The 115343-nt window shown below is 58.8% G+C and carries 93 protein-coding genes and 2 pseudogenes (2 of these 95 cut by a window edge); 29 read left to right on the top strand and 66 right to left on the bottom strand.

The window, feature by feature from the left end; genetic code table 11:
• The 5 genes in view from BLL38_RS04115 to BLL38_RS04095 are tightly spaced (at most 47 nt apart) and all read right to left on the bottom strand, a layout consistent with a single transcriptional unit that may run on beyond the window.
• Positions 1 to 1090 carry the 5' portion of an aromatic ring-hydroxylating oxygenase subunit alpha gene (locus tag BLL38_RS04115; protein ID WP_076961384.1) on the bottom strand. 197 nt of this gene lie to the left of the window's left edge, so 1090 of the gene's 1287 nt are visible here — the first part of the coding sequence; the start codon lies at positions 1088 to 1090; the stop codon falls past the left edge of the window.
• Between the two features lie 47 nt (positions 1091 to 1137).
• The gene (locus BLL38_RS04110; protein WP_076961383.1) at positions 1138 to 1662 is read right to left on the bottom strand and encodes a nuclear transport factor 2 family protein; all 525 of its coding nucleotides are present in this window, start codon (positions 1660 to 1662) and stop codon (positions 1138 to 1140) included.
• Positions 1663 to 1671: 9 nt separating this feature from the next.
• Positions 1672 to 2031 (bottom strand): IacB protein, encoded by a 360-nt coding sequence (locus BLL38_RS04105; protein WP_076961382.1) that lies wholly within the window; start codon positions 2029 to 2031, stop codon positions 1672 to 1674.
• A gap of 31 nt (positions 2032 to 2062) precedes the next feature.
• Positions 2063 to 3235, bottom strand: a complete 1173-nt coding sequence (locus BLL38_RS04100) for an acyl-CoA dehydrogenase family protein (RefSeq protein ID WP_076961381.1) — start codon at positions 3233 to 3235, stop codon at positions 2063 to 2065.
• Between the two features lie 19 nt (positions 3236 to 3254).
• Entirely contained in the window at positions 3255 to 4376 is a 1122-nt protein-coding gene (locus BLL38_RS04095) for an amidase (protein WP_076961380.1), read from the bottom strand.
• Between the two features lie 706 nt (positions 4377 to 5082).
• Between BLL38_RS04095 and BLL38_RS04090 the strand changes: the two genes are divergently transcribed.
• The 5 genes from BLL38_RS04090 to BLL38_RS04070 all read left to right on the top strand — a co-directional run bounded on the left by BLL38_RS04090 (position 5083) and on the right by BLL38_RS04070 (position 10596).
• The gene (locus tag BLL38_RS04090) at positions 5083 to 6231 is read left to right on the top strand and encodes an ABC transporter substrate-binding protein (RefSeq protein ID WP_076961379.1); all 1149 of its coding nucleotides are present in this window, start codon (positions 5083 to 5085) and stop codon (positions 6229 to 6231) included.
• Between the two features lie 80 nt (positions 6232 to 6311).
• Positions 6312 to 7349, top strand: coding sequence for a branched-chain amino acid ABC transporter permease (locus BLL38_RS04085; RefSeq protein ID WP_076961378.1), 1038 nt, complete (start codon positions 6312 to 6314; stop codon positions 7347 to 7349).
• On the top strand, positions 7346 to 9136 hold the full coding sequence (locus tag BLL38_RS04080) for a branched-chain amino acid ABC transporter ATP-binding protein/permease (RefSeq protein WP_076961377.1): 1791 nt from the start codon (positions 7346 to 7348) through the stop codon (positions 9134 to 9136). Before BLL38_RS04085 ends, BLL38_RS04080 begins: the two co-directional genes overlap by 4 nt.
• A complete protein-coding gene (locus tag BLL38_RS04075) occupies positions 9133 to 9909 on the top strand; it encodes an ABC transporter ATP-binding protein (RefSeq protein ID WP_076961376.1) in 777 nt (258 codons plus the stop codon). Before BLL38_RS04080 ends, BLL38_RS04075 begins: the two co-directional genes overlap by 4 nt.
• A gap of 210 nt (positions 9910 to 10119) precedes the next feature.
• On the top strand, positions 10120 to 10596 hold the full coding sequence (locus BLL38_RS04070) for a MarR family winged helix-turn-helix transcriptional regulator (RefSeq protein WP_076961375.1): 477 nt from the start codon (positions 10120 to 10122) through the stop codon (positions 10594 to 10596).
• Between the two features lie 11 nt (positions 10597 to 10607).
• Here BLL38_RS04070 and BLL38_RS04065 read toward each other — a convergent pair whose 3' ends face one another.
• Both BLL38_RS04065 and BLL38_RS04060 read right to left on the bottom strand, forming a co-directional pair.
• Positions 10608 to 12095, bottom strand: a complete 1488-nt coding sequence (locus tag BLL38_RS04065; protein WP_076961374.1) for an aldehyde dehydrogenase family protein — start codon at positions 12093 to 12095, stop codon at positions 10608 to 10610.
• A 61-nt stretch (positions 12096 to 12156) separates the two neighbouring features.
• A complete protein-coding gene (locus tag BLL38_RS04060; RefSeq protein ID WP_076961373.1) occupies positions 12157 to 13503 on the bottom strand; it encodes an aminotransferase class III-fold pyridoxal phosphate-dependent enzyme in 1347 nt (448 codons plus the stop codon).
• A gap of 213 nt (positions 13504 to 13716) precedes the next feature.
• Here BLL38_RS04060 and BLL38_RS04055 point away from each other — a divergent pair, with 213 nt between their 5' ends.
• On the top strand, positions 13717 to 14646 hold the full coding sequence (locus BLL38_RS04055; protein ID WP_076961372.1) for a helix-turn-helix domain-containing protein: 930 nt from the start codon (positions 13717 to 13719) through the stop codon (positions 14644 to 14646).
• Here BLL38_RS04055 and BLL38_RS04050 read toward each other — a convergent pair.
• The gene (locus tag BLL38_RS04050) at positions 14617 to 15195 is read right to left on the bottom strand and encodes a TetR/AcrR family transcriptional regulator (RefSeq protein WP_076961371.1); all 579 of its coding nucleotides are present in this window, start codon (positions 15193 to 15195) and stop codon (positions 14617 to 14619) included. The two genes, BLL38_RS04055 and BLL38_RS04050, sit on opposite strands and share 30 nt — an antisense overlap.
• Positions 15196 to 15376: 181 nt before the next feature.
• On the opposite strand from BLL38_RS04050, the gene BLL38_RS04045 reads away from it, so the two are divergent.
• Together BLL38_RS04045 and BLL38_RS04040 are read left to right on the top strand one after the other, a co-directional pair.
• Positions 15377 to 16528, top strand: coding sequence for an efflux RND transporter periplasmic adaptor subunit (locus tag BLL38_RS04045; RefSeq protein WP_479725133.1), 1152 nt, complete (start codon positions 15377 to 15379; stop codon positions 16526 to 16528).
• A 30-nt stretch (positions 16529 to 16558) separates the two neighbouring features.
• On the top strand, positions 16559 to 19705 hold the full coding sequence (locus BLL38_RS04040; protein ID WP_076961369.1) for an efflux RND transporter permease subunit: 3147 nt from the start codon (positions 16559 to 16561) through the stop codon (positions 19703 to 19705).
• A gap of 79 nt (positions 19706 to 19784) precedes the next feature.
• On the opposite strand, the gene BLL38_RS04035 is transcribed toward BLL38_RS04040, so the two are convergent.
• From BLL38_RS04035 to BLL38_RS04025, 3 genes are all read right to left on the bottom strand, one after another.
• Positions 19785 to 20111: a DUF2388 domain-containing protein gene (locus BLL38_RS04035; RefSeq protein ID WP_076961368.1), complete on the bottom strand. Its 327-nt coding sequence runs from the start codon at positions 20109 to 20111 to the stop codon at positions 19785 to 19787.
• Between the two features lie 328 nt (positions 20112 to 20439).
• Positions 20440 to 21345 (bottom strand): aromatic amino acid exporter YddG, encoded by a 906-nt coding sequence (gene yddG, locus BLL38_RS04030; protein WP_076961367.1) that lies wholly within the window; start codon positions 21343 to 21345, stop codon positions 20440 to 20442.
• A 100-nt stretch (positions 21346 to 21445) separates the two neighbouring features.
• The gene (locus BLL38_RS04025; RefSeq protein ID WP_076961366.1) at positions 21446 to 22222 is read right to left on the bottom strand and encodes an AraC family transcriptional regulator; all 777 of its coding nucleotides are present in this window, start codon (positions 22220 to 22222) and stop codon (positions 21446 to 21448) included.
• A gap of 558 nt (positions 22223 to 22780) precedes the next feature.
• On the opposite strand from BLL38_RS04025, the gene BLL38_RS04020 reads away from it, so the two are divergent.
• The 8 genes and pseudogenes from BLL38_RS04020 (at position 22781) to BLL38_RS03985 (ending at position 44675) form a co-directional block, all read left to right on the top strand.
• Positions 22781 to 31102 carry a Tc toxin subunit A-related protein gene (locus tag BLL38_RS04020; protein ID WP_076961365.1) on the top strand — a complete coding sequence of 2774 codons (8322 nt, stop codon included), beginning with the start codon at positions 22781 to 22783 and terminating at the stop codon, positions 31100 to 31102.
• 34 nt (positions 31103 to 31136) lie between these two features.
• Positions 31137 to 32873 carry an Ig-like domain-containing domain gene (locus BLL38_RS04015; protein ID WP_076961364.1) on the top strand — a complete coding sequence of 579 codons (1737 nt, stop codon included), beginning with the start codon at positions 31137 to 31139 and terminating at the stop codon, positions 32871 to 32873.
• 90 nt (positions 32874 to 32963) lie between these two features.
• Entirely contained in the window at positions 32964 to 33569 is a 606-nt protein-coding gene (locus tag BLL38_RS04010) for a hypothetical protein (protein WP_232243861.1), read from the top strand.
• 1 nt (position 33570) lies between these two features.
• On the top strand, positions 33571 to 40941 hold the full coding sequence (locus BLL38_RS04005) for a SpvB/TcaC N-terminal domain-containing protein (protein ID WP_076961363.1): 7371 nt from the start codon (positions 33571 to 33573) through the stop codon (positions 40939 to 40941).
• A gap of 845 nt (positions 40942 to 41786) precedes the next feature.
• Entirely contained in the window at positions 41787 to 42020 is a 234-nt protein-coding gene (locus tag BLL38_RS31080; protein ID WP_169897336.1) for a hypothetical protein, read from the top strand.
• Between the two features lie 150 nt (positions 42021 to 42170).
• Entirely contained in the window at positions 42171 to 42542 is a 372-nt protein-coding gene (locus BLL38_RS03995; protein ID WP_076961362.1) for a hypothetical protein, read from the top strand.
• A pseudogene (locus BLL38_RS03990) lies at positions 42535 to 42798 on the top strand (IS21 family transposase); the annotation flags it as partial. The gene BLL38_RS03995 and the pseudogene BLL38_RS03990, both read left to right, overlap by 8 nt.
• A gap of 422 nt (positions 42799 to 43220) precedes the next feature.
• Entirely contained in the window at positions 43221 to 44675 is a 1455-nt protein-coding gene (locus BLL38_RS03985) for a tyrosine-type recombinase/integrase (RefSeq protein ID WP_020300765.1), read from the top strand.
• A gap of 205 nt (positions 44676 to 44880) precedes the next feature.
• Here the strand turns inward: BLL38_RS03985 and BLL38_RS03980 are convergent, their stop codons facing one another.
• The 18 genes from BLL38_RS03980 to BLL38_RS03900 form a co-directional block, all read right to left on the bottom strand.
• Positions 44881 to 46083, bottom strand: coding sequence for an MFS transporter (locus tag BLL38_RS03980; RefSeq protein WP_020300766.1), 1203 nt, complete (start codon positions 46081 to 46083; stop codon positions 44881 to 44883).
• The gene (locus BLL38_RS31790; protein ID WP_020300767.1) at positions 46083 to 46562 is read right to left on the bottom strand and encodes an alpha/beta hydrolase; all 480 of its coding nucleotides are present in this window, start codon (positions 46560 to 46562) and stop codon (positions 46083 to 46085) included. Before BLL38_RS31790 ends, BLL38_RS03980 begins: the two co-directional genes overlap by 1 nt.
• The gene (locus BLL38_RS31785; RefSeq protein ID WP_228022213.1) at positions 46495 to 46824 is read right to left on the bottom strand and encodes an alpha/beta fold hydrolase; all 330 of its coding nucleotides are present in this window, start codon (positions 46822 to 46824) and stop codon (positions 46495 to 46497) included. Before BLL38_RS31785 ends, BLL38_RS31790 begins: the two co-directional genes overlap by 68 nt.
• A gap of 42 nt (positions 46825 to 46866) precedes the next feature.
• Positions 46867 to 47724 (bottom strand): cache domain-containing protein, encoded by an 858-nt coding sequence (locus BLL38_RS03970; protein ID WP_020300768.1) that lies wholly within the window; start codon positions 47722 to 47724, stop codon positions 46867 to 46869.
• The gene (gene panC / locus BLL38_RS03965; protein WP_032904506.1) at positions 47721 to 48605 is read right to left on the bottom strand and encodes a pantoate--beta-alanine ligase; all 885 of its coding nucleotides are present in this window, start codon (positions 48603 to 48605) and stop codon (positions 47721 to 47723) included. Before panC ends, BLL38_RS03970 begins: the two co-directional genes overlap by 4 nt.
• A gap of 4 nt (positions 48606 to 48609) precedes the next feature.
• Entirely contained in the window at positions 48610 to 49161 is a 552-nt protein-coding gene (locus BLL38_RS03960; RefSeq protein ID WP_020300770.1) for a glutathione peroxidase, read from the bottom strand.
• Positions 49162 to 49185: 24 nt separating this feature from the next.
• Entirely contained in the window at positions 49186 to 50310 is a 1125-nt protein-coding gene (locus BLL38_RS03955) for an acyl-CoA dehydrogenase family protein (RefSeq protein WP_020300771.1), read from the bottom strand.
• A 42-nt stretch (positions 50311 to 50352) separates the two neighbouring features.
• Positions 50353 to 51153, bottom strand: coding sequence for a crotonase/enoyl-CoA hydratase family protein (locus BLL38_RS03950; protein WP_020300772.1), 801 nt, complete (start codon positions 51151 to 51153; stop codon positions 50353 to 50355).
• Entirely contained in the window at positions 51150 to 52223 is a 1074-nt protein-coding gene (locus BLL38_RS03945) for an acyl-CoA dehydrogenase family protein (protein WP_020300773.1), read from the bottom strand. The genes BLL38_RS03950 and BLL38_RS03945 overlap by 4 nt, the downstream gene beginning before the upstream one ends.
• Complete coding sequence (locus BLL38_RS03940; protein ID WP_020300774.1) at positions 52223 to 53371, bottom strand: acyl-CoA dehydrogenase family protein; 1149 nt, start codon at positions 53369 to 53371, stop codon at positions 52223 to 52225. Before BLL38_RS03940 ends, BLL38_RS03945 begins: the two co-directional genes overlap by 1 nt.
• 110 nt (positions 53372 to 53481) lie before the next feature.
• Positions 53482 to 54789 carry an amidohydrolase family protein gene (locus BLL38_RS03935; protein WP_020300775.1) on the bottom strand — a complete coding sequence of 436 codons (1308 nt, stop codon included), beginning with the start codon at positions 54787 to 54789 and terminating at the stop codon, positions 53482 to 53484.
• A 113-nt stretch (positions 54790 to 54902) separates the two neighbouring features.
• Complete coding sequence (locus BLL38_RS03930) at positions 54903 to 56180, bottom strand: cytochrome P450 (RefSeq protein ID WP_020300776.1); 1278 nt, start codon at positions 56178 to 56180, stop codon at positions 54903 to 54905.
• A gap of 139 nt (positions 56181 to 56319) precedes the next feature.
• Entirely contained in the window at positions 56320 to 56823 is a 504-nt protein-coding gene (locus BLL38_RS03925; protein ID WP_020300777.1) for a carboxymuconolactone decarboxylase family protein, read from the bottom strand.
• 1 nt (position 56824) lies between these two features.
• Complete coding sequence (locus BLL38_RS03920; RefSeq protein ID WP_020300778.1) at positions 56825 to 58000, bottom strand: thiolase family protein; 1176 nt, start codon at positions 57998 to 58000, stop codon at positions 56825 to 56827.
• On the bottom strand, positions 57997 to 58899 hold the full coding sequence (locus tag BLL38_RS03915) for a 3-hydroxyacyl-CoA dehydrogenase (protein WP_020300779.1): 903 nt from the start codon (positions 58897 to 58899) through the stop codon (positions 57997 to 57999). Before BLL38_RS03915 ends, BLL38_RS03920 begins: the two co-directional genes overlap by 4 nt.
• 13 nt (positions 58900 to 58912) lie before the next feature.
• A complete protein-coding gene (locus tag BLL38_RS03910; RefSeq protein WP_020300780.1) occupies positions 58913 to 59764 on the bottom strand; it encodes a fumarylacetoacetate hydrolase family protein in 852 nt (283 codons plus the stop codon).
• Positions 59764 to 60828, bottom strand: a complete 1065-nt coding sequence (locus tag BLL38_RS03905; protein WP_020300781.1) for an amidohydrolase family protein — start codon at positions 60826 to 60828, stop codon at positions 59764 to 59766. The genes BLL38_RS03910 and BLL38_RS03905 overlap by 1 nt, the downstream gene beginning before the upstream one ends.
• Positions 60829 to 61174: 346 nt before the next feature.
• A complete protein-coding gene (locus BLL38_RS03900) occupies positions 61175 to 61906 on the bottom strand; it encodes a TetR/AcrR family transcriptional regulator (protein ID WP_032904476.1) in 732 nt (243 codons plus the stop codon).
• A 184-nt stretch (positions 61907 to 62090) separates the two neighbouring features.
• Between BLL38_RS03900 and BLL38_RS03895 the strand changes: the two genes are divergently transcribed.
• Positions 62091 to 63722, top strand: a complete 1632-nt coding sequence (locus BLL38_RS03895; protein WP_032904478.1) for an ATP-dependent acyl-CoA ligase — start codon at positions 62091 to 62093, stop codon at positions 63720 to 63722.
• 201 nt (positions 63723 to 63923) lie between these two features.
• Here the strand turns inward: BLL38_RS03895 and BLL38_RS03890 are convergent, their stop codons facing one another.
• Complete coding sequence (locus tag BLL38_RS03890) at positions 63924 to 64724, bottom strand: SDR family NAD(P)-dependent oxidoreductase (RefSeq protein ID WP_020300784.1); 801 nt, start codon at positions 64722 to 64724, stop codon at positions 63924 to 63926.
• 101 nt (positions 64725 to 64825) lie between these two features.
• On the opposite strand from BLL38_RS03890, the gene BLL38_RS03885 reads away from it, so the two are divergent.
• Positions 64826 to 65566, top strand: a complete 741-nt coding sequence (locus tag BLL38_RS03885) for a DUF2889 domain-containing protein (protein ID WP_047530986.1) — start codon at positions 64826 to 64828, stop codon at positions 65564 to 65566.
• Between the two features lie 84 nt (positions 65567 to 65650).
• Here BLL38_RS03885 and BLL38_RS03880 read toward each other — a convergent pair whose 3' ends face one another.
• From BLL38_RS03880 to BLL38_RS03865, 4 genes are all read right to left on the bottom strand, one after another.
• Positions 65651 to 66226, bottom strand: coding sequence for an aromatic-ring-hydroxylating dioxygenase subunit beta (locus BLL38_RS03880; RefSeq protein WP_020300786.1), 576 nt, complete (start codon positions 66224 to 66226; stop codon positions 65651 to 65653).
• Between the two features lie 95 nt (positions 66227 to 66321).
• Positions 66322 to 67722: an aromatic ring-hydroxylating dioxygenase subunit alpha gene (locus BLL38_RS03875; RefSeq protein WP_032904480.1), complete on the bottom strand. Its 1401-nt coding sequence runs from the start codon at positions 67720 to 67722 to the stop codon at positions 66322 to 66324.
• A 123-nt stretch (positions 67723 to 67845) separates the two neighbouring features.
• Complete coding sequence (locus BLL38_RS03870) at positions 67846 to 68844, bottom strand: fumarylacetoacetate hydrolase family protein (protein ID WP_020300788.1); 999 nt, start codon at positions 68842 to 68844, stop codon at positions 67846 to 67848.
• Positions 68841 to 69542 (bottom strand): SDR family NAD(P)-dependent oxidoreductase, encoded by a 702-nt coding sequence (locus BLL38_RS03865; protein ID WP_020300789.1) that lies wholly within the window; start codon positions 69540 to 69542, stop codon positions 68841 to 68843. The genes BLL38_RS03870 and BLL38_RS03865 overlap by 4 nt, the downstream gene beginning before the upstream one ends.
• Positions 69543 to 69681: 139 nt before the next feature.
• On the opposite strand from BLL38_RS03865, the gene BLL38_RS03860 reads away from it, so the two are divergent.
• Positions 69682 to 70080 (top strand): Zn-ribbon domain-containing OB-fold protein, encoded by a 399-nt coding sequence (locus tag BLL38_RS03860; RefSeq protein ID WP_020300790.1) that lies wholly within the window; start codon positions 69682 to 69684, stop codon positions 70078 to 70080.
• Positions 70080 to 71270: a thiolase family protein gene (locus tag BLL38_RS03855; protein WP_020300791.1), complete on the top strand. Its 1191-nt coding sequence runs from the start codon at positions 70080 to 70082 to the stop codon at positions 71268 to 71270. The genes BLL38_RS03860 and BLL38_RS03855 overlap by 1 nt, the downstream gene beginning before the upstream one ends.
• 9 nt (positions 71271 to 71279) lie before the next feature.
• Here BLL38_RS03855 and BLL38_RS03850 read toward each other — a convergent pair whose 3' ends face one another.
• The 6 genes from BLL38_RS03850 to BLL38_RS03825 all read right to left on the bottom strand — a co-directional run bounded on the left by BLL38_RS03850 (position 71280) and on the right by BLL38_RS03825 (position 76729).
• Positions 71280 to 72065 carry an IclR family transcriptional regulator gene (locus BLL38_RS03850; RefSeq protein WP_020300792.1) on the bottom strand — a complete coding sequence of 262 codons (786 nt, stop codon included), beginning with the start codon at positions 72063 to 72065 and terminating at the stop codon, positions 71280 to 71282.
• An 88-nt stretch (positions 72066 to 72153) separates the two neighbouring features.
• Positions 72154 to 73740, bottom strand: coding sequence for an MFS transporter (locus BLL38_RS03845; protein ID WP_020300793.1), 1587 nt, complete (start codon positions 73738 to 73740; stop codon positions 72154 to 72156).
• Between the two features lie 38 nt (positions 73741 to 73778).
• Positions 73779 to 74663, bottom strand: a complete 885-nt coding sequence (locus BLL38_RS03840; protein WP_020300794.1) for a fumarylacetoacetate hydrolase family protein — start codon at positions 74661 to 74663, stop codon at positions 73779 to 73781.
• Position 74664: 1 nt separating this feature from the next.
• Positions 74665 to 75615 carry a VOC family protein gene (locus BLL38_RS03835; protein WP_032904513.1) on the bottom strand — a complete coding sequence of 317 codons (951 nt, stop codon included), beginning with the start codon at positions 75613 to 75615 and terminating at the stop codon, positions 74665 to 74667.
• Between the two features lie 66 nt (positions 75616 to 75681).
• Complete coding sequence (locus tag BLL38_RS03830; protein WP_020300796.1) at positions 75682 to 76440, bottom strand: SDR family NAD(P)-dependent oxidoreductase; 759 nt, start codon at positions 76438 to 76440, stop codon at positions 75682 to 75684.
• 52 nt (positions 76441 to 76492) lie between these two features.
• Positions 76493 to 76729, bottom strand: a complete 237-nt coding sequence (locus tag BLL38_RS03825) for a ferredoxin (RefSeq protein ID WP_020300797.1) — start codon at positions 76727 to 76729, stop codon at positions 76493 to 76495.
• Between the two features lie 361 nt (positions 76730 to 77090).
• Between BLL38_RS03825 and BLL38_RS03820 the strand changes: the two genes are divergently transcribed.
• From BLL38_RS03820 to BLL38_RS03805, 4 genes are all read left to right on the top strand, one after another.
• The gene (locus BLL38_RS03820) at positions 77091 to 78353 is read left to right on the top strand and encodes an MFS transporter (RefSeq protein ID WP_020300798.1); all 1263 of its coding nucleotides are present in this window, start codon (positions 77091 to 77093) and stop codon (positions 78351 to 78353) included.
• A 27-nt stretch (positions 78354 to 78380) separates the two neighbouring features.
• Complete coding sequence (locus BLL38_RS03815; RefSeq protein ID WP_020300799.1) at positions 78381 to 78701, top strand: 2Fe-2S iron-sulfur cluster-binding protein; 321 nt, start codon at positions 78381 to 78383, stop codon at positions 78699 to 78701.
• 20 nt (positions 78702 to 78721) lie between these two features.
• On the top strand, positions 78722 to 79957 hold the full coding sequence (locus BLL38_RS03810) for an NAD(P)/FAD-dependent oxidoreductase (protein WP_020300800.1): 1236 nt from the start codon (positions 78722 to 78724) through the stop codon (positions 79955 to 79957).
• An 85-nt stretch (positions 79958 to 80042) separates the two neighbouring features.
• On the top strand, positions 80043 to 80876 hold the full coding sequence (locus BLL38_RS03805; protein WP_020300801.1) for an oxidoreductase: 834 nt from the start codon (positions 80043 to 80045) through the stop codon (positions 80874 to 80876).
• Positions 80877 to 80919: 43 nt separating this feature from the next.
• Here BLL38_RS03805 and BLL38_RS03800 read toward each other — a convergent pair whose 3' ends face one another.
• From BLL38_RS03800 to BLL38_RS03780, 5 genes are all read right to left on the bottom strand, one after another.
• A complete protein-coding gene (locus BLL38_RS03800; RefSeq protein ID WP_020300802.1) occupies positions 80920 to 81270 on the bottom strand; it encodes a nuclear transport factor 2 family protein in 351 nt (116 codons plus the stop codon).
• Positions 81271 to 81293: 23 nt separating this feature from the next.
• A complete protein-coding gene (locus BLL38_RS03795) occupies positions 81294 to 82595 on the bottom strand; it encodes an MFS transporter (RefSeq protein WP_020300803.1) in 1302 nt (433 codons plus the stop codon).
• A 32-nt stretch (positions 82596 to 82627) separates the two neighbouring features.
• Positions 82628 to 83416 (bottom strand): SDR family NAD(P)-dependent oxidoreductase, encoded by a 789-nt coding sequence (locus tag BLL38_RS03790; protein ID WP_020300804.1) that lies wholly within the window; start codon positions 83414 to 83416, stop codon positions 82628 to 82630.
• A gap of 166 nt (positions 83417 to 83582) precedes the next feature.
• Entirely contained in the window at positions 83583 to 84614 is a 1032-nt protein-coding gene (locus BLL38_RS03785; RefSeq protein WP_020300805.1) for a hypothetical protein, read from the bottom strand.
• A 51-nt stretch (positions 84615 to 84665) separates the two neighbouring features.
• Positions 84666 to 85943, bottom strand: coding sequence for a cytochrome P450 (locus BLL38_RS03780; protein WP_020300806.1), 1278 nt, complete (start codon positions 85941 to 85943; stop codon positions 84666 to 84668).
• Positions 85944 to 86125: 182 nt separating this feature from the next.
• On the opposite strand from BLL38_RS03780, the gene BLL38_RS03775 reads away from it, so the two are divergent.
• The gene (locus BLL38_RS03775) at positions 86126 to 86791 is read left to right on the top strand and encodes a TetR/AcrR family transcriptional regulator (protein ID WP_020300807.1); all 666 of its coding nucleotides are present in this window, start codon (positions 86126 to 86128) and stop codon (positions 86789 to 86791) included.
• A 99-nt stretch (positions 86792 to 86890) separates the two neighbouring features.
• On the opposite strand, the gene BLL38_RS03770 is transcribed toward BLL38_RS03775, so the two are convergent.
• From BLL38_RS03770 to BLL38_RS03735, 8 genes are all read right to left on the bottom strand, one after another.
• Positions 86891 to 88495, bottom strand: a complete 1605-nt coding sequence (locus BLL38_RS03770; RefSeq protein WP_020300808.1) for a phytoene desaturase family protein — start codon at positions 88493 to 88495, stop codon at positions 86891 to 86893.
• Positions 88496 to 88592: 97 nt separating this feature from the next.
• On the bottom strand, positions 88593 to 89414 hold the full coding sequence (locus BLL38_RS03765; RefSeq protein ID WP_032904481.1) for an SDR family NAD(P)-dependent oxidoreductase: 822 nt from the start codon (positions 89412 to 89414) through the stop codon (positions 88593 to 88595).
• 30 nt (positions 89415 to 89444) lie between these two features.
• Positions 89445 to 90263 carry an enoyl-CoA hydratase/isomerase family protein gene (locus tag BLL38_RS03760; RefSeq protein WP_020300810.1) on the bottom strand — a complete coding sequence of 273 codons (819 nt, stop codon included), beginning with the start codon at positions 90261 to 90263 and terminating at the stop codon, positions 89445 to 89447.
• Positions 90260 to 91231 carry a VOC family protein gene (locus BLL38_RS03755; protein ID WP_020300811.1) on the bottom strand — a complete coding sequence of 324 codons (972 nt, stop codon included), beginning with the start codon at positions 91229 to 91231 and terminating at the stop codon, positions 90260 to 90262. Before BLL38_RS03755 ends, BLL38_RS03760 begins: the two co-directional genes overlap by 4 nt.
• Before the next feature lie 46 nt (positions 91232 to 91277).
• The gene (locus BLL38_RS03750) at positions 91278 to 93809 is read right to left on the bottom strand and encodes an efflux RND transporter permease subunit (protein WP_020300812.1); all 2532 of its coding nucleotides are present in this window, start codon (positions 93807 to 93809) and stop codon (positions 91278 to 91280) included.
• Positions 93810 to 93844: 35 nt separating this feature from the next.
• Positions 93845 to 94975, bottom strand: a complete 1131-nt coding sequence (locus BLL38_RS03745; protein WP_020300813.1) for a WD40/YVTN/BNR-like repeat-containing protein — start codon at positions 94973 to 94975, stop codon at positions 93845 to 93847.
• Positions 94976 to 95070: 95 nt separating this feature from the next.
• A complete protein-coding gene (locus BLL38_RS03740; protein ID WP_020300814.1) occupies positions 95071 to 96438 on the bottom strand; it encodes a DUF1329 domain-containing protein in 1368 nt (455 codons plus the stop codon).
• A 30-nt stretch (positions 96439 to 96468) separates the two neighbouring features.
• Positions 96469 to 98130, bottom strand: coding sequence for a DUF1302 domain-containing protein (locus tag BLL38_RS03735; RefSeq protein ID WP_020300815.1), 1662 nt, complete (start codon positions 98128 to 98130; stop codon positions 96469 to 96471).
• A 419-nt stretch (positions 98131 to 98549) separates the two neighbouring features.
• Between BLL38_RS03735 and BLL38_RS03730 the strand changes: the two genes are divergently transcribed.
• Together BLL38_RS03730 and BLL38_RS03725 are read left to right on the top strand one after the other, a co-directional pair.
• Positions 98550 to 99395 (top strand): SDR family oxidoreductase, encoded by an 846-nt coding sequence (locus BLL38_RS03730; protein WP_020300816.1) that lies wholly within the window; start codon positions 98550 to 98552, stop codon positions 99393 to 99395.
• A 64-nt stretch (positions 99396 to 99459) separates the two neighbouring features.
• Positions 99460 to 100344, top strand: a complete 885-nt coding sequence (locus BLL38_RS03725) for a DMT family transporter (RefSeq protein WP_020300817.1) — start codon at positions 99460 to 99462, stop codon at positions 100342 to 100344.
• On the opposite strand, the gene BLL38_RS03720 is transcribed toward BLL38_RS03725, so the two are convergent.
• From BLL38_RS03720 to BLL38_RS03685, 9 genes and pseudogenes are all read right to left on the bottom strand, one after another.
• Positions 100341 to 101126 (bottom strand): tyrosine-protein phosphatase, encoded by a 786-nt coding sequence (locus BLL38_RS03720; RefSeq protein ID WP_020300818.1) that lies wholly within the window; start codon positions 101124 to 101126, stop codon positions 100341 to 100343. The two genes, BLL38_RS03725 and BLL38_RS03720, sit on opposite strands and share 4 nt — an antisense overlap.
• A 2-nt stretch (positions 101127 to 101128) precedes the next feature.
• Positions 101129 to 102316, bottom strand: a complete 1188-nt coding sequence (locus tag BLL38_RS03715; RefSeq protein WP_082643858.1) for a phosphotransferase — start codon at positions 102314 to 102316, stop codon at positions 101129 to 101131.
• Entirely contained in the window at positions 102313 to 103350 is a 1038-nt protein-coding gene (locus tag BLL38_RS03710) for an amidohydrolase family protein (protein ID WP_020300820.1), read from the bottom strand. The genes BLL38_RS03715 and BLL38_RS03710 overlap by 4 nt, the downstream gene beginning before the upstream one ends.
• Positions 103351 to 103559: 209 nt before the next feature.
• Complete coding sequence (locus tag BLL38_RS03705) at positions 103560 to 104921, bottom strand: DUF1329 domain-containing protein (protein ID WP_020300821.1); 1362 nt, start codon at positions 104919 to 104921, stop codon at positions 103560 to 103562.
• A gap of 27 nt (positions 104922 to 104948) precedes the next feature.
• A complete protein-coding gene (locus BLL38_RS03700; RefSeq protein ID WP_020300822.1) occupies positions 104949 to 106616 on the bottom strand; it encodes a DUF1302 domain-containing protein in 1668 nt (555 codons plus the stop codon).
• Positions 106617 to 106680: 64 nt separating this feature from the next.
• Complete coding sequence (locus BLL38_RS03695) at positions 106681 to 108171, bottom strand: aldehyde dehydrogenase family protein (protein ID WP_020300823.1); 1491 nt, start codon at positions 108169 to 108171, stop codon at positions 106681 to 106683.
• Complete coding sequence (locus BLL38_RS31340; RefSeq protein WP_228022325.1) at positions 108168 to 108695, bottom strand: GMC family oxidoreductase; 528 nt, start codon at positions 108693 to 108695, stop codon at positions 108168 to 108170. The genes BLL38_RS03695 and BLL38_RS31340 overlap by 4 nt, the downstream gene beginning before the upstream one ends.
• A 213-nt stretch (positions 108696 to 108908) precedes the next feature.
• A pseudogene (locus tag BLL38_RS31335) lies at positions 108909 to 109787 on the bottom strand (GMC family oxidoreductase); the annotation flags it as partial.
• Between the two features lie 52 nt (positions 109788 to 109839).
• Entirely contained in the window at positions 109840 to 110091 is a 252-nt protein-coding gene (locus tag BLL38_RS03685; protein ID WP_154220403.1) for a ferredoxin, read from the bottom strand.
• 294 nt (positions 110092 to 110385) lie between these two features.
• On the opposite strand from BLL38_RS03685, the gene BLL38_RS03675 reads away from it, so the two are divergent.
• On the top strand, positions 110386 to 111009 hold the full coding sequence (locus BLL38_RS03675; protein ID WP_032904483.1) for a TetR/AcrR family transcriptional regulator: 624 nt from the start codon (positions 110386 to 110388) through the stop codon (positions 111007 to 111009).
• Positions 111010 to 111014: 5 nt separating this feature from the next.
• On the opposite strand, the gene BLL38_RS03670 is transcribed toward BLL38_RS03675, so the two are convergent.
• Positions 111015 to 111926, bottom strand: coding sequence for a LysR family transcriptional regulator (locus BLL38_RS03670; RefSeq protein WP_020300825.1), 912 nt, complete (start codon positions 111924 to 111926; stop codon positions 111015 to 111017).
• A gap of 142 nt (positions 111927 to 112068) precedes the next feature.
• On the opposite strand from BLL38_RS03670, the gene BLL38_RS03665 reads away from it, so the two are divergent.
• Entirely contained in the window at positions 112069 to 112974 is a 906-nt protein-coding gene (locus BLL38_RS03665) for a helix-turn-helix domain-containing protein (RefSeq protein ID WP_020300826.1), read from the top strand.
• A 39-nt stretch (positions 112975 to 113013) separates the two neighbouring features.
• Here BLL38_RS03665 and BLL38_RS03660 read toward each other — a convergent pair whose 3' ends face one another.
• From BLL38_RS03660 to BLL38_RS03650, 3 genes are all read right to left on the bottom strand, one after another.
• On the bottom strand, positions 113014 to 113940 hold the full coding sequence (locus BLL38_RS03660) for a quinone oxidoreductase family protein (protein WP_020300827.1): 927 nt from the start codon (positions 113938 to 113940) through the stop codon (positions 113014 to 113016).
• 94 nt (positions 113941 to 114034) lie between these two features.
• Positions 114035 to 115282: an MFS transporter gene (locus tag BLL38_RS03655; RefSeq protein WP_020300828.1), complete on the bottom strand. Its 1248-nt coding sequence runs from the start codon at positions 115280 to 115282 to the stop codon at positions 114035 to 114037.
• 11 nt (positions 115283 to 115293) lie between these two features.
• Positions 115294 to 115343 carry the 3' portion of an SDR family NAD(P)-dependent oxidoreductase gene (locus tag BLL38_RS03650; protein ID WP_020300829.1) on the bottom strand. Its footprint extends 772 nt past the window's final position, so the window shows 50 of its 822 coding nt (coding positions 773-822); its start codon lies beyond the right edge, outside the window — the gene reads right to left on this strand; its stop codon occupies positions 115294 to 115296.

The following is a 115343-nucleotide window of genomic DNA, read 5'->3' as shown; positions in this document are numbered from 1 at the left end:
GCGTGCCAAACCCCATCGGGCCCTGGAAGTGCTCATGCAGGCGCAAACGGTAACGGTTGGCCACCGCCGGGCCGCCGTCCATGGTGATCACCGCGTGGTGGATCTCGGTCTCGTCCACGGCAATCGGTTGCAACACCCGGAAGAACGCCATCGAGCACGCAATGTTGGGGAACAGATTGAGGTTGAACCCCGAACCGCCCACGGCACGGACGATGCGGCGCACCGCCTGCTCGTCATGCCCTTCTTCGCGCAGTTGCCCGGCCAGTTCCTCAAACCGCGCCGGGATCGGCAACTCAAGGTTGGCTTCCAGGTCGATCAGGTCCGGGATCATCACCATCACGCTATGGCCGTTGCCCAGGTCTTCGACGTAGCCGCTGCCGCCGACGAAATTGAGCATCTCTTCGGTCTGCTTATCCACCGACGACAGGAACGACTTGTGCACCAGCGGGAAGTGGTAGGCGTCGGTGGTGTTTTCCAGCTGGATTTTCCAGTTGCCGGGGAAGCGAAAGCGGTGTTCGCCAGCAACCTTGATCGGGTAGCCACCGCCCTGTTTCATAAACAGGTCCATCCATTTCCTGGCCGCGCCGAGGAAGTCCTCCAGCGGCTCGATGGCATCGTTGAAGGTGGCGAAAATCATCCCGGCGTATTGTTCGACCCGCAGGCTCACCAGGGGGTGCTCGCCCTTGTCCAGCCTGTCGGCGTAGCTCTCCGGGTGCGGCACGCCGCGCAGCGAACCGTCGAGGGCGTAGCTCCAGCCGTGGTAGGGGCAGACGAAGCTGTTGGTCTTGCCCTTCTTGTGCTCGCACACCGTGGCGGCGCGGTGGCGGCAGCGGTTGAGCAGCACATGGATCGCCTGCTTGCGGTCACGCACCACAATCACCGGCTGCTTGCCGACGTAGGTAGTCTTGTAGCTGCCGGCGTCGGGAATTTCGCTGACGTGGCCGACCCAGATCCAGGTCTTGTAGAAAATCTTCTCCAGCTCCTGGTCGAAGACTTGCGCGTCGGTGTACAGCGAGGTGTGCACACGGTCCGACAGGACGCGTTCGGACGGGCAACTGTCAAGGTTTACGGCTTGAATCAGGTTATTCACGATGTCTCCTCGTCGACCCGCCGGGCCGACTCACTTGAATGCGGGTTTCACTCACCCGGCTTATGGGGCACCGGCAACCGGGCGCTGTGGTTCCACAGGCTCACGGGGCGGCTGAACAGGTTCTCGGTCTGGAAATGGGCGATGCGCCAGTGGCCGTCTTCACACTCGAAGGTCACGCTCAGGCGCGCACTGTTCAGATGGGACGCACCACTGGCAAAGGTCGAGGTCTGCAACATCACCCAGGCACCGCTGGCCCGCAAACCCCGGACCTCGATCTGTTCGCTGGTCAGGAAGTGCACGTTGAGGGCAAAGTGCGCGGGCTCGACCATGTAGGTGGCAAACATCCCGCGAATGGCGGCACGCCCGTGGTAGCCGCCAAAGGCTTCCTGGTACCTGCTGCCCTTGCCTTCCCAGATCGCCTTGGGGGTGAACAGGTCGGCCAGTTCATCCAGCGGCGAGTGGGCGCCCAGGTCGTCGCACAGCTGCATGTAGCGGTTCATGCAGGCCCGTACGGCGTTGGCGCTTTCCAGGGTTTCCAGGCGTTGCGCCAGGGCTTGGAGCTGTTCGTTCATGGCCGGGCCTCAGCGCTGGATAATCAGTTCGCGGCCGGTGCGGGCCTCGACCTTGCAGTACTTCCACAGCTTGTAGGTGCCGTCACCCACCGGGGTGCTGCGAAACAGGTTGCAGGCCGCATGCACGCTGGCAATGCCCGGCACGTCCGCCAGCAGGTAGGTGGTCCAGGGGTAGCCGGTGGACGGGCCGACCATGCTCTGGTCATCGTCCATGTTGCCGAACACCGTGACGCCCGGCAGGTCATGGATGCCATTCCACATCTGGCTGAACGCAGCCCACACCTGCAGTTGCTCGTCCCGTGGGGCGTCGAAGAAGTTCTGGTTGATGCCCATGCAAAACAGCACGCGCAAGGCTTTGGTATCGCTCATTGCAGTCACCTTTTTTCTTGAAAATCGAACGTCACAGATAGCCGGGCAACGGCTTGTTGCCGAAGAAAATCGCCCCGGCGCTTTGGTAAGTCATGTCGCCCATAAAGGCGTGCTGGGTGATGACCTGGGCATCGTTGACGAAGCGCGACAGCGGGCTGCTGCGGTACACCCCGCTCATCCCCGAGAGCATCTGCGCGGTGCGCGCAACATCGGCGGCCACGCGGGTGGCATGGGTCGACGACAGGCGCAGCAGGTTGGTTTGCGCCACCGACACCGGGTCGCCGGCGAGGATGCTGCTCCAGGCGTCGTCGATGGCCTGGTAGAACCAGGCCCGGGCCGAGAGCAAGGCCGCCTCGGCCTTGGCCACTTCCACCTGGGCCAGGGGCCGGTCGGACAAGGACGGCGCGCCGGTCACCGAAATGCGCCCGTTGGCCATGCCACTGAGTTCATCCAGCGCAGCCCGCGCCACGCCCAACCCGACCACCGACAACACCTGGGTGGCGAACGACAGCGACGGGTAGCGAAACAGCGGCTCGCTCAAGCTCGACGGCCCGCCACGCACAAAAGTCCACTCCTCGGGCACCACCACGCCCTCGACCACCAGGTCGTGGCTGCCGGTGCCGATCAAGCCGGTCACGTCCCAGGTCTGCTCGATGCGCACCTTGTCCCGGGGCATCACGGCCATGCGTGGCAGGCCGAGCATGTCGCCGTTTTTCGGGGCGATGCCAACACCGATCAACGAGGCACCCATGCAGCCGCTGGAGAACTTCCAGCGCCCGTTGACCTCCAGACCGCCATCAACAAACGCGGCCGGTTGCGGCGGGAAGATACCCCCGGCGAACACCACGTCCGGGCCGTTGGCGTAGACCTGCTCGATACTCGCCAGGGGCAACGCCGAGAGGTACACCAGGCTCATGCCAAAACTCGCCACCCAACCGGCGGAGCCGTCGGCGTGGGCAATGTCTTCGACCATCTGGCAGAACTGCCCCGGCGAACACTCGTCACCGCCGAACCGCTTGGGCACCAGGGCGCGGTACACCCCCAGCTCGCGAAAGCGCTGGATGATGTCGGGGCTGATGTGTTTTTGCTGGTCGAACTCACCGCTGCGCGCGCGCCGACGGATGTCGTCCAGCAGTTGCTGGAAGTCTTCACCGTCGATAATCGACAGGTCGGACCTCGGGCTTTGTGCACGGAGTGCAGTCATGGAATACCTCCAAAAATAATCAGGCTGATTGTTGTTCTAGGCGTTGCGAAATCATCAGGGCCACGGCGCACAACAAGGCGTCCTGGCCTTTGCCGGCGATCAGTTGCAGGCCTACCGGCAGGCCACTCGGCCCTTGCAGCGGCAGGCTCAGGGCCGGGTGGCCGGAGAGGTTGAAGGGGCGCACCAGGCGAGTCATGCCGATGGCGGCGCGGGTGTCCGCGGCCTGCACCACTGCCAGGGGGTAATCGGGCATCGTCGGCAAGGCCAGGATCGGGTGTTGCGCCAGGGCCGCGTCTACCTCGCGGGTGAAGGCCTCGCGCACCTGTTCGGCCTGCTGCAGTTCGTCGTCGCCGGTCAAGCCCGCAGCTTGCAAGCGTGCGGCGATATCCGCGCCCAGCAGGCCGCCGGGCAACAGGTGCCCGCAGGCGTTCCAGGTCTCACGGTTGATTACCGCCAGGCCGGCGTCGTAGGCCGCCTGCATGCCGGGCAGCGGCGTGGGGTGCAGGGCAAAACCGCTGCGGGCCAATGCTTGGTCGAGGGTTTGCAGGATCTGCGGATGCGCCGCGACCGGCACTACGCCAATGCTGAGGTCGGCTGGACAGGCCTGGGCAACGAACCCCGGGTCGATGACCTGCATGGCCGCAATCAACAGCGCCATGCTGGCGGCAAACGGGCCAACGCAATCGAGGCTGGAAACCCTGGGCATCACCCCCGCACGGCTAATCCGGCCAAAGCTCGGCTTGAGGCCAAACACCCCGCAACAGGCGGCCGGCACCCGCACCGAGCCACCGGTATCGGTCCCCAGGGCGAAGTCCACCAGCCCCGCCGCGACCGCCGCCGCCGAGCCGCTGGAGGAACCGCCAGGGATGTAGCCGGGGTACAGCGGGTTGTCGGCGGTGCCGCTCCAGTGATTGATCCCGGTGGTGCCAAAGGCCAGCTCATGCAGACTGGTCTTGCCCAGGATCTGGCAATTGCCCTTGAGCAGGGCCTTGACCACCTCGGCATGCTCCGATGCCGCCGCTGCGCGCTCCAGGGCTCGGCTGCCGGCACGGGTTGCATAACCTGCGATGTCGATCGTGTCCTTGACCATCACCGACAGACCATTACCTCCCAAAGCCAAATGCTCGACGACGATGGTCATGTCACCTCCCGCTCAATGTTGCGACGCCTGTGCGTCGCCTGTTCAGTGGACTGGGCAGGTAAAACCCTGCCCAGCGCTTAAATCTAAAATCATAATATTTACGTGAAATGTCAATTGATTTGTCTATTTAAAATTATGGGTATTTTCGGTGCACATTTTTCAGCGAACGCACCGGAGCCGTGCATTTCGGTAACACTCTGAAAATTGTTCAACTCAACATAAAATAAATAATAAATCGTTATATTTCATATAGATAAATAAAAAACAAACCACCCTTCACACGATCCTTCTGTTTACCTGGAGCGCAAAATATCTCAAAAAATACGTAGAAACGAAAAGTTACCGATTGTTTTATCGTGAAAAAAAACCATCAAAAACAGCTAATTTATTGCGTATTTTTTGATAAAAAAACCCACCGAAAATAGCGATAAAACCGCGAGCTAGCGCCCTCGCATAACGCTCGCTTGCCTCGCCTTCAAGGGGCAAACACACCGGCCGCTGCCCGGGATAAATCCCGCTTCACACAACCACCGCAGATTTTTCTGGCATGCAACCTGCTATCGCCCTACTCGCCCATCAATAGCGGCTCACGCCGTTGCGGCAACCGCCAAGGGTTCGCCTCCATCGCGCACCGCGACCGCTGTTCAAGCGGCGACGGGCCGAGGGACGGGCGCTTGCTTAGCCTTGCAATGCTTCGGAGAACTCCATGCTCTTGAAAAAAACTGTGTCCACCTTGCTACTGAGTGCGGCCTGCGTATCCCTGGCCCAGGCGCAAGTCACGGTCGGTGTGATCACCTCGGCCGCAGGCCCTTTGGCCATGATCGGCGTGCCACAGAAAAACACCGTGGCGCTGCTGCCGACCCAGGTCGGCGACCAGGCCATCCGCTACATCGCGCTGGACGACGGCAGCGACCCGACGGCCACGGTCAAGGCGTTGAAGAAGCTGATCAGCGAAGACAACGTGGATGCGATCATCGGCCCAAGCGGCTCGCCCAACGCCATCGGGGTGATCTCGTTTGTCGCCGAGGCCCAGGTGCCGCTGTTGTCGCCCGTGGGCACCGCGGCGGTGATCCTGCCGATGACGGCCGAGAAAAAATGGGTGTTCAAGACCACGCAAAATGACGAGTTGATCGCCAAGGCGCTGTTCGAGCACATGGCCAAACACCAGGTGAAAACCCTGGGCCTGATCGGCACCGCCGACCCGTATGGCGAGAACTGGGCCAAGGTGGCCACAGCCCTGGCGAGCGAGCATGGGATCAGGATCGTCGCCAACGAACGTTTCCAGCGCCAGGACACCTCCATCACCGGGCAAAGCCTCAAAGTGCTCGCCGCCCGCCCCGACGCGGTGCTGGTCGCGGCCCCCGGCAGCCCGGCGGTGATGCCCCAGGCCACGCTGTTCGACCAGGGCTACCGTGGCCAGGTCTACCAGACCCATGGGGCGGCGCTACCGGACTTCCTCAAGCTCGGTGGCAAGAAGGTCGAAGGGACGATCCTTGCCGCCAGCCTGATGCTGGTCCTCGATGAGATGCCCGAAAGCAACCCCTCGAAGAAAATCGCCGCCGACTACACCGCCGCCTACCAGAAGCTCTATGGCAGCAAGCCCGCCACCTTCGGCGCCAACACCTTCGATGCCGGCCTGCTGCTGCAAGCCGCCATCCCCCTGGCCGCCGCCAAAGCCGCGCCGGGCACCGTGGAGTTTCGCCGGGCACTGCGTGACGCCCTGGAAAGCACCCACGAGCTGGCCGGCACCCAAGGTGTCTACAGCATGACTCCGGCTGACCACAGCGGGTTCGATGAACGCGGCCGGGAGCTGATCCAGGTGAAAAATGGCACCTGGACCCTGCTCAAAGACTGAGACCGCGCGCCCCTGCCCGCTCGGCCAGCCGTGTCCGACGGGCGGCGCAAGCCTGATGACCCCGTGCAAAGAGTTGCCCTATGAATGCCCAGATAGCCTTGCTGCTTGGCCAGGACGGCATCACCAATGGCGCCATTTATGCGTTGTTGGCCTTGTCGATTCTCCTGGTGTTTACCGTGACCCGGATCCTGTTGATCCCCCAGGGTGAGTTCGTCACCTATGGCGCCCTGACCATGGCCAGCCTGCAGGCCGGCCACCCGACCGCACTGGTCTGGCTGCTGCTGGCCCTGACCCTGCTCGATGGCGCCCTCGACCTGCTCGCCTCGCTGCGCCGCCCCCACGCCTGGCGCCTACCGCGCAAGAGCCTGGTGAAGATCGCCTACGCCATGGCCATGGTGGGCCTGGTCAACACCCTGCCACTGGCGCAACTGCCCATGGCGCTGCAGGCCCTGTTGACCCTGGCGCTGGTGGTGCCCCTGGGGCCGCTGATCTATCGGCTGGCCTTCCAACCCATCGCCTCGGCCAGCTCCCTGGTGCTGCTGATCGTCTCGATTGCGGTGCATGTGAGCCTGGTGGGCATGGGCCTGTTGTTGTTCGGCCCGGAAGGCGCGCGCACCCGGCCTTTCTCCGAACAAGGCCTGGAACTGGGCCCGGTGGCGCTCAACAGCCAGACGCTGTGGATCATCGCCGCGTCCCTGGGCCTGATCATCGGCCTGTTTGTGTTCTTTGAGCGCACCCTGTACGGCAAGGCCCTGCGTGCGACGGCGGTGAACCGCATGGGCGCACGCCTGATGGGGATTTCCCCGGAGATGGCCGGCAAGAGCACCTTCGTTCTCGCGGCCCTGATCGGCACCCTGTCCGGGATCCTGATCGCGCCCATCACCACCCTGTACTTCGACTCCGGTTTCATCATCAGCCTCAAGGGCTTTGTCGGCGCCATCATGGGCGGGCTGGTCAGCTACCCGGTGGCCGCCCTCGGCGCTCTCGCGGTGGGCCTGATCGAAGCCTTCTCGATGTTCTGGGCCAGCGCCTACAAGGAGGTGATCGTCTTTACCCTGATCATTCCGTTCCTGCTGTGGCGCTCCCTCACCAGCCGTCATGTGGAGGAACACGAATGAAACCCCGCTACCTGATCCTCGCGCTGATCGCCCTGCTGGGCCTGGCACCGCTGGTGCTCGCCCCCTACTACGTGACCCTGCTCAACTACATCGGCCTGTATGCCCTGGTAGTGCTTGGCCTGGTGCTGCTGACCGGCGTCGGCGGCATGACCAGCTTTGGCCAGGCCGCGTTTGTCGGCCTTGGCGCCTACACCACGGCCTGGCTGACCACCGCCGAACAACTGCCGGCCTGGCTGCACTGGGCCAGTACCTCGCCATGGCTGACCTTGCTGGTGGGTGTGGCGCTGACGGTGACCGTGGCACTGATGCTGGGTGCCTTGACCCTGCGCCTGTCCGGGCACTATCTGCCGCTGGGCACCATCGCCTGGGGGCTTTCGCTCTACTACCTGTTCGGCACCCTGGAACCTCTGGGTGGCCATACCGGCGTCGGCGGCCTGCCGGCCATTACCCTCGGCGGGATCGCCCTGGACCAGGGTGAAGACATGTTCTACCTGATCTGGCTGGTGCTGGGCGCGGCGATGCTGGTCACCCATAACCTCCTCGACTCCCGCGAAGGCCGGGCGATCCGCGCGCTCAAGGGCGGCCAGTTGATGGCCGAGTCCATGGGGGTCAATACCTTCCGCTCGAAGATGGTGATCTTTGTCATCGCCGCACTGTTTGCCGCCGTGTCAGGCTGGCTGTACGCCCACACCCAGCGCTTCGTCAACCCGACCCCGTTCGGCCTGGGCATGGGCATCGACTACCTGTTCATGGCGCTGATCGGTGGCGTGGCGAGTATCTGGGGCGCACTGCTGGGCGCCGGCATCCTCACCGTGCTCAAGGAGTGGCTGCAAGACTGGCTGCCGCACCTGCTGGGCGACGCTGGCAACTACGAAACCATCGTCTTCGGCATCCTCATCGTGCTGCTGATGCACTGCGCGCCGGGCGGCCTGACGTCATGGCTGGGCAAAGGGTTCAAGGCCCGCACCCGCAGCGCGCCGTTGCCCCTGGCACAGGCCCTGCCCCGGCGTGACGCCGCCGAACAGGGGACGCGCATCCTGCAAGCCAACCAGGTGACCAAGCGCTACGGCGGGCTGGTGGCCAACAACCAGATGAACCTGCATATCGACGCCGGGGAGATCCTCGCCCTGATCGGCCCTAACGGCGCCGGCAAAAGCACCCTGTTCAACCTGTTGTCCGGGGTCGATACGCCCACCTCGGGCGCCATTCATTTCAAGGGCCAGCCGATCACGGGCAAAACCTCGCGGCATGTCGCCCACTTGGGCATGAGCCGCACCTTTCAGCACGTCAAGCTGCTGCCCGGGATGAGCGTGCTGGAAAACGCCGCCCTCGGCGCCCACTTGCGCGGGCACAAGGGCGTGATCGCCGCCAGCCTGAACCTGGACCGCGCCGAGGAACAGCAACTGCTGGCCGAGGCGCGCTATCAACTGCAACGAGTCGGCCTGGGTGACTATTTACAGGAGGACGCCGCGAGCCTGGCACTGGGCCAACAACGCATCCTGGAAATCGCCCGCGCCCTGTGCGCCGACCCGTGCCTGTTGCTGCTGGACGAACCCGCCGCGGGCCTGCGCCTCCAGGAAAAACAGGCGCTGGCTGCCTTGCTCAGGCGCCTGCGCGCCGAAGGCATGGCGATCCTGCTGGTGGAGCACGACATGGACTTCGTTATGGGCCTGGTGGATCGCGTGGTGGTCATGGAGTTCGGCCAGCCCATCGCCCAGGGCCTGCCTGAAGAAGTGCAAAACAACCCCGCCGTGCTTGAAGCTTATTTGGGAGGCGCAGACGTATGAATATGCCAATGGAACCCTGCAACGTCGGCACCACCCTGTTGCAGATCGATAATCTGAGCGTGGCCTATGGCAAGGTGCAAGCCTTAAGCAACGCCAGCCTGCGCGTCGGCGAAGGGCAGATTGTGACGGTGATCGGCCCCAATGGTGCGGGCAAGACCACCCTGCTGTCGGCGATCATGGGCGTGCTGGACTCCCGGGGCCAGGTCAACTTCGACGGCACCCTGGAAACCGTGCCCGAGGTGGAAGTGATGGTCGGCCGCGGCCTGGGCCTGGTGCCGGAAAAGCGCGAACTCTTCACTTCGATGAGCGTGGCGGACAACCTGCTGCTGGGCGCCTTCCAGCGCCACCGCCGGGGCGAGCGCGACCACGGCCAGACCCTCAAGCAGGTGTACGACCTGTTCCCGCGCCTGTGGGAACGGCGCGAGCAGTTGGCCGCCACCTTGTCCGGTGGCGAGCGGCAGATGCTTGCGGTGGGCCGGGCGCTGATGGCCAAGCCACGCCTGCTGATGCTCGATGAGCCCAGCCTGGGCCTGGCGCCCCTGGTGACCCGCGAGATCTTCCGCATCATCAGCAGCCTGCGCGAGCAAGGGGTGTCGATCCTGCTGGTGGAACAGAATGCCCGGGCCGCGCTGCGGGTCGCCGACTACGCCTATGTCCTGGAAACCGGCCAGATCGCCATGCACGGCCCCGCCCGGCAACTGGCCGACGACCCACGGGTGATCGAGGCGTACCTGGGGCTGAGCAGCAAGCATCAGGAAATGCTCGCGACCTGATAACCCCACATTTGAGTTGTGGTGGGGCCAAAGATGTCTAGCATGCGAAGATCCCCTGTGGGAGCTGGCTTGCCTGCGATAGCGGTGTGCCAGCCACCAGAAATGCTGACTGGAGCACTGCATCGCAGGCAAGCGACGCTCTCACAGGGTGCGACGTCAATCTCGTGAATATGCAACAATTGACCGTTGCCCACTACTCGAAGCCTGAGCATGACCCCCGCGAAAAAACGTGTGAATCGTCATAACCCTGCCAGCCAGGAGTTCAAGAAAGAAGAGTTTCCCTTCTACTGGCTCGCCCGGGTCAACGGGCGCTATTCCATGGCGATGGAAAAGGCCCTGAAAAAAATCGACATGGACATCCCCCGCTGGCGCATCCTCCTGATCCTCAAGGACAACGGCGCGTCGAGCATCTCGGAAATCTCCACCCACGCCATTGCCAAGCTGCCGACGATCACCAAGATCGTCTACCGCATGAAAGCCGACGGCCTGGTGCAGACCAATGTCTGCTCCAACGATGGGCGCGTCACCCAGGTTTCGCTGACAGAGGTCGGGTACGAAACCATCGCGCAGAGCCACAAGATCACGGCGGATATCTTCAAGAACAGCTTCAAGGGCCTGACGGACGCGCAGCTCAACAAGCTCAACAGCTTGCTCGAAACCCTGTTCGACAACCTGCCCGAAGACTGACCCCCTGTGGATCAATAACGGATCATCACCGACTTGAGCTCGGTATAGGCCTCGATAAACGCATCGCCAAACTCGCGGCCCATGCCCGAGGCCTTGACCCCGCCGAATGGCAGCGCCGGGTCAAGAAAGGTGTGCATATTGACCCATACCGTGCCGGCCTCTATCTGTGGGATCAGGCGCAGCGCCTTGGACAGGTTGTTGGTCCACAGGCTGGCCGTCAGGCCGTAGGGCGAGTCGTTCATCAGGGTCACCAGTTCCTCCTCCGTGTCGTAGGGCAATACACAGAGCACCGGGCCAAAGGCTTCTTCTTGCAGCAACGGATCATCCGGGCCATTGGCCAGGATCAGCGTCGGCTCGACAAAGTAGCCCGGCCGGTCAATGGCCTTGGCCCCGCAGATTACGGTGTTGTTCTGGTTGGCCCGGGCGAAGAAGTCGAGAATCTTCTCCAGGTGCGCCTGGTTGGCCAGCGGGCCAAACTGGGTACTCTCATCGAGGGGCGAGCCAATTTTCAGGGCGCCCAGGGCCTGCCCGAGTTTTTCCAGGAACTCACTGATCCGCGAACGATGCACATAGAGGCGTTCCGGCGAGGCGCACACCTGGCCCTGGTGCACATAAGCCATCTGCACCATGCCGGCCACGGCCTGGTCCATCTCGACATCGGCCAACAGCGCCGCCGGGTTCTTGCCACCCAGCTCCAGGGTCGCCCGCGTGAGGTCAGCGGCCATCGCCGCCTTGCCCACGGCAATCCCGGTGGGCACCGAGCCGGTGAACGCAACTTTGCTGACCTGGGCATGGGCAATCAATTGCTGCCCCACCTGCCCGGTGCCATTGACCACGTTAAAGGCGCCCGCCGGCACACCGGCTTCAAACGCCAGCTCGGCTACCCGCAACAGGGTCAACGGCGTGTATTCGCTGGGCTTGACCACGATGGTGCAGCCGGTGACCAGCGCCGAAGCGATCTTCCAGATGCCGATCATCACCGAGAAGTTCCACGGCACAATCCCGGCAACCACCCCCACCGGCTCGCGCAAGGTGTAGGCCATGTACTGCTCGCCGCCCATGGACGGAATCGAGGGGCTCATGGTCTGGCCGTTGATCTTGCTCGCCCAGCCGGCGAAGTAGCGCAGGAACACCACGCTCTGGGCCATTTCCAGGCCGCGTGACAGGTTGATCGACTTGCCCGAACACAGGGTCTCCAGTTGCGCCAATTCCTCGGCATGGGTTTCCAGCAGGTCGGCAAAGGTGTTGAGGATCACGCCACGGGCATAGGGCGAGGTGTCTGCCCAAGCGCCTTTGAAGGCCTTGCGTGCACTGGCGACGGCATCGTCGATATCCTCGTCGCTGGCATCGACGATGTGGCTGATCACCTGGCCGTTGGCCGGGTTATGGATGGCGATCTGCTGGGTAGACGTGCTGGGCCGGTAGGCGCCATCAATAAAGTTGGCCGGTGCGCGGGCAAGGAATTCGGTAACGGCGGGTAGCAAGGCAATGTCGCTCATAAACAGGGTTCCTCAAGGCAATCATCAGTGCGGCGCCCGATGGGCGCCGCTCATGGGGGGATCAGGTATGGGCCAGGCCGACTTCCAGGGCATGGCAGATCAGGTCGGCTTCTTCCAGCGTCAGGGTCAGGGGCGGCGAGAGGATGATCTTGGTCCCCACCGGGCGCACCAGCACCCCTTCCAGGCGCACACGCTCGGCCAGGCGCGAGGCGTAGCCCAGGGCCGGGTCGATGGGGGTGCGCAGACGCTTGTCGCTCACCAGGTCCAGGGCAAGCATCAGGCCTTTGCCGCGCACCTCGCCCACCACGTCAAAGCGTTCACTCAATGGTTTGAGCCGCTCCAGCAGATAGGCGCCGACCTTCGCCGCGTTGCCTGGCAGGTCTTCCTGCTCGACGATATCCAGCACCGCCAGGGACGCCGCGCAGGCCGTGGGATGGCCGCTGTAGGTGTAGCCGTGCATGATCACCTGGCCGAAGTTGTCGGCGGTTTCGATAGCCCGGGCAATGCGCCCATTGAATACCGTGGCGCCCAACGGGATGTAGCCGGCGGAGATGCCCTTGGCCAGGCACAGAATGTCCGGCGCCACACCCCAGCCCCGCGAACCGAGCATCGAACCGCTGCGCCCGAAACCGGTGACCACTTCATCGGCAATCAGCAAAATACCGTAGCGATCACACACCGCGCGCAGCTGCGGCCAGTAGCCCGCAGGCGGCACAATCACCCCGCCCGCGCCCTGCACCGGCTCGGCGATAAAGGCGGCAATCGTCTGTGGCCCCAGTGCGAGGATCTGCGCTTGCAGCTGATGCATGCAGTGGTCGGTCAAGGCCTGGGGGTCGCTGCAGTCCCAGGGGTTGCGATAGGTCCAGGGGCTGTCGAGCAGCGTGCAGCCTTCAAGCAGCGGCCCATGGTTGAAGTGATAGGCACTGATCCCGCCGACCGACGTGCCGCCCATGTGCACGCCGTGGTAGCCATTGCGCAAGGACAGGAACCGGGTGCGCTCGGGCTCCCCGGCGGCAATCCAATACTGGCGGCTCATTTTCAGGGCGGTTTCGATGGCATCGGAGCCACCGCTGGAAAACAACACCCGTTGCATATCTTCCTGGGCAAACATCCCGGTCAAGCGCTCCGCCAGGTCATACACCCGGGGATGGGCAATGCCGTCGAAGGTCTGGTAGTACGCCAGCTCGTCCATCTGGCGATGGATCGCCTGCTTGACGCTTTCGCGGTTATGGCCGACGTTGACGTTCCACAACCCGGCGATGCCGTCGAGCATGCGCCAGCCATGGATATCGGTGACGTAGTTGCCATTGCCCCTGGCGATGATCAGGGTCTGTTCGCCCGCAGCGGCTGCGGCCGCTCGCATTGGGTGCCAGAATTTTTTTTCGGCGTTCTGATAATGCGTGTACATGATTGCACTCCCTTCCGAAGAGGCGGACCGAGAGGTTTCGGACCCGTCTGGACTGTAGGGAGCAACGCGGTCGGGCCGTTAACCAAATTCGGCACACTTGCCACAAGGCTGCCCAATGGGTTGCATGCCCCAGGGCAACCGTGATGTATTGAGGCGCAAACCGCCGCAGGGGATGTTCAACCACCGGCGGCTACCCGCACACCGGTGATGACCATGACGCAGATCGAAAGCCTTAGCTTTACCGACGCCAGCCAGCACGCGCGCTCGGTACACGACTGGGACCAGACCTACGACCAGCTGTCCCCCGGCCGGTTTGCCAGCCGTTTGCGGCAGCTGTGCAGCGGGCCCTTCCAGATATTCCACGAGCAGTTGAACCGGCGCATCGTGCAATACGGCCAGTCGCCCGCCGAGCGCATGTGCTTTTCGATTCCGCTGTGCACCGACAGCCAGGGCACGCAGAACTGCCTGGCCATCCTGAACACCCATGAAGAATTCATGTTCCACGCCCCGGAAAACACCCAGATCTTTGCCGCGACCTTTGCCCGCGACAAAGTCCTGAGTCTGGCCGCGCTAAACCTGAGCCCACGCAGCTACCGGCAACTGACCACGGCACCGTCGCTGCAGTCGCCCTGGCAGCGCACCAGCGAACTGCACCAGCGCATCCGGCAGCAACTGGGCCAGGCACTGGATTGCACGCCGCAACGCTTCAATGAGGCCACGGCCAAACTGATGGAACACAGCCTGCTCGGTGGTTTCCTGGACCTGCTGGGGAGCGTGGAGAGCGCTGGAAAACGCCGGCGCCCCAGTGTGCCGGCACGTCAGTCGCTGGTGAAAATGAGCCAGCAGATCGCCCTCGCCAGCCATGACGAGCCCATCACCATTCTTGATCTGTGCCAGCGCCTGCACGTCAGCCGACGCGCGCTGCAGTACAGCTTCCAGACCATCGCCGACACCAACCCGGTGGATTACCTGCGCAGCGTGCGCCTGAATGCGGTACGGCGGCGCCTGGCCATGTCCTCGCCAGCCGAGGTGAGCATTGGCGATGCGGCGGCCCAATGGGGCTTTTACCACCTGAGCCACTTTGCCAGCCAGTACAAGGCCCTGTTTGGCGAACTACCCTCGCAGACCCTGCGACAACGCTGAGTGCGGCTGCGCGGCCGTTACCCCATGCAGGAACATCTGCTCCATCACCCAGGCCGTTCCCGCCGGCGCGGCGCGGCCCAGGCGCTCCGCCTCGACCAGGCCACACAGTAGCGATGTAAACAGCTCGGTCATCACCGCCGCCGCGATATCGATGCGAAACACCCCAGCCTGCTGCCCTTGCAGGAAGAAGCGGTCCAAAACGCTGAGGTACGCTTGCCAACCATGGTTGTTCAAGGTGTCCGGCCGGTACTGGAACACCATGAACAACACCCACTCACGGTGCGCCAGGTGCTTGTCGATCAAGTCCCGTAGGGCCTCGGCCGGTGCTGCGCGCACAAGGTCCGAGTCGTCGACCACCTGCTGCATGACCTCGCGCGAGTACGCCAACAGCATCTCGATCAGGTTTTCCCGCGTGCCGCAGAAGCGGTGCAGCGTGGCCTTGCTGATGCCGGCCGCGCGCGCCAGTTCCTGGAGCGTGGCCCGGGGATGGTCAACGATGGCAACGGCCAGGGCCTTGAGAAGTTTTTCGTTGGGAGCGGGCGAAGACATGGCAACTGGCTCATTGGTTGGGCGTGAAGTGGAAGGCATTGTGCCGAAAATCCCCCCGACCTCAAGGAAAATGACATTTTTAAACACAAAAGAATCTTTTGAGACGATATTGTCTCAATAGGGGCAGCTATATATCATGCGCACCTTTCCAGACCTAGCCTCCAGGTGACACATGAACGCTTTGCGCGACCTGCGTATTTTCAGCTTTGCCGCAGTGGCCCTTGTCGGCCTCGCCGGCTGTGGCGCCCCCGACCAGCCCGAAACGGCCCCGCCGCCCCGGGAAGTGGAGACCGTGACTGTCGCCCCCGAGGCCTTCTCCCTGTCCACGGAACTGCCCGGGCGTATCGAGCCGGTCCGGGTGGCGCAGGTGCGGGCCCGGGTGGCCGGGATCGTGTTGCGGCGCCACTTCGAGGAAGGCGCCGAGATCAAGGCCGGCGACCTGCTGTTCCAGATCGACCCCGCGCCCCTCAAGGCTGCTGCGTCACGGGCCCAGGGCGAGCTGGCACGGATCGAGGCGCAGTTGTTCGAGAACCAGGCCAAGGTCAAGCGCTATGAACAACTGGCCGACGTCGAAGCCATCAGCCGCCAGGACCTCGACACCGCCCGCGCCGCCCTGAAAAGCAGCCAGGCCGCCCAGCAATCGGCACGGGCCGACCTGGAAACCGCCGGTTTGAACCTGGGCTACGCCACCGTCCGCGCGCCGATCTCCGGGCGTATCGGCCGCGCCCTGGTGACCGAGGGCGCCCTGGTCGGCCAAGGCGAAGCGACATTGATGGCTAGCATCCAGCAACTGGACCCGATCTACGCCGACTTCACCCAGCCGGTGGCCCAGGCGCTGAAACTGCGCCAGGCCCTCAAGCACGGCAGCCTGTCGGCGGGCGACCCGTCGCAGCTATCACTGCTGGTCGAAGGCACCGACTACCACAGCCAGGGCACGCTGTTGTTCTCTGATATTGCAGTAGACCGTGGCACCGGCCAGGTGTCGTTGCGCGGGCGCTTCAGCAACCCTGAAGGGGTGTTGTTGCCGGGCATGTATGTGCGCGTGAACGTGCCCCAGGGCACCGACCAGCAAGCCTTGCTCGTGCCCCAGCGCGCCGTGCAGCGCGGCAGCGACGGCCAGGCCCAGGTGCTGGTGGTGGATGCCGACGACCGTGTCAGCCCACGCGCCGTCCAAACCGGCGCCATGCAGGGCCAACGCTGGCAGATCACCCAGGGCCTGGAGGCCGGTGACCGGGTGATTATCGGCGGCCAGGCCGGCCTCGCCCCGGGTGACAAAGTGGTGCTTAAAGCCCCCGCAGCCCCCACTGCCCAACAACAAGCAGCACGCCAGTAAGCCCGGCATCACCGCGTTCGAGGTCTCACCATGTCTGTGTTTTTTATCAAGCGCCCCAAGTTTGCCTGGGTCATTGCGTTATTTATCTCCATGGCCGGGCTGCTGATCATCCCGGCCCTGCCGGTGGCCCAATACCCGAGTGTCGCCCCGCCGCAAATCACCGTCACCGCCACCTACCCCGGGGCGTCGGCCAAGGTGCTGGTGGATTCGGTGACCAGTGTCATCGAGGAAGAACTCAATGGCGCCAAGGGCCTGCTCTACTTCGACTCCACCAGCAACTCCAACGGCATGGCGGAAATCGTCGTGACCTTCAAGCCCGGCACCCAACCGGACATGGCCCAGGTCGAGGTCCAGAACCGCCTGAAAAAAGCCGAGGCGCGCATGCCCCAGGCGGTGCTCAGCCAGGGGATCCAGGTGGAGCAGACCAGTGCGGGCTTTCTGCTGATCTACGCCCTGAGCTACAAGGAGGACACGGGCGATCAGGATACGACCCTGTTGGCCGACTACGCGGCGCGCAATATCAACAACGAAATCCGCCGGGTCGAAGGCGTGGGCAAGCTGCAATTCTTTGCCGCGGAAGCCGCCATGCGCATCTGGCTCGATCCGCAAAGCCTGGTGGGCTACGGCTTGTCCATCGACGATGTGAGCCGGGCCATCAGCGCGCAGAACGTCCAGGTGCCCGCAGGCAGCTTCGGCAGCTCGCCGGGCGCCGTCGGCCAGGAATTGACCGCGACCCTGGCGGTCAAGGGCACCCTGGACAACCCCGAGGAATTTGGGCGCATTGTGCTGCGCGCCAATCAGGATGGTTCCAAGGTGACCCTGGCCGATGTGGCGAGGATCGAGGTCGGCAGCCAGGACTACAACTTCACCACGCGCCTCAATGGCAAGCCGGCAGTGGGGGCAGCGGTGCAATTGTCGCCGGGGGCCAATGCGCTGAAGACCGCCAGTGCGGTCAAGGAGCGCCTGCAGGAGTTGTCAGTCAATTTTGCGCCCAACGTCGAATTCTCGGTGCCGTATGACACCTCGCGGTTTGTCGACGTAGCCATTGAAAAGGTGATCTATACCCTGGTCGAGGCCATGGTCCTGGTGTTCCTGGTGATGTTCCTGTTCCTGCAGAACGTGCGCTATACCCTGATCCCCAGCATCGTGGTGCCGGTGTGCCTGCTGGGCACGCTGATGGTGATGTACCTGCTGGGCTTCTCGGTGAACATGATGACCATGTTCGGCATGGTGCTGGCCATCGGCATCCTGGTGGACGACGCCATTGTGGTGGTGGAAAACGTCGAGCGGATCATGGCCGATGAGGGCCTGTCGCCAGCCGCCGCGACGGTCAAGGCCATGGGCCAGGTGTCGGGGGCGATCATCGGGATTACCATGGTGCTGTCGGCGGTGTTCCTGCCCCTGGCCTTCATGGCTGGCTCGGTGGGGGTCATCTACCAGCAGTTTTCCCTGACCCTGGCGGTGTCGATTCTGTTCTCCGGCTTCCTCGCCCTGACCTTCACCCCGGCCCTGTGCGCGACCCTGCTCAAGCCCGTGGCCGAGGGGCATCATGAGAAACGCGGGTTCTTTGGCGCCTTCAACCGCCTGTTCGGGCGCCTCACCGACCGCTACAGCGCGCTCAATCATCACCTGGTCAAACGCACCGGGCGGGTGATGCTGGTGTACCTGGGGCTGGTGGCCCTGCTGGGCTTTACCTACCTGCGCCTGCCGGAGTCCTTTGTGCCCGTGGAAGACCAGGGCTATATGATCGTTGACGTGCAACTGCCACCCGGCGCCTCGCGGGAACGGACCTCGGCCACCGGCCAGGAACTGGAACAGTTCCTGGCCTCCCGCGAGGCGGTCGCCAGCACCTTCCTGGTACTGGGCTTCAGCTTCTCCGGGATGGGCGAAAACGCCGGCCTGGCTTTCCCGACCCTCAAGGACTGGTCACTGCGCGGCGATGACCAATCTGCCGAAGCCGAAACCGCCGGGGTCAATCAACACTTTGCCAACCCCAGCGACGGCGCAATCATGGCGGTGAGCCCACCGCCCATCGACGGCATGGGTAACTCCGGGGGCTTCTCCCTGCGCCTGCAGGACCGTGCAGGCCTGGGCCGCGAAGCCTTGCTGGCGGCACGGGACCAGTTGCTGAGCCAGGCCAACGGCAACCCAAAGATCCTCTACGCCATGATGGAAGGCCTGGCCGAGGCCCCGCAATTGCGCCTGACCATCGACCGGGAAAAAGCCGAGGCCCTGGGGGTGGGGTTTGATGCGATCAACAGCACCCTGTCCACCGCGTTCGGTTCGGCGGTGGTCAATGACTTTGCCAATGCCGGGCGTCAACAGCGGGTGGTGGTACAGGCCGACCAGCGCGACCGGATGACGCCGGACAGCGTGCTCAAGCTGTTCCTCCCCAATAACCTCGGGGCCCTGGTGCCCATGAGTGCCTTTGTCAGCACCCAGTGGGAACAAGGCCCGGTGCAGATTGCCCGCTATAACGGCTACCCGTCGATCCGTATTGCCGGCGATGCCCCGCCCGGCGTCAGCACCGGGCAAGCCATGGCCGAGATCGAGCGCCTGGTGTCGGAATTGCCGGCGGGCATCGGCTATGAATGGACCGGTTTGTCCTACCAGGAAAAGATCGCCAGCGGCCAGGCCTTGCAGCTGTTTGCGCTGGCCTTCGTGGTGGTGTTCCTGCTGCTGGTGGCGCTGTATGAAAGCTGGGCCATCCCCTTTGTGGTGATGCTGATCGTACCGGTGGGCGCCCTCGGCTCGGTGCTGGCCGTGACCAGCCTGGGCATGCCCAACGACGTGTACTTCAAGGTCGGGCTGATCACCATCATTGGCCTGGGGGCCAAGAATGCGATCCTGATCGTCGAGTTTGCCAAGGACCTGTGGGCCCAGGGCTACTCCTTGCGCGATGCCGCCATCGAAGCCGCGCGCCTGCGCTTTCGCCCCATCGTCATGACCTCCATGGCCTTCATCCTCGGCGTGGTGCCCCTGGCCATCGCCACCGGCGCGGGTGCTGCCAGCCAACGCGCCATCGGCACCGGCGTGGTCGGCGGGATGCTCAGCGCGACGGTATTGGGGGTGATTTTTGTGCCGGTGTTCTTTGTCTGGGTGCTGTCGATGCTCAAGCCAAAATCGGCCCCCCATCAGGGTGACAACACACTGCCAGCCACGCGGGTCAAGGAGTAAGGGATAACGAAAATCAACTGTGGGAACTGTCGCAGCCTCGCAGGGGCTCGGTGGTTCCCTGGCGGTGGTGTAGCCGACGTCAACCTGCGGCGGCAATCGCCAGGGCCAGTTGCGCGTCAGACATCAGCGCTGGCTTGTAGGCCGAACGGTAATACCTGCACGCCTGCTCAAACTGCGCACCACGGATCTCGCTATCGGAACCAATAAACGACAGCGCGTCACTTTTGGACGATTTGAAAAGCTCTGGGATATATAAGGTTCCCGCAGTGGCTCCCGAGGTGATCACAAAGGGCGCTACCGAGGTGAGCATAAGCGCCGCCTGGAACGGGTTATTGTTTTCGGCGGCCACCGCCTGAGTGCCAGCCACCAGCAGGAGGGTGATTGCCAGAGGGTGCCAAAAATCCATGGGTGAGTGCTTCCTTGCGTTCAGAGGGGCGCCACGATAACAGAGTTGGGGAGGTGTGTTTGGCCGCCCACCTTATCTGTGCGGGCTATAGGAATGGTTTGGCAGGTTTTGCGCAGGCACAAAAAAGCCGATCTGGCTGATCGGCTTAAGCATCTGGCTTTACTCAGAAAATATGGTCGGGACGGAGTGATTCAAACACTCGCCCCCTAGCCCCCCATCTCCTTTTTCATACTTCTTGAAAGACTCAAAAATTTCACTCTGGATTTTTCTAAGCTAGTCTTTACTTGAGCTCCAGCGGTGCTCGGTTCAACGAGAGTCCAGGTCGATATCACCGCGAGGCCTTGCGTGACCGGAAAGTGGCAATGACAGCTCCCGTGATGATCAGCACTGCGGGAATTATCAGGATCGGCTTGGCATCGCTTTGCCCCACGGCAATAAGCAGTAGGGTGGAGACCAGCGGCGCCAGGTAAGACAGGGCGCCAAGCATCGCTAGGTTTCCGTGTTTGGTCGCGTGATCCCAGGCGAAGAAGGCCAGACCCACTGGGCCCAGCCCCAGGGCGATGATTGCTGCGTATTGGCCTGCGTCCGGCCGCACCGTGGTTTCAAAAGCCAGGTGGCAGAGCAGCCCAGCCACTGCGATCAGGCCGCAAATACCACCGATGATGCTGCTTGAGACATTACTGAAACGCCGGTTGACCACCGAATAGATCGACCAGACCCACGCGCAGGCAAAGGCTGCGGCATAACCGATAAGCGGCATGCCGACGCTTTCACCCTGGGCACGCTGTTGCATGATGAAGGCTGTCCCCGCCAGGCCGAGCAAGGCTCCTAGCAGTTGGCGCTTGCGCAACGACTCGCCAGTAGAAAACCCTGAGAGCAGGACGATCAATAGAGGCCACAGGTAGGCAATCAGGCTGGCCTCAGCCGCCGGTGCGGTCTTCAGGGCAAAGAAATACAACGAGTGGTAAATGAAGATGCCGGCGAACCCCGTTGCCCATACATACCAGGGCTGTCGCCAACTGCTGAACCCCCCAGCGCCACGCAAGCCGAGTATGCAGATACTCGCCACGAACGCGACGGCGAAACTCGATGCCAGCAACTGAAAGGCCGGGATTCCGGCTGTCAAGGTGGTCAGTAGCGCCAGACACGCCCACAGGAACACCGCAATCACTCCAATCAGAGTGGCACCTACGGCGCTTTTGGTGATGGCGCTGGATGCGTTAGTCGTGTTCATGCTAGCCCGTCTGCGGATAATCCTGATGCGGGGACAATAGATAGGTTGTACGAGGACGTATTGATCAAGCCCGCTAAAAAATTGTTCAAGTCTGCTGCTTTTAGTGGCCGCGCGCTTGCTTGCGCACCGAGGCCGGGGTCAGGTTACGGGCTTTCTTCAGGGCATGGCTCAGTGCACTCTGGTCGGCGTAACCGGCGCGATGCGCAATCTCAGTGATCGACAGAGCGGTCTGGTGCAACAGGTCGATGGCCAGATTGAGGCGCAAGGTCGCTATATGGGTAAACGGGGTGATTTTCAGGTGCCGCCCGAACAGGACATACAAGCGCCGCTCGCTGGTCCCAGCGTTACGGGCAATGTCATACACCGTCATGGGCGTACTCAGGTGCTGTTCGATGTAGGCCAATGCCCTGGCGAGGATAAACTGCCCGGGATCGTTCGGCGCAACCTCTGGCTGCAATAAAGAACCCAGCAGCAACCGGCTCCATGACTCAGCCATCGTAGGCGAACTGATCAACCGTGGTCCATTGCTGCTTGCGTAATCGAGCAAATGACGAATATCGGGCCTGACCGCAAAAAAGCGTTTTTCATTGAGAGGGTCAAGCAACTGTACGGTGCTTTTGTGCACGTCGGCACGCTGACTCAATACGTCCAGCACTAGGAAACTGTTATGGGTGTTGGCGAGGAATGTATGCCGGGCCCCGGAGGCGATCACCACGCCCTGGCTCGCATCGACCTTGCCACCGCGTCCATCGACCTCAATCTCCATGCAACCGGACTGGGGCAGGACGATTTGATGAAAGTCATGTTCGTGAAGCTCGACCTGACCAGAATAGGAGCGCAGAGCCAGAGAGAATGGTTGGGGGGCCTTAGAGTTCATCCATCACTCTCCTTAATCCGAGGCACTTATCTTACGTCAACGGTAACTCCAGGAACCAACCTGCTAACGGTAGCAATTGCAGTCAAGTAACTGCGGTTAACTTGATCACGTGTGAACACAGGAATTACACCTCTTCCTGAGATACGATCTTCGACAGGCATAAGCACGTGCTTAACGTAATCGTACGGATCATGCTGACCGTGGGTAGGCCACTACAAACATTTTGCGGCTATGACAGAGGCGAAAAATCACCACTTCACCCGTTTCGCCCCAATGCTTCTTACCGCCAACTTGAAAGATCGCACTGCCGCGCAATCACGTCCCTCAGATGAACATCTCACGTGCATGATTTTCATGCGCCCTGGACTTAAGTCAATAAAATCAAGTGGATGCGAAATTATTATTAGCTGATGACGTTCACCGTATGGTCAAAATAGTTTTCTTAATGGCATTTTGCCAAAGGTACGCTATACCCAATACACCTCTGCCTGCTCCATGGGCAATAGCTCTTTTTCAGCACCATCGAAAACAAACGGCCGCACCAAGGAAGGTGAAATCATGCTGTTTACAATGGGTATTTCTGGCGGAACGTTTGTAAAGTTTTTTTCGCAAAATCCTGAGTTCAATCTTCGAAAGCACGATTTTTTCAAAAAAACTGCACAATCCCAGATGATTCTCTCCAGCTTGTCTGCGGACAACATAGAGGCCCTGAAAACCTATCAGCGCTTGCAGCAAGTCACCGATGATCCACATCTAGCTGATCGCTTGGTGAAAGCTGGGCTGGTTTCAGCGCATCACATTGCTCAACAGTCAGAGGATGAGTTTGTCGAGAAACAGGCAACTCGTCTCGACATTGACCCCGCAACGGCTCGTCTGCTTCACCGTGCTGCGGTTCAAGCAAAGCTACGTGCCCAGCTGACAGCCTTTGCGCTGAAAGGGTCGGTGGGGTCTGCGTTTTACCGTGCAGGAGCGATGAATACTGCCGATGCTGATCTTGCCGCATTAATAGAAGCAATCCCGAGTTACCAGGACTTCTTCGGATCGCTGGACTACTGCAGTTGCGATCCTGATCAGTCAATCTTCAGTCCTTCGGCCTATATGGTCGACATGCTCCGTATCATTTATCAGTATATCGACAACAAGACTTACAATGCCGGCATTCCAAGTGGTTGGCATTTGAGTGAGCGGCGCCCGGATATTGAGAATATTCCCCTGACTCCGGAGATGACTCGCCAGCTTGTTCCCTATCTGCAAATCATCAACGAAGTCCTGGAAGCATCCATTGCCAGCTCTACCCATTGGAATGACGTGTTTAGGGCCTTGACCGATCAACCCTATCCATTCGTCTTGCCTTTCATTCTACCTCTAGCCCAGACCCGGATTTACTGCGCAACTCTTGGGCCTTCTTTACTAAACATCTACCAAACCTATCAGGCGCAAGTTTCAACTCCTGCGACATCTGAACTCCCCGGCCCACTAGCCATTGGTCGTGAGGCCCTTGGTCTGAGTCCCACGACCACGCAAATAGTCACAACCGCGTTGACCAGCGCTGAGGCGATAGGTCCTTACTACGGCATTGGTGACGGTCGTTTACTCAAGAGGCTGCTCAGCGGGACGGTTAGTGTCGCCAAAGATAAAAATACGGTAACCGGTGACGGCACCGATTTTACCAGTCAGGTGAAAGTGGGGGACTTCGTTCAGTTGGGGCCTCAACGTGCCCAGGTGCTCAGTGTCGATAGTGCGACTCGACTCACCACCGTCCAACTCTGGAATATAGATGCTGGCGCCTCGACCATGATGGACTTTCCCTCCACTGATCTTGGCTTCTCCCTGGTGTTCACCCAGCGTACCGGCCTCGACTTTGCACAACTGCAAGCATTGCTGAATCAACAGCTGTCGGCACAGGAGCAGGCGGCCGGACTAGCCACTTTATTGTTCATAAATAATGGGCTCGCGGCAGATAAGTGTCTTTCAGTGATGATTGATCGTTCCGATTCGTCAATGCCAGTATCCCGTATTGCCAATCTCGACCTGGCCGCATTGGACAGGCTCAATCGATTCATACGCCTGGCCAATGCAAGCACACTCCCCTACGCCGATCTGGACTGGTTGATACAGACCCTTGGCCAAGGCCGCATCGACGCTGATGCGGTATCCGCTGTAGGTAGGACAGTGGCTTTAGCACAACGCCTGGGTTGCTCTGTGGAAGAAACCCTCGGTTTGTTTCAACCGCTAAAGACAATAGGCATCGACGATCCGGGGCGCCCCCTCGATATGTTTGACCGATTGTTCAATAGCGCATCGATACTGGGCTCGACGGTAGGTGCGCTGCCTGCGTTCTCCGCCAAAGGAACCGTCTCGGTGCAGGGCACTACGGTGACCGGCACCAACACCGCCTTCAAGCAACAAATAGAAGTGGGTATGCGGGTGCGAGTCGCGGGAGAACTCAAAGTCGTCGCTACAGTTGTCAGTGATATAGCTCTGACCGTGACTGGCGCGTTCGCCCAGGCGGTAGAACAGGCGGTGATGGTGGTGATCCCGACCGCCAATACGCCTTCCGATGCACTCCCTGTTTATCACCCGATATACCCAGGCAACATCACCTATCAGGACATAGTCGCCGAGTGGGCTCCCGATGCCCCCGCCGCACCGAGCTCGCAACTGGCGGAGCTGCGCAGTCGGCTTCGTGCCGGCCTGAATGTCGTGGATGATGATCTGACCGCAATTGGGCAACGGGTTCTGGCATCGCTGAAACTGTCAGGTGACTTGACGGCGAATGCAGTACAGATCCCTCTCAGCGTACCGAACCTGTCTGTGCTTTACAGCTATGCAAAATTTGCGCGCCAGACCAAATTGACGGTTGGCGAATATCTGATTCTGCTCGACCTACTCGAGATCCCCGTAGTCGCTGATCTCGATAGCGCTATGGCTGTAGCAGACTGGGCAAGCTGGTTGAAAGAATCACGTCTGAATGTCTACGCGCTGGATTATTCGCTGCGTGGCACCGTCAGCAAGCACTACACCCCGATGTTCACCTTGGCGGCGCTGCCCAATATTCTCGCCGCGCTTTGGCAGACGGCACAGGACTGGCTGGTGCTGGGGCCAGGCTTTATCAGCCAGGATATTACTGGCGAACAGTCGCAGGTTTTCTTCGATCGGCTCAGTACACATCAGGCAGGCTTTCTTAGCGTGTATGGTGCCGTTTTAGAAAAGGTTGTGGACTTTACCAGCGTTGCTTTTGTCGATCCTCTTGATGTGGCGTCCTTTGTTTCCCCACGGATTGACGCACAGCAGTCCAAGGAAGCATTCGATGCACTGGTCAGCCACAACGTACTAAGCAGCACAGGGGTGTTAACGGTAAGTTTTACCGCTGCAACAGATTTATCGTTTCTATTTGCCTCGCAGCCAGACCGTCAATCGATGATTGCCCAGGTACAGGCACGTCTACTGTTGACCAAAGGTCGGATCGAGCATGTGGTTGCCGTGTTGCTGTCCTACGGCGGAGCTCCAAATATCGAGCACCCCAACCGTGGTGTACAGCGCTTCCAGTTGTCAGAACAACTGGGGGTTGTGCTGGGTTCTGATACGGGTACGCTCTTGGCCCTTGGCCCGGACATTGCCGCGACAGTAGGTCTGACAGACTATGTGGCTGCGTTCTTGCAACCACCGGTAGGTCAGCCCGGTCGATGGGTCTCTCCCTCGCCGGCAATATGTGACTTCATGGTGTTGATGTCTCGAGTCGTCACGCTGAATCAGCAACTGAGATTTAACGCCAGTGACATCACCTTTGTAATCGACTGCCCTGCGCCCTTCGGGATCGCCGCGTTGAATACGCTTACTTTGGATAATGTGCGGGCCATGTGGAATTACCAGCGCTTGCGCGAGGTCTGGGATGACACTAAAGAGCGCTTGCCTGAGTATTTTTCTCTGCCTGCCGGACAAGATTGCTTGGTCGATAAAAAGACCGAGGTCCTCTCAACGCTGAGCGGTTGGCCGGTAAGTCAGATCTGCCGATTGCGCTCAACGCTGTATGGCACCTCTGCGGACGACAGCACTGTGGCAGGGCTTGTCACAATGAAAGCCTGCTTCGACACGGCCACAAACCTTGGCCTGGATATTGACGGAACTCTGTCGCTGGCTCGGCTCAATATCCTGCCGGCACAGGTTGATACCTCCACGTGGACCAAGTACTCGGCAGCATCGACTTCGACGATTGGATCGCTCAAAGCGCGTTACGGCAACCAGGGTTGGGAGACTGTTTACCGTCCCGTCGAGAACGCGGTGAACGAAGCCAAGCGTGATGTGCTGACGCCTTACGCGATTTATACACTGAACCGCACATTTGCCACGATCAACAACATTGACGAGCTCTACGCCTACCTATTGATCGACACTCAAATGAGTGGATGTGCCGACATCTCTTACATCAAGCAAGCCCTTCTCTCGGTTCAGCTCTATATGCAACGCGCCAGAATGATGCTGGAACCAGGTATCTCAAAACTGAGCATTCCGGAGATCTGGTGGAGCTGGATCGGGTCATACCCGTTATGGGAAGCTAATCGCAAGGTTTTCCTCTACCCGGAGAACTACCTTGAGCCGCAGTTACGCCTGGACAAAACCCCACAGTTTCAGAACATTCAGGATAACCTCACAGCTAACGATATCACCCCGATAACGGTCAACGATGCCTATGTTGACTACTTTGAAACCTTCGAGTCACTTGCACAGCTGAAGCCCGTCGGCTCTTACTATGGCATTGCGCCGGACCCCTCATCCCAGGGCACGATGACGCCCATGCTGTACCTGCTGTCGCGCACGGCAACCGCGCCCTACACCTACTACCTGCAACGACGGATTGATACCACTGGATGGACCGCCTTTGAGAAAGTCGACCTGCTTATACCTTCGCCGATTGTTTCTCCGCTTTACGCCTATGACCGACTTTTTCTGTTTTGGGTAGAACAGGACACAACATCAGCCTCAATGGTGCAGGGAGGAAGCGCGAACAACTCCGCCGACACAGGGGCAACGCTGAAGTACAGCTTTATCAATTTCAGCGGCAAGTGGACCAGCCCACAAACGCTTGACCACTTTGTCATCAATTTCGCCCCCATGCAGGGGGGGTACAGCACACCACAGATCAACCCGGCCGACTTCAACGTCAACCGCCCGGAATGGAGGATCGCGACGCCCATGTTGATCAAGGGCAAAAACGACGCGCAAGACAGCATTATCGTCAACTATGGCTGGTTCTACGACCTGCCGGGCGGCACTCCCATTCCACCGGTTGCCCCTGATCCAAAGGTCATCACTAATCCCGATGCCATGGCCTTGGCCCAAACGCTGTATAACTCCAGCCAGTACGCCATAGCTGCCTCGAATCAAGGGACGAGCGGTGCTACCTATGCAAACCAGTCACGCCTGCTGCTCAATGGGCTCGATGTCTCACCGACCTATCCGGTTCTTGGCGCCTACAACCTCAACCCCACAGCCCCCAAACCCTACCTGCCACAGATTCCTCGAGCAGTTGTCGCGTCTGACCAAGTGCCGTTGATGCGGATGACCGACTTCGACAACGTCTTCCTGATCAATGCGGTCGGTCAGGGGGCCACCGATGTCTGGATACCTACAAAGAGCGTGGAGGTTTTGTTCAACGTCAGCGACCGGGCCGGATTCACCAGTCCGGTCATCAACCAGCCCTTATGGTTCTTGTGGGATAACGGAGACGAGTCATTTATCCTGCGCTCGACTGAACCGGGCATCAAGCGACTCGAGGAATATGTATCAGTCCACGCAGGCAGTGAAACGAACCAGACAACATTGATCTCTGGCAACTACACCGACTCCCCAGCTCCCTTCGAGAGCATTATCTGGTCAGTCGAGCGGTTGTCGACTGGCGCCATCGGTCGTCTGAGCCGGGCACTATTTTCCGGGGGTGTACCCAGGTTGCTCTCGCCATCCACCCAGGTCGAGCCCGCTACTCCAGCGTTCCCATTCAGTCGCTTCTACAACAAGGGGGCCCCCTCCCCCAACATCAAGCCGCCCCTGCTGCTTGATGGTGACGCCATCGACTACAAAGGACCGTATGGCCTTTACTTCTGGGAGATTTATCTCTACGGCCCTTGGATGATCGCAAGCCAATTGCAGGCCAACCAGCGCTTCGCCGAGGCCCGGCAGTGGTTTGAATACATCTTCAACCCAACCATACCGGTTGGTTCTGATCCGACGGTGAAAGATCAGAACAATCGATTCTGGCAACTGGTTGCTTTTCGCGACCTGTCGGTTGAGCACCTGAAAGACATCCTGACCGACCCATTGCAAATCCAGGCTTATAACAACCATCCCTTCGAACCTCACGTCATTGCTCGTCTTCGTGGAACGGCCTACCCGAAAGCGATTGTGATGCGGTATGTCGGTTTACTGCTCGACTGGGGTGATTTCGAGTACACCAAGGACACCTGGGAGTCAGTCAGCCAGGCGACGTTGCTCTACATCGTCGCCCGTGAACTGCTGGGGCCGCGTCCGATTGACGTCGGGAGTTGCGCGACTGAAGCACCGGCGACGTTCAAAGATATACAAACGAAGTACGGTACCGATATCCCGCAATTTTTGATTGACATGGAAAACGTCTCGGGGCTCTCCGAGGCAGTCGCCATACCATTGGATAGCAGCGATCGTTACGTCCCGTTCAATGATCTGGACTCTTACTTCTGCGTACCTGAAAACAGCGACCTGATCAAATATTGGGACATGGTCGAACAACGCCTGTTCAAGATCCGTCATTGCATGAATATTCATGGCGTCGTGCGTCAATTGGCCTTGTTTGAACCACCCATTGATCCGATGGCACTGGTTCGGGCCTCTGCGGCGGGAGCCGCGTCCAAAGTGGTTGATCAGCTACAGGCGGGCGCGCCCCCCTATCGTTTCACGACTATTTTCCGTATGGCCAAGGACTTCACCCAGCAACTCAGCCAAATTGGCAGCCTGCTGTTGGGCGCGCTGGAGAAGAACGATGCCGAAGCACTTGCACGATTGAGCGCCGGCCAACAGATCCAGATACTTAATCTCACGACCCGGTCGATGGACTTGCAGATTGCCGAGGCAAAAGAGCGCATTGCTGGGTTGCAGATCAGTAATCAGGCCGTTACTGCACGGCAGTCTTTCTACCAGGCGTTAATCGATGAGGGCTTGATCCCAGCCGAGCAACTGCAAGTAGCCATGGTCATTCTGTCAAACGTCCTGAGCACCACCAGTACCATCATGAATGGCTTGTCGTCCGGCGCGTTCCTGATACCCAACGCCGGCTCACCTTTTGCCATGACCTATGGTGGGCGAGAGATAGGTAACAGCTTGAAAGCTGCGGCTTCAATTTTTGAAGTGATGGCACAGATTTCCAAGGGTGTAGGCGATGTCAGCCAGATGGTCTCAGGCTTCGAGCGACGCGAACAGGAATGGCAACAGGCACTGACTCAAGCCAAGTACGATGTTCAGGTATTGGACAGCCAAATCGTCGCCTCCAACTTGCAACTGCAAACCCTGCAGCAACAGCTGGCGACGCATCGCCAAACCTTGACGAATGCCGCTGAAGTGGATGACTTCCTGCGTAAGAAATTCACCAATGTAGAGCTGTACCAATGGATGGTTGCACGGTTGAGCACCGTCTACGGGCAAGCTTACCGAATGGCCTTGGAGCTGGCAGTTTCCGCGCAGCAGGCTTACCAGTTCGAGATCAACTCGACCGACCGTTTCATCACGTTCGACTATTGGGACGGGCTGCATAAAGGCCTGCTGGCCGGTGAACAGCTGATGATCAGTCTGAGCCAGATGGAGGCCGCTTATTATCGCAACAACACTCGCAGTTTCGAGATTGAAAAAACCATCTCCTTACTGGCCCTGGACCCGGAAGCATTTGTTCGCTTTCAAAATACCGGGGTATGCGATGTCCTGCTCAGCGAGTACTTGTTTGATCTCGACTATCCGGGCCACTACGCCAGGCAAGTCAAGTCGATTTCCATCACCATTCCAGCGATTCTGGGGCCGAATCAGAACATCAAGGCCACGCTGACCCAGACCGGCAGCCAGATTCTGATCAAGCCCGATATAGATGGTGTCGACTACCTGTTGGGCCTCAGCTCTCAAACCCCTGATACCAGCGTACTCCGGGCAAACTGGAGGGCCAGCCAGAAGGTGGTCCTTTCAAGCGGTATTGACGATGCCGGTATGTTCCAGCTGGATCTCAACGATGCTCGCTACTTGCCATTTGAAGGTACAGGCGCCATAGGCGCTTACCGACTGGAAATGCCCAAAGAGAGTAACCGACTCGACTATACCAGCCTGACCGATGTGGTAATCAGGCTGCGCTACACCGCACTGGACGGTGGCACACCCTTTGCGAATGAGGTCCGCAGCAAGATCAATAACATTCCATATCGCGCCCAGCGCGCTTTCAATCTTGCCGCCAATTTCCCCACTCAATGGTTCGGTTTTACGCATCCCCCCAGAGACGCCACGCAACAAGCCTTTACCGTAGTCATGGCTCGTGGATGGTTCCCGGCCAACCTAGGCCTCAACCAGGTGGTAGGGATCGACGCCCTGCTACAACTGCCCGATGACATCACGCTGGGAGGCAATCTTGTAACCTCTCTTGAAATAGGTGCCGGGGCCAACGCTAACAAGGTCCCTCTGACCTTCAATGCAGCCAATGGTGTCGCGACGGCTACCGGCCTTAGCATCACCGATTGGGTCGATCAGCCCTGGTCGCTGATCGTCACCAAAAGCGGTGTGCCATCTGGCATCGCCGCCACCGAGACAGGGTGGATTGACCCGACCAAGTTGATCTCTATCGGCCTGCTGGTGAGTTACATCGCCAACCGGCCTTAGGCAGCACCCGGCGCTTATGACAAGGAGAAACACCATGACGGATATGTGCAAAGCTCAACATTGTGGCAGCGTGTCAACGCAAATCAATAACACGTGCAAAGCCAATGGATGGCCCGTTAACCATCTGGTTCTGGTCTGCGATGCAATAACGGGAACATGCTGTAATTGCACCTGTTCCTGCCTGGCCTTCGACACCCCGGTGCGCCAGTCGACCACGCAGACTAAAGCCATCCAGACCTTTGTGGTCGGTGATTCTGTACTTGCGTACGACCCCAACGGTCAGTCTCAAGTACGTGACGTCGCCTTTTCCAACGGGACAACTGTGACCAGTGTCCAGCCGGAAATGGCTTATGTTTCATTCCTTCTTGGCGCAGAAGAAATCACTGTCACCGTCACCATGAATCACACATTTCTGGGCGCGGACCGCAAACTGATCCAGGCGCAGATGCTAAGGCCAGGCTATAAGGTGCTCTTAGCCAACGGCGCACCCACTGAAATCACCAAGTTGGAAGTCAAAAGTTACACGGGTGGCGTGTGGAATATCTCGACGTCCATCGGGCAACCTATCAACTTGGACGGGCACCTGATCGACACGGACGGTATCCTGTCTGGCGACTTTTCCGTGCAGTTGTACTACGACGAGTTAGCTGACCAAGGCTTGGCGGTTCATCGAGGCACCGAGCCCGCTGTAACAACCCGAGCCCATGACGCGGCAATCAATGCTCACGCTGCCAACCTCAAGAGCACGGCTCTTTCAGCGCGTCCGACGCAAGCCGTGGATGCGTTCCTGGCTAATGCCGGAAAAAGCGCAGCAACCTTATTGCGCAGCTCAGGCGCGGGCACCGGCGGAATTACCCTGCAGGGCGACCATGGGTTTACCTTGGAAATTCCGCAGCATGCCATAGATTTGGGATTCCTGACCCGGATACAGGCCGAGGAAGCGCAACACTCCCAGCAGGCTTATTCGGTACGTGACCCGCAGCGAGCAGGTTATTGTTTGTGGCTGTTCAAGCTCTTCCATTCCATCTACCCGGACACCCACTTCATCCTGGATGCGGCGAGTCGCGGGGCCAATGCTTTTTCGCTGAAACTGGGCAAAGAAAAGTACGTCCTGGTGCAAGGCGGCCTGGTACGTGCCGAAGCACTGGAGTGGCAAGGGTTGGCCTTGGTGTTGGGGTATCTGGTCAGCCGTTTCTCGGATACGCAACCGGTAGGGCCTACAGGTTTGCTCTGCAAATCAGTCGCAGACTATCTGGCGCCCTCTGTCCTGCAAAGCGTATTCAATCCGCTTTATCCGTCTGTCATCTTTGCTGCAATAAGCCAGGTAGAGGCATTCTTCAGCCATATCCCGACCAAGGCAGATCATCCAGAAACCGGCTGCCATGCGACGGACTTGGATTGCCGCATTGAAACCTACCGCCGGGCGGTTTCTTTTGAACCCTCCCCTCCCTGCGCCGGTGGTCCTCAACCCGCCACGCTCAAGTTGCTCTACGCCGTTCCAGGGGCCGACATAAAGGCGCCTGTCGCGCTGACTTTCAGTGACCCTCTGGACCAAGCCTCGGCACAAGACGTCGCCAACTACTTCCTTCACCCGGCGGCCAAAGTACTGAGTGTGGTGAGCCCCCCAGGCATACCGAATACCATCAACCTGATTGCCGACCTGAAGCCGGGGGTGACGTACAAGATAACGGTCTCTGACCTGCTCTCCGCGGATGGCAATGCCTTGAATCCACAATATGTCCGGGCAGCCTTTCAGTCTCCTTCCAGCTGACGCTATCGACCCAGAACCAAAGGGGTATCCATTCGGGTGGATACCCCTGGTTAGAGGCAGCTCATATACCTCGGCAAAAAGGTCTTCAATATGACAATCAGCGACAATCAAGCAATGCCTCCTGACTTCCAGGCGTTTACCAGCCTCGACGACGGCTGTTTACAGACCGGTCATTATCTCGGACTGGATGGACCGGTCAGCAGAGCGGTTTTCACCGCCATTATCGATAACCCAACGTACGCCACAGCGCTCTTTACGGCACGTATAGCGCCTGTCTTTCGTGACCATCTGCTGGCGCATCCACAACAGTCTCTGCAACCCGAAAACAGTAGTCACACAAGCGCTCGGTCGTCGAGTATCGAACTGAGTAACAGTGCGTTGCTGAAAAAAGCGGCACACTCTTTTGTGGCCTGGGGACGTGGAGGATTCAAGACCACCGACAACGATCTTTTCGAACAACGGCTTAGTGCCTGTGAGGCCTGCCCGCATCACACTGCGACGCCAGACAAGCTGGCCTATCGGGTGGGCGCAGCCCTGACGGGCGAGAGCAATCGTAAAATCTGCGAACTCTGTGGTTGCGTCACCGGGAAAAAGGCCCGGTTACGCGATGAGCAATGTCCAGGGGCGCACCCTGATCGCCCCGGCTACAGCCGTTGGGGAGATCCCCTTGCGCGTGTCAACACGCAGGGACGATGAAATGACATCTCTCGAGCCCGACACCACTGAAGACACTCCTGCTGTGCAGGAGCCGCGAATCAAACCATCGAGCGTTACCCTGCCAAAGGGCGGCGGTGCCATTCAAGGTCTCGGTGAAACGTTTTCGGCCAATGCATTTACAGGGGCCGCAACGCTGGTTCTTCCAATAGCTCTGACCGCTTGCAAGGGCAGCTCCCCTGCACTTTCGCTGCAGTACCAGTCGGCAGCAGGCAATGGCATCTTCGGATTAGGCTTTAATGTCGATATCCCGGCGATTGCCTGCCGTACATCCACCGGGCAACCCCTTTATGACGGTACCGACACTTATGTCCTACCTGATGGAACGCCGCTCGTTATAGACAGTTCGACCCCGTCCCGCGAGCAGGACGGCCTCATTATCAAGCGATATCTACCTTGCCATGAAGGTGGCTTTGCACTGATCGAGCAGTGGATCAACACGCTGACACAAAGCAGCTTCTGGAGAATCATCGACGCGAGCAACGTGCAGTCTCATTTCGGTCGAACGGCTGACGCACGTATCGCAGATCCTTCACAACCAGAGCATATTTTTTCCTGGTTGCTCGAAGATCGAATCACTGCTCATGGCGACGCAACGCTGTACACCTATCAGGCTGAAAATACCGCCAATATTGCCACTGCCATTTACGAACAGGGACGCGTACAGACGACCAATCGATACCCAGAGCGCATTCTTTACGGAAACGACACGCCGGTGTTTTCGATCGAAGATCTGGCTACCACCGAATGGCATTTCGAGGTCGTTTTCGATTACGGCCAATACACACTTGATCCATTGCCCCCACAGCCTTACTTACCACCGGCGCATGCCCAATGGACGGCACGGCAAGATCCGTTTTCGACCTACACGGCCGGCTTTGAGATCCGAACTCACCGGTTGTGCCAACACATACTCATGTTTCATCGCTTCAAGGAGCTGGGCGACGAGCCGGTGTTGGTTCGGCTGACTCGATTCACCTACGACCAGAATCCGGTCGCCTCGCGGCTGATCATGGTCGAGGCGGAGGGTTGTCAGTCCACAGTGCAGGATTACACCAGCCAAGCGCTACCTCCGCTGGAGTTTGGCTACACCCACTTCGCACCGCAAAGTGGCCGCTTCGAAGCATTGCGTCGGAGCGATGAGGTGCCAGCTCCGTTAGTTGGATCAGCACCTTGGTATCGATTTGTCGATCTACAAGGGCAAGGACTCCCCGGTATTTTGTTTCAGTCGCAAAGTACCGTCTTGTATATGGCCCCCCAAGGGCCTTGCAAGCACATCGATACGGATGACAACAGCGATGAAGTCATTCTCTATACCCCTCCTGTTGCGCCCGCGACCTTCCCGAGCCTGGGGCTCAACGGGAGTTCGACTCTGCTGGATATAACCGGTTGCGGTCGCCCGGCGTGGGTCGCCGTCAGTGCTGATGGTTCACGCTATGCCCAGGCCTTGGCAAACGGCGGATGGGCACCTTTCGAGGTGCTGCCTGCGGTCCCTCGCGATCTGCTGTCGCCCCATAGCCTGATGGCTGATCTCACCGGTGACGGACTGAACGATGTCGTGTACCTGGATGATCAATCAGTGCGTATCTATCCCTCGCTGGGTACTCAAGGCTACGGGCCGGCGCTCGTGCGCCCACGCGACGATGGGGTTCCGCTGACAACCCAAGATTCGTCTTGCGTGGTCTTGCAGATGACCGACATGTTTGGATCAGGCCGCGAGCATCTGGTACGCATTGCCAACGGCTCGGTGGAGGTATGGCCCAGTCTCGGGTTTGGACGTTTCGGCAGCAGGGTCCAGTTGGGTAACGCTCCGCAGTTCGGTGAGGACTTCTCCATCGAACGCCTGTTCCTTGCCGATATCGATGGCTCCGGAACGGTCGACTTGTTGTATGTCCACCCCGATCATATCGACCTGTACATGAACCACAGCGGTAATGCTTTTGCCGAGGCGATTGCAATACCTCTGCCAAACACCTGGGGGCCTGGCAGCAAGATCCAGTTCGCTGACGTGCGTGGTAACGGCAGCGCCGCACTGGTCTTCAGCGATGCCCATTTGCCGGGGCCGCTGGCTTATGACTTTGGCTCTCGCAGCAAACCCTACCTGTTGAATCGAGTAGATAACAACATGGGGGCGTCGACCCATATCTCCTACCAGCCTTCCACTACCTACGCGCTACGTGATCGGCGCGATGGACGCCCCTGGGTAACCGAGCTGCCCTTTCCGGTCCAGGTCGTGGACCGGATCGATGCCATAGACAGTGTCTCGCAGACAAGATTGGTATCAACCTACAATTATCGCCATGGTTACTATGACCCTATCGAGCGCCAGTTCTGTGGTTTCGGGCAGGTCGACCATACCGATACACAAAGCCGGGAAGAGTACCTGCGCAGTAGTTCCGGCACCGCAGAAATCCACACCCCTGCATCTCTGACCCGCACCTGGTACCACACCGGAGCCTGGATGGATGGCAGCCTATGTGACGCGTTTGTGAATGACTACTTCGCTGCTGACGCTTCCGCCCCCAGGGTTATGCCTGCCCGTTTCCAATGGCTAGGAGAGCCGAGTACAGAGTCCGTTCGTCAGGCTCATCTGGCACTCAAGGGTCTTCAGTTGCGACAGGAAATCTATGGTCTGGATTCGACGGATGCGCAGAGCACGCCTTATCATGTTGTGGAAAACGGCTATGACGTACGCCAAATCCAACGGCCACTCGATAAGCAGCATGCCGTCTTTTTCGCTTATCCACTGCAAACGCTGAGCCTGCACTACGAACGTAACCCGGCTGATCCGCGTATAACCCAGGACATGACCTTACAGGTCGACGACTACGGCAGTGTGCTGCGACGAGCCAGCATCGCCTATCCGCGTCGCGCCGACATCGCCACTCGATTACCGGAACAATCGCAATGTTTCGTCACGAGCAATACCAACCAGTACGTTGACCTGACAGGGAACGATGTGCGCTTGCTGGGGCAGCCGGTGGAATCATACAACTGGTTGCTAAGGGCGCCACCGCCCCCCTCTTCGGGCCAGACCTACACGGTCGAGGAGCTTGCCCACCTGATCGACACTGCCCTGGCGGATCCCGAGGCAGACTTGACCTTGTTCGGTCGGTACCGCAGCTATTACTGGAGCCCTGAAACAAAAACGGCGTTGCCGTTGGGGCAGACGAGCGCTCAGGGGTTGCTCTGTCAACAATGGACCGCATTGGCAACGCCAACTGATCTTCAAACTGCCTATGACGGTGTCCTGAGCGCGACCGACCTTACACAGCTTTTGGCACAGAACGGAAAATATATCGAGAACGATGGCCTATGGTGGAACCCTGGCCTGCTCCAGACCTTTCTGGACACAGATCACTACTATCTGCCCAGCAGCATCATCGATCCGTTTGGTGCGACACAGACCCTAGAATATGACCCCTATGACTTGGTGCTTGTGCGCAGTGAAGACGCTTTGGGTAACGTGATCAACGTTACCAGTATCGACTACCGAACGCTCGCCCCGTGGGAAATTACCGATCCCAACCAAACAGTATCGCAGACACTCTGCGATGCACTTGGTATGGTTTGCGCAACCTCGCTCAGAGGAATGCAAGGTAAACAACCCGTAGGTTTCAAATCACTCTCCCTTGATCGCAGGGAGCAGCCCTTCGACCTGGAGACGGCACTTTCGCAGCCACAAACCTACCTGCAAGGCGCTGCGACTTACACCGCTTACGATCTCTTCAGTTGGTGCGGGCGGATCACACCTCAGGCCTTGAGCGGGCTTGACGACACATCGTCCAACGTGTGGGAGTCCCTCGTTGGTCAACACTATATAAGCCGCAGTGGCGCCATGCTCAAGCGTTGGCGCGAACGCCCCCTTGGTGCGCCATTGCAATTGCCAGGTCTGTCGCCTCAAGTCGCATCAGCGGTTGGGGCACGACTAGCGATGGTGCCCAGCCAAGTCCCTGTCCACGCCACCACCCTGCAAGCTGAAACCTACGAGTTAACTGGTCGTGTCCAATACTCAATACAGTACAGCGATGGCTTCAATCGCCTTGTCCAGTGTCAGGCATTGGTCGATCCAGGGCCGAGCTGGCAAGTCAATGCCAATCACTCGGTCACCTCGACTCATAGCATCGAGCGCTGGGTCGTTTCGGGAGCGACGGTCTATGACAACAAGGGCAATCCCATCAGACAGTACGAGCCCGTCTACAGTGCAGGCCGAGGCTATATCAGTAATGAAGAGCTTTCTCGCTTCGGGGTCAGCCCACTGATTCGGTATGACCCGCTCAACCGTAAGATCCGCGTCGACACCCCCAAAGGTTTTTTTACAAAGACCCTGTTTTGCCCATGGTCCGAGCACTTGTTCGACACCAACGATACTGTGCTCGACTCTGATTATTACCGCACCCACATCGATGACCCGACACTCGATCCTCGGGAGCGCACAGCGCTGCAACAGGCCGCTGTTTTCTTCAACACCCCGACAGTACGCCAGTTCAATGCCTTGGGGCAGGCCATACGGGTGACCAAGCTGCTTGCACCCCAGGCCACGAACCAGCGTCTGGAAGACGCCGGGCTGACTATGTTCAACTACTTCGATATCCAAGGACAATTGCTGGACAGTGCAGACGACAGGATGCTTACACAGGGTTTAAAAAATATCAGGGTGATCTTTACCCTTGATGGACAGAAGATCAAAAGTACCTGTGTCGACAGCGGCACTCGTTGGGTTATCAATAATGTATCAGGCAAGCCGATCTGGGGCACCGATAGCCGGGGAGCAATCCAGACAAGTCGTTATGACCTCCTGGGGCGCTTGCTGGAAGTTCAAGTCATTGAGGCCCATGAGCCGGAACGCCGCACGGTACGCAAGATACAGTACGGCGAGTCAGTTCCCGATGCCCAGGGACTTAACTTACGGGGTCAGCCCTACACGCTGTTCGACAGTGCCGGGCTTGAAGTCAATCTGGCATATTCGATTCAAGGGCAATTGCTAAGTCAGACCCGGCAATTGGCAATCGACTTCTCTCGGGAAGCCGATTGGAAGCAACTGGATGACACGCAGAAATTCCAGACCGACTGGACCTACGATGCATTGAACCGGGTAGAAACCCAAGCGTTACGACGCCTCAATGATGTCTCGGCGGAGCGGGTAAGTTATACCTATGCAAGAACCGGCCTGGTGTCCCAAGTCAGTTTGACACCAGCAGATACCGGTATCGCCCAAGTGTATGTTGACAGCATCACCTATGACGCCAAGGGCCAGCGCCAACAGATCACTTATGCCAATGGCGTGACAACGCGCTATACCTACGAGCCCAGTACGTTCAGGCTCCAGGCGTTAGTTTCACAACATACCCTGGATAGTAGAACGCTCCAGGCGCTGAGTTATGTCTATGATCCTGTTGGCAACATCACCTCTATCGACGACGCGTCTCAACAGGTGGTGTTCAATGCCAACCAGCGAGTCGACCCGCAGTCCAACTACACCTATGACGCGACCTACAGACTGATCAGCGCTAGTGGTCGTGAACACCCTGGAGTGAGTGACGGCGGCAATGACTTTATCCCCCTCTCAGCGTTGAATGACGGCCGGGCCCTGCAAAACTACACTCGAACCTACAGCTATGATCTCTCCGGAAACCTTTTGCGCATACAGCATCAAGCCGCGATATCGACGAACAGGGCGGTGACGATATCGACAACCAGCAATCACGGTGTCGACGCAACTTTGACAACCGATCCCACCCGGGTCGATGAGTTCTTCGACGCCGCTGGCAATCAGATTCGATGGGCTGGGCTATCAGGCGCTCAGTGGTCTTATACCGATCGCCTCGCCAATATCACCCTGGTTACGCGCAGCAACGGTACCAACGACACCTCGTTCTACGTTTATGATGCCAATGGCGTCCGGCTGCGCAAGGTTACCCGTACGTTCGGCAGTGCCGGTGCGACCGAGATGCTGGACGATACTGTCTATATCAATGGCCTGGAGATTCGCCGGCGCTTGATCAATAACATACTAACCCAAGAGTACCGCACGATTCGCGTGATGGATGGTGAGCGCTGCCTGGCGCAGCGTCTGGTCTGGACTGTGGGGTCTCCAGGCGATGGCGTGGCTTCGCCACAGTTGCGCTACCAGTTGGAGAACTATCTGGGGTCGGCCGTGATGGAGCTGGACTCATCCGGCAAGATCATTACTTATGAAGAGTACTTTCCCTACGGAGGGACAAGTTTCATCGCCGGCGACAATGCAACGGATGTCCAACTGAAGCGTTATCGATATGCAGGCAAAGAGCGTGACGAAGTGACGGGGTTGTACTACTTCGGCGCACGTTACTACCAGCCGTCCATTGGGCGCTGGCTCAGTGCCGACCCATCCGGTCCGGATGATGGCTTGAATCTCTATTGTTATGTCGGTGACAACCCAATCATTTTTTCCGACCCTAACGGGATGCTACGAGTTTTGGTTGCTGGCGAAGGCAAAGATTTCAGCTACTCCACTGCGCTGGCGAAAAAATATCCGGACGCAACTATCATGGTCACACAATACGACATCACTCCCCGGCCAGAAAACGGGCCCGCGAACCTACACTACTACCCCAACCAATTGGATGTGACATCGCCCGATAGCTGGGCAGCTCTGGCCGACTGGGCCCAGGATAATGCCGATGGCGATCGCTTTGACACACTTGTATTCAACAACCCCCACGCGGGCTACGGATTGAGCAAGTTTCAAGTGATGGGTATCGATGCTGGCTTCAAGGAACTGCCGGCAAGCCCTTCGTACGAACACTCGCGCGCCTTGGGGCAGCAGGATGTTGCGGGGGCTACCCCGCAGATCACCGATATGTCCAGTCTTAAGACACTCGATCTCAGTGATGTTTTTGTACCGACAGGGGGCGTTAAATATATAGCCAGCAAAAGCGTGATGGGTATGAATGAAAGCATTCTTAATGGTTTCTTTAATCTGGGTCGCAGTGTCACCGAACCTACGGGAACACTGATTGCGTTCCTGCCGAATGGATCTCGGAATGAAAAGCTTGTGACAGACTTTAAAGGGGGTAAACGGCCGCCTGCAGGTGAGGGGACTTTCAGTGCCAAGCAATTCAGTGAGGACGCTGCGTACAACGACCACGCGCTGGGGGTGAACTACAACAGTAACCTGACGGCAACGCAGCCACACGCCTCTTGGGGGCCAAATTTTACGCCAGGACCACCGAAACTGGGCAGCATGAAATCTCATCAGTATAAGCGCAGTAACTCGCCCACGCCGGGGCTCAATCGAAGGCCCAGGGTCGACTCCAGCGTCTCCAGCCCACACTCAGGTTCAGAGAGAGCACGCAGCCCTGAAAGGCATTAATGGATAACGAAGTGTTCGCACTCGTTGGCCAGCCCTGCCGTTGCCCGAATGGCGCCAGCTCAGTGGCGCCATTCGTATCATTCGTTAATAGCGTCAGACCCGATTTATTTGGTCCTGGGAAGTGCTCGATTCCAACTTGGATACTCCCCAATATGACTATTCATACAAAGCTTGCGACCGATTCTGGTGGTGCGCGGTGTCATGATAAAACATACGTACAAACCCTAGCAGGGCGAGTGCAGGGTATGCGTCCGGGCATCACGCCTTGCGTGATTAAACCGGTTGCCACTTATGCGGCAGCAACCCATCGATTTCAGTCGCCCGCTGCGTCGGTAGGCGGCTCCTTGTCCAGCAAGTAACCCGCAGCACGCAAGTCTCTGTCATGGTTGCTGATCAGGTCAGCCCAGATGGCGTTTTCAGGGCGCATTCACTTGCGTATTCCACTAGGATCCGAAAAACCATTGCAAGAGACGTAGACCATTCTTGGAGCATAGTCTTGACCGGGAATGGAGAACTGCCATTGTGGCCCTCCCTGCCCTACACCAAACTGAACCGTTCGCTCCTCTCAGGTCATAGCGGTGCGTTGGGCGCTGTGTATGCGCGCCCTCAACTGCTAGTGCAGCGCCGGGAGGCGGTTCAATAATGGGCGAACTACCTAGACCAGTTGCGGCAAAACAGTGAGCACCTCAAGCACAACGCGCGTGAAGCTAAGCTTTCAATGGGGCGCCTGGCAATTCCGGAAGTGCTTCATCGCTATTTCCGAGGCCGTGCGACTGGGCTACGCCACTAACGATGAGTTGATCAACGCCCTACCTTAATTTACGGTCAACCGCCTCGTCCTGGGTTTGGACAAACTGCTCGCAGCAGAGATGTCCCACATCAACATGGGTACGCTTTCCATCGATGATGACATCCGCATCGTCGAGGCACTCGCGGCTGGCCAGGTGCTTGAGTTGCCACTAAACATCGAACAGCTGGAACGAAACGATCCACTGATGAGGAAGATTCTGATGGGCATTGGCGTACGTAACCCATCGGGTGCCTTGGCGCTCTTGAAGCCTAAAGTCGAGGGGGTTTGAGATGACATCTAAAGAGCACTTCAACGAGAGCGACCTAAGCACGTCCCCCTCAGGGGAATGATGTCGGGCGTTAATGGTCACTTAGCCGGAGCTGGGTTGGGTATCGGTGTTGGGCTGTCGGTAGCAAATAGTACCAAGACTGACCGAAGGATGATCCAGTTGGGACAGACGGCCAACATGTCGCCGGCTCAAAATGAAGATATGCGCAAAGAGATATTCCGAGTATCAAAGTCGTATGGCAATGATCCCGACTCTATTCTGGGCGGTGCAGAAGCCTTGTTGGCTGGTGGTCTCAGTCCAAAGGCCGCGAAGTCTAGTATTGATGCTATCGGCCAGGCAAGCGCCCTGCGCAACGCCGATCCGACTATTCTCGCGGGCGCTGGTATGGCGGCAAAGGAGGCCTGCGGACTCCACGGCCATCCGGCCACCCTTAAAGCAGGCAGCAACGCAGGATTAATTCACTACCATCGACCTCTTTTATCGAAGCAGAGAGGTCGTCGTGGAGCGGTTATCCATGCGTAAGATTCGAGAAGTGCTACGTCTCAAATTCGAGGTCGGCCTATCTGCCCGGCAGGTCGCTGTCAGCTTGCAAGTGGGTCGAGCCAGCGTCGGTGAGTATCTCAATCGCTTTGCTGCCAGCGGCCTGACTTGGCCGTCTTCGCTAACGGACGCCGAGTTGCAACAGCGGCTTTTTCCACCGCCGCCCACCGTTCCCAGCGATCAGCGTCCAATGCCCGACTGGGCCAGGGTTCACGCCGAGTTGCGCCGCCCCACGGTGCCAAAAACTCCGCGAAATCCCGCGTTTCTAAGGCAGACACCCTGTGCCAAACATCCTGCAAGGCGGTGCCAAATCCGACGCCTCCTTACATATCTGCAACCGACTCTCGCGGGCCGGCGCTGACAATCTTGAGGAGAAAAACGGGATGCCCCCCGCAAAAGTCCCTACGCATGAAAAAGCCCAACCTTTTCAGATTGGGCTAAGTCATTGAATAATATGGTCGGGACGGAGTGATTCGAACACTCGACCCCTAGCACCCCATCTCCTTTCTCATACTTTTTGAAAGCTTCCAAAATTTTACTCTGGATTTTTCTAAGCTAGTATTTACTTGAGCTCCAGCGGTGTTCTGCTCTACGAGAGTCCAGTAACGTCCACCAAGAGCCGACGTTTTTGTGGGGGTAAAAGTAGGGGGAACCCATTTTATGGCCAAAATCACCATCAAAGAACTCGAGTCGCTGACCGCCAATGATGCCGGCCGAATCCTCAGGGAGGACGGCAATCTGGCCGGTCGAATTTCCCTGCGTAAAGACGGCGTGTCGGTCAGTTTTTTCTATCGCTATCGGTGGGGCGACCAGAACAAAGAGTACGCCTGCGGGTCCTGGCCGCGCAAATCCCTGACGGACATCCGTAAAGCACGTAACCAGGCCCGTGCGCTCATCGATGAGCAGATCAATCCCAACGAACACAAGAAAACCGCTAAGGCACAGGCGCACGCCGTGGCTAACGTAGAGGCCGAACAGGAAAAGACGCGCAAGGTGCAAACACTGACCGTCCAGGATCTGGCCAAGGCGTGGCTGTTGGATGGTGTTGCACGCAAAGACGGTAACGCCGAGTTGCAACGACGCTTTAACAAGGACCTATACCCGGCACTCGGCAAGACAGCGGTGAACAATGTTTCCGAACACGATGTTCGAGCGCTGATCCGCACCGTGCTCAACCGCGGCGCTTACCGGCAAGCGATCAGCTTCTTCGCCGACCTTACCCAGATGTTTAGCTGGGCCAGAAAGCGCCAACCTTGGCGGACCTTATTGATCGAGGGTGATCCAACTGAGCTGGTCGACATCTCCCCCTTGATCCCTGCCGACTACGAACCGGAAAGAAGCCGCATCCTTTCGCCGGCTGAGCTGTTGGAACTGCACAACCGCTTCCAGCAAATGACCGCCGATTACAACGCTCTCCCCGCAGGCCAAAAATACGACGGCATTCGACCACTGAAGAAGGAAACCCAACTCGCGCTTTGGATCAGCCTGGGCACCCTGTGCCGGATTGGCGAGTTGCTCCAGGCCGAATGGAAAAATGTCGATCTGGACCAGCAGACGTGGTTCCTCCCCAGTGAAAACGTCAAAGGCACTCGCGGCAAGAAACAGGACCACCATGTATTCCTCTCCCCCTTCGCCCTGCATTTCTTTCAGGAACTGAAGACCCTAACGGGACATTCCCAATGGTGCTTCCCGAACAAGCTGGATGATGGGCATGTGGACGTAAAAGTGGTGAGTAAACAGGTCGGCGATCGCCAGGCGCGGTTCAAAAACCGCAAGGCCCTCTCCAGGCGGCGTCATGACGATACGCTGGTCCTTGCCAACGGCCAGAACGGTGACTGGACACCGCATGACCTGCGCCGAACGGGAGCGACCATGATGCAGGCCTTGAGTGTCAGCCTGGACGTCATCGATCGCTGTCAAAACCATGTGCTGGCCGGCTCTCGGGTGAGACGCCACTACCTGCATCACGACTATGCCGAAGAGAAGAAACGCGCCTGGAATCTGTTGGGCGATCGACTCAGCGCCGTATTGTCCTCAACCTACGAGCACCCAGCGATCGAGTCGATGATGTCCTTTCCAGACTACGCAGCCGCAGAGACTCTGCCGTCCTCATAAGTCGAATTCTTATAACGCTGAACTCCTTGTAGTTATGTATATATCGCTGAGAGCTCGGTTCGGGTCGATTCCGACCCGACATGACACGCAGCAATCGGCCAATAGCGGTATAGCTGGTTCTGTTATTTTCCCGCTGACAGATCGTCGGAGAGCTTACTTGCACGTCAGTTATGTGAAACAGAGGTATGCTATTAAACAACTAACACTAATCGCGTATACGGCCCTTCCGCCATAGGCAGAGCACTACCAGAAACCCGCCCATCGACATCAGTGCTGCACAGAGAAATATCGCAGCAAAACCAAAACCTGACGCAACCAGGCCCATCACCGGACCGGCCATCCCCACTGCAATATCGAAGAATAATGAAAGGGCACTGAGCGCCGAGTTACGGTTCACGGCCGGAGTGCTGGCCAATGTCTCCACCCCAAGCCCCGGGTAGACCCATGACACCCCTATGCCGGTCAGCGCGCCGCCGGCAATTGCCAGCGCAGGCGAAGGCGCGAGCCATATCAGCAGCATGCCCAACGTCTGCACAAGCAGGCAGCCGCCCACCACTTTGTACCCTCTGAATCGCTGCAGTATTCCCGGCGACGACAATCGGGCAACGATGAAGCCTGCGCCGAAACCACTTAAGCAATAAGCGGCGTGGTCCCAGCCGAGACTATCGAAATACAGTGCGACGAAGGCCGTAAGCCCGCCAAATCCTACCGAGCTGCAAACCAGGACCAGGCCGTTGGGCATGACCGCGAACAGGACTCGATAAAAAGCCAGCCGGGCGCCTGCAACCAATGGCGCTGGGCGCTTGCCCAGAGCCAAAAGCAGGAACGCCAAGCCAAGCAACACGGTGCACAGTCCCACACTGGCGATACCCATCGAATTGCGCAGCAGCACACCCAGTGGCGCGCCAACAGCCGTGCCGCCGTAAGCCGCTATTCCGTTCCACGACATGACCTGTGCCGCCCGAGGGGCACCACATAACCCGATGGCCCAGGTGCAGCAGGGCGTGGAGATCATGGCCGTGGACGCCCCCAACACCAGCCTCCCCAGCAGTAATAGCGTCAGGGTCAACCAGGGTTGGGTGGGCAGGATAATGGCGAGCGCCGTCAGGGCGCCGCTCAACATCAAGCCACTGAACCCGCACACAACCGCGTATTTGGCACCCAGGCGATCAGCCACGCCACCGGCCAAGGGGCGGGCCAGGAGCGTCGCCAGGTACTGCGAGCTGATCACCACACCCGCGAAAACCGAGGTCAGGCCCAGGTCATTGAGGACGTAGCCCGGCAACACCGCGAGCGGCAAGCCACTGCACACGTACGAGACAAAGTTGAATACGATGATGGACAGGATCAACCCGTTGCGTTGATTTGCCGTGCCGTCGCTCCGGCTTAAAACACCGATATTGCCCATCACTCATGCCGCTCTATACCCCGTACGACATCCGCCAGCAGCTGGGGGTGTGATACGAACGGCTCGTGCGCCGTATCGATTTCGATCACCACGCCAGCACCGGCACGTTGCGCAAAACGGCGCTGCCAGTCGATGGGCAAAATGTTGTCGCGCAGGGTGATGATGTAAGTCGCCGGGATCGATCCTTGATACCCCTCACGACTGATGGAGTCTGTCGCCACACAGAGTGGCGTCGTGTCCTGACTCACTTCGCTTAACAACCAACTCAGGGTTTGCTCACTCAAGTCCTGACCGAACATGGCCACGGCCAGCGCTTGAGGAGTTGTTTGCACTGGGTCCAGCGGCCAACCGACATGTTCCGGGCTTTCGCCATGCAGCGTAGTGCCAAGCAACTCCAGAATCGATTGGCCTTCACTGGGCAATGCGCAGGCCAGGTAAACCAGCTGCGAATATAGTTGCGGAGCGGCCACCACCATCATTGGCAGCACGCCCCCCCGCGATGGAATGCCCAAGCAACACGGCCTGGTTCACGCCGAGTGCATGCAGGTCTTCATTAAGTTCGTTGACCACGTCGTCTAGCCGCAGGGACGCAACATCCCGACCGCGCTTCTTGCCGCACCCTGGCATATCCAGAGTGATCACGCGGTCGAAGCATCCGGGTTGCTGGTTTAACGCTTCCACAAAGTGTTCCCAACACCAGGACCCATGGTTTCCGCCATGCAGCAATACCAAATCAGTCATGCGTACGCTCCTGACAGTGGGTTCCTGTTGTTCCTGCCTTGATCATTTGATTGCATAGCAGCCCACGGCCACGACGTATCCATTAACCCGCTGCAGAAAAGTCCTCTTGTATTCGTTCTGCCCGGTCATAGGGTTGCGCCATTGATAGGTGATCTCGCCTGCTTCATGCGCGTTCATCTGCTTGAGTATGTCCTCGCCAATCGGCTTGCCGTCGGTTGAGCGCAATGACTTGAAGTCGGTGCCGATCAGCCGGGGCGAAAAGCCGTGAGCGACGAACCGCTTGGTTTTCAGGTCCACCACAAAGGCGTAAAGATCATCCTGGGTAAGCTGCTTATCGTGCTGATTAATGAGCTCGACGGTGGTTTTCGCGTTGCTGGCAACTTGCTCGGAAATCTGGCGCAGCAGCTGTTGTGCCTGCTCGGGGCTGGACCGTGGCATGTAGTAACCCACGGAGATCACCCGATCTTTCACTCGTTGATAGAACACGCGCTTACGCTCGACCTTGCCGTGTTGCCAGTTCCACCAGCGGTATTCGGCGCTACGCACGATGCCGTCTTCTGGCTGCGAAATGGCTTGTTGTAATGCAGCCTTGAGGTCGTCGTCCAGCACACTGACCACCGGTTTTCCGACCAGTGAAACCGAAGGCCCACCGCTGGCAAGCATCACACCGGAGGTATCGACCACGTAGATGTACAGCTCACCATCGACATAGGCTCCCTGCCGGCTGAACTCGGCCATAGCGGTGTCGCCCTTGGCTTTGTATTCGGCGACAGCTTTTACCAGCAAGGCGTTGGCACGCTGGGTGTCGGCACCATAGGCATCCACTGGCGCTTGTTGAGCCATGCCGACAAGAGAGACAAGGCACAGGCCAAGAACAGTGAACGCTCGATAAAGGCTCATTGGTGTTGTTCCTCTGGTGATCTTTTTGATGTCCGAAATTCCACTGTCAGATTGTCAATGAGCCGCGTTTTGCCGATGCGCGCCGCCACCAGAATCACAAAGTGAGTATCGGTGCTTGTCAGAGGTTTTAAATCCTGGGCATTCCTGACTTCAAAGTATTCCAGCTGAAAACCGGCGTCGCTTATACGTTGATGACATTCAATCAACTGGCGCTCATCCACCCGCCTCTCAATCTGGATACTCGCCGCCATTTGCTTCAAACAAGCGTAAAGGACGGGGGCTACCGAACGCTCATGGTCACTCAGATAGCCGTTGCGCGACGATAATGCCAAGCCGTCCGCGGCCCGGATCGTCGGTGCACCGACAACGTCAGTCACCATATTGAGATCCCTGACCATCGAGCGGATGACTGCCAGCTGCTGATAGTCCTTTTCCCCGAAAACCGCCACGTCTGGCTGAACGATGTTCAGCAACTTGGCAACGACAGTGGCCATCCCGTCAAAGTGACCAGGGCGTGCTGCACCGCAAAGACCATCAGACACGTTCGGCACACTGACGATGGCCTGATTGAGCATTCCATCTGGATAGATCTGTTCGACAGCAGGGGCAAACAGCGCATCACACCCGGCGTTGACCAGTCTTTCGCGATCGGCGTCGGGGGTCCGAGGATAGTTGGCCAGATCCTCATTCGCCCCGAACTGGAGTGGATTGACGAAGATGCTGGCGACCACAAAGTCGGCTCGCTGCTTTGCGCAATGAATCAGGGCGATATGACCGTCATGCAAGTTGCCCATTGTCGGCACCAGCGCGACTTTCTTGTTTTCACCTCGTGCACGCGCCACGAGCGCACGAAGCGCGCTAACCGTATCGACTGTCAGCACCACTTCACGCCTCTTGGACTAATTGAGCTTCGATTGCTTCAAGCAAACGAGGATCATCAGCCGCAATGTCCGGAGCAAAACGAGCAACGACCGTGCCCTGCCGATCAATCAGAAACTTTTCGAAGTTCCAGAGTACGTCCGTTGTGTTGTCTGACTCGATTCCATAACCCTGCAGACGCTCCCGAAAAGGGCCCTCACCCGTCGTTTCGAGTTGTGCGGCAGTCAGCTCGGCGTAGAGAGGATGCTGGTCCGCGCCGACAACCGATATTTTCGAGAACAACGGAAAGTGAATGTCATAGTTCACTGAACAGAACTCAACGATTTCCACATCGCTACCCGGTTCTTGTTCCTTGAAGTTGTTGGCGGGGAAACCCAGTATTTCCAGGCCTTGGGATTTTTTGTCTTGGTACAGTTTTTCCAAACCCTCGTATTGCGGGGTAAGCCCGCATTTTGAAGCGACGTTGACCACCAGCAGAACTTTGCCCCGATAGTCGCCAAGGGTGCGGACGCTTCCATCGATCTGCTTCAGCGAAATGTCGTAAAGGGAGTTACTCATCAGTTTGCCTCATGCAGTTGTGCTTCAAAGAGTACGGCCGATGATTTCTTTCATGATTTCCGAGGTGCCGCCATAGATGCGCGCGACCCGGGCGTCGACCCAGGCGCGGCTGATCTTGTATTCACTCATGAAGCCGTAGCCGCCATGTAATTGCAGGAATTCGTCAAGCAGCTTGCCCTGCATTTCCGATCCCAGCAGTTTGGCCATTGCCGCGATTTCCGGCGTCAGTTCACCGCGCATCACTTTGGCCAGGCAGTCGTCGACGAACACCCGCAACATGGTGGCCTGGGCCTTGGCTTCAGCGAGTTTGAAGCGGGTGTTCTGGAAGTCGAGTACCGGTTTTCCGAAGACCTTGCGCTCCCGGGTGTAGCCGATGGTTTCTTCCAGCAGCGTGTCGATGGATTGCGCGGCACGAATCGCGATGATCAGGCGTTCCCAAGCCAATTGATGAGTCAGGTATTTGAATCCCATGCCCTCCTCACCCAATCGATTGCCGACGGGCACCCGGACTTCATCAAAAAACAATTCGGCGGTGTCTTGCCCTTTCAGGCCAATCTTTTCCAGCAGACGCCCCTTGGCGAAGCCGGCTCGGTCTTCCTCAACGCAGATCAGGGTCAGTTCTTTGGCCGAAGGGTCAATCTTGGTGGCAGTGACCACAAGGCCAGCATTACCGCCGTTAGTGATGAAAGTCTTCTGACCGTTGACGATGTAGTCGTCACCATCACGCCGCGCCGAAGTACGCATGGCTCGCAGGTCGCTACCAATGCCTGGTTCGCTCATGGCAATCACGCCAATCAATTCACCGCTGACCATGCGCGGCAGCCATTGCTGCTTTTGCTCTTCGCTGCCATAGGCAACGATGTAAGGGGTGACGATTTCCGAGTGAGTGGTGAAACCTACGGCGGTGGCGTTGGCTCGCGCCAGCTCTTCGATCATCACCGCCGAGTGACCGAAGTCGCCTCCGGGGCCACCGTATTCTTCGGGCACCGTGGAGCATAACAAGCCGTTCTCACCGGCCTTGAGCCAGACTTCCTTGGGAACGATGCCGTTCTTTTCCCACTCATGCAGGTAGGGCACAATTTCGCGGTCGACGAAACGGCGGGCCTGATCACGGAACATGTTGTGGTCTTCTCGAAATACGCCACGCATTTTGCTTACTCCAGATCGATTCTTGTATTGGGCGATGGGTAATCAGCGGTCCTGGTAATTGGGATCACGCTTGTCGACAAAAGCCGCTACCGCTTCCTGATGGTCTTCGGTGTGATGTGCCAGCGCCTGATACGCCGCCGACAATTCCAGCAGCGAATCGAGGCGCATATGTTGGCCTTCGCGCAGCAGACGCTTGCACAGGCGCAACGCATGACCGGGATTACTGGCGATTCGCCGCGCGAGCGCCTGCGCTTCCGATTGCAGCGTTTCGTGGGTGCAGACTTGCTCGACCAGGCCCCATTCCAGCGCCTTGGCTGCATCGATAGCGTCACCGGTAAACGCCATCAAACTGGCTTTCGGGATACCAATGATGCGCGGCAACAGCCAGGCGCCGCCGTCACCAGGAACAATGCCCAGGCGCACGAAACTCTCGGCGAAGATCGCCTTGGGCGCCGCCAGCCGGATATCGCACATACAGGCAAGATCGAGGCCCGCACCCATTGCCGGGCCGTTAACTGCGGCGATCACTGGGATATCAAGCTCATAAATCGCCAGGGGAATACGCTGAATACCATCACGGTAGGTATTGCGCAGTTCATACGGCGAGCCGGCGAAAATGCCGCCGCGCTCGTGCATGTCCTTGACGTTGCCACCGGCACAAAAAGCGCTGCCATTGCCAGTGAGCACCATGACCCGCACCGACATATCACGGCGCAGCTCGGCGCAGAGATCGACAAACTCCTGAATCTGCTCACGCGTCGTCAGGGCATTGCGGGTATCGGGATGGTTCATGCGCACGGTGACGATGCCGCCCTCACGCTCAATCTGAAGAAACGGGCTCATACCGGATTACTCGCGAGACGGGTTAAGGGTTGTTGGCCATGGCTGGTGAGCAACGGCCAGTATCCATCACTGCCGCCCAGGCATATCTGAGTGCCTAGACGCTGACTCCAAAGGGAGGCCGAGCCGAATTCACTGCGCCACGCCCACAACCGACGGGTGAGCAGATGCAGCGGATATTCCTCGGTAAAGCCAATGGCACCATGCACTGAATGGGCGATGCTGGCGCCGACGCTTGCGGCTTCTGCGGTGCTGATTTTTGCCGCGGCAATGGTCAGCGCGGCGAGCCCCGCACTGGATTCCGTGAAGGCCGCCTCGGCCGCGATGCCGGCGGCGGCAGCCTGCTCAGCGAATACTGCGAGCTGTTGTTGAATGGCTTGAAAAGAACCGATTGCCTTGCCGAACTGCTTGCGTTCACTGGCATAGTTGGCGGTCATGTCCAGTAGCGCGTGCAACGCCCCGGCGGACTGCGCCGCGCGCAGCATCGCGCCGCCCAATTCCAGGACATTGGCGTCGAGCCCGCTGGGCAACGGTGCTTGCGCCAATACCTTGGCACTAGTGAAACCCAAATCATCGCGCGGTTCGCCCGCCACATTCAGACTCAACGTCAGTTCGCTTGCAGCGCTACGCGGCAGCAGCACCACATGCGCAACACCGGCTGGGCTATTAGCGATGGCGACGACCGCTTCAACGTTGCGCCCCCAAGGGACCGAGCAGGCGGTGCCATAAACGCGCTCGCCATCAAGCACCAGATCGGAATTGGCGGCCACGCTGATTGCACCCGCCCTTCCCTCCAGGCCGGCCTTGCTCAGCAGCCAGTTGCCGAGCAAGGCCTCACCCAGTGGCGCGGGCACTGAAAAGCGCCCGGCGGCACGGACCAACACATACATATCGGCCCAACTGGCTTCAGCGCCGCCCAGCGCTTCGGATACACCCGCCAGGGTGAAGCCCGACTCGTCCAGCGCGGCCCACAACTCGGCCGGCCATTCGCCGCCTTCACAGCCCATCACGTAAGCCGGCGTCGCCAGATCGGCAAACAGGCGTTCAATCGTCGCTTCGAATATCTCGCGCATTATCGCAACCCCAGGCCGCGGGCAATGATGCCGCGCAGAATTTCGCGAGTGCCCCCGCGCAATGAGAATGAGGGCGCCATCTGTGTCAGGTAGGCCAGCACGCGTGCATGCTCGCTGCCGCCGTCCTGCCGTGGCTCGGTTTCCAGCAACAGCTGGGCTACCTCGGGGATTTCCTGCTCAAAAGCATTGCCAAGGTCTTTCACACAGGAGGCCGCCCAGGCTGGATGTTCACCCGCCGCCAACTGTGCCGTGACCGACAACGACATATTGCGCAGCGTCAGCAGCTTGGCCGACAGCCGTCCGATCTCCCGCGCTTGTAGTGCGTCAGGGGTCTTGCCCACTGCGTCGATCAGTGTTTTCAACAACGCCATGCAACTGAGGAAACGTTCAGGGCCGCTGCGTTCGAAGGCCAGTTCAGCGGTCACCTGATCCCAACCCTTGCCCTCAGTGCCAATCAAGGCATCGGCGGGCAGCCGCACATTGTCGAAAAACACTTCGTTGAAGTGCTCGCCACCGGCCAGGTCGCGAATCGGGCGGATGGTGATGCCGGGCAGGCTAAGGTCGACGATGAATTGCGACATGCCCTCATGCCGGGCCGCTTGTTTCTCACTGGTACGCACCAGGGCAATCATGTACTGCGAATGGTGCGCGTTGGTGGTCCAGACCTTCTGGCCATTGACTAGCCAGCTATCGCCATCACGCACAGCAGTGCTTTTGATCGAAGCCAGGTCCGAGCCGGAATTGGGCTCGCTCATGCCGATGCAGAAGTAACTTTCACCCCGGCAAATGGCTGGCAGGTAGTGCTGTTTTTGTTGCTCGGTACCGAAGCGATTGATCAGCGGCCCGCTTTGCCGGTCGGCGATCCAGTGGGCCGATACCGGCGCACCGGAGGCCAGCAATTCTTCAATGATCACGTAGCGTGCAAAAGGACCCGCCTCGCCACCGCCGTAGGCTGTGGGCAAGGCCATGCCGACCCAGCCTCGCGCGCCGAGTTTCTTGCTGAATTCCGCGTCGAAGCCCATCCAGGACTGCGCACTCAAGGTAGGTGGGTAATCGGCCAGTGTGTCGAGAATGAACGCCCGCACTTCGGTGCGAAGCGCTTCCGCCTCGGGAGGAATATTGCTGTAGGAAAATTGACTGATGGCCATATGCGCTCTCTAACGCTGAACACAGGCGCAATCGCTTCGAACGAAGCGACCACAGAACGGCAACCGCTCCACAGTCGCCGTTGGCCGGCGACTGTAGGAACAGCGGCAACTTACAACGCGGTTTGCGCGTCAGCCTCGGCGAACATCGCATTGATGTCGCCGGAGGTCACCGGCTTGTTGTCGTGGCGACCGTGATCGGCACCACCCAAGCCCAGGGCTGGCTCGATGCTGACGTGCGTGGCCTGAGCCCGTAGCGCGCCGACCGTGCAGTTTTCCCGACCATGGATGGAGAACGGATCAAAGGAAAACTCACGCATGGCGTTCAGGTGAGTGACCTTGTCGATCATCTCCTTGGGCAGGTGCTGCAACCCTTCCCAAGCGGTCTCCGGCGAGTTCGGCCAGGTGCAGTCGGAGTGCGGGTAATCGCTTTCCCACGTGACCATCTCGGCGTTCAAGTAATCGAGGTTCTTCAGGCCAAAATTATCTTCGATGAAGCAGGTGATGAAGTGCTTGTTGAAGATGTCGCTAGGCATCTTCCCGTCGAAGTTGGAATTGGTCCACGCGTTATGGTGACGGTGGGTGAAGTCAGCACGCTCCAGCAAATAAGGAATCCAGCCGATGCCGCCTTCGGAAAGCGCCATGCGCAGATCCGGGAATTTCTTCCACATCGGCGCCCAGATCCAGTCAGCGGCGGAGTTGGCGATGGAAATCGGCATGGAGGTGATCCAGGCGTCGATAGGCGACAAATCCGAAGCGTGTTGAGCTTTCACGCCGGTACCGATATGACAGCAGATCACCACCTTGTTATCGCTGCAGGCTTTCCACAGCGGGTCCCAGTAATCACTGTGGATCGACGGGTAGCCATGAATGGCCGGGTTGTCCGACAGCGAAAGCGCGTGCACGCCCTGTTTGGCCAGACGCTCGACTTCGGCAGCAGCGGCTTTCATGTCCCACCACGGCACGATCATCAGCGGAATGAAGCGGCCTGGCGCAGCGTTGCACCAGTCGTGCAAATGCCAGTCGTTGTAGGCCTGGATGGCCGCCATCGACACGTCGCGATCAGCGTGTACCTGGAAACGTTGCCCGGCAAAGCCCGGGAAGGTGGGGAAGCACAATGAACCGAGCACGCCGTTGGCGTTCATGTCGTCGACGCGGTCCTTGATGTTCCAGGTGCCACGGCGCATTTGCTCGTAGCCCAGCGGCTCCATGCCGTATTCCTCTTTTGGTCGACCGACCACGGAATTGAGGCCCATGTAGCCAGTGGCCTGTTCCTCGAAGACCCACACATCACGATCACCCTTTTTGACCACATGCGGCTCACGACCCTTGAAGCGGGCAGGCATGTGGCGAGCAAAAGCATTCGGCGGCTCGATCGCGTGGTCATCGACACTGACAAGAATCAGATCTTCAACTTTCATTGTTTTCCCCTTCGCATTCGGGCTTGTTGTTGTGCCTGAATCATAGTGCACATCTCGACTTAATTAAACACATTTTTTGAATGTGTTCATATTAAATCAAATGCATCCCCCCATCACTCCCACAGCACGTGCAGATAGTGCGGACCGCGCAGCTGTGCGCCGACGATCTGCGGCCCGGGTTTGTCAGGGTCGAGACGGATGTTGGGCATCAGATCGAGGATCGCATTCAGTGCGCAGTTGATCTCGGTTTTGGCCACGAATTGACCGATACACATGTGTGGGCCAAAGCCAAAACCAAACGAAGGTTTGGGCTTGCGGTCGATGTCGAATTTATCGGCGTTTTCGAATGCATCTTCGTCGCGATTGGCTGAGGTCACGATGCATTGCACCATTGCCCCTTTGGGGATGGCTACACCGCGAATCTCCAGGTCCTTGGCGGCCTGACGCACCTTGAAAGTGGCCACAGGCTCGAAGCGCACCGCTTCGTCGATGGCCTTGTTTACAAGGCTTCGGTCATTACGCACCCGCTCCAGCACATCCGGATTTTGCAGCAGCAACGACATCAAGGTACCGAAGGTGCGAGTCGTGGTTTCGCTGGCAGCCGGGAGCAGTGAGCGTACAAAAGTGGCGATTTCATGATCGTCCAGCGACCGTCCTTGATACTCCGCGTTGATCAGCCGGCTGATCAGGTCATCGCCCGATGCGCCCTCAGCGCGACGCTCGGACACCACCACTTTCACCACATCGTATAGAGCCTGAGCGGCCTGCATGGCGGCGCCGCGGGCCGCGGCGGCTTTTTCCGGATCGACTTGCGGGCCCGCCAGGATGGCCAGCGCCCAGGCCGCGTACTGCTCGATCTGCTCGGGACGATCCTCGGGAAAGCCGATCAACGAGTAAATCACCCGGATCGGAAAATACAGGGCAAAGTCCATCAGGTCGGCGCCCTTGGCCGGCACCATCGGCTTGAGATACTCCTCGCGAATCACCCGATCGATCTTGGTTTCCTTCCAGCGATTCACCGTCTCGGGCATGAATACCGGTTGCAGCAGGTTACGGATGTTCTTGTGAGCATCCCCGTCCATTGCGGTAAGGATCAAACCATCGAAAAACGCCCCCAGCCCCTCGGCGATAAAACCGCTGGTAAAGGTGCCGGCGTCACGCATGACCGCCATGACATCGTCGTATTTGAACAGTGTGAAGGTCGGCCGGCTGGCATCCAGGCCGGCAATCGACGGCACGCCCAGACTCGCCATGAAGTTGCCTTGCAGCACAGGCGAATTGGCGCGCATATCGCGGTAGGTCGCGTGCAGGTCGATATCGCTGGTACCGCGATAATTACTGGCTACATCGGTGAAAGCCTTCGTCAGGTCGTTCTGTGCCGGTGTGGACATGATCGTCTCCGCTATTTTTGTCATTATTTTTTGTCAGGCAGCTGCTGAAGGCCATACCTTCCGACTGATAATAGGCCTGACTAGATATGTATTGGACACTTATTAATATTTCGATCAACTATTTGTGCTGCGAGACGTGTCAGTAGGCCTGCTGCACCAGTGTCATGCGGCCACCCGCCAACATCAGGGCGCAGTACAGCCCCAGCTCTGCCACCTGGGCGTCAGAGAAAAACTCCCCGAGTCGCAAGAAATGCGTGTCGTCGATCTCCAGGTAATCGCTGGCAAACAATTCGGCATAACGCAACGCGGCACGTTCGACTGGCGTGAAGGACTCACTGTCTGTGGCCATGCACGCAATATCCTCTTCCGTCACTGCGTCGGACTTGCGCGCCAGTTGGCAGGCCTGGCAAGTGGTGATGCTGGCGATTTTCAGCCGCACCAACTCGCGCAAACGCTCATCAAGCAGGCTGTCGCTGTGCAGGCTCTCCATCAAACCCAGCCAGGCCAGGGCTACCTTGGGTCGGTGAGCCCAGACCTGCACCGGCGTCGTTGAACTGAGCATGCGACTGCGCTGGCCCCGCTCTACCGCGTCTTGCAACGCAGACGGCATGGCATCCAGCGGGATCAGCGGTAGGCGTGCCATCTCAATCGAGCCGTTCGATGATGGTCGCCGTGCCCATACCGCCGGCGCAGCAAATGGCTTGCAAGCCAAAACGCCCGCCTCGGCGTTCAAGCTCGTTCAACAACGTGGTCATCAATCGTGCACCACTGGCGCCCAATGGATGACCGAGGGCAATGGCGCCACCATTGACGTTCAACTTGTCGTGCGGCACACCTGTCTCCTGCATCCAGGCTAGCGGCACCGAGGCAAACGCTTCATTGACCTCGAACAAGTCGATGTCGTTGATGTTCAGCCCAGCCTGGCTCAACACCTTTTGAGTGGCAGCAATCGGGCCGGTGAGCATTAATGTCGGATCGGAACCGACGGTTGTGAACGCCACAATCCGCGCTCGAGCCCTGAGCCCGAGTTTTTTCGCGGTTTCGGCACTCATCAACAGCAATGCCGCTGCTCCGTCGGAGATCTGTGACGAGTTACCAGCAGTGATGCGGCCGGTATCCGGACGAAAACTGGTTTTAAGCGTCGACAGCTTTTCCCGCGAAGTATCACGACGAATGGTTTCATCGTGGCGCAACACAACAGCTGGCTCCGTCAGCACCTGCTCACGTAGCTCCTCGACCGCAACCGGCACTATTTCATTATCGAAATAACCGGCATCGGACGCCGCGGCAGCGCGCTGATGGCTGGCAAAAGCGAAATCATCTAGCGCATCGCGACTGAGCGCCCACTTGTCGGCGATACGCTCAGCAGCCTCGCCCTGACTGGTCAGTTCATAGCGTTGCGCTGCCATCCAGCCAAACGCCTCGCCGTGGATTTCACGGTTACTGCCCATGGGCACGCGGCTCATGTTTTCCGCGCCACCCGCCACCACGATATCAGCGGAACCCGCCGCGATAGCACCAACGGCCAAATGCACGGCCACTTCGCCCGAACCACATTTACGGTCGATGGTCAGCCCCGGCACGCTGACCGGCCAACCGGCGCCGAGCAAGGCCGTGCGGGCAATGTTGGCGGACTGTTCGCCAATTTGCGTGACATTGCCAAATATCACATCGTCGACCAACGTCGGCGACACATCGACCCGTTCCAGCAAGTGACTGAGCACCAGCGACCCGAGGTGATCGGCGCGCACGCCGGCCAGGCTGCCACGGAACTTGCCGATTGGCGTGCGTACCGCATCAACTATGACGATGTCTTTCATAACGCACTCGCCTTGAGCCCTGAACCCGGTACTTGTTTACCGTCTTCGTAGCGGTAAACCCCCTGCCCCGACTTGCGCCCAAATCGTCCGGCAGCGACCATTTTGATGATCAGTGGGCAGGGCCGAAATTTTTCGCCCAAGGTCTGGTGCAGATAACGCAGAACAGACAGCCGCGTATCCCAACCGGTCAGGTCACCCAGTTCCAACGGGCCCATCGGATGGTTGAAACCCAGACGTAGTGCCGTGTCGATGTCTTCGGCGGTCGCGGTGCCTTCCTGCAGCATCCACATCGCCTCGTTGCCCAATAGTGCGGACATGCGGCTGGTGGTCAGTCCGGGCGATTCATTGACGATGATGGAGGTTTTGCCGATCTGATCGCACAGGTTGCGAGTGCGATTCACCACTTCATCACTGGTAGCCAACCCCCGCACGAGCTCCACCAGTTTCATTTTGTGCACAGGGTTGAAGAAGTGCATGCCGATCACGCGATCTGCACACTCCACTGACGCCGCAATTTCGGTCACGCTGAGGGCCGACGTATTGGTCGCGATAATCGCGTCCGGTGCCAGCAGTGGCGCCGCTTGCGTGAGCACCGCTTTCTTCACTGCCAACTGCTCGGAGACCGTCTCAACCAGCCAATTGGCGCCACTCGCTGCTTCAGTCAAGTCGCTGCAGGTCAGTAGATTGGCCAACGATTGCTGGGCTTTTTCTTCGCTGACTTTGCCCAGGCGCACGCCATCGGCAAGGATTTTTTCGATGCTCGTCCTGGCGTTTGTCAGGGAGGTGGCATTGGTATCGACCAACAGCGTACTGAAACCAGAGCTGGCGAACGCATGCGCAATACCGGTGCCCATCAGACCCGCACCGACGACGACTACTTTTTCTTTATTGGCGTTCATGTTTGGCTCTCGATTAGGCGCGGTTCTTTTTACTGACCACATTGCGCAACGTGCCAATGCCTTCGACGCTGGCTTCGACCACATCGCCTTCCTTGAGGAACAGACCGGTGCCCATCCCCACTCCCGCCGGCGAACCCGTGAACAACACATCGCCACAGGCAAAACTCGAGCGCTGCTGGACAAAGCGGATCAGATGATCAACACCCCAGGTCATTTCGCCGGTGGAGCCGTCCTGGCGCGTTTCACCATTTACTTTCAAGGTCAGGCGCAGCGTTGGTGACCCTTGCGGAAATTCATCCTTCGTGACGATCCAGGGACCCAGCCCGGTGGTCTGATCCTGGCTTTTGGCCGCGAACAGATCCATGCCAATACCCGCCGGCCCGCTACGCTGCAGGTCTCGCGCGCTGACGTCATTGCCAACGGTGTAACCGAGCACGCAAGCGAGCGGGTTTTCCAGGTCAATCTCGTCAGTACCGATGACCGCCACCAATTCAACTTCGTGATCGAGCTCCTCAGTCAACGGTGGAAAGCGGATCGGGTCATTGGCGCCAATCAGCGCGCCATAAGCCTTGAGAAAGGCGACTGGCTGGGACGGCGCACTCAATCCAAACTCCACCAAATGCTTGGCGTAATTGGCGCCTGCCACGACCACCCGGTTGACGGGTTCTATCGGTGGCAGCAGGCGCACTTTGGAGAGTGGCAGCGCAGGCCCGGCGAAACGCAACGAACTGATGCCGCGTCCGGCAGCCACGCCGGGCGCCCAATCCTTGAAATTGCCGGAAATCGGTGTCACCTGATCTTGGGCGACATCGACCACCGCCCAAAAAACGCCCGTTTCAAAATACTCACATCGCGCCAGTTTCATCAGGCACCTACCTTGCCCAACTTGGCAGGATCGATGTGCAGCAAGCGGCATGCGTTTTCATAGCGAATCTTGCGCAAGTCGGCGTCGGACAACTTCAGGCCATGGGTCAGGTCGTGACGCACGGCATCGCTACCGCCGAAGTTGCTGCCGTACAGCACATGGTCTGCACCGATGATATCGACCAAGGCTTGGCGCATCGGTACTTCATGCAGCTCAACGTCGAAGTAGAAGTTTTTCATGTACTCGAGCAGCGGCTTTTTGTTGTATTTGACGTCGAGGTTCTCGTTGGTCTTGGCCAGACGACCGAGTTGGTACGGGACATAGCCGCCGCCATGGGTGATGTACACCTTAAGGTCGGGGAAGCGATCCAGCACGCCGCCGCAAATCAGGTTCCAGAAACAACGGCTTTCGTCGTACTGCATACCCACGATCGCGGTAGTTTCGTAGCGGTCGTCGTTGGCGTTCTTGCCCCAGGTGACCGACTGGTTGTAGCCGTGAATAAACATCGGCAGATCCAGGTCACAGAGGGTTTTCCACACCACGTCGAGTTCCGGCGAATCGAACTCCAGGCCGCCGAAGTTGGCGCCGCCAGCAACCAGACCTTTAGCGCCCAGTACGGTGCAGGCGTAACGCAATTCAGCCGCCGCCGCTTCTGGCGCATTCAAAGGCACGTGAGCCCAGAACATCAAGCGATCAGGGGCCGCGGAGCAGTATTCCGCGAGTGTCTCGTTGACGGTGCGGGCGAAAGGTACGGCGAATTCGGCTTCGGTCCAGTACATGTAGCAGTGGGATGGGACGGAAACGACCTGCAAATTCTGTCCCGCTGCGTCCATGCCAGCCAAGCGTACTTTCGGATCAGCCCAGCGCGCAAAATACTCTTCAAGCTTGGGACCCTTGCCGGAGCGCACGGCAGCCTTACGCTCTGGCGACCCAAGACCGAGAATCCAGTCACCTACACGCAGCTTGATATCGCCATCGGCGTGCTGCTCGAAGAACGGCCCCCAGTGAGGGTGCTGGTTGTAATAGCCAGGGTGCGGTGCGTGGGCGTGAAGATCGATAAGCATGTTTAGGTACCTCGAAGTTGGCACTTTTTGTTGGTTATTTGCGCGGTGCCTTCACGCGGCCTGGATCAAATTGCCGCGAAAAGGGGAAGCCGACGGCTCACTGCTAAGACCAGAGCTTAAGATTAAATTGATCATAAATCAAAATACTGTTCAATTTATTTTATTGGCGCGCGGAGAGGCCTGACCCAGAGCCCTCGACCCGAGTCGAAAAATGCTTTGCGAGGTTAAAAACTACGAGTCAGCCTTGAAAAAGAATGGAATGCAGGTGGCAGAAAATTCGCGTACGAAAACGCAAAGCCCCCGATAAACGGGGGCTTTGGTTAGCGCGATGGGTAGTTCTTTAAGGTCAGCGGCGGGTGCGCGAGGTAGAACCCATGATCAGCGCGCCCAGGAGTTTTTTCACCCGGACCGGGAACAATCGACGCCCTGCGGCTTCTGGCACGAGGATTTCGCTCAACACGTAACGAATGATCATTTCGCAGATCAGCTCACGGTCAAGACGCACCCCGAGGCGTTCGTCCCAGTCGTCGAAAACGATGCCCAGGCCATCCTGAAAGCGCACGATCGAATCGTGGAAAATCCGTCGGAAGAAGCCCAGCGCGTAGTCGGGCGCAACCACAAGAAGACGACGAGCCCGACTTTGCTCTAGATAGTTATCAAGATAGGCAAATAGCGCATTCAAGCGCGCTTCCGGATCACTGATGTGACCGAGTTCCTGGGACAGCGAGCTGTGAAAGCTTTCGCGCTTGTGGCGCGAAAAGGTGTCCAACAAGTCCTCCTGCGAGGCGAAATAGCGATAAAAGGTGCCACGGGAAACGCCCGCTACCTGGCACACATCCAGAATCGAAATACGATCCGCGCCAGACATCAGCACGACTTCTTCAGTGGCTTTAAGGATGTTGGCAATGGTTTCTTCCGAACGGCGATTCGGCTTGACCTTGGTGCCTGCCACTGAGTTGGCAGCAGCACGTCGCTCTACGGGTTTAGCCGGGCTCGCCCCTGCTTCAGATGGCGCATTTTTTTTGGATTTGGGAGCCGGCGCAGGCGCCTCTGCTTTCTTGGATGCGACTTTTGGCATGGCGTGACGGGCTCATGAAGAGTAAAGATTGTGCAACGTTACCACAGGATCTGTGCATAAATAACACTATATGTTCAACTTATTGCTAAAGACATTTGATGAGTTTGTATTTAGAATTGGATTCTCTCTTCAAAATAAAATCAGGCAGCCCGACCGGTTATGGGTGCCTAAAAGGAGAAAACTGATGGGTAGCAGTGGAAATCCAGACACCTGGACAGTGGGAGAACGAGACACTGTCATTGATGCGTTAGATCGTGCGGTAGCAAGGCATCCAGACAAAATATTGCTGGATTTCAGCGGTGAGTTATACACATATGCTCAGGTTGACTCACTTTCCACCAAGATGGCCAACGCACTTGCCACCCTGGGCGTCAAGGCCGGTGAAACCGTGCTGACGATGCTGGATAACAACATCGATGCCGTCACCACCTGGCTGGCCATCAACAAGCTCTGCGCCGTGAGTGTGCCGATCAACACCGCGCTCAAGGGCGAGTTCCTCCGCCATCAGATCGCCGATACCGGCACCTCGGTGGTGATCTGCGAAGCGGCCTACCTGTTGCGCATCACACCACTCGCCGAACAACTGCAGGACGTACACCACATTCTTCACCGTGGCACCCTCGAGGCAGTTCCTGATTGCCCGATTCGTATTGCGCCACTGGATGAATGGCGTGGCCATGACGCCACCCCACTCGCCAATAAACCGCGACCTTCAGACCTTGCCTGCCTGATTTACACCTCGGGCACCACGGGCCCTTCCAAGGGCTGCATGATCAGCTACAACTTCATGTGCAATCTGGCGCGCCTGCAACTACGTGCCGGTCCGGCCAGTGCCGACGACGTCACCATCACGCCGCTGCCGCTGTTTCACATGAATGCGCTGTGTGTATCGATCATTGCCAGCATTCTGGTGGGCGCGCGCGCCGCCATTCTTGCGCGATTCTCGGTCTCGAATTTCTGGCCGGAAGTGGAGCGCTCGGGCGCGACCATTGCCTCGATCCTGGGTGGCATGGGCGGCCTCCTCGCCCAGGCGCCAGACAACGAAGCGATGCTGCGCTGCGTCGGGCAGATCCATACCGCCCGTGGCAACCCTTATACCGAAGAAACCAAAAAGATCTGGCGCGAGCGCTTCGGCACCAAGCTGGTAGGCGGCAACGGCTATGGCCTGACCGAAGCCTGCGTTATCACTTCGCTGGCTGCCGGGGAATACGCCGCGCCCGGCTCGTCGGGTAAACGTATTGCAGATTTTGACGTAAGGATCGTCGACGACCTCGATCAGGAAGTGCCGCCCAACTCCCCTGGCGAAATCGTGGTGCGCCCGCTCCGTCCCGACATCATGTTCCAGGGCTACTGGCGTCGTCCGGAGGATACCCAGAAGCTGATGCGCAATATGTGGTTCCACACCGGCGACGTTGGCAAATTCGATGATGTTGGCTTCTTCTACTTTGTCGACCGCAAGAAGGACTACATGCGTCGCAGGGGGGAGAACATTTCCAGCTTTGAAATGGAAGCAGCCTTTGCTTCTCACCCGGCACTGGCCGAAGTGGCGGTGCATGCCGTGCCTTCAGATAAAGGCGAGGATGATGTGAAGGTGACTGCCGTGCTGCATGAAGGCGTGACGCTTGAGCCGGAGCAACTGTTCCATTGGGCCACCGACTCGGTGCCCTACTATGCCTTGCCGCGCTACATCGAGTTTCGCAGCAGCTTGCCGAAAAATCCGCAGGGCCGGGTGTTGAAGTATCTGCTGCGCGATGAAGGTAAAACCGACGCCACCTGGGATCTGGAAACCACATCGATCGTGGTGTCCAAAAAGTAACAGTACTACCTGGCATGTGTCGGCCATCCAACGCCGAAAGCCCGCTTTGAAGCGAGCTTTCGCTTCTCTTGGGCCTGGTGTCGCCTTTGTATGAGTGAGCTTGCTTGCGATGAACTCAAGGACAACGCGTTTTACAAGAACGTGCGCGTTATCGTTAACGTCCATCGCGAGCAAGCTCGCTCCTGCATTAATCGTGTGAAATCAATACTCGCGCACGGGAATGCCTTTGGGGCGGGAGTTGTAACCGGGTAGGTGCAGGCCACCGTCGACGTGAATGGTCTCGCCGGTGATAAAGCGCGACATCTCCGACGCGAGGAATACCACCACCGGGCCAATGTCGGCTTCAGGCTCGCCACAGCGGCCCAGCGGACGCATTGAAGCGGACATTTCGGCAAAGCCCGGGTTTTCTGCGGCAAGTTTGTGGAAGGTGGCGCCCATCGCGGTAGGTGCGATGGCATTGGTTCGAATGTTGAACCGCCCCCATTCAGAGGCGGCGCTGCGAGTCAGCCCGACGATCGCTGCCTTGGCCGTGTTGTAATCGCCGTGCAGCCAGGCGCCGATCTCGATATCGATTGAATAGAAGTTGATGATCTTGCCACCGCCCCGCGCTTTCATATGCGGCAGTGCGGCTTTCATCGCCCACCAGGCCGCCCACACTGTAGAGCCGAGGGTTTGCTCCAGCATCGCGTCGGTTTTTTCTTCCAGAAGGACATTAGGGGTGGGTGCAAAGGCATTGTTAACCAGGATGTCCAGGCCACCAAATTGATCAACGGCTAATTGCACGGCGGCTTCGATATCGGCCTTGCTGCACACGTCAGTCTTGATGAACACCGCTTGGGCACCCAGCGCTTTGAGTTCGGCGACTACGGCCTCGCCACTGGTGACATCCAGCTCGGCGACCACCACGGCAGCGCCCTCTTTGGCAAAGTTCAGCGCAATGCCGCGGCCGATTCCGCCACCTGCGCCAGTAATCAGCGCAACCTGTTCATTTAGCAGTGCCATAGTCACTCCACTTCTTGTTTTTTAGTGAACATTTTTGGTTATAGTGTTCAAATATAGCTTATTTCGTCAGCCTGAACAGCATTGAAACAAGGATATTGAGGATGACTGCATTTCGTCGCCGCGTAGACATCATTGCTCAGCATGCCAATGGCACGGGCGAAGTTCGCGCCGCTCTGGAAGACGACTTCCACCACTTCCGGGTGTGGGTCAGCTACCGCGCAGGTGAAGTCATCGCCATTGGCGGTGAAGCGCTGCGCTATCCCTATTCCCTGTGCCCGCAGGCTTGCAATCAATTACAGCAATTGCGGGGGATGAAGCTGGACCGGATAGCCCATTCAGTCACCCGGCAGACCGACGCCAGTCATCAATGCACCCACTTGCTCGATCTCGCGGGGCTCGCCATTGCTGCTGCCGCACGTGGCTCCCGCCAGCGCCGCTATGACATTAGCGTGGGCCAGCGCATCGACAACCGCACCCGCTCTACGTTGGTACGCGATGGCAATGAAGACCTGACCTGGGAAGTAGACGGCACCATGATCGAAGGACCCTCACCCTATTGCGGCATCAATCTTCGCGAAGGCATGGCACGCTGGGCACTGAATGCCCTCAATGAAGAAGCCGCCGAAGCGGCTCTTTTACTTCGCCGCTGCACCCTGATTTCGATGGGGCGCGCGTACAACCTCGACGAGCAGATTCATGCCCTGAACACCGGCCGCTGCTACAGCCAACAACCCGAACGCGCGGAACAGGCACTGCGCATGAAGGGTTCGACGCTGGACTTCAGCAATGAACAGTTCAAATTGTGCGCCCAGGACCAGGAGTGGCTTAGGCAGCACCAATAGTCACACGGCTCCCATATCAAAAGCCGCGCGACCATCATCCGCAAGGCCCGGCGATCCGGATTCGAACCAGACCGCCGATAATGCCTAGAGGAAGACGGCCAGATTTGGCGTTCCAAGCACCGCTTGGTCGATGATGACTTCGCGCCGCGCCAGCTTGAATCCCGCCTCACTCAGACGCAGCACATCACGCCGTTCGCCACTGATAATGTCGACATGGTGATCTTTGAAACGGCTACGGGTCAGCAGCAGGTAACTGGTCACCACAAACTCATCGCTCTTGTCGGTTTCTTCGACAAACACGTTAGTCACCAGACGTCGGGTACGCGAAGGAGGATCTTCCGCCCAGGCACTTTTGCCGGACAGGCGCAGGATTCGGCCCATGATCGAGCGGTAGTCATCGTGGTAATGCTGAACGCTGCGCACGATGGTGGTTTTCAACTCGGCGGCCAAGCGCGTCTGGCGCAGCGGCACGGTGTACACCAGGTCGGTGTCCAGGCGTTCGGCCCACTCCTGCAGGCGAATCTGGTCGAGCAGCGTGGCTTCCTCGTAGAGAAAGGTCACCACATCGTTGTAAATCGGCGAACCCACCGGTACTCGCTTGGTACCGACTGGGGAACCCGGCTGGATATCCTCCACACCGCGTTGTTGAACCTGAGCCATGAGTAACTCCTTAACTTTTATTCTTGTACTCGTGAATGCTGTTACCGGCGACTGCGGCCCGCTAGGACCGCTGTCGAACCAGGACTGGCGAACGCTTATTTCTCGTCCGATGCGGTCATCAGCTCATGCCAGTACAACCACCAGTGCCACTGGGTATCGTCCTTGGTGAAACCTTCGTTGACGATGCCGGGGCCAGGCCACCCTTCCGGTGCTCCGGTTTCAAAGACTGCCTGGTATTTCATCGTGCTCTTGCGGCCCATCGCCCCCTTGGCAGCCAGCGTCATGTGCGGCCAGGTATCGGAGTCATCCTGCTCGACCATGCCGGACGTGCCGAACAGCTGGATGGTTTGCTTGAGCATCTTGTCGCGCAGTTCCGGGGAAGCGTCTTTCTCGGCAAACACCCAGTTGACGAACTCGAGCTTGTCCGGACCTTGCGGCACGTAGGCGTGCAGGGTCATCGAGCCGACGACAGTGCCATCCGGCTGCGGAATGTAGACAAAACCGAAAAGAATATTCGGGAACATCCCACCGACTTGCGGCGGCATGCTGGTGAGCACTTTCAACTGATCTTCGGTCAAGTTGCGTGCCAGCTGTTCGACCATGTCGGCGGTCATGCCGGCAGGCGGCAATGCTTCGAGCTTTTGCTGCACACTCAACTCTGCCGGATCGAGTCCGGTGAGGCGCTTGATCTTGCGCGCCAGGTCGATGCAACGCAGCGCATGGCCGTGCGGCGAGCTGATTTCGACGCCGATCATTTCCGGGCTGAGGTCGGCTGTTTCGCCCTCGCCTTTCTTGGCGTAGTTACCCACTTCGCCTAACCAGCGGTGCAAGGTCAGTGTGTGGAAACCGTCGGCCGCCGATTGCTCGCCAGCCGTCTTCCAGTTGGCGTTAACGATAAAGCGCTGCGGTGGACCGAGTACTTCCATGCCTTTGTCGGAGCGGCAGAAGAGCATGTCGTAATACCACTTGGCATCGCCCAGGAATTCGTCGAACGATGGTCCATCGATATTCCAGGTCGCAAAGACCAGACCGCCATACAGCGTGACCCGAGCCTTTTTCAGGCCCAGTTCTTCTTTGGGCAGCATTTTGCCGTGCATGCATTCACGCTCGACGGGTGAGCCGACAAAGTCGCCATTCGGGCGGAAGGCCCAGCCGTGGTAGATGCATTTATGAATTTGTGTATTGCCGCAATCAGCGGTACTGATGCGCATGCCGCGGTGCGGGCACACATTGAGGTTTACAAACACCTCGCCCTCTTTGCCACGGGCAACAATGACCGAGTCGGAGCCCAGGTCGCGGACCATGAAGTCCCCGGAATTGGGGATCTCCGACTCGTGACCCAGGAGTACCCAGATCTTGCCGAAGATTTTTTCCATCTCCAGCTCGTAGATTTCGCGGTCAGACAACACGCGCATTTGTACTTCACGGCTGGATGGATAGATAAGGTCCGAGACCTTGGTTCCATCAGACAATACGGGGTTTGTTTTTGTTAGCATGATTGCCTCCTGATCAGAGCGTCACGACAGTGGTCGCAACGAAATATAAGACACTTTCTCTATTTATGTACATAGAATTCACTTTCTACTTGTAAGTGAATTCTTCCGTCATTCACGTATGCGTCAATCCTTGTTCGATGCCTTGCCCGCTTGAGTGCGCAGCACACCAATGCCGTCGATCTCCAGTTCAACCACATCGCCAGGCTTCAAATAACGCAATTGCTCCAGGCCGCAGCCGTTGCCGACCGTGCCGGAGCCCAGAAACTCGCCGGGGTACAGGGTTTCCGAGCGGGACACGTGGGCAATCACGTCTTCGAAACTCCAGCGCATATCGCGGGTATTGCCGCGCCCCCACTCCTCGCCATTGACCCGGGCGACCATGTTCAGGTCATAGGGATCACCCAGCTCATCGGCTGTCACCAGACAGGGGCCCATGATATTGGCGGTATCAAAATCCTTGCTCTTGGCCGGGCCGAGCATGCCGGGCATTTCCAGGGCCTGGGCGTCGCGGGCACTCATGTCGTTGAAGATGGTGTAGCCGACGATATGCGCCCGGGCGGCTTCACGGCTGATGTCCTTGCCGCGCTTACCGATGTAGCAACCGAACTCCAGTTCGAAATCCATCGCCCGGCTGTAGCTCGGCCATTGAAATTCATCGTCGATGCCAATCACCGCGAAACGGTTGCCCTTGTAGTAAATAGGCTGCTTGTTGAAAGTCTCGATGACCCGATCGTCAGCGCGGGTGTTCATCGCTTTCAGCGTGGCTTCCGGGTCTTCGGTACGCAGCGCACGGGCACGACGGGCCGCCGCGAAGCTCTGGCGCAGATGCAATTCGAAGCAGGAACAGTCGCGCATTTGTGGAGGCGGCTGGATCGGTGCACGCAGCTTCACGCTGGCACGCTCCAGCACCGCCGCCGAGGGTGCCTTAGCGACCAGTGAGCGGGCCAATTCCAGCGCCGGTTCGCCGGCCTCTACCAAAGCCAGAATGCTGCTCAACGCCACACTGTCACGACCTTCCAGCAAGCGGTAAGCGTGTTGCAGGTCGAGTACCTGCTGATCCCGATTGAGCAATGCACCCGCGCGCTCAAACCCTTCGGCGTCGGTATACGTCACCAGTCTCATACGCGACCACTCACGGGGAGCAGCGCACCGGTTACTGCTGCGGCTTCGTCGGATAAAAGAAACGCCACTACCGCCGCCAACGCCTGCGGAGTGACCCAGCGGCTGCTGTCAGCATCAGGCATGTCGGCGCGGTTGGCGGGGGTGTCAATGATGCTCGGCAGCACAGCGTTGACCGTTACACCACGATCCTTCAGTTCCTCGGCCAACGCCTCGGTCAACCGGGCCACACCGGCCTTGGAGGCGGCATAAGCCCCCATACCTGTTGCGGCTTTGACAGAGGCCAGCGCGCCAATGTTGACGATGCGCCCGGCCTTGGAATCCAGCAGGTGTGTCAACGCGGATTGAGAACTGACCACTGCGGTACGTACGTTCATCTGATAGAGGCGATCCCAGGTCAGCAGGCTGCCACCTTCGACGGTCTCCCAGGCAAACCCGCCCGCGACATTGACCAAACCGTCGATGCCACCCAAATGCCCCGCGACCTGCTCGAACGCAGCGCTGGCCGACTCGCTCGAAGTCAGGTCGACACCACCCAGGCACAGCAGGTTTTCCGTATCCAGCAAGGCAGCTGGGGCCTCGCTACGATCCAGCAACGCCACCCGGGCGCCTCGCGCCAGCAGAAATTTGCCAAGTGCGCTGCCGAGGGCACCAAACCCGCCGGTGACGACTACCCTCTTGTCTAATAGTGATTGGGACATCGCGAAATCCTCTTGTTGTTGTTTTACGGCGCGAACGGTCGATTCGCGCCTTTGTCCGGATGAATATATGACACTTTTAGAAAATATGTACAAATGATACCGTATGACTTCAAGTCAAACACTCACCTGCGGACCGCTGATGCCTAGAAAACTGCCTGCACTCAACGCCGACAACCGCGCCTTCTGGCAAGGCGGTCAACAGGGCGAACTGCTCGTTCATCGCTGCGCAGCCTGTAGCCGGTATTTCCACCCGCCCGCCCCGCTCTGCCCGCATTGCGCAAGCTTCGACGTGGCGCCGCAAGCGGTGTCCGGCAAGGGCACCGTACTTAGCTTCACCATCAACTATCAACCCTGGACCCCCGACCTGGAGGTGCCCTATGTGGTGGCGATCATCGAGCTCGTTGAGCAACCCGGCTTGCAGTTCGTGAGCAACGTGGTGGGCATGCCGGTCACGGATGTACATATCGACATGCCGGTACGGGTCAGCTTCCTCAATGTCGAGGATGTGTGGTTGCCTCTGTTCGAGAAGGATCAGTGATGTTCGATCATCGTTATGAAAAAGACGTAGCCATTACCGGTATCGGGCAATCAGAGATCGGCCGACCGTCTACCAAGTCAGCGATGCGCCTGACCCTGGACGCCTGCCTGGAAGCCATTGCGGACGCCGGCCTGCAACGTAGCGACATCGACGGCGTGGCCTGCTGGCCGGGTGATAACAACAATGGCGACCCGTTCTCACCGGTCGGTCCCAGTGCGCTGAAGAGCGCCCTTGGGCTCAACGTCAACTGGTTCGGTGGCGGTTATGAAGGGCCCGGCCCGCTTACCGGGGTCATTAACGGGGCCATGGCGATTGCGGCGGGCCTGTGCAAGCACGTACTGGTGTTTCGCACCATCACCGAAGCGTCAGCCCGTATGCTCAACAAACAGGCCGGCGCACTGACCAACAAAACCCAGGGTCGCGACAGCAGCTACGCCTGGCAGTGGTTTACCCCGTTCAATGTGCAATCGGGCATCAATCTGATGGCGTTGTATGCCCAGCGTCACTTCCATGAATACGGCACCCGACCGGAGCAGCTGGCGCAGATAGCCCTGACGTGTCGCCAGAACGCCATGCGCAACCCCAAGGCGCTGTACCGCACGCCGATGAGCATGGACGACTACATGGCATCGCGAATGATTTCAACGCCTCTGCGCATGTTCGACTGCGACGTGCATTGTGATGCGTCCACCGCCATCATCCTGTCCCGTCGTGATATCGCCCAGGACCAGCCAAATAAACCAATTCGCATCGAGGCCATGGGCGCAGCGTTGAACCAGCCCTGGTCGTGGGATCAGATCTCCCTGACCAAAATGGCCGCCTTCGATGTTGGCGAGATGATGTGGGCACGCACCGACTACACCCCGCAGGATGTTGAATCTGCGCAGTTGTATGACGGATTTTCGATCTTGACCCTGATCTGGCTTGAAGCCCTGGGCCTGTGCCCCATTGGGGAAAGTGGCGCGTTCGTCGAGGGTGGCACGCGCATCGCACTGGAGGGCAGCTTGCCCATCAATACCAATGGCGGGCAGCTGTCTGGCGGACGCACCCACGGCCTGGGTTACGTGCATGAAGCCTGCCTGCAACTGTGGGGTCGTGCCGAAGGCCGGCAAACCCGCGAACACCGCGTCAGTACGGTGGCAGCCGGAGGCGGCCCGCTGGGGGGTAGCCTGCTACTGGTTCGCGAGTAACGGCGCGCCTCAGTAGAGTACGCCGGCCACTTCGCTGCAGAACTCGATCAGCGCCTTGCCCAGTTCGGCAAGGCCCTCTTCATCCCGTTGGCCACGGAACATCACCGCTGACACGGTGAAATCGATGCTGTTGGTTGGTGAGAAGACCGGCGCCGCAATGGCAAGAATCCCCCCCGAAAAATGCCCATCGTCCATTGCCCAACCGCGCTCGGCGGCCTCTCTCACTTCTTCGCGATAGACCTCGAGCGACAGCGGCTGGGCCCAGCGAATCGTCTCGAAACTGCTCTGTACTTCCGGATCGTCGAGGTCGATCTGCGTAGCGAACAACCGGCCGCTGGCGCCCATCAGAATTGGCAGACGCTGACCTTCAGCCATGTCGATACGCACATCGGTCGGGCTCGCGGCGGAACTGACAATGACGATGCGGTCAGGGCTCATTTTGCGCCACAGGGTGATGGTCACCCGCTGGCGTGCAGCCAGGTTCTGCAACAGGGGTTTGGCCATTTGCACGCGGTGACCCTGAGTCACCAATTGTTCAACCAGGCGCGCCAGGCCCAGGCCCACGGTGTAACGCTTGGAAAGGGCACTGAAATCGACCACCTCCTCTTGCACCAGGGTGCGCAGGATGTTGAAGCAGGTACTTGGATTGATTTTCAGTTGCCGGGCGATGTCCACTGAACGTTCCGGCGTGCCCACCTGACTGAGATAGCGCAAGATGCGTATGGCGTTGGATACAGGCTTGACGAGGGTTGCGCCGGCCGATTTGCTGCTGTCGTTGACGTCAGTGAGTTCCATGCCCAATCCAGTAACTTTAGAGTGGCGCCATTCTAACCTGAGAATGATTGGCGCCGTAAAAGTTTTATCTGGGAATTACTCGAACACTTCAATCGGTTAATTTCACTGGCGGCTGATAGATCAAACGACGGGTTTGCAGATCTTCGCGACGAAAACGCTCGATGAGACGCTCTTGGGCCTGGTCGGCCTGGGTCACCCGAACCTGTTGGCGCAAGTATTCCAGCCATGACTCGACAATAAAGCGCTCGCTGTAGAGTTGCGGGTCCGCCATGTCGCGGTACAAACGCCAGTTTTGCGCACCGTTGCGCCGTCGCGCCTTGCCTACCGCGTATACGGCAGCCAGAAATTCATCGCGGTCCGGCGCCGCCACCTGGTACACAATCTCCACCGATACCGGTCCTTCGGAATGGGACACCGGACTGGCCAGCTGGAGTGTGTCGGTCAACTGCACCTCGGCAAAGTCTGCTTCCTGGCCCAGTTCCACATGGCCATTTCGGGTCAGCGCGATGCCGACCAGCAACAACAGTGTCGAGAGCAGCAAGCTCTGGCTCAATCCCAGATACTCGGCCAATGCCCCCCATATCGCACCGCCGGCCGCCATCGCGCCCATCAGGATCAACACATAGACCGATGCGACCCGTGCGCGCACCCAATTGGCGGCATAGGTTTGCACCACCGTTGAAATGGTCGCGTTGACCGCCATCCAGCCGAACCCTGCCAGCAGCAGCATTGCGCAGACCGCGTAGCGGTTGTTGGATAGCGCGGCAGTGAGGGTGGCGAGGGCAAAGGAAATGGCGCCGCAAACCAGCAGATGACGCATGCCCAATACGCGATACAACCGCGGCAAGCTCAGCGCAGCCAATACTGCACCGGCACCAAGAAACGCCATGAGCAAGCCATAACCACCAGCGTCCATACCCAATTCCTGCTTGGCCACCAGTGGCAGCAAGGCCCATAAAGCACTGGCACTCATGGTGAACACAAGAACCTGCTTCATGGCGCTGAACAGGACCGCTGAATGCCGGATATAGCGCAGGCCACTGCGCATGCCACCGGTCAGGGTTTCCGGTGGCAAGCCCACGGCAGGCGGGTTGGGCGCGATACGAAAGAGGAAGAGGAGCACCGCGAACATACACAGCGCGATCACCAGAAATACCGAGGTCGTGTTCCAGTATGCAATCAGTGCACCCGCCAACGCGGGGCCCAAAGCCCGGGTGGCATTGATGGAAATTCCGTTCAAGGACACTGCAGCCGGCACCTGGTCGCGAGGCAGTACGCCGACCATGGTCACCATCCACGCCGACATGCCCAGCGCACTGCCAGTACCGAGCACAAAGGTAAACGCCAACAAGCCCCAGGTTTCCATGTGCGCGCTGTACGCCAGCACACACAACACCAGTGCGGCGAACAGCATCATGCACTGGGTAATGATCAGCCAACTGCGACGGTCTACCCGATCGGCAATCACCCCACCGGGAAAGGCAAACAGAAATACCGGTAGGGTCACGGCGGTTTGCACCAGAGAGACCATGGCTGCCGACGTCGTCAATGTGGTCATGATCCACGCCGCGGCGACCGTCTGCATCCAGATAGCCATGTTGACCACTGCGGCTGCCAGCCATAAACCGCGGAACGCTTTGTTGCGAAACGGCGCCCACGCCGAACCCTCGCTCATCATCACTCCTCAGCGGCTACGCCAGTCAGTTTCAGGGATTACTTGTCCAGCGGCTGACCCAGTCGCCCCGCCGCACGGGCGGGGATGAGTTGGCGTGGCGCAGCGATGGTATTGCTCTGTCGACCGATACCTGCAATCTCAGCCTCGACCCGATCACCCGGCCGTAAAAAACGCCCGCTTTCCAGTCCTACGCCGTGGGTGGATCCGGTAAACACCAGGTCGCCAGGACGCAGACTGATGCGTGCATCCAGATAATTGAGCAACTCATCCAGGGGAAAAATCATCTGCCGGGTATTGTCCTGCTGGCGCAGTTCATAGTTAACGCTCAGGCGCATATCTAAAGCCGGTTGCCCCGTTACACCCAGTTCGTCCGCGGTCACGATCCATGGACCTACCGGTGTGGTGCGGTCCATGGCTTTCTGGGTCAACAGGTCCAGACGACCAATCTGCTTGCCGGCATCGCGCGCACTTATGTCATTGCCCACCGTATACCCCAGCAGGCAGTCGCTGGCATGCGGTTCATCCAGCAACGGGCGGCCCACTACGGCGACCAGTTCCACCTCGTAATCAAGCTGGGTGGTCAGCGGCGAATAATCGATCTCGTCATAGGCACCAACCAGCGCTGACTCCGGTTTCATGTACGCCAACGGGTGCGCCGGAGAATCACTGCCAAGGCGCTTGAGGTGGCTGAGGTAATTGAGGCCCACACCAAAAACCCGGCTACCGGGTTCCAATGGCGCAAGCAGGCGCGCAGCCGACAACGGCAACCATTCGCCACTCGGGTCGAGGGCGTCTGGCGCAAGATCCGCCCCTAGCCCGGCCCAGTGGGCGAAAGGAGCATTAATTCGCCGAAAGCAATCAGCTTGCGCATTCAGCAACGCCCAGAACGCTTGCCCGGCAACTTCGACCCGCGCCAGACGCATGTCAGCGCTTGGCCAAGTAGGTCGGCAGGTACTCGGCGTCGAGCACTTCTTCCGGCGTCTTGACGCTGGCGCCGAGAATTGGCCCGACCATTTCGTGGCCCCACAGGCTGAGTTTTTCTGGATTCAGCTCATAGGGATCGCCTTGCCATGGCTCGATTTCAGCAATGGTCTCGAAGGCGAACCCGGACGGATTGAAATGGTAGAACGACAGATGGGGGTCCTGGGCATGTTGGCCGAGGGTCATCATCATCGGCAGTTCACGCTGACGCACGATGTCGTAGGTCTCACCGACATCACGCACGTTGCGTACAAACAGCCCGACATGCTGCACGCCCATGCGACCCGGTCCGTGACCATAAGCGATGTCATGGCTGGTGTGATGGTTGAGTTTGGAGCGGAAGAAACCGGTTCGTCCCTTGCCCGCACCAGCGCCATACCAGCTGAAACCCATGACATTAAGCAGGAAGTCTTCCAGTTCCGGAGTGTAGTCCGGGGTGATCAGCACCACATGACCCGCACCCCGTTCGTCGGCAAGGAAACCACTGTGCGGGCGGCCCGGCTGGAACGAGCGCGGCAGCCATTTTTGCCCGTAAAACAATTCGTGCTGATACCCCACCGGGTCACGAAAACGCACTAATTCACGCACGCCACGCTTTTCGCACAGCTCAGCATCACCGCGAGTGAAGTCGACATTGGCGGCTGCCAGCTTCTTGATGCCGTCCTCGAACGCCATGCGCCCCACCGCTTCCCAACCGATGTAGACAATGCGGTCTACCTTGCCAGGATGAAAAGCGAAGCGATGCCGACGATCATCGATCTTGAAGTACAGCGAATCGGGATCACTCTCGGGGTTCTTGCCTATGCCAAAACCCATCACCTGAGGGCCGTACTCACGCCACGCTTGGAGATTGGGGGTCTCAAAGCCCATGTAACCGATACCGATGATGTCCACGTTATTCACCTTGTTATTGTTCGAGATGAAAGGGTGCCGGTAGCCCATGCCAGGGCGCCGCGCGTGCTAGATCGCGAGTAACCCGCCATCGATGACGAAGTCCGAACCGGTAATGAATGAAGCCTCATCCGAGGCGACAAAGACCGCCATTGCCACCACTTCCTCGGGTTCGCCGGGGCGATCCATCAATACGCCATCCAGCAGCATGGCGCGCATTTTGGGGTCTTCCAGAAAAGGCCGGGTGCCAGGCGTCGCGACAAATCCCGGGCTCAAACTGACCGCACGTATACCGAACGGCGCCCCTTCTACCGCCAACTGGCGAGTGAAGGACACCACAGCGCCCTTTGCAGCCGAATGCGCGGAAATGCCGGCCACTTTCGAGCCACCCCATGCAGCGGTGGACGATACATTGATGATCACTCCGCGCTGTTCGGCCAAGTGGTGCCATGCATATTTGGTGGTATAGAACAGCAGGTCGATTTCGTTGCGCATGGTGTACTGCCAATCTTCGATCGACAGCTCGCTGACCAGCCCGAAGCGTGCGGCGGAAGCGTTGTTGTACAGGATGTCGATGCGCCCGTGTTCAGCCACGGCGGCATCGATCCAGGCCTTGGCCTGTTCATGATCACCCAGGTCCACGGGTGCCGAGCCGTACAGGGTAAAACCCTCGGCCTGCATCAACGCTGCAGTCTCCTCGTGACCTTCGGCATTGAAATCGCAACCGACCACAATCGCCCCTTCACGGGCAAAACGTAGCGCCGCAGCCCTGCCCTGGCCGCCGCCTGTACCGGTTATCAGCGCGACCTTGTTTGGTAATCGACCCATTAGCACATCCTCACCTCAGTGGTTATCACGTTTGCGGCAGGCGCTCACGCCATCAAACGGCTTCGTCATCCGGGGTGATGGGCTCAAGCCAGATGGCCTCCGCGGGGCAAGCGGCTGCACCCTCACGAGCCTCCTCCTCCAACTCCGGCGGCACGCGGGCATCGTCGAGGTACACCATGCCATCGGCATCAAGCTTGTACAGGCTGGGGCAAATCGCAGCACACAAACCATAACCACAGCAGCGGCTTCGGTCGGCCACCGCTTTGAACTGCGCTTTTTCTGAACTCATTTTTTTCTCCTTTATCAGGTTCAGCTTTTGCAAATTATGAACACTTATTTATTTTATGTGCAATTAATTTTTAACGCGGATATGCTGAGGCTCATCCGCTGTCCCTGATCATTGCCTTGGCTTAAAAAAAGGGAATCGCAGCAGGATGTTGAACACGGCTGGCTTCAGAGTGATTCAACCGTGGGTGCAACGCATGAAATTCGTTTGTCCGTTAGTCAGATAGCTGCGCTGGACAAAGCCGAATTTCTGATTTTATTCTGATTAAAAAACCAGATTCTGTTCAAAGAATCTGCTGGCGGTGATTCACATCACCACTTGTAGCAGTGCTTGGCTCAACAAAACCTATAAGGAAGCCAACTCCATGCACCCGTCTAGAAACGAAGCGGCAATCGATCTGCGCGAATTCCGCCAAAGCTGGAAAATCCTGATTTTGTCGGTCGCCGGAGTGGCCATCAGCATCAACGCCGCCCTGCTCTATGGTTTCGGCACACTGGTCGTGCCGCTCGGCGATGCCTTTGGCTGGAGCAAAAGTGAGCTGCAAGCCTGCATCACCTTTCTGTTTGGCGGCGCGGTGGTGTCATTGCAGTTGGTGGGTTGGTTCAACCTGCGCTACGGCATGAAGCGCGTTACCGTTATTTCCCTGCTGTTGTTGTCACTCGGTTACCTGGCAACCACGCAGCTGACCCAATCGATCTGGTCGATGTACATCGCCTTTGCACTGCTGCCCATCGTCGGCATGGGCGCGCTGGCCGTAACCTGGACCCAGCTGATCAGTCTTTGGTTCGACAGCAATCGCGGCCTGGCGCTCGCCATTGGTCTGTCCGGGACTGGTGTCACTGCCGCCATCATTCCCCGGCTGATGGCCTGGGGCATCGAGCAATGGGACTGGCGCGCGGCCTTCGTGATTCTCGCGCTGCTCAATCTGTTGGTGCTGCTGCCGCTGATTCTGCTGTGGTTCAAACTACCCTCTGTTGCCGGTCACCGTGACGGCGGGCGTGCGCTGGAGCAATTGCCCGGCATGTCTTTTCGTGAAGGCATGGGCTCGCTGAAATTCTGGACCTGTAACCTGGCGCTCAGCCTGGTGATTTCTTCGATTGTCGGCATGGTCACCAGCACCGTGCCCATGCTGCAAGCCCGAGGCCTATCCGCGGGGGACGCGGCCACCATTTTCAGCTGCTTTGGTATTTCGCTGATCTTCGGCCGCATGCTTATCGGCTATCTGCTCGATCGTCTGTGGCCGCCGATTGTGTCTGCGATCAGCCTGGTGCTGCCCGCTATCGGTTGTTTCATCTACCTGAGCCCGACCACCGAATTTGCCCCGCTCATGCTGGCGGCGGTGCTGGTTGGTTTTGGCGCCGGGGCGGAGTTCGATATTGCCGCGTTCCTGATTGCCCGCTACTTCGGCTTGCGCGAATACGGCCGCCTGTTCGGCGTGCATCAGGGCCTCAATACCGTGGCTTCGGCGCTGGCGCCGTTGCTCTTTGCGTACATGCTGGCGCGCACCGGATCGTATAACGCCATGCTGGTTTATAGCGCCGCCTGCTGCCTGATCGGTCCGCTGTTGCTACTGACCCTTGGGCGAGTGCCGCACTTCAACGTGCAAACCATTCCCAGCCAATCCTGAGCCCCCTAACAAGAATCGGAGCAGAACATGCCCACATTGACATTTATTGAACACAACGGCACCGCCCATCAAGTCAAAGGCGACATCGGCCAGTCGGTGATGCAAGCCGCGACCTTCGCCTCGGTGCCGGGTATTTCTGCCGACTGCGGTGGTGCCTGCAGTTGCGCCACCTGTCACACCTATGTCGACGAGGCCTGGCTGGGCAAGGTGCAAGCGGCGGAAGGCATGGAGAACGACATGCTCGAGTACGCTTTCGAACGTCGCGACAGCAGCCGCTTGAGCTGTCAAATGATCATCAGCGAAGACATGGACGGCATGGTTTTGCACCTGCCGTCGTCGCAATTCTGAATGCGCGTGAAGGAGTTCCCATGACCCTCGCCTCAGTCGTTATCGTCGGTGCTGGCCAGGCCGGATTTCAGGTCGCTGCCTCCCTGCGCCAGGAAGGCTTTGACGGGCGCATCACCCTGATCGGCGATGAGCCAGGCCTGCCCTACCAGCGCCCGCCATTGTCCAAAGCCTATCTGCTCGGCAAGATCCAGGCGACCAATCTGCTGTTTCGTCCTGCTGATTTCTACACCACCCAGCGCATTGAACTGCTGCATGACCAGGCGACCGCGATCGACCGCCTGAACCGACGCGTGGTGTTAGCCTCGGGTGCTGCTGTCAGTTACGACCATCTGGTACTGGCGACCGGAGCCCACAACCGCCCCCTGCCGGTTCCCGGCGCAGAGTTGCCGCAAGTGTTCGGTATCAAAACCAAAGCCGATGCCGACGCCCTGGCGCCGCTGGCGAAAGAAGCGCGCAACGTGGTGGTGATTGGAGCCGGGTTTATCGGCCTCGAGTTTGCGGCGGTGGCCGCTGCCCTAGGGGCTAATGTGCACGTACTGGAGCTGGGCGAGCGTCCCATGGCTCGTGCCGTGTCGCGGGAAATGTCGGAATTGTTTCGCCAGGCCCATGAAGCGTGGGGCGTCCATTTTGACTTCCGCCAGGGTTTAAGCCGCATCGACGGCGATAACGGCAAGGTGTGCGCGGTACAAACCGGTGACGGACGTGCACTCCCTGCTGACCTGGTGGTGTTTGGTATCGGTGTGATTCCCAATGCGCAGCTGGCGACTGAAGCCGGTCTGGACATCGAGAACGGCATCAAGGTGGACGCCAGCCTGCTGACCTCTGACCCGCAAATTTCCGCGGTAGGCGATGTCGCCAGCTTCCCGTGCCTGCAAAACAATGAGTTACACACCCGCCTCGAGTCGGTGCAGAACGCCATCGACCAGGCCCGCACAGTGGCTGCACGCTTGATGGGTAAACCGGCACCTTATAGCGCCCTGCCCTGGTTCTGGACCGATCAAGGCAACTTGAAACTGCAGATCGCCGGACTCTCGCATGGCTATGACAGTACCGTCGTGCTCGGTTCAGTCGAAGAACATCAAGCGTCTGTGCTGTGTTTCCGCAATGACCGTCTGGTGGCCGTGGAGTCCTGCAATCGCATGGGCGATCACATGGCGGCGCGCAAGATTCTTGCTCGCGCGCCCAAGCTGACGGCAGTTGAGGCCGCCACTGACGGGTTCGATCTGAAAGCTTGGGAAGCGGCCAACCGCGACTGAACGTCGTACTGATCTTTCACACCCGCTGCCGCGCCCGCCTTAAAGCTGACGCGGCATTTTTTTGCACAACGACTGGAGCGATGCAATGAACAAAGTCTGGTTTATTACCGGTGCGGCCCGAGGCTTGGGTGCTGCCATTGCCAAAGCCGCATTGGCTGATGGTGACAGCGTGGTGGTCAGCGCCCGGCGTATCGAACCGCTGGAAATTGTCTTTGCCGAGTACGGCGAACGCGTGCTGGCAGTGGCCCTGGATGTGACCGACGAAGCCCAGGCACTGGCTGCCGTAGAAACTGCCGTGGCGCGTTTTGGCCGAATCGATGTGCTGGTCAACAACGCCGGTTATGGACAACTGGCGCCGTTTGAAGACAATTTCGCCAGCGACGCCGACCAGCAGTTCGCGACCAATGTGTTCGGTGTGTTCAACGTCTGCCGCGCCGTGCTGCCTGTCATGCGTCAGCAACGCAGTGGCCGGGTGTTCAACGTGTCTTCAATGGGTGGCATGGTCGGGATGGGTGGTGCGGCGCTGTACTGCGCGTCTAAATTTGCTGTGGAAGGTTTTTCCGAATCCCTGGCCCAGGAAGTGGCGCAGTTCGGGATCAAGGTCACGCTGGTGGAGCCCGGGGTTTTCCGTACCGACTTTCTCGACCCCAGCTCCGCGGTCTTCGGTACACGCGGGTTGGAGGATTACGCTGCATTCACCGCCAAGGTCAAAGGCGCTTCGGCCGCCTACAACCATCAGCAAACCGGCAACCCGGCTAAACTGGGCGATGCGCTGGTGCTCCTGGCCAACAGCGAACATCCACCGTTGCGTTACCTGGCGGGTTCAGACGCTTATCAGCAGGTCAGCGACAAGCTCAACAGGATGCTCGCGGAAATCGAGCAATGGCAGCAGCTGTCCCATTCCACCGATGGCGTCTAGGCGACGACGCGCACAGCCTTTCTGACAAGGCTGTGCGCAACGATTACTGGTTGATGAAGTAACGTACGGACAACTTTCCTTCTTCAAACCGATACAACTCGATCGTCTCGATACCGCCTTCCTGCTCGCGAAAGGCGTTCAGGTGATGGCACGCCGCTTCATTGCCATTGACGATGCACTGGCGCACTTCAACGCGAATCTTCGGTTGCTGCTGCGCCCACATGCCTTCCAGTACCTGCCAGGCATCGGCCTGGGGCTTGCCGACGTATTCGATACTCAAGCCGTTGGCCGAGACGCTGCGGTAGTGAGCGAAAAAGCCGTCTTTGTCGCCCCGGTTCCAGCAGTCGATCTGCCCGTGCAGAAAGTGCTCGATGGTGTGTTTGTCCATGCTCATTTCACGTTCATCCTCAAGTGGGTTCAGGCATGTGGTCGTAGCTGGAGGTTTTGCTGACGGGCGAGGAATTTTGGCTCCATTCTCAACCACAGCAGAATGGTCGGGCCGACAATGGCGCAGCAGAAACAGCACACCAGCACAGCGGAATAGCTGCCGTACAGGTCATAGAGATGGCCGAACAGCATGGGTACCAGACCGGAGACAATGGTGATCAGGCACAGGTGCAGACCAAATATCCGCGCGTAGTCTTTCAAGCCGAAATAGCGCGCCATCAGGAATGCCGCCAGATCGAACTCAGCTCCGGCACTGGCGCCGATGCACAGGGTCGCCAGCACCAGCAACGGTGTGTTTTGCGCCCCGCCAAAGAGAAAGATCGCGCAGCCCAATGCGGGTAGCGCCAGGCTCACGGCGGCCACTACTGAAGGTGAATAGCGGTCCAGCAGATAACCCACCAACAAGCGCCCGCCGATGATGGAAATACCAAAGGTACTGAAGATCTGACTGGCTTGCTGCGCACTCAGGCCCTTGCTTTGCAGCATCGGCACCATGTTGGTGACCATGCCGACGGTCAACGACACCGACAATATCAATGCAACGTTAAAGCCCCAGTACATCCCTGAGCGCACTGCTTGTTTGAAGGACATGCCGGACAGCTCCGGAAGTTCCTTCTGCGTTGTCGCGTCAGGACTGGCGAGCAGCGCCGGCATGCGCAGCCACATCAATGACAAGGGCAACGTAAACAACAAAGGCATCGCCCCCAGCGCAATAAACCCGGCTTGCCAACCGTAGGCGGCAATCAGCCGCGACAACAGCGGTGGCAGAATCATCGCCATCAGCCCGGTGCCACACAGAATCACGGCCAGCGCCAAACCACGGTTACGCTCGAACCAGAGGTTGACCAGTTGCGTCCAGGTGATCGCAATGGTTCCGGCACAAATGATCGGCATGCTGAAAAACGCCAGGTACAACCAGCCGATCGAACCCTCAATCCGCGTGATCGCAAAGTAACCGACGATCTGCAGCACGATCGAAACAATCGCTACCCGGCGCAGCCCGAACCGACGGTACAGCCAGCCGACCAGTTGCGTGGAAATCGCCACACCGGCGAACAGAAAGGTGATGGAGGCCTGCAAGTCGCCCCGGCTCCAGCCGAACGCCTGTTCCAGCGGAATCACCAGGGTGCCGAAGGCGTACAGCAACGCAGCGGTAATACTGGTGCAGATGCCAAACAGGCCCACGACAACCACGCGCCAGCCGCGCTTGAACTCGGAAAAATCATTGCCGGCGTGGGCCGTGGTGTTGCTACTGCGTGTATCCGATGTCATGACCTGACTCCCATCGCGGACGTGCGGGTTGATTAATGGCCCTTGAGGATTTCTTCGACCTTGGGCAGCGCGATCATGGTGGCGCCGCCATCCACCAGCAGCGAAGTGCCAGTGATATAGGAAGCCTCGTTGGAGGTCAGAAACAGCACGGCGTTGGCAATGTCGGCGGACTCGCCCAGACGCCCTACCGGGAAATGTGCAGCGAGTTTATGCGGCAGTTCATTGCCCAGGGTTTCGAGCATGTGATCAGTGCCGATCAGTCCGGGCTCGACGACGTTGACCAGAATATTCATGGCACCGAATTCCACCGCCAGGCCGCGGGCGAAGGCATTCATGAAGGCTTTGCTGGAACCATAGGCAATCAGGCGAGGGGTGTATTTGCGGTTGGCTTCGCCGGACGAGATGAAAATCAGCCGGCCTTTGTCGGCTGCTTTCGACAGATAAGGTGCGCAGTCCTTGGCCAACCAGAACAACGATTGAATATTGCTGCGAACGATGTGATCAAACGTATCATCGGCCATTTCGGCGATCAGCCCGTGACTGGTATCGGCAGCGCAATGCACCACGATGTCCAGGCCACCAAAGTGCTCTACACCATCTTGCACCATTGACTTGATCGCCTCGCGGTCGGCGATGTCGCCACCGACCAGGCAGGCTTGCGCGCCCAGGGCCTTGATCTGTGCGATCGTTTCTTCACCGTATCGAGCGGTGCGTGCCGACACCACCACCTTGGCGCCTTCTCGGGCATAGGCCAGGGCAATGGCGCGACCCATGCCTCGACCTGCACCGGTGACCAGCACGACTTTGTCGCGGAATTTCATCGTGATTCCTCATTGTTGTTATTGGTGGAGGCTACTGATACAACGCGTACGCTCCCCTGTAGGAGCTGCCGAAGGCTGCGATCTTTTGATCTTGCCTTCAAAAGTCAAAGTCAAAAGATCGCAGCCTTCGGCAGCTCCTACAGGGGTAAAGGTTTCGGTCAACTGTTTACAGGTCTTTGCCTGGCACATTGCGGGCCGAGCCATTACGCCGGTCCGATTCACCCCAGCCCAGCCAGTGTGAAGGCTCACGGGTATCGCCAACCCGACGCCAACGGCCTTCCTGCTGCGCAGTGATCGGGAAGCCACCGACGAAGTCGATCATCTCGCCCTTCTCATCAGGCAAAAACTCCCACTCTTCCTTGCCTTCCAGCACGATTTTCGCGGATTTGAGGAAGTAGCTTCCGTCCTTGTGTTCGGTGTTTCCTTCGATATCGGTGGTGACCCGAACCTCGCCTTTTTCATTGTTGAAAATGGCGTAGCCCAAGTGGTCGTGACCGACCATGAAAGAGCCGGTATCCCAGGTGCCATCTTTATAAACGGTGACGAAGGACCACCAGATCACATGCTTGTTGTTGTTCACCACCAAGTCTTTCTTGAAGTGAATGGCGCCGCCTTCGGCCATGTAGAACTGGTCCAGCGCCATGGCGCCTTTCACCGGACGCCCCTCGCAGACACCGGCGATATCCCACAACTGCGAAACATAAAAGGTGCCCCATTCCACGCCTGGCAGGTACCACTGCAAACCTGGGCCAAGCAGTCGGCCTTCGAGGTGAAACAGGCCTTCTTCCTTCCAGGTCAGGCGTTCGCTGCTGGCGGTGATCTCCCAAGAGTTGCCGGGTTCGCCCGGGTGGCTGGCCCAACGTGCGACATCGCCTTCCAGGCTGTGTACCGGCAGTGGTGTCAGCGCCTGGCGGGCCATTTTTTCGTGGTCCATGCGCAGGTTGACGTTATCGACGTGATTGTTCAGGTAGAAGAACTTGGTTGGGTTGGGGGTGCCATTGGGCGCCATCAGCGACCGTACGAATGAGTAAATGTTGCCTTGCTCATCGCGCACAGAACCGAACGGCGAACTTTTGCTCAGGTGCAGGCCGAAGAAGCCGCGTTCGGCTGACATCGAAGCGCCGGTGACCTTGTGCGGCCCAACCAGTTGTTGAAAGCCGAAATCACCGCGTTCTGGAATGGTTTTAAACGTTCTCATGATGCCCTCTGTTGTTTTTGTTGAGGCAGGGAAACGGGATTACAGCGTGATTCAGTCCCAGATCACCGGGAGCGTGGACACGCCTCGCAATTGCGCTCCGCCGATCTGCGGGACGGGTTGGCTCGGGTCGAGTCGCAAGTTGGGAAAGAGGTCGAGGATGGCGTTGACAGCGCAGCTGATTTCCACTTTGGCGACGAACTGACCGATACACATGTGCGGGCCGAAGCCAAAACCAAAGGAGGGTTTTGGCTTGCGATCAATGTCGAATACCTCAGGGTTTTCAAACGCATCTTCGTCGCGGTTGGCGGACACCACCATGCACTGGACGAACGAACCCTTGGGGATTTTCACGCCGTGAAATTCCACTTCCCGGGCGGTTTCGCGCACCTTGAAAGTGGCCACGGGTTCAAAGCGCGTGGTTTCGTCCATCAGCTTGCCGATCAATGAGCGGTCGGCCTTGACGCGTTCCAGCAAGCCGGGCGTGGTCAAGAGCAAAGTCATTACCGAGCCAAACATGCGCGTGGTGGTTTCGCCCGCGGCTGGCAAAAGCGAGCGAGTGAAGGTGATCACCTCGTGGTCATCCAGCGTGCGCCCTTCGTACTCCGCGCGCAGCAAACGCCCGACCACATCATCGCCCTGGCTGCCCTCGGCACGACGTTGCACCACCACCTCGGCAAGCGCGTCGTACAGACCTTTGACAGCGATGCCGGCCTGACGTCGCGCTTCAACCATTTTGCTCGGGTCAATCTGGTTGCCGCCGACAATGGCCAAGGCCCACGCGGCGTATTGCTTGTACTTGGAGGGCTCATCCGAGGGGAAGCCCATCAAAGCGTACATGACGCGAATCGGCAGCTCGAGGCCGAACTTCATCAAGTCGGCCTTCTTTGCCGGCAACATCGGCTGGATGTACTCCTCGCGAATCACTTGATCGATCTGCGGGCGCCACTTGTTCACGGTCTCCGGCATAAAGGCCGGTTGCAGCAAGGCGCGCACCTTACGGTGCTCGTCACCGTCCATGGCAAGAATGATCAAACCATCGAAAAACGCGCCAAGACCTTCGGCAATAAAACCGCTGGTATAGGTCGCACCATCGCGCAGGACAGTCATTACATCCTGGTATTTGAACAAGGCGAAGGTCGGGCGAGTGCCCTGCTGGGTGCCGGCATTCGTCGGCACGCCAAACTGGGTGATGAAGTCGCCTTCATAGATGGGCGATTTCAGCCGTTGCTCGCGGCACACCGCGTGAATATCCAGGTCGGTGCCCCGATACATTTCCGACACAGCGGAGTATGCGGTTGCCAGGTCCAGTGCTGCGCTTTCGTTGCTCATCAGGAGCTCCTGTCTTGTTTTTATTCTTCTTGCACACCAAGATTGTCCGGCTGCCGACCCATGGTATGTGGTTGTGTCTGCGCCGGTAGTCCGCTTCGTTTGACTTGGGGTCAAACGAAGGCCCCCGGGGAAATGCTTCAAGGTGTGAATAACCTGGCCAAAACTGGCATGAGGAGGACGAGGTGGCGGTAAAGGCAGGAGAAGGTGGCGAACAGGGCAAACGCAATACGATGAATCGCCTGCTCGCGGCAGCGCGCGTGGAGTTCGCCAGAAAAGGCCTGGCCGGTGCGCGCGTGGAAGAAATTGCCCGGGAAGCCGGCGTTACCAAACAGCTGGTCTACCACTACTACAACTCCAAGGAAGGCCTGTTTGTAGCGGTACTGGATGAGTCTTCGGACAACATCATGTCCGAGCTGGTCAACCTCAATGTCGAAGAGCTTTCACCGCCAGTGGCGATGCGCGCCGTGCTCAACCATTTTTTTGACCAGTACCGTCTGGACCCCTTCCTCGGCAGCCTGGCGCTGGAAGGCATTCGCTACCATGACACCCACGAAACACCTCGCAACCATTTTCTGGAAATGGCACCGAAGCTGATCGCCAAGCTCGACGCGATTTTGTTGCGGGGTGCGGCCAGTGGTGATTTTCGCGCAGACATCAACCCGCGCCTGTTGTTGGCCAGCGCTTCGCTGGTGACTACTGGCTGGTTCACCAACCGCTATTCGATGTCGGCACTTGCCGGGCTGGATACGGACTCGGAGCAAGGCATGGCCACCTGGCGTCAGTACTCGGCGGATTTTGTGCTGGCGAGTATTTCGCTGGGCGCAGAAAAAAACGTCGACGGCGTTTAAGCACCGTTCACACACTCTCGCCCAATGAGCTTTCCCTGTGGAAGCAGGCTTGTTCCCACAGGGGGGGGTTGCTTAGGGGCTTGGAATCAGCGACCCGCTTCAGTCAGCCTTTTTACGCAAATACTTGCTCACCCGCTTGGCCGCCAACCGCCCGGCCATGCCGTTTACCCCACCGCCCGGATGAATGCCGGCACTCCCTAAATACAGTCCCGCCACCGGCAAGGTATCGCCTCCCAAACCGTACGCCGGGCGCATGGTGCTCGAGCGCATCGAGGTGGTGTCGATATGCACCACGCAGCCATTCACCGTGTTCAAGCGCGCAGTAAAATCCGGAGCAGCCTCGATATGTCGGCCAATCACCTGCCCCTCGATCCCATCGATGTAGTCATACAGCTGTTCCTGCACCTGGTCGGCCACCCGCTCACGCAGCGCGTCCCAACCTTCATTGGGATTCACCGGCATCACCGGCGGATAGATGTACAACACATCCTGCCCGGTTGGCGCTTGTGAAGGGTCGGCCGCACTGGGTGCGGCCACGGTGATATAGGGCAACTTCGGTACTTCACCACGGGCGCAGGCGGCGAAGTTTTCCAGCACGGCTTCTTCGGTGCCGATCAGCATGACGGTTTTACGCAAATCCACGCCATCGCCGCGAATGGCAGCAAAACGCGGCAAAGAAATCTGCCCACGCAGGGCAACATCCACCTTCAATGGTCCCGACCCTCTGCCGTTAGCAGGTGCCATGGCGATACGGGTCAGCAGGTGTTGAGGGATTTCACCACGGGTAACCATGTCCAACGCCGGCTTGGGGTGGCAGCCGGCAATGACCGCACGTGCGGTGAACTGACGACCATCAGCCAGTTTCACGCCTTTGATCAGACCGTCCCTGGCAACGATTTCACTGACGCTGGCCGACACCAGCACTTGCCCGCCCAGCTCTTCCAGTCGAGTCTGCATGGCATTGCTCAACTGCTGCATGCCACCCAATACCCGGCCCACGCCAAAACGATGAAGGAAACCGAGCAAGGCGTAATAGATGCCACCGCCATCGGCGCTGATATCCCCTGCCAGCCCAGTGAGTGCACACATCGCGGAAATGGTCACCGGATGCTCGAAGCGCTCACGTGCCGCCTGCAACGCGGAGCCTGTCATCAGCGCCATCAGCTCGGGTTTCAGCGCTTTGTGTTTGATGGCGGTGCCAAGCATTTTCAGCTTCACGCCGAGGTTTGTTTTGGCCGGGTCGACACGCATCATCGGCAGCGCGATATCGAGGAACATGTCGATGACTTTCATGAACTGCAGAAACGCCTCGGCATCCTTGCTGCTGAACCGGCGGATCTCGGCGGCGGTTTTCTCGCGATCGCGCCAGAAGATCAGAGATTGGCCATCCGGATGCAAGTACACATACCCCGGCGCAAGCTCTATCGATTTGAAACCGTGTCGATCAAGTCCCAGCTCCGCTGGCACATGGGAATGCACGCGCATCGACATCATGTCCAGGGCACAGGGATGAACCAGATGCTGCGGCGCTTCGGGTATCAGGTAACCCGAGGAGGCCATCCCGCCGACCTTGTCCAATGCCTCCAGAACCAGCACCTTCTTGCCTTCCAGGCCCAGGTAGCAGCCAGCCGAAAGGCCATTGGTGCCACCGCCGACGATGATCACATCAAAATCCGTAGTGCTCGCATTTTGGTTCTGGTTCATCAATTAATTCCAAGTCGAGTTCAACCACAGCGGCGCGCGGCGGCTATGGCGGCAAAGATCAGCCGCGGCGCACCGCACGGGATGCGCCGGGCAAGGGTTACATGCCGGTGCGGCCCATCTGCGCAAACAGCGCGCGCATCGCCACCAGGGAGGGGGTGTGGCTGCTGAAACCACCATCAGCGACCAGCGTGGTGCCCGTGACAAATGAGGATTCGTCACTGGCCAGGAACGCCACCACATCGGCAATCTGCCGAGGCGTGCCCAGCTCGGCAGTGCAGTGGTTGTCGCGCAGGATGTCGAGCAAGGGTTCAGGCATGGCGTGTTCCGAAGGCGCCAGGCCGATCTGCACGGCGTTGCCGCGAATGCCTTGTTTGCCGTATTGCGAGGCGACCATGCGCGGCAGCATCATCAGCCCCGCCTTGGAGGTGGCGTAGCCGGTCAGGGACATATCGCCCTGCATGCCCAGACCCGAGGTGGCGAAGATAATCGAGCCCTTGCCGTTCTCCAGCATGACCGGAATCACATGCTTGGTGCACAGCACCGCGCCACGCAGGTTGACGGCGATGGCGCGGTCCCAGGCCTGCATGTCGAGGTTGACGAAATCGCGGTCTAGCTGACGTTGCTCGGCGTTCAGGATCGCCGCGTTGTTGTGCAGAATGTCGATACGGCCGAAATGCTGTTTAACCTGAGCAACCATCGCGCGCACGGCGTCTTCCGAGGAGACGTCGGTGGCGATCGCCAAGGCTTGATGCCCCTCGGCGAGGAGTGACTGGGCCACAGCTGTGGCCCCCTCGAAATTGATATCGACCACCGCAATACTTGCACCATGCGACGCCAGCACCCGTGCGCACTCAGCGCCCAGGCCGCCACCGGAGCCGGTAATAATGGCCACTCGTCCTGCCAGTTTTCCTGTGCTCATGCTCTGTTCCTTATTGTTTTGAGTGGCGCTTTACTCGCCGGTAAATCGCGGTTCGCGCCGTTCACTGAACGCCTGGGCCGCCTCGCGGGCATCCTTGGTCGGGGCCAGCAAGGCGAACAGATCAAGCTCCAGGTCCAGGCCACGTTTGAGGTTCATGTCCAGCGCCGCCCGTGCTGCCTGTTTGACAAACGCCGACGCGGTGGGTGGTTTGACGGCGATGCGCTGAGCAAAGGCCCGTACTTCGTCCAGCAGGCTGGCGTTGTCGCTGGCCAGGCGGCTGACCAGACCAATGCGCTGCGCTTGTTCGGCGCCCACCCGGTCACCGGTGAGCAACATGTCCAATGCCTGACCCGGCGCCACCACTCGGGACAGTCGTTGCGTACCGCCGCCGCCGGGAATCAGCCCCAGGCCGGTTTCCGGCAGGGCGAACACGGCATCGGGCGCGGCGAAGCGGATGTCACACGCCAGCACCAGTTCCAACCCACCGCCCATGCAATAACCATGAATGGCAGCGATCACCGGTTTGCTGATGCCATCCAGCGCTTCGATCCAGCGCACCTGTTCCATGCGCTGCCGCACTTGCAGGCTCGATTCCGGGCCACGACGCTCCTTGATATCAGCACCCGCACAAAAGCCTCGCTCACCTTCCCCGCGAATCACGATCACGCGAATGTCCGGGTCTTGCTGCAACAGCGCCAGTGCTTGCGGCACGCCCTGACGAATATCGTCGTTGATGGCGTTGATCTGCCGGGGCCGGGTCAGTACCACCCAACCCACCATGGCATCACGCTCAAGGCGCACCGCATCGTTGATCAAAACGGGAGACTGCGGTTCTTGCGCTGTGCTCATACAGGGCACTCCTCGAACTCGAAGACCTGGCCATTGAGTTCTTGTGGGTCGATCTTGATCAACGCACGGCCGCCGACGGCCTCGGAGGATTCGATCCACTGGAACCGCGTGCCGCGTGACCGCAGATCCTCGGCCTTGGCAGCCAGATCGTTGACACCGATGCGGATGTAGTACGGACCCGGCCCCCAGTTATTGACGTAGTGGCCGGCGTCGGTGTTCCAGTAGGTCGCCTCGAGGACATCGAGGGTGGCACTGTTCGGCACGGTGAAACCCATACGCGCACGGCGGTAACCTTCGCTGCCGATGCTCTCGACCGGCCCGCTCGGTTCCCAATCGAGGTTGGTCGAGACCTTACGCAGGGTTTCATCGAGGTCGCGTACCAGGAAGCCACGGGCGGTGACGCGGACCATGTCGCCGGGCTTGAGATCACGCGGCTGCATCGGTGGCAACTGATACGTTTCCGGCGGCATCTGCAAAGGCTCGGTCGGCATGATCTCAATGCACAAACCGCCATCCACCGTGGGCTGGTAATACGGTTGCTCGGGAGTGGCACCCAGCCATAAGCGGTCGAAGGGCATTTCCGGGGTGCGCTGCGCCATGCGGAAAGGCAAGCGACGACGCATCAGTTTGTCTACCAGCGCGTCGAACTTGTCCCCGTGCAGGGCCAGCACGATGGAGTGCGTGATCATCGGCCGATGATGCCCCTGGAAATCCTTCAGGCTTTCCAGAAAGTCATGGAACAACGGATCACCGGGGTTCGGCCGATCCAGGTGCCACTGCGGTTCGATGCGCGTAGGCGACACCGCGAGGGATTTGTGTACCCGCAGGAAATGCGCAATATACGGGTGATTATCGAACGCCTGGCGCCAGCGTTCGTGTTTGTAGATGCCGAGCTTGTCGACCAACATTTCCGTCATGCCGTCCGGGTCCGGAACCATCATGTCGGCACTCATCAATAACTCGAACATTGTTCTCTCCTTGCAGTTGCCAGCCAGGTCTGTGCCCGGCTATTAGTCAGCGGACACGCCGGGGTAAGGCGAGCTCGGTCAATTGGGGTGCAGGTGCGCTGGCCGCGGGTTTGCGCGGTTCCTGTTGGGCGCGCGCGTCCTCCAGATCGAGGGTCACGCCGGCCTTGGAGTTGCCTTTCGGGTTGAGCAGGTAATGCGAGAGGGCCGGGATCAGCACCAGCGCACCGAGCATGTTCCACAGGAACATGAAGGTCAGCAGAATGCCCATGTCCGCCTGGAACTTGATCGGCGACCAGGCCCAGGTAATCACCCCGGCGGCCATGGTCAGGCCAACGAGCGCCACGACCCGACCGGTGAAATCCAGCGAGCGGCGATACGCAACCGCCAGGCTTCCACCGCGTTCCTGCACCGCCAGTTGCACACTGAGCAGATACAGCGCGTAGTCCACGCCGACACCGACACCCACGGCGATTACCGGCAAGGTGGCTACTTTCAGGCCGATCCCCAACCAGACCATCAGCGCCTTGCAGATGATCGTAGTCATCAGCAAAGGAATCAGCGCCACCAGGGTTGCGCGCCAACTGCGGAAGGTCAGCAGGCAGAGCAAGGCCGTAGCGCCATACACGGCCAGGTACATGGTGATGATGCCCTTCTCTACCTCAATGTTAGTGGCGGCCTCGATCCCGGCATTACCCGCAGCCAGGAGGAATTCCACAGGCTGCTCGGCGCCAGCGGGTGTGTTGTTTTCCTTGGCGAACTCTTCAGAAACTTTCAACACCCGGCTCAGTGTGTCGGCTTTGTGATCAGCCAGGTAGGCGATCAATGGAGTGACCGAGCACTGCTGGTTGGTGATGCCCGGTGCAGAAATCATCGCGGCATCCACCGCCGAGTTGGTGATCGCCTGGTCGCGGCTGATGCTCAACCATTTCGGGCTGCCTTCAGCCATGCCGGAGCTGATCATGCGCACGGTTTCGGCCAGCGACTGGGTGGTTTGTACACCAGGCGTCTGGCGCAGGCGCCAGGCCAGTTTGTCCATGCTTTGCAGCGACTGGTACAGACGGCAGCTGTCTTCGTTGGTCTTCATGATGACCACGAACTGGTCACTGGAAAGTCCGTAGTGGCTGGTGATGTAGGCGTTATCGCGGTTATAGCGCGAATCCGCACGCAACTCCGGTGCACCGGGATCCAGATCACCGACCTTGAGGTGCATCATCACCACGCTGCCAATCAGCGTCACCACCAGCGATACGGCAATCACCGCCGTGGCCATCGGCCGTTCGGTGAAGCGATCCAGGCCGCTCCACAGACGCCCGAGAAAACCGCGGTTTTCTGCGCCGGCCTGATCTTTGGCGATGGCGATACGCGCGGCTTTCTTACTGACGCCCAGGTACGACAACGCCACCGGAATCAGCAGCAACTTGGTGAAAATCAGCACGGCGACACCAATGCTGGTGGTCAGTGCCAGGTCGCGAATCACCGGAATATCAATGATCACCAGCACGGCAAAACCAACGATATTGGTCAGGAGCGCAGTCAAGCCAGTGAGAAACAAGCGGCGGAAGGTATAGCGCGCAGCAATGTATTTATGGGTGCCACGGCCAATGTCCTGAAGAATGCCGTTCATTTTTTGCGTGCCGTGGGAGATCCCGATGGCAAAAATCAGGAACGGCACCAGGATGGAGTAAGGGTCCAGTTCGTAGCCGAGGAGTTGCATCAAACCCAGCAACCACACCACCCCCGCCACTGCCACGCTCACCAGCAGCAAGGTACTGCGCAGGCAGCGTGTATAGAAATAGACGAACAACCCGGCGATCAGTACCGATGCGCCAAAGAACAGCATGACCGAATACAGGCCGTCGATCAGGTCGCCCACCAGCTTGCTGAAACCCACAATGTGGATGCCCACTTTGTCACTTTCCAGCGAGCGAATCTGCGCTTCCAGTTGCTTGGAAAAATCACCGTAATCCAGGGGTTGTCCGGTCTGCGGATTGGTATCGAGCAGCGGCGCGACAATCATGCTCGACCGGCCGTCGTTCGCCACCAGGTTGCCAATGATCCCGGAACGCATAATGTTGCGGCGCAAGGCCGTGATCGATTTGTCACTGCCGTCGTAATCCGATGGCATGACCGCACCGCCATCAATGCCCTCCTCCGTCACTTCTTTCCAGCGAACGATGGGCATCCACAGCGATTTCATCCAGGAGCGGTCGATGCCTGGAATCAGGTACAGGGTGTCGTTGACCTTTTGCAGCGCCAGCAGATAGTCGGCGTCGTAGATATCACCGGATTTGTTTTCCACCACGACGCGAATGCTGTTGCCCAGGCCTGGCAACTGGTTTTTATACGCCAGGTAATTCTTGATGTAAGGGCTGGAGCTGGGAATCATTTTTTCGAAGCTGGCATTGACTTGCAGCCGTGTAGCGAAGAAGCCCAGCACCACAGTGGCGAGCAAGCAGGCAACGACGACCACCATGCGATGACGGAATATGACCCGTTCAAACCAGCCACCGGAGTTTTTGTCAAAGTCCTCCAGGTTGGCAATCACTGGCATCCCGCTGTTGAATTTTTGCTCGACCATTTTTTCTTTCTCGTAGGGGAATCGTGCCGGGGGCTTTAGTTGGCCTGGGCGATATCGATGACCTTGGCGCCGCTGAAGCGCGTGACAAGCAGGCTCCCAGCCTGTTTGGTGGCACTGGCTGCATACACCTCGCCTACCCGCGCATCTGCCAGCGGGGTGACCTGCAAACTCTGCCGGTCAACGCTGACCAGTTGCCCACCCTGGCTCACGACGATCAAGGCATCACCCTGCTCGACAATGCTGACCAGGCTGCTATTGAGATTGGTTGCCACAGGCTGCCATTGCTGGCCGTCATCACGGCTGGCAAACAGGTTGCCGCGCAGCCCGTACGCCAGCAGCAGACCGTCGAAGGCGCGGACGCCGAAGTAAGTGCCGGTGTAGGGCGTATCGATTTTCACGAAACGTTGTTGCGGACCATCCAGACGCAGCAGCAAACCCTGCTCCCCGCCGATGTAAAAAGTGCCCGCTTGTTCCGCCAGTCCATACAGGTGCATGCGCCGATCGTTATCACTGCGCTCGGTCCACGGCTGCCAGTTCTGGCCGTCATCCGTGCTGTGCAACAACATGCCGAAGGCACCCACGGCAAATCCGTTGCCGTGCTCATCGAACATCACATCGAGAAAGGGTGCGGCCAACACGTCCGGCGTCGCCGAGGTACTGGCGGCCATAGCCACTTCCTTAAGCATCTGGGCTGCGGCTTCATCACCTTGTTCGGCCCGTGGGCCGTAGTAAGCGTTGAGCAAGGTCAACAAGCGGCGCCCGTCGAGCTGCACTTGCCAGCTTTGACCGCCATCGGTGGTGTGCATGACCACCGCATCGTGACCGACGATCCAGCCATGACGCTCGTCGCGAAACCGCACTTGCACAAGATCGCTGGACACCGGGCTATCGACCTGTTGCCAGGTGCGGCCCTCATCGATGGAGCGCTGGATCAACCCGTGCAGGCCGACGCCAATCATCGCGTCGCCCGCTGTGGCGACCGACAGCAAGGGTGCGGGCAGGTGTTCATCGATCCGCTGCGCCGGCACGTCGAGCGAATCGGCCGACAACGCGACGGCGCTGTAGGCAGGCGTCGTCAGCAATGAGCTCGCGCCGACCGCAAACGCGACTGCCAGGAGCAGACGCGAAGTGCAGAGAAGAAAAGAAGCAGGGCAAGGGCTAGTCATTATTTTTATTCCTTAACCATCCCGCGTGGCAAACACACCTGTTCTGCCTGCCCGGCTTGATGCGCAAACCGGCAGGCAGGACAGGCGAAATCACATCAGCGCTGGGTGACCCGAGCCACAATGGCTTCAGGATTCATGTCACGCTCGGAGAGTGGTTTGTCGATGAACTTGTAGCCGCCCTTCAAACCATCGTTGAGCAACGCGTACATGCCTTTGTTGAAGTCATACACGACGTTTTTCACGTTATAGGGAATGTTTTTGTCGTAGAGCTGGACGCCGCTGAGGAAGATCGAGCGATACAACGCGCCGCTCTTGTCCCAGGCGTCATACAGGCCGACGCCGAAAGTATCTTCATCCAGGTAGTAGGTGCGTTTGCTGTAGACGTGGCGCATACCCGGCTTCAACGTGGCTTCCACGACCCACACCCGATGCAGCTCCCAACGCTCGTTCGCCGGGTTGGCGTGGTGCGGCATGAACTGGTCTTCCTGCTTGCCGACGCCGAAGTAGAATTTGTAGGCGTTGTACGGGATGTACATTTCCTTGCGACCGACCAGCTTGTAGTCAAAGCGGTCCTGGCTCCCGGAAAACATTTGCAGTTCGTCGAACAGCGTCACGCCACCCTGGCTGGCAACGGGTGTATCAAAGGCAAATTCCGGTGCGAGTTTTACCCGGCGCTGGCCTGGGGAATAACTGAACGAACGACGGGCCTTCGCCAATGGATCGAGGAAGTCAGTGAGCACCACCACTTCACCGGAGCGCCGCGCCGGATAGTCGTTGCGCGAGAACACTCGTGCGTACATCAGTGGATCGCGATCCGCCTGAGTCACCTGGTAGTACGGGGTTTCTTCGAATGTCGCCTGTTCAGCGGTCTTGGTGATCGAGCCGTTGGCGTCGACTACCCAGCTGTTGGACGAAGTCGTGGTCGAGTAGCCGGTGCCGATTTTGTAGCGCACCTGCTGGTTCCACATCACTTCATTGCCGGTCTTCGGAATCGGGAACGGCAGGCCGCCACGGCAAGATGGATCAACGGCCAGGCCATCTTTCTGGATCGCGCAGCTGCTGGCGTTTCGCACGGTGGCATCGAGTACCGCTTTGGGATAGGCAGTCGTGCGATGGCTTGGGTAAATGTCGATGTAGTAAGTCGGGTATTTCTTGATCAGGGTTTTCTGCCCCTCACTGAGCTTGTCCGCATACTTGTCGACGTTTTTGGCGTCAATGCGAAACAGTGGCTTTTCATCTTTGAACGGATCAACCCAAAACCCGCTGTCGGGCTTGAAACCCGCCGGAGCGGTGGTAAGGCCGCCCTCGTAAGCGGGGATCGTGCCATCGGCGTTACCGGCCTGAATCGCTCCGAACTGCGTCAGGCTCTTACCCAGGTCCGAGGCGTCGCCAGCAGCGGCGGCTGTGAGGCTACAGGTCGCAAAACTCATCAGGACGGCAGTTAATGCAAGTGGACGTTTCATGAACACGTTCTCCGATTCTTGTTTGATTTATCAGAAGGAGGTCTTGAAGGTAAAAGCCAGCCAGCCGCGGTCTTCACCGCCTACGTTGCCGTTACCGGCGACGGTGCCATTGGCCAGGTTCTTCGGTTGGGCCGCTGTGTCGGCATAACGCAGGCCGAACTCATACAGCTGGGCATAAGTGAGTTTGACGCCGACGGAGTAAGCCAGCGCGCCTTCGCTGCCGCCACCGGCTGTTGGTGCGTTGCCATGCAGGCCGTAGTTGACGGTGAGAGGTACATCCATGTCCCAGGAGGGGAAGATCGAGATGTATTGCGGAGTGTAGTTGACCGCGACCGCATAATAATCTTTCGAGGAGCAGCCATCCGACTCGCTGCCGGACCCGGCGATACCTGGCGTTCTGGCATTGGTACAAGCGGCTTTTCCGACACCTTTATAGAGCTCTTCGTGTTCAGTCACGCGATCCAGGTGGCTGTAGGCGAACTCACCCACTAGGGTCGCGTTGTTCGAAATGAAGTTACGCGGCACGCCGTAAACGGCGTTGGCAATAAAGTGAATGGTGTCGCCGCGCGGGCCTTCGTCGTCCAGCGCGCTGACGCCAGTGGCATTCAAGGCACCGTTCATGCGGTAGGACAGTTCAGAGCCGACCGCAACCGTGTTGAAAACCCGAGCAAAACTGACGCCTGCCAGCTTCACGCCACGCGGGTAAACAACCCGGTACGAACCCAGCGCTGCCTTGACCTGTGGGGCCAGCCAAGGCTGGTAGTCGTCGAACTGGCGATAGTAGGCGCCGAACGTCGATTCGACTTCTTCAACGTTGAGTTTGGCCATCACGCCCCAGTTTTTGCCATCGCGACCGAAGCGCGAATCCTGACGCTGCAACGTCGCTCCGTTAGGCGCTACCGGCAGTTGGTCCGGACCTTCGAACAAAGGGTCGGCCGCGCCGAAATAGGTACCCCCATAAGGAATGCGCGTGGGCTCCCATTCGTAGAAGTATTGACCGGCAACCGAAAGGTGATCAGTGACCTGGGCCTTGGCCGAGATCTGCCCCACCGGCAGAAACACTTCCTTGGTTTCGATACCCGGGCTGGTCGAGGCTTTCACGCCATCGCTGGGGGCCTGGGAGTAGGACACGGCGTGAGCGCCGAACAACAGGCTTTCACCCCAATAGTTGGTGTGACGACCGACTTTCACGTTGACCGGTGTGTCGCCGATGTTGAAGTTGCGCCAGACAAAGGCATCGAGAATCTCTCCCGACGGGCCGTTCATGTAGCGCTTCACTTCGTCGCTGTAACGATTGTTGCGATAGCTGGTGGCGTAGCCGGGAACGTTACTTTTCACATCGTGATCGTTATAGGCCTGGTCAAACCAGCCGGCACCACTGAGGCGTCCACCCCACTCGTTGAGGTAGGAAAAGTCGAGTTCGCTCAACACATCGAGACGATTTGTAACAATGTCGCCTTTATCGAACTTGCCGTCGGACTCGTCGAAGTTCGGCGTGTTCATGATGCGACTGTCCTGACTGTCAGTCCGCATGCCCAGGTTGTAGCGGACCGTGTTGTCCCAACGCAGGCGATAATCAGGGTTCGGCAGATCGAAAGAGAGCGCCATGACGCCTTGAGAGCCGCCAACCATCATCAGCGTAAGCGCACCTTGAGCCAGTACCAGCCGACTCTGCTTGGTCTTATGATTCATACACACTACCTTTTATTGTTATTTTCAGTCGCTATGTGCGTTCAAACGGTCGCTCCAGCGATATGCGCTACCCCACAATATCGTTGAATGTCTCGCCTGGACAGTCCGCTGAAGAGGTCTGGCACGCATCCAGACCCACTTTCCTCCTCAGTTGAAAGTCACCGTAACGGATCACAAAATAAAATTCCACATAAAGATTTGCATTCTCCATATAGAATTTCACACCCGTCAAGGTGAAGAATCGTTCCAGCAAAGGCGTTTCGCCGGTAAATACTGCACACAAAACAGATAAACGTTCAAATAAACTTTGACGCTTTTGTGCTTTGGGCTTTCAATAGCCCCTGCCATCCCACAGAACGCCTGGCGTTGCGCGGGTAAAACGGCAGTGAACCGCCAGAAGAAAAACAAGAGGAGCCACCATGAATATTGATTTGAGTGCCAAACGCGTGATCATCACGGGCGCTTCGCGGGGCATTGGTCTGGCCATCGCCCGGGCATTCGCAGCTGAAGGGGCGCGGGTAGCGATATGCGCCCGTAGTGCGTCAGACGTCCGGGAAGTCGGCGCGCAACTTGCGGAACACGCCCAGGCGGTGATTGCCCGGGCTGTCGACGTGACGGACAGTGAGGGGGTCAAGGCGTTTGTTGCTGAAGTTGCACACGCGTGGGGCGGGGTCGATGTGTTGGTGAACAACGCCGGTCAAGGCCGTGGCGGCAACCTCGACACCCTCACTCCGGAAGTCATCCTCGAACATGCCAACATTCTGCAGATGGGGCATTTCCGATTCGTGCAGGCGGTGGTGCCGTTCATGCGTGAACAGCGCTGGGGACGGATCATCGAAATCAACGCCTTGGCCGGGGTGATTCCGACGCCCGACGGAATTCCCTCAGTAATCAATCGCGCATCGTGCATCGCCCTCTCCCGCTCATTGGGCATGTCACTGCCCAAAGACAATATCCTGGTCAACAGCCTGAACATGGGTTGGATCGATACCGGTCAATGGGATCGTCACTACAAGGAAATGGGACCTGGCGTCAGTCGCGAGGAGTTCGACGCCATGGTGATGAAGGTGGTACCGCTCGGGCGTTATGGCAAACCTGAAGACGTTGCCGGTATGGCGCTGTTCCTGGCCAGTGAATATGCCAGCTTCATCAGCGCCGCCTCGATTGACATTGCCGGCGGCATGGGTGGGCAGATTGCCTACTTTCCAACCCTCAAACGCGATTTTGCCGCGACGATTGCGGCACGTAACGCTGCCAGCGAATAACACCAAAACATATCGACAAACTCTCCGGTGCGTAGTGCGCACCCTCAACGTTGGCGCCCCCGTGATGAACTTGCTGTTCCCTGTTCTTGCCACGCTGATCTGGGCCGCCAGTACCGTGGTCAATCGCCTTTCGGTTGGGGTGATTGACCCCGCAGCCATTTCCTTTTACCGCTGGCTGGTCGCGTTGCTGGTGTTGTCACCGGTGATGTTGCCCAAGGTCTGGCGGTTGCGGCAGCAGATTCGGCCGCACCTGCCCAAGTTGTGGCTGCTGGGCTTGCTCGGCATGTCGCTGTACCAGTCGCTGGCCTATTTCGCCGCGCACACTGTCAGCGCCACTTCCATGGGCCTGATCCTGGCGACCATGCCCCTGCTCACCGTGCTGCTCGCCTTTCCCCTGCTCAATACCCAACCGACCGCGACGTTATTGGTCGGTGCTCTGGTGTCGTTTGCCGGGCTGACGTGGTTGCTGGCCGCAGGCGACCTGCCCTCGCTCTGGGCACACGGGGTTGGCCAAGGGGAATTGATGATGTTGCTGGCCTCGCTGTCGTACGCGTTGTACTGCGTGCTGGTCAAGCGCTGGCAGATTCCCCTGCCGACCTGGGAAAGCCTTTACGTGCAAATAATCTGCGGCACCCTGCTGTTGGTGCCGCCCTTTGTGCTGGCCCCTTCGATAGCCCTGACAACCGCAAATGTCCCGCTGGTGTTGTTCGCGGGTCTGTTTGCCTCAGCGCTGGCGCCCGGCTTGTGGATGCGTGGTTTGCAAACCCTGGGGCCAGAAAAAACCGCCGTGCTGATGAACCTGGTCCCGTTATTTACCGCGGTGTTGGCGATTGTGTTGCTGGGGGAAACATTGCACCTGTACCACGCGGTCGGAGGCGGATTGATTTTACTGGGAATTGGATTGGCGCAATGGAAACCCGCGCGGGTAGTGACCGAAGTCGTGACCTAGGCGACCAGCAAGGTATCGCGCAATGTCTGCAAGCCTTTCTGGCTCAAACCACTGAAGCGCTGCAGGTAAAGATCCAGTCCACCGTACTCGGCGTCGATCACTGCATACGCAGCATTCAAGTACTCGGGACGGGCATCCAGCACTGCATCAATGGCCGCCTCGCTGACCGCTTGGCCGACCAGGTGGCTCACCGTGGTGCTCATGGCCTGCTGACGCGCCACCTCCAGCTGACTGAAGCGACGTGCCGAGAGCACATAGTCGGCCATGATGTGCTCCGGTGCGACGCCCAGTGCGTGCAGCAGCAACATCACCGCGACCCCGGTGCGGTCCTTACCCGCCGTGCAATGAATGAGCACCGATGCATTGCGGGTAGAGAACAGCTCGAACAGCGCTGGCAACAACGGCGCCAACAGGTGCGGAAGTTGCCGGTAGACCTCCAACATCATGTTTCGCGCGCCCTGAGTCTCTGGATTATCAGCGAGCATGGCGGCAATCCGTGGGTCGGCACGAACATCACCAAGCACCTCCAGGTGGAGTTGCGCGATAGCCGAATCGGGTACGCCGCTCGGGTAACGCTCACGCTCTGCGGCGCTGCGTAAATCGCAGACGGTTGTCAGGCCGATCCGCCGCAAGGTCTGCCAGTCTTCAGCGGTCAGTCGATCCAGCTGTTCTGCCCGTAACAGGTAATGGTCGCCGATACGACGACCACAACCGGTGGGAATACCTTTGAGGCTGCGAAAGTTATCCGCACCCTGCAAGCGCAACTCTTCCTGCCCGACCATTCTCAATCCTCCAGTAGATGTTGATAGGCCTGCGTTAACGGACGCGCGCCCTGCCCCAGTGTCGGCGTACGGCGAGGCTTACGCCCATGTGTGAGCAAACGCACGGTATCAAAATCTTCTGCAGCGGCGAAGAAACGTTCCACCATCGGCAAACCGTCCTGCCCCCAGTCATCCATATTCGACATCCAGGTCTGCATCCCCCAAACCGGCCAACGGCGAAACTGTTCCCAGGCAGCGTCCTGGTCAAGCACGCCTTCGGCACCGAGGCTGATCAGTTTTTCGCGGTACACCCGCAGCAGGCGTTGCGCATCGGCGCGCCGTTCCTCGACGGTTAAGGCCCCCAGCATAAAATAGGCGATATCGCGCCATGGCCGGCCACGCCTCGACAGTTGCCAATCCAGCCAGATACGTTGGCCGTCGCTGCGTAAAAAACTGTTGCCCTGATGCGAATCACCATGGATCAGGCAGCTGGGTGACGACTGTTCGCGCTCGAAAGCTGCCAATTCATCAAACGCATGGCTGAACAACTCCGGTGTCTCATACATCCATTTCGGCAACAGGCGTTGGTACTCCGGTTTGCGCAGATTGACCTTGATGTAGTTGTACATACGCAGCAGGCCGTCGCAGTCCACCGGGTTGGCCATCGACACCGGCAGCCAGCCCTGGCCCCGTAGCTGCGGACTGTTCCAGGTGGCAGCATGCAACGTCGCCAGTGACTCCAGCCCCCGAGCGACGCCATCCACGCCCAGGTGATCGGTGCTATGGCCAAATTTCCCGGCGGCCAGACCAAGGTCTTCCATCATCACCACGCCTCGACCGCCGCCATCGGCGTCCCAGTCGGTGAGATAGGTGTCTGGCAGTGGCGCATCGGACCAGCCGTGCGCCAAATGATAAAAGCGCGCTTCCAGCTCACAGATATCGCCGCTCTCGAAACCCTCGGACCAATTCGACTTCAGGCACACGTGCGCAGGAATACCCGCGTGCTGACCGACCTCATTCAACTCAAGCCTGACGCGGAATTTGGTGGTGTGACCGTTTCGAACTTCCACTGCCGTTAACGCCAGCACCTCGACGCCCGGATAACGCGGCTGCAATAGCTGAGTTAGCCAGGCTGCGGTAATTTCGCTCAGGTGCCGTGGCAACCGTCCGCTGCGCTGCGGGTAGGGCCGCCCCAGCGAGCTATCCGTCACGGCGTCAGCACCCGACCAGCGTTGGCCGGCACCTTCAGCTTGAGCAGTTCGATCGCGTTACCGCTGCGAATCCGCTCGCGGTCTTCAGCGGACAAGCCGATGCCTTCGGTCAGATCGCCATGGTCGTAGGCCCCGCCAAAGTTAGTGCCGTACAACAGGCGCTCCGCCCCCACCACCTCGGCAACGCCACGACGCAAGCCCGGCGCATGAACGTCAAGGTCGAAGTAAAAGTTCTGCAGGTAATCCATCAACGGACGCTGATTGCGCGAGTCCGGTGCCATGGCCCGGTTCAGTTCGCTCAGGCGCCCCAACTGGAAAACCGCCATGCCACCGGCATGGGTGATGTAGGTTTTCAAGGTCGGGAAAACATCCAGCGCGCCACCGCAGATCAGGTACCAGAAGAACAGTGTTTCATCGACGCAGTCACCGACGATGGAGGTGGTTTCAAACTTGTCGTCCGTGTGTTTTTCGCCCCAGTAAATCGACTGATTGAAGCCATGCACCATGATCGGTACATCCAGCTGGGTGAGTTTTTCCCAGACGGGGAACAGGCGTTCGTCGTGAGCCTCCAGGCCATTGAAGTTGGCCCCGCCGACGCACACACCCTTGGCGCCCAACTGAGTCACTGCGCGTTCAATTTCCTTGGCCGCATTCAGCGGATCCGCGAGGTTGGCGTGGCACCAGAAATCGAAGTGGTCGGGATCAGCCCGACAAAATGCCGACAACTCGTCATTGCAGATGCGCGCGTATTCGTTAGCGAAATCTCCCGCCCAATACATAAAGCAATGAGACGGCGTGGACATCACCAGTTTGTCGACACCCCGCTCGGCCATCAGCTGGCGACGGCTGGCGTGGCTCATGCGCGCGAGGATATTGGCCTGCGCTTCGGCATCCGTCGCGGCTTTGACCGGTTGCTTGGTGCCGAGGGAAAAATGCCCCACGGTCAGCCCCTGCACTTTCATGAATGGCCCCCAGAACTCGTGACGGTTCAGCATGCCCTCAGTCAGCAAGTGGGCGTGGACATCAATCAGCATGGCGTTCTCCTTGTTGTAATTAGCCAGCAGACCGAACGACCCGCTCGCAGGGCATCCGGATCAATTTAAGGGATAACTGCACCCTCAATAATATAAACACATTTCTAATATGTGTTCATTTAAATATGAGTCGCAGGGCTACCTTTTATAAAATCCGCACAAAAAAAAGCGGCCCTCTCAGGCCGCAAATGCGTGTTCAACCGATGAAATCAGCGTTGGGTCTCCTGGGAAACAATCGACTCAGGCTTCATGTCACGCTCCGATAACGGCGTGTCGTGCACCCGATATCCGCCCTTGAGGCCATCGTTGAGCAAAGACCACATGCCTTTGTTGAAGTCATAGCTGACGTTTTTTACCGTGTACGGCAGGTTTTTGTCGTACAGCTGCACGCCACTCTGGAACAGCGCGCGATACAGCACCCCGCCCTGGTCCCAGGCGTCATACAGGCCGGCACCAAACGTGTCTTCGTCGAGGTAGTAGGTGCGCTTGCTGTAGACGTGGCGTTTGCCCGGTTTCAGAGTCGCTTCCACCACCCACACCCGGTGCAGTTCCCAGCGCTCGCAAGCCGGGTTGGCATGATGCGGCTTGAACTGTTCTTCCTGGCCGCAACTGAAGTAGAACTTGTAGGCGTTGTACGGGATATACATCTCCTTGCGGCCCACCAGTTTGTAGTCGAAACGGTCCTGGCTACCGGAGAACATCTGCAATTCGTCGAACAGGTTCACACCGCCCTGGTTGGGCACCGGCGTGTCGTAGGCGAACTCCGGCGCCAACTTGATGCGGCGCATGCCTGGGGTGTAGCTCCAGGCACGCCGTGGCTGGCTTTGCGGGTCGAGGTAGTCAGCGAGGATGATCAGTTGCCCGGCGCTGCGGGCCGGATAACTGTCCAGTGCCCAGGCGCGGTAGTACAACTGCGGATCGCGATCGGTCTGTTGAGTCTGGTAGTACGGCGCCTCCTCCATGGTCGCGGACTCGGCGGTCTTGGTCACCGAACCCTGAGAATCCACTACCCAACTGTTGGACGAAGCCGTGGTGGTGTAACCCGTTCCCTTGTAGCGCAGTTGTTGATTCCAGATGACTTCATTGCCGTTCTGCGGAAGCGGGAACGGCAGCCCGCCTCGGCATGCCGGATCGACTGCGAGGTTGTCCTTGGTCGTGCGGCAGTTACTGGCGTTGCGCACAGAGGCATCGAGCAACGCTTGCGGGTACGCCGCGGTCCGGTGGGTCGGGTAAATATCCAGGTAGTAGTCGGGAAATTTACTCAGCAGCATTTTTTGCCCGCCGCTCAAGCGGTCGGCGTATTGCTCCATGTTTTTCGAGTTGATCCGCAGCAGCGGTTTTTCATCCTCGAAGGGGTCGGCCCAGAAGCCGCTGTCGGGCTTGAAGCCTGGCGGGCTCTGCGTCAGGCCGCCGGTATAGGGAGGAATGCTGCCATCGGCATTGCCCGCGATAATTGCGCCGAACGGCGTCAGGGTTTTTCCGATCTGTGCAACCTGGTCGGCCGGTGCCGCAGCCAGGCTGGCGGTGGCGATGCTCAACAGCGCCACCGCCCATGCAAATTGTCCTTTCATAAACAGATACTCCGCTTCTTGGCTTTTTTAGATGGAGGTTTTGAAGGTGAAGGCCAGCCAGCCACGGTCGGTTCCGCCCACGGCGCCGTTGCCCCCGACGGTGTCCCCGGGAATGTTCTTCGTTTGAGCGTCTGTATCGGAATAACGCAAACCAAATTCATAACGCTGGGCATACGTCATCTGCACGCCGGCAGACCAGGTCAGCGCGCCTTCGTTACCACCGCCGGCACTGGCTGCGTTGCCCGACAGGCCATAATTGACGGTCAACGGTACGGTCATGTCCCAGGACGGGAGTACCGACAGGTATTGCGGTGTGTAATTGACGGCGATGGCCGCGTAATCCCGGGTCGAACAACCGTCGCGCTTGTCCCCTGAACCGGGTGTGCCGACGCGGGGGTCAACGCAGTTATTGTTGTTTTCACCCAGATAAAGCTCTTCGTGCTCGGTCACTTTGCGCAGGTGGCTGTAGGCGAACTCGCCGATCAGCGTGGCGTTGTTGGCGATAAAGTTACGCGGCACGCCATACACAGCGTTGGCGACGAAGTGGTACGTATCGCCACGCGGTCCTTCGTTGTCGGAAGGATCAACGCCGACCGCGTTCAACGCACCGCCCTTGCGATAGGAGATCTCGCTGCCGATCGACACCGTGTCGAGCACGGTCGAAAGACTCAGGCCGACCAGTTTGACGCTGCGCGGGTACACCAGGCGGTAGCTGCCGGTAGCGGCCGAAACTTCTGGCGCCAACCAGGGTTGGTAGTCATCGAACTGGCGGTAGTAAGCGCCCACCGTCGATTGAATCGCCTCGACGTCGTATTTGGCCATTACGCCCCAGTTGGCGGAGTCACGACCGTATTTGGACTTCTCCCGGTTAAAGGAAAAACCAGGTGCTACAGGCAAACGGTCCGGGCCTTCGAAGAACGGGTCCGCTGCGCCGAAGTAGGTGCCGCCGTACGGAATGCGCGTGTAGTCCCATTCGTAGAAATATTGAGCGGCCAGTGTCAGGTTGTCGGTGGCCTGAGCTTTGACGGATATCTGCCCGATGGGCAAGAACACTTCCTTGGTTTCAATGCCAGGACTGGTCACTGCCTTGGCACCATCCAGAGGCGCTTGCGAGTAGGAAATCGCATGGGCACCGAACAGTAGCCCCTCGCCCCAGTAATTGGTATGCCGGCCGATCTTGACGTTCACCGAAGCATCGCCCAGGCGCAGGTTTTTCCAGACGAAGGCATCGAGGATTTCCCCTGAAGGGCCTTCGACGTAACGCTTCACTTCAGAGCTGTAGTGGTCGTTGTCGTAGCTGGTCTGGTACCCGGCAACATGACTGCGCACCGTGTCATTGTGGTACGCCTGGTCGTACCAGCCGGCGGCGCTGAGGCGTGCCCCCCAGTCTTTACGGTAGGCAAAATCGAGTTCAGTGAGCAAGTCGATGCGGTTGGTGACGATGTCACCCTTGTCGAACTTGCCGTCCGATTCATCGTAGTTAGGGTTGTTCATGATGCGCCGGTCTTGCCCCTCCGTTCGCATCCCCAGGTTGTAGCGCAGGGTGTTATCCCAACGCAGATGAAAGTCTGGATTAGCCAGTTCGATCGGCGCAGCCATCACCGCTCCACCGTAACCAAACGCCATTTTCCCTACCGCCAGCAGTACCATGGCCCGCTGGGCTCGCATGCGTCCCTGTTTGCTCATCTTTTTCATGCAAACCACCTTTTGTTTTTATTGTCAGTCGTTTTGTCTGCTCCCCGCTCGCGGGGTGTCATGGCTAGCGGCCGATGGGGTAGATGATGGATTTCTCCTGGGTGAATTCTTTAAGCCAGTTCGGCCCGAACTCACGGCCCAGTCCTGAACGTTTGAAGCCGCCGATGGGCGCATAAGGCAAGCTGCCGCTACCCCCATTGAGGTACACACTGCCGGCACGAATTCGTCGAGCCATGGCATAGGCGGTGGCGGCATCTGCAGAGGAAACAGCGGCGTTGAGGCCAAACCGCGAATCGTTGGCAATGGCAACCGCCTCGTCATCACTGTCGAAACCGATCACCACCCCCACCGGCCCGAAGATTTCCTCCTGGGCGATGAGCATGTCGTTGCTTACGTCATCGAACAGGGTGATGTCGCTGAAGAAGCCCTGGCGCAGATGCGCAGGTCGTCCACCACCGCAGACCAGCGTGGCCCCGGCGTCGCGGCCGCTGGCGATGAAATGCTCGACCTTGGCGCGCTGCGACTCGCGGATCAGCGGGCCCATCATCACGCTCGGGTCCGCCGGGTCACCGACCTTCCACTGCCCGGCAATGGCTTTGGCGCACTGCACGAATTGCTCGCGTACCGAGTGATGCACAACGAAGCGGGTGAGCAATGCACAGCCCTGCCCCGCGTTGACCGCCAGCCCGGCGACAGCTCCCAGCGCGGTGGCCTGAATGTCGGCATCGGCGCGCACGATCAACGCCGATTTGCCGCCCAGTTCCAGATGCACGCGCTTCAGGGTCGGCGCCGCCTGACTCATGATGCTCATGCCGACCGTTTCCGAACCGGTGAACGAGACCATGTCCACCCGCGGGTCGCTGCTCAACAAGCCGCCCACTTCAATACCGCCGGTGACAATGTTGAGTACGCCCTGGGGCAGGCCGATTTCTTCAGCGATCTGACCGAACAACAGCGCCGAGTACGGGGTAAATGGCGAAGGCTTGAGCACCAGGGTGTTGCCGGCCAGCAAGGCCGGAAACACCTTGGCCAGGTTAAGAAGAAACGGAAAGTTATAGCCGGTGATGCCGGCCACCACGCCGATGGCCTCACGCTCCACCGTGCCGCTGCCGAGAATCATCGGCCCTGCCGGGTTGAACGGATTGGGATTGGCCTGCACCGGAATCTGCAAGCTGTCGCTGTGCACAGACTGCTCGATCGCGGTCAGCACATGGCCCAGCGGCATGTCCACCTGCATGGCATAAGTCACGCCTTGGGAACAGCCGACCTCAGCGATAATCAGCGCGGCAATTTCCTCCCTTTTTGCCACCAAAGCTGCGTGCATCCGCCGCATGTACCCGGCCCGTTCGGCCATGCTCAACCAGGGCCAAGGGCCGTTATCAAAGGCGTTGCGTGCGGCGGCGATGGCTGCGTCGGCGCTCTGCAGATCACCATTCGGTGCATGACCGATGACCGCTTCGGTGGCCGGGTTGAGCACTGCTTCGCGCGGACCGTCAACATCCACCCACGCGCCATCGATGTACAGCTTGTCCAGCTGGGTAAAGGGAACACTCATGGTGTTGGATCTCCTGAGACTTTGCCGGTGATAATTTCTGCAGCGCGCATGGCAATGGCCATGGCCGGGGCATTGGTGTTACCGGAAACCAGGCACGGCATCACCGAAGTGTCGACCACACGCAGGCCCTCGACGCCGCGCACACGCAGTTGCGGATCGAGCACCGACGCGCTGTCGGCACCCATGCGACAGGTCCCGGAAACGTGATAGGCGGTCTGGCCGAAGCGGCGGAACGCAGCAAGAATTTGCGCGTCGCTTTCTACCTCCGGTCCCGGTGTCAGCTCGCCGACAATGAATGGCTTGAGCACCGGCTGTGCAGCCAGACGGCGGAACCAGCGAAACAAGGCAATTGCGGAAGTGCGATCGATCTCGGCGCTCAAATAATTGGCGTTGATCCGGGGTGGAACCGTGGCGTCCGCCGATTGAATGCGCACCTCACCCTGGCTCTGCGGACGCAGGAAATAGCCACCGATGGTCAGGCCGGGCTCCTTGTCGATTTCGACCTTGTTACCGTCGCCATCCATGGAATAGAGGCTGACGCCGATTTGCGCGTCCGGACGATCCAGCTCCGGGCGCGTCTTGATGAAACCACCGGCCTCGTGAGCGGCGTGGGTCATCGGTCCTTTCTTGCGCAAAAAGTATTGGGCCACTGCACCGAGTAACCCAATCCCATGGAAGCAGTGATTGAAGCTGCCACGGGTGACCCGATACTGCATGGCCATGTACACGTGCTCACGCAGGTTACGCCCGACCTCGGGGGCGTCGTGCAGCACACTGATACCCAGCGAGTTCAACAGTGCGGCCGGGCCGATGCCAGACAGTTGCAACAGCTTCGGCGATTCAATGGCACCGGCGCACAACAACACCTCGCGGCGCACTTCGAAGCGTTCCTTGCCGGCGCTGTTGTTGACCTGCACGTCACAGGCACGGTGATTGCTGAACTCGATGCGTTGAACATCCGTGCCGGTCATTAACGTCAAATTCGGACGTGCGCGCACCGGATCGAGAAAGGCCTTGGCGGCACTGAATCACTGGCCTTTCCAGGTGGTTTGCGGCTGATAGCCGAAGCCACCCTGAGTGACCGAGTCGATATGATTGGTGTCTTCAGTGCGCGCCACACCCAGCTCACCGGCCGCGCTGATGACGGCATCGCACAGGGCGTGGCCCGATGGGTGCACCGTGACTTTGAGCGGGCCACCGACTCCGCGCCATTGGCTCTTGCCCAACTGGTGGTCTTCGAGGGCGACAAACTGCCGGCCCATGTCTTTCCAGCCCCAGCCCGCGCAGCCTTGCGCTTCCCAATGATCATAATCAGCGGGTGCTCCCCGTACATAGACCATGCCGTTGACCGAACTGGAGCCGCCAATCGTTTTGCCTTTGAGCCATTGCTCATCGCTCATACCCTCACCGCGTGCAGCCTTGTAGCTCCACACATGCGGATTGCCGGGGCTGAGCAGTTTGCCAATGCCACGGGGCATGGCAATCAACGGACTGGTGTGATCCGGTCCGCTCTCGATCAGCAGCACCGAAACGTTCGTGTCGGCAGACAAGCGATTGGCCAGGACGCAGCCGGATGACCCCGCACCGATGATGATGTAGTCGTAGGTTTTGCTCATTGTTGTTCTTCTTTTGCGGGTTGCTGAAAGTCTTCCATTACCAAGGCGGCACTCACCGGTGTTCGTCGGATGTATCGCGAACCTCGATGACCCGTTCCGGGCAGGCACGGGCACCGCGGGTTGCCAGCCGCTCTTGCCCAATCGGCACACTTAAGCCGTTGCTGGCGATGTAGCCGTTGTTATCGAGTGGATAGAGCGCGGGCGCGACGTTGTTGCAGCGGGCATGACCTACGCAGCCGGATTGGTTGATAGGCGTTTTCGCCGTGGGCGGTGAGCTCTGCCCATAGATCGAAATCGCGGGCAAGGTGCTTGGGAATGTGCGCAGGAACAGGTGCAGGCGTTTCAGGAGCGTTATTCATTATTGTTCTCCAGGTCTCTATCGGACTGGAGAAACGGTAAGGCCGCAGACGCAAAGCCACAACGAACAGAAGCGCAAATCTGTACGGCATAGACGGAATTAATTAACACTTTCGCCGAATATGTTCTAAAAATAATCCTGCTGGTGCAAAAAATCCTCTGTCATTGTGTTCTGATCACCGCCGGGAAGCTCTTGTACCCGCCGTCATGAAACCAATAAAAAGCGCTGCCGAGGTTAAGAATGTCTCACCTAGCTTCCGTGCAAACAGCCGATAAAAATCACGCCAGTCAACGCCACGCCTTGCGTTCCCAACGCACCCGGGAATTGTTGCTGGACCACATGTATCGCCTGGCGCTGGAAAAGGGCTACGAAGGAATTACGGTCCAGCAATTACTGGACAGTACAGGGGTCGCGCGCTCCACCTTCTACGCGCACTTTCGCGACAAGGAGGACCTGATCGTCGCCGGGTACGAAGCCATTGGCGTTCCCTCGACCAAGGTCACCGAAGTTGATGGCGACCGCCGTGTCCTGCTGGATGTTTCGGCCTGGCTGTTCAGCGCCACCGAACGTCATGCGGCACTGACAACGGCGTTCTTCAGCGGCCCGGGACAGAACGTGATTCTCGCGCACCTGGAAAATATCCTGATCATCCAGGTCCGGGAACACTACCGGAAACAGGGCCTGTACCAAATCGATCAACTGCGTGGCGAGGCCGCCGTGCGCTGTTTCGTCGGTGCCCTGGTGGGGCTGTGGTTGTGGTGGGTGCGCCACGACTATCCGAACCCGGCGCGGGAAATGACCGAAACCTTCGACAGCCTGATGAACAACGGCACCTGGCCGCCTGACAACAACGTGCGCCAGTAGCGGGATCAAGAGGCGCAGGCCATGATCAGAAACTGTCGGAATGCCTGGGTCGGTGCCGACAAACAGTTATCCGGCAGCCAGATCAGCCCCAGTTCCATGGGTGGAATCACATCCACCAGCGGCCGGATTTCAATCTTCTTGCCTTCCAGAGACCAGGCCCGGTACAGCATGTCCGAGAGAATGGTCACACCGAAACCATGCCCCACCAGCCCGCGCAATGCCTCCATGGATGAGGTACGAAAAGCCACCTTGGGTGCCAGTCCGCGGGATTCCCAATAGCGCATGGTCGAGGTCTCCCCCTCATCGACCGTGGCCAGGATATAGGCATGCTCGGCGACGTCTTCGAGATTGATCGAGGTGGCAGACATCAATGGGTGCTGACTTGCCAGCCAGAGTTGGCGGCGCGAACGAATTAGCACATGGTGAGCGAAACCGTGCAAGTTCGGCGTATTGGAGACAATTGCCAGGCCCAAGTCGAGGTCGCCATTGCTCAGGGCCGCTTCAATGCTCTGGCGGTCCATGTCGATCAGGTCGATCTCTACCTGAGGGTAGCTACGTTTGAAGCGTGCCAGCAGCGCTGGCAGAAAGTAACCGAGCACCGTGTAGGAGGCACCCACACGCACGGTTCCTTGCATCGCATGGCCGAGAAACAGCGGTTCACTGAGAGCGTCCTGCAGCGTGTCGAGAATGTGCCGCGCATGCTGGGAAAACTTGTTGCCTTCAGCGGTCAGCGCCACGCCATGGGGCAAGCGGTCGAACAAGCTGACGCCCAAGGACTGTTCCAGATGCAACACCGCCGCAGTAATCGCCGACTGCGATACATGCGCCTTCAGCGCCGCCTGGGAAAACTGGCCGGCGTCGGCGGCGGCAACGAAATAGCGCAGTTGGCGCATGGAAATATCTTTGCCTTTCGTCATCTGATTTTCTGATACCTGCCGCCTGAATATATGAAACAGCTCGGTCCACGGGCTGGTTACACTCGAGACCGGGTAGCTGCCCTGACGTATCGTTATCCTTCGAATTTCAGCGCCAATAATAAAAATGGCTGAAGGTTGAAAAATGAACGCGATCCACTACAGCGAGTACGACTGTGAAGCGTCAGGTAATTTCCTGACCGAAGCTTCATTGGCCAGGCAAGGCTTCGACATCCGGGTTGAACACGCGCAATGGTCCAACACTGGCACTGCCTTGATAGAAACCGGCGACAGTTGCCTGTTGCGCTTGATGCTGCCGGCCAGCTCGCAGATCAAGCCTAACTGCGGCGGTTTTTCCAGCCACGGTGCGCCTCAATTCCAACCCCTGGGCAAGCTGTTGTTCATTCCCCATGGCACCGAGTTCCACCTGCGTCACGATGCCGGAGAGCAAAAGGCCCTTGTGTGTCTATTCGACCCCTCCTCACTCGGCGTCCTGGGCAGCTATCGCTGGAACTGGCAGGACAACGTCAGCGCAGCCATGCTCAACCTGCAAAGCGGCTACTTGCACGCCTCGTTGCAACGGCTGGCCGAAGAAGTCGCCAACCCCGGCTTCGCCAGCGAGCTGCACACCGAGTGCCTGCTCACCAGCATTGCCCTGGACCTGCGCCGCGAATTTATCGACGCGCCCGACGATGCCACTTGTTCCTCACACTGCGCTGAAAAACTCAGCCATCGTCAACTCAACATCCTGCGTGAATTGCTCGACAGCGCCAGTGACGAAGGCCGCTCACTGGGCCACTTGGCGCGGGCCTGCGAACTGCCGTTGCGGACCCTGTCCAGTCGCTGCAAAAACACCACCGGCATGACCTTGCGCCAGTACGCCGCGCAAACCCGTTTGCAAAAAGCCGTGGCGCTGTTGGCTGACCCACGGTTGCTGATCAAACAAGTGGCCTATCAGGCCGGCTTCAACAACGCCGCCGCTTTCAGCGCGGCCTTCCGTAAAGAGCTCGGTGTCACACCCGAGGAATTTCGCCACCAGCGCCAGCGCTGAAAGGCACCCGGACAAGGGCGCCTTCCAGCAATACGGGCTTTAACGACGAATCGTGGCGGTGATTTTGGCGTGTGGCCCATTGACCTGCGCGGCCCAGGCTTCAGCCGCCTGATCGAGGGTAAAATCCAGGTAATCCACCTGAATCTGCTGCTCTTTGGCGATCTTCAGCAGACGCAGCCAGATCTGTTCACGGTCTGCGGGCGGGCGCTGGCCAGTGCCGATGCACGACAGATTGCGAAACAACAGATCGGCAATATCCAGATTGAGCTGGCGGCCGGCTCCCGTGCCAATGGTCATGATCCGTGCGCCCCAGTTGGTGGCCTTCAGCGACGTCAACATCGGTTGACCGCACACGAGGTCGAGCACCACATCAAATCCGCCATCGGCCGCATCCTTGAGCGCCGCGACGTCATCGCTGCCACCCAGGGTCACCACTTCATCGGCAAGGCCTCGCGACTTCAACCGCCCCAGTGCTTCAGCGGACCGGGCAGCACCGACCACTTTGCCTGCACCCAGACCGCGCGCCAGTTGCAGGGCGATCTGGCCGAGCGTGCCGGTGGCGCCCAGGATCAGCACCTTCTCACCCTTCTGAATCGCGGCTTTTTCCAGGGGCACGATGGCGCCGGTCGCAGCGATGCCCATGCTGATCGCGGTTTTATCGTCCACGTCGTCCGGCACATTCCATACTTCGGCTTGCGGCACCAGGGTGCGCTCTGCCCAGGCACCAAACGGCAACACCGAGCGCTCGCCGAAATACACCCGGCGGCCATCCGGCGCACGGCCAACGCCTTCTCCGCGAATGACACAGGGATATTCAACACCCAGACGGTAGGCGCCGAGTACATCCCAGCCACCAAGGCCAGCGGTATCGACATCGATCAGCACCGAGCCGTCTAGCGGCTGCGGATCACGAAACTCGCCCACTACCGGCGGCGCATTGCGCTCGGAAATGATTGCTGCACGCATGGCATTCTCCTTGTCTGTTTTATTGTCAGGCTGCACTCGAGGCAATAATTGAACATTATTCTGTTATTTGTCTATATTTACTTCGGCAGCTTCTCTAACTGGCAACTAATGGCTCGGACTGATATCGCGGATACCCACCCAATGTCAGCAGCAGCAATGGGCCGACGACAAAGCAGATAAAACTGAACAGCAGCATGGCCGAGTAGCCACCGGTGAGCTTGAACAACCCGGCGAACAGTAACGGCGAGATCGCCGCACCTGCGGTAATCAAGCCCAGGTGCGCGCCAAACAAGCGGCCGTAGTCGCGCATGCCGAAGTAACGGGCGATCAGGAAAGCAGCGATATCGAACTCGGCACCGGCACCCACGCCGACCAGCAACGTGGCGAGGGTGTACATCGCAATACTGGAATCCCCATAGGCAAAAATGCCGCAGGCAAATGCCGGCATCAGCAGCGCGACAGAGGCAACACCGGGCGCCCACAACCGGTCAATCAGGTAGCCCACCAATAGTCGGCCAAGGATCAGCGACACGCCGAAGCTGGCGAAAATCTGACTGGCCTGCAGGGCGCTCAGGCCACGGTCCTGCAGCAACGGCACAATGTTGGTGACCATGCCCACCACGCACGACACCACCAACGTCATCGACAGGTTGCACACCCAGAAACGCCAGGAGCGCATCGCCTCGCGCAGCAGTAGACCGCCGGTTTGTTCGCTGGTGGCGGGGAGTTGCGTCGAGTTGTGGCTGACATTGGTGGTCGGCAACAACCAGCGTAAGGCCAAGGGCAACGCCAGCAGCACCGGCAATACACCCAGCGCGAGGAATCCCGCCTGCCAATTCCACCGGCTGATCGCCCAGGCGGTGATCAGCGGAAGCATGATGGCCGCCAGTCCGGAGCCACTGAGGATGATCGCCAGCGCCAGACCACGGTTTTCCTCGAACCACAAGTTCACCAGGTGCGACCAGGTCACCTGCAACGTACCCAGCCCGGCTAGCGGCACCAGGAAAAAGCCAAGGTAGAGGGTCCAGATCGAGCCATTGATACAGGTCAGGGTGAAGACACTCAGGGACAACGCGAGCAGCGACAGCAACGTGACCCGGCGCAAGCCGTAGCGCGAGTTGAGCCAGCCGGCCAATTGCGACGCGACGATGGTGCCCAGCGATAACGCGGTGATCGCCGCCTGCAACTCCGCCCTGCCCCAGCCCATGGCCTGTTCCAGCGGAATCACCATGGAGCTGAAGCTGTACAGCAGCAACGAACTGGAACTGGTGGCAACGCCCACCAGCGCCAGAATCAGCACCCGCCAGCCGCGTTTGAATTCTGCGTTATCAAAGCCTTTCATGGTGTGTGACCTCAGTCGTTGCCAATAAACACAGCCGCTTGCGCGCTCTTGCTCAGTACCT

It is taken from the genome of Pseudomonas gessardii (genome assembly GCF_001983165.1).
In the GTDB taxonomy this organism is placed as follows: Bacteria; Pseudomonadota; Gammaproteobacteria; order Pseudomonadales; family Pseudomonadaceae; genus Aquipseudomonas; species Aquipseudomonas gessardii.
Note: the sequence above shows the minus strand (reverse complement) of the source record. Positions and strands in the feature narration are given on the sequence as shown.

Bases quoted from the DNA above. Each gene is read 5' to 3' on its own strand.
- BLL38_RS04020 (WP_076961365.1), top strand. From the start codon at position 22,781: ATGCTGTTTACAATGGGTATTTCTGGCGGAACGTTTGTAAAGTTTTTT.
- BLL38_RS31790 (WP_020300767.1), bottom strand. From the start codon at position 46,562: ATGATGGTGGTGGCCGCTCCGCAACTATATTCGCAGCTGGTTTACCTG.
- BLL38_RS03935 (WP_020300775.1), bottom strand. From the start codon at position 54,789: ATGAAAGTTGAAGATCTGATTCTTGTCAGTGTCGATGACCACGCGATC.
- BLL38_RS03765 (WP_032904481.1), bottom strand. From the start codon at position 89,414: ATGAGCACAGGAAAACTGGCAGGACGAGTGGCCATTATTACCGGCTCC.
- BLL38_RS04025 (WP_076961366.1), bottom strand. From the start codon at position 22,222: ATGAACTCTAAGGCCCCCCAACCATTCTCTCTGGCTCTGCGCTCCTAT.
- BLL38_RS03695 (WP_020300823.1), bottom strand. From the start codon at position 108,171: ATGAGTGTTCCCTTTACCCAGCTGGACAAGCTGTACATCGATGGCGCG.
- BLL38_RS03995 (WP_076961362.1), top strand. From the start codon at position 42,171: ATGATCCAGTTGGGACAGACGGCCAACATGTCGCCGGCTCAAAATGAA.
- BLL38_RS03980 (WP_020300766.1), bottom strand. From the start codon at position 46,083: ATGGGCAATATCGGTGTTTTAAGCCGGAGCGACGGCACGGCAAATCAA.
- BLL38_RS03745 (WP_020300813.1), bottom strand. From the start codon at position 94,975: ATGACTAGCCCTTGCCCTGCTTCTTTTCTTCTCTGCACTTCGCGTCTG.
- BLL38_RS03700 (WP_020300822.1), bottom strand. From the start codon at position 106,616: ATGAAAAAGATGAGCAAACAGGGACGCATGCGAGCCCAGCGGGCCATG.
- BLL38_RS03950 (WP_020300772.1), bottom strand. From the start codon at position 51,153: ATGAGCCCGTTTCTTCAGATTGAGCGTGAGGGCGGCATCGTCACCGTG.
- BLL38_RS04095 (WP_076961380.1), bottom strand. From the start codon at position 4,376: ATGACCATCGTCGTCGAGCATTTGGCTTTGGGAGGTAATGGTCTGTCG.
- BLL38_RS03930 (WP_020300776.1), bottom strand. From the start codon at position 56,180: ATGTCCACACCGGCACAGAACGACCTGACGAAGGCTTTCACCGATGTA.
- BLL38_RS03920 (WP_020300778.1), bottom strand. From the start codon at position 58,000: ATGAAAGACATCGTCATAGTTGATGCGGTACGCACGCCAATCGGCAAG.
- BLL38_RS03795 (WP_020300803.1), bottom strand. From the start codon at position 82,595: ATGACATCGGATACACGCAGTAGCAACACCACGGCCCACGCCGGCAAT.
- BLL38_RS04080 (WP_076961377.1), top strand. From the start codon at position 7,346: ATGAAACCCCGCTACCTGATCCTCGCGCTGATCGCCCTGCTGGGCCTG.
- BLL38_RS04050 (WP_076961371.1), bottom strand. From the start codon at position 15,195: ATGTCTTCGCCCGCTCCCAACGAAAAACTTCTCAAGGCCCTGGCCGTT.
- BLL38_RS03810 (WP_020300800.1), top strand. From the start codon at position 78,722: ATGACCCTCGCCTCAGTCGTTATCGTCGGTGCTGGCCAGGCCGGATTT.
- BLL38_RS04035 (WP_076961368.1), bottom strand. From the start codon at position 20,111: ATGGATTTTTGGCACCCTCTGGCAATCACCCTCCTGCTGGTGGCTGGC.
- BLL38_RS03790 (WP_020300804.1), bottom strand. From the start codon at position 83,416: ATGAAATTCCGCGACAAAGTCGTGCTGGTCACCGGTGCAGGTCGAGGC.
- BLL38_RS03825 (WP_020300797.1), bottom strand. From the start codon at position 76,729: ATGAGTTCAGAAAAAGCGCAGTTCAAAGCGGTGGCCGACCGAAGCCGC.
- BLL38_RS04060 (WP_076961373.1), bottom strand. From the start codon at position 13,503: ATGTACACGCATTATCAGAACGCCGAAAAAAAATTCTGGCACCCAATG.
- BLL38_RS03915 (WP_020300779.1), bottom strand. From the start codon at position 58,899: ATGAACGCCAATAAAGAAAAAGTAGTCGTCGTCGGTGCGGGTCTGATG.
- BLL38_RS03845 (WP_020300793.1), bottom strand. From the start codon at position 73,740: ATGAGCGAGGGTTCGGCGTGGGCGCCGTTTCGCAACAAAGCGTTCCGC.
- BLL38_RS03925 (WP_020300777.1), bottom strand. From the start codon at position 56,823: ATGGCACGCCTACCGCTGATCCCGCTGGATGCCATGCCGTCTGCGTTG.
- BLL38_RS03805 (WP_020300801.1), top strand. From the start codon at position 80,043: ATGAACAAAGTCTGGTTTATTACCGGTGCGGCCCGAGGCTTGGGTGCT.
- BLL38_RS03780 (WP_020300806.1), bottom strand. From the start codon at position 85,943: ATGAGCAACGAAAGCGCAGCACTGGACCTGGCAACCGCATACTCCGCT.
- BLL38_RS03910 (WP_020300780.1), bottom strand. From the start codon at position 59,764: ATGAAACTGGCGCGATGTGAGTATTTTGAAACGGGCGTTTTTTGGGCG.
- BLL38_RS04105 (WP_076961382.1), bottom strand. From the start codon at position 2,031: ATGAGCGATACCAAAGCCTTGCGCGTGCTGTTTTGCATGGGCATCAAC.
- BLL38_RS03730 (WP_020300816.1), top strand. From the start codon at position 98,550: ATGAATATTGATTTGAGTGCCAAACGCGTGATCATCACGGGCGCTTCG.
- BLL38_RS04100 (WP_076961381.1), bottom strand. From the start codon at position 3,235: ATGACTGCACTCCGTGCACAAAGCCCGAGGTCCGACCTGTCGATTATC.
- BLL38_RS03665 (WP_020300826.1), top strand. From the start codon at position 112,069: ATGAACGCGATCCACTACAGCGAGTACGACTGTGAAGCGTCAGGTAAT.
- BLL38_RS03655 (WP_020300828.1), bottom strand. From the start codon at position 115,282: ATGAAAGGCTTTGATAACGCAGAATTCAAACGCGGCTGGCGGGTGCTG.
- BLL38_RS03815 (WP_020300799.1), top strand. From the start codon at position 78,381: ATGCCCACATTGACATTTATTGAACACAACGGCACCGCCCATCAAGTC.
- BLL38_RS04110 (WP_076961383.1), bottom strand. From the start codon at position 1,662: ATGAACGAACAGCTCCAAGCCCTGGCGCAACGCCTGGAAACCCTGGAA.
- BLL38_RS03840 (WP_020300794.1), bottom strand. From the start codon at position 74,663: ATGCGTCTGGCGCGGGTCGAAGTTGCCGGGCAAGCGTTCTGGGCGTTG.
- BLL38_RS03740 (WP_020300814.1), bottom strand. From the start codon at position 96,438: ATGAAACGTCCACTTGCATTAACTGCCGTCCTGATGAGTTTTGCGACC.
- BLL38_RS03750 (WP_020300812.1), bottom strand. From the start codon at position 93,809: ATGGTCGAGCAAAAATTCAACAGCGGGATGCCAGTGATTGCCAACCTG.
- BLL38_RS04005 (WP_076961363.1), top strand. From the start codon at position 33,571: ATGACATCTCTCGAGCCCGACACCACTGAAGACACTCCTGCTGTGCAG.
- BLL38_RS03955 (WP_020300771.1), bottom strand. From the start codon at position 50,310: ATGCGTGGCGTATTTCGAGAAGACCACAACATGTTCCGTGATCAGGCC.
- BLL38_RS03945 (WP_020300773.1), bottom strand. From the start codon at position 52,223: ATGCGCGAGATATTCGAAGCGACGATTGAACGCCTGTTTGCCGATCTG.
- BLL38_RS03860 (WP_020300790.1), top strand. From the start codon at position 69,682: ATGCCTAGAAAACTGCCTGCACTCAACGCCGACAACCGCGCCTTCTGG.
- BLL38_RS03960 (WP_020300770.1), bottom strand. From the start codon at position 49,161: ATGAGTAACTCCCTTTACGACATTTCGCTGAAGCAGATCGATGGAAGC.
- yddG (WP_076961367.1), bottom strand. From the start codon at position 21,345: ATGAACACGACTAACGCATCCAGCGCCATCACCAAAAGCGCCGTAGGT.
- BLL38_RS03875 (WP_032904480.1), bottom strand. From the start codon at position 67,722: ATGCTAACAAAAACAAACCCCGTATTGTCTGATGGAACCAAGGTCTCG.
- BLL38_RS03760 (WP_020300810.1), bottom strand. From the start codon at position 90,263: ATGAGCACAGCGCAAGAACCGCAGTCTCCCGTTTTGATCAACGATGCG.
- BLL38_RS03800 (WP_020300802.1), bottom strand. From the start codon at position 81,270: ATGAGCATGGACAAACACACCATCGAGCACTTTCTGCACGGGCAGATC.
- BLL38_RS04065 (WP_076961374.1), bottom strand. From the start codon at position 12,095: ATGAGCGACATTGCCTTGCTACCCGCCGTTACCGAATTCCTTGCCCGC.
- BLL38_RS03830 (WP_020300796.1), bottom strand. From the start codon at position 76,440: ATGGGTCGATTACCAAACAAGGTCGCGCTGATAACCGGTACAGGCGGC.
- BLL38_RS04055 (WP_076961372.1), top strand. From the start codon at position 13,717: ATGACGCAGATCGAAAGCCTTAGCTTTACCGACGCCAGCCAGCACGCG.
- BLL38_RS03710 (WP_020300820.1), bottom strand. From the start codon at position 103,350: ATGCTGATTGATGTCCACGCCCACTTGCTGACTGAGGGCATGCTGAAC.
- BLL38_RS03855 (WP_020300791.1), top strand. From the start codon at position 70,080: ATGTTCGATCATCGTTATGAAAAAGACGTAGCCATTACCGGTATCGGG.
- BLL38_RS03885 (WP_047530986.1), top strand. From the start codon at position 64,826: ATGACTGCATTTCGTCGCCGCGTAGACATCATTGCTCAGCATGCCAAT.
- BLL38_RS03900 (WP_032904476.1), bottom strand. From the start codon at position 61,906: ATGCCAAAAGTCGCATCCAAGAAAGCAGAGGCGCCTGCGCCGGCTCCC.
- BLL38_RS04090 (WP_076961379.1), top strand. From the start codon at position 5,083: ATGCTCTTGAAAAAAACTGTGTCCACCTTGCTACTGAGTGCGGCCTGC.
- BLL38_RS03705 (WP_020300821.1), bottom strand. From the start codon at position 104,921: ATGAAAGGACAATTTGCATGGGCGGTGGCGCTGTTGAGCATCGCCACC.
- BLL38_RS04075 (WP_076961376.1), top strand. From the start codon at position 9,133: ATGAATATGCCAATGGAACCCTGCAACGTCGGCACCACCCTGTTGCAG.
- BLL38_RS04010 (WP_232243861.1), top strand. From the start codon at position 32,964: ATGACAATCAGCGACAATCAAGCAATGCCTCCTGACTTCCAGGCGTTT.
- BLL38_RS03850 (WP_020300792.1), bottom strand. From the start codon at position 72,065: ATGGAACTCACTGACGTCAACGACAGCAGCAAATCGGCCGGCGCAACC.
- BLL38_RS31340 (WP_228022325.1), bottom strand. From the start codon at position 108,695: ATGGATGGCGACGGTAACAAGGTCGAAATCGACAAGGAGCCCGGCCTG.
- BLL38_RS03895 (WP_032904478.1), top strand. From the start codon at position 62,091: ATGGGTAGCAGTGGAAATCCAGACACCTGGACAGTGGGAGAACGAGAC.
- BLL38_RS03940 (WP_020300774.1), bottom strand. From the start codon at position 53,371: ATGGCCATCAGTCAATTTTCCTACAGCAATATTCCTCCCGAGGCGGAA.
- BLL38_RS04015 (WP_076961364.1), top strand. From the start codon at position 31,137: ATGACGGATATGTGCAAAGCTCAACATTGTGGCAGCGTGTCAACGCAA.
- BLL38_RS03785 (WP_020300805.1), bottom strand. From the start codon at position 84,614: ATGAGAACGTTTAAAACCATTCCAGAACGCGGTGATTTCGGCTTTCAA.
- BLL38_RS03870 (WP_020300788.1), bottom strand. From the start codon at position 68,844: ATGAGACTGGTGACGTATACCGACGCCGAAGGGTTTGAGCGCGCGGGT.
- BLL38_RS03755 (WP_020300811.1), bottom strand. From the start codon at position 91,231: ATGTTCGAGTTATTGATGAGTGCCGACATGATGGTTCCGGACCCGGAC.
- BLL38_RS03720 (WP_020300818.1), bottom strand. From the start codon at position 101,126: ATGGTCGGGCAGGAAGAGTTGCGCTTGCAGGGTGCGGATAACTTTCGC.
- BLL38_RS04070 (WP_076961375.1), top strand. From the start codon at position 10,120: ATGACCCCCGCGAAAAAACGTGTGAATCGTCATAACCCTGCCAGCCAG.
- BLL38_RS03865 (WP_020300789.1), bottom strand. From the start codon at position 69,542: ATGTCCCAATCACTATTAGACAAGAGGGTAGTCGTCACCGGCGGGTTT.
- BLL38_RS03970 (WP_020300768.1), bottom strand. From the start codon at position 47,724: ATGAGCCTTTATCGAGCGTTCACTGTTCTTGGCCTGTGCCTTGTCTCT.
- BLL38_RS04040 (WP_076961369.1), top strand. From the start codon at position 16,559: ATGTCTGTGTTTTTTATCAAGCGCCCCAAGTTTGCCTGGGTCATTGCG.
- BLL38_RS03985 (WP_020300765.1), top strand. From the start codon at position 43,221: ATGGCCAAAATCACCATCAAAGAACTCGAGTCGCTGACCGCCAATGAT.
- BLL38_RS03880 (WP_020300786.1), bottom strand. From the start codon at position 66,226: ATGGCTCAGGTTCAACAACGCGGTGTGGAGGATATCCAGCCGGGTTCC.
- BLL38_RS03675 (WP_032904483.1), top strand. From the start codon at position 110,386: ATGTCTCACCTAGCTTCCGTGCAAACAGCCGATAAAAATCACGCCAGT.
- BLL38_RS03725 (WP_020300817.1), top strand. From the start codon at position 99,460: ATGAACTTGCTGTTCCCTGTTCTTGCCACGCTGATCTGGGCCGCCAGT.
- BLL38_RS03820 (WP_020300798.1), top strand. From the start codon at position 77,091: ATGCACCCGTCTAGAAACGAAGCGGCAATCGATCTGCGCGAATTCCGC.
- BLL38_RS03660 (WP_020300827.1), bottom strand. From the start codon at position 113,940: ATGCGTGCAGCAATCATTTCCGAGCGCAATGCGCCGCCGGTAGTGGGC.
- BLL38_RS03670 (WP_020300825.1), bottom strand. From the start codon at position 111,926: ATGACGAAAGGCAAAGATATTTCCATGCGCCAACTGCGCTATTTCGTT.
- BLL38_RS03890 (WP_020300784.1), bottom strand. From the start codon at position 64,724: ATGGCACTGCTAAATGAACAGGTTGCGCTGATTACTGGCGCAGGTGGC.
- BLL38_RS04085 (WP_076961378.1), top strand. From the start codon at position 6,312: ATGAATGCCCAGATAGCCTTGCTGCTTGGCCAGGACGGCATCACCAAT.
- BLL38_RS03905 (WP_020300781.1), bottom strand. From the start codon at position 60,828: ATGCTTATCGATCTTCACGCCCACGCACCGCACCCTGGCTATTACAAC.
- BLL38_RS03770 (WP_020300808.1), bottom strand. From the start codon at position 88,495: ATGAACCAGAACCAAAATGCGAGCACTACGGATTTTGATGTGATCATC.
- BLL38_RS31785 (WP_228022213.1), bottom strand. From the start codon at position 46,824: ATGACTGATTTGGTATTGCTGCATGGCGGAAACCATGGGTCCTGGTGT.
- BLL38_RS03735 (WP_020300815.1), bottom strand. From the start codon at position 98,130: ATGAATCATAAGACCAAGCAGAGTCGGCTGGTACTGGCTCAAGGTGCG.